Genomic DNA, 111,017 nt, shown 5'->3' on the forward strand with positions numbered 1-111,017 from the left:
CCGACATCGCGCCGAACCATTCGCTGTTGAAGCGCACTTCGGTGCGTGCGCGATCGAGCACCTTGAAGACCTGCTCGGCATAGGTCTTGGCATTCGCCTCGACGTCCTCGCGGGTGAGCGGCTTGCGGGTGACGTTCTTGCCGGTCGGGTCGCCGATCATCCCGGTGAAGTCGCCGATCAGGAAGATCACCTGATGGCCGAGATCCTGGAACTGCCGCATCTTGTTGAGCAGCACGGTGTGGCCGAGGTGCAGGTCCGGCGCGGTCGGGTCGAAGCCGGCCTTGATGCGGAGCGGGCGGCCTTCTTCCAGCCGCTTGGCCAGCTCTTCCGGCTTGAGGATCTCTTCCGCGCCGCGGGCGATGAGGTCGAGGGCGTCCTGAATCGACATGGATCGGTCTCACGCAAGATCGCGATTTGCGACCCCGGTCCAGTGAAGGACCGGTGAAAAGTTAAGTGGATGTAAAACGAGCGTTGACGAAAAAAACCATTTACTTCAATGGTTTGACGCACCGATCTCGCGTGTCTATTTTACGGTCGTGATGGGGCCTACACGGCCTCCGGGGAACACGCAGCATGACAGACACCGCCTCGGCGCGCCGCGCGCGCCTGGATGCCCTTCGTGAGGAAACGCTGCACCGTCCGGTGACGGCGCACGAAGGCCACGGCTTCAACGGGCGCTGGTCGCGCCGCCAGTGGGCGCACGCCAGCCTGTTCGCGACCGCCGCGATGCTTGCGGCCGCGATCGTTCCTGGCTTCGACCGTCCGGTCGTCACGCGCGGTCACGCGTCCGCGCCGCGTCATTCGATGGCGCTCGCGCTGCCGCCGCTGCGCCTCGCGCAGGCGCAGGGCGACAGCTGGCAGATGGTGCAGGTCAAGCGCGGCCAGACGCTCGCGTCAATCATGAAGGACCTCGGCATTCCGCAGGCCACGCAGCAACAGCTGCTGGCGCAGTCGGCGGTCAAGAACCAGCTCCTGCGTTCGATGAAGCCGGGCACACAGCTCGCGTTCGACCTGCCCGTCGGCGGCGAACTTCGCGCGTTCCGGTTCGACCAGGACGACGCGCATCGCGTCGAGCTGACCTTCGCCAACGGCGAGGTGAAGCAGAACCTCCTCGTCAGCCCGGCCGAGACGCGCACCGTGGTGCTGTCCGGCAAGGTCGGCAAGTCGCTCTATGCGTCCGCGCGCAAGCTCGGCCTGACCAGCGCGCACGTCAACACGCTGACCGACGACATGTTCAAGTACGACATCGACTTCAATGACGATGTCGGCGCCGACGACCGTTTCAGCGTCGTCGTCGAGCAGACCTGGCGCGACGGCGAGCTCGTTTCGACCGGCCCGGTGTTGGCGGCGACGTTCACCACCGGCGCGACGCTGCATTCGGCGTTCCGCTTCGATCGCAACGGCAAGCCGGAGTACTTCACCGCCGACGGCCGTTCGCTCAAGCGCAGCTTCATCCGCATGCCGATTCCGTATGCGCGCCTGACGTCGGGCTTCGGCAACCGCTTCCACCCGGTGCTGGGCCGCATGCGCATGCACAAGGGCGTCGACTACGCCGCGGGCACCGGCACGCCGATCATGGCGGCGGGCGATGCACGCGTTGCATTCGTGGGCTGGAAGGGCGGCTACGGCCGCGTCGTCGAACTCGACCATGGGCGCGGCTATTCGACGCTGTACGGCCACATGTCGGCGTTCGGCAAGGAACGCGTCGGCCAGCGCATTTCGCAGGGTACGGTGATCGGCTACGTCGGCGCGTCGGGCCTCGCCACCGGGCCGCACCTGCATTACGAATTCAAGGTCAATGGCGCGCAGCGCAATCCGCTGTCGATCACGATGCCGCCGCCGGAACCGCTGAGCGGAGCGACGTTCGTCGCGTTCCGCGCGCAGACCCGCACGGCGCTCGCGCGCATCCGCGAAGTCGAGAACATCATCTACGCGGGCGACGACGAACCGCGGGTCGCAAAAGCGACCACGAAGACGGACGCGAAGACGCGCCGCCGTTCGTGACATGACGACATCGATGCCGGCCGACGGGCTTTACGTCGGCCTCATCTCAGGTACGAGCGCCGACGGCATTGACGCGGCGCTCGTTCGTTTTGGGCCGGACGTTTCCGACACGGGCTGCCGGCTCGAGCACGGCGTCGTGGTGCCGTGGGATGACGCGCTGCGCACGCGACTGGTCGCACTTGGCCAAGGCGGCGATGCGCGTGGGCTGGACGAGATCGGCACGCTCGACGTGCAGGTCGGCGAGGCGTTCGCGCGTGCAGTGCATGAACTGCTGACCGTTGCAGGCGTCGACACGCGCGAGGTCATCGCGATCGGCTCGCACGGGCAGACGATCCGGCACCGCCCCGCGGGCGCGGCCTACGACGGCGTGCATCCGTTTACATGGCAGATCGGCGACGGCAACGTCATTGCGGAACGTTGCGGCATTGCGACCGTCGCGGACTTCCGTCGTCGCGACGTCGCCGCCGGGGGCCAGGGCGCACCGCTGGTGCCGGCGTTCCACGCCGCCATGCTGCATTCGGACGCGGAAGATCGCGCCGTACTGAATCTCGGCGGCATCGCCAACTTCACGTTGTTGCCGCGCGTTGGCGACGTGCGCGGCTTCGACACCGGGCCGGCGAACGCGCTGCTCGATGCGTGGTGCCTGCGCCATCGCGGCGAGGCGTTCGATCGCGACGGCGTGTTCGCGGCGAGCGGGCGTGTCGACGATGCGCTACTCGCGCGGCTGCTCGACGAGCCCTGGTTCACGCTGCCGCCGCCGAAGAGCAGCGGCCGCGAGCAATTCCATCTCGACTGGGTCGATGCGCGCGTGAGCGGAAGTGAGTCCGCCGCGGATGTGCAGGCGACGCTGCTCGAGCTCAGCGCCGCGACGGTTGCGAATGCCTTGCTCGCGCATCAGCCGGACACGCGCCGCGTGCTCGTCTGCGGCGGCGGCGTTCGCAACCCGGCGTTGATCGCACGCATCGCAGCACGCCTTCCGAACTGCACCGTCGAGGCGACGGATGTGCATGGCCTCGATGCGGACTTCGTCGAGGCGATGGCGTTCGCGTGGCTGGCCCGACAGACGCTTTCGCATCTGCCGGGCAACGTGCCCGCGGTCACCGGCGCGCGCGGGTCGCGGGTGCTGGGAACGGTCTATCCGGCCTGAGTGACGGCGGCCTGTGCCTCACGCGCCCGGAACTTCGGCGTCAGCACCGCATACAGCAGCATCGCCGGTGCCAGCGCGAGCACGGTGATGATGAAATACATGCCGTAGCCCGTCGCTTCGGCGATGCCGCCGGCGAAGAAGCCGAGGATCTTGCCCGGCAGGTTCACCAGCGAGCTCAGCAGCGCGTACTGCGTGGCGGTGTGTTCGCGATTCACGAGCGACGACAGGAAAGCGACGGTCGGCGGGCCGAGCATGCCGAGCGTGAGGTTCTCGAACGAGATCACGAACGTCAGCATGCCGAGGTCACCCTTGTGCCCCGGCAGCAGCAGGTACAGCAGGTTGCACATGCCGCAGACGAGCACCATCACACCCAGCGACTTCCACGCGCCGAGCCGCGCCACCATCGCGCCGCCGAGGAACACGCCGACGATGCCGATCCAGATGCCGTAGAGCTTGGTGATCGAGCCGATCTCGGTCTTGGAGAAGCCCATGTCGCGATAGAACGGGCTCATGATGCCGCCGATCGTCGCCTGCTCCGGCACCTTGAACAGCAGGATGAAGGCCAGGATCGTCAGTGCGAGCCCGACGCCGTAGCGACGGAAGAAGTCCACGAAGGGTTCGACGACGGCGACTTCCATCGCGTGCGACCAGCCGTGCGTCTTGACCAACGTGACTTCCGGCTCGCGCGACATGAGGTTCGCAACGATCGGGATCAGCATCGCGGCGGCCATCACGACATAGACGATCGTCCACGCGATGTGGTCGGACATGATCGCGGCGAGCGCCCCGGCGACGACGAGGCCGATGCGGTAGCCCAGCGAGTACGTGGCCACGAGCGCGCCCTGCGCTTCGACCGGGGCGATCTCGATGCGGTAGGCGTCGACCGCGATGTCCTGCGTTGCGCCGAAGAACGCCACGAGCACCGTCGCGAAGATGAAGGCCTGCAGGCGATCGGGCGTGAGCACCGCCATCGCAAGCAGCGCCGCAGTGACGCCGAGCTGGGCGAACAGCAGCCAGCCGCGGCGCCGACCCAGGCGGGCGAAACCAGGCAGTTTCCAGTGATCGAGCAGCGGCGCCCACACGAACTTGAACGTGTAGAGCAGGCCGGCGCTGGCGATCATCGTGATCTCCTTGAGCTCGATGCCCTTGTCCTTGAGCCAGAACGCGAGCGTGCCGGCGACGAGGAGGAAGGGCAGGCCCGAGGAGAAGCCGAAGAAGAACATCGTCCATGCGGCGGGATGCGCGAACGCGCTCCAGACCGAAACCTTCGTCTTCGCAGGCGTGCTCAAGCGGCGTACTCCGGGTAGTCGTAGTCGACGATGTAGGGCGCGTGGTCGGAGAACCGGGGTTCGCGATGCGTTTCGCAGTGGCGGATCGCGTCGCGCAGGTTCGGCGTGACCAGCTGGTAATCGATGCGCCAGCCTACGTTGTTGGCGCGGGCCTGTCCGCGGTTGCTCCACCACGTGTATTCGCCGGATTCATCCGGTTTGACGACGCGGAAGCTGTCGACCCAGCCGCCGTCGTCGGCGCAGGGCGAGCCGTCGCCGTGTTGATCGGCGATGAGCGAATTCAACCAAGCGCGCTCGTGCGGGAGGCAGCCGGTGTTCTTCTGGTTACCGGTCCAGTTGGTGATGTCGCGACGGCTGCGCACGATGTTCCAGTCGCCGCAGACGATGTACTTGCGACCGCTCGCGGCCCATTCGCGCAGGATCGGCGCGAACCAGTCCATGACGTCGATCTTGAAGCCCTGGCGCTCGTCGCCACTGGTGCCGGACGGCACGTAGACGGAGACGACGGAGAGATCGCCGAAGCGCGCTTCGATGTAGCGGCCTTCCTCGTCGAAGTCGACGCGGCCCAGGCCCGTGCGGATCTCGTCGGGTTCGCGCTTGGAATAGATCGCGACGCCGCTGTAGCCCTTCTTCGTCGTCGCATCGCGGAAGTTCGCGTGGTAACCCGGCGGGATCAGCTCGGGCAGGCGCAGCTGGTGCTCCTGCGCCTTGGTCTCCTGCACGCAGAGGATGTCGGCGTCCTTCTCGCGCAGCCAGTCGATGAAGCCCTTCTTGGCGGCGGAACGCCAGCCGTTGGCGTTGAAGCTGATGACGCGCATGCATGACTCGGACTCGGGACCGGCCCCAAGCGTAGCCGCTCGCTGCTTTACGATGCGGGCCTCCGTCGCACGCCGTCACCGTCATGTCCGACCATCGCACCCGCTTCCTCGAACTCGCCCTGCGCGTCGACGCCCTGCGCTTCGGCGAATTCACCCTGAAGTCGGGCCGCGTCAGCCCGTATTTCTTCAACGCGGGCCGCTTCGATTCGGGCGCGGCGCTGGCCGAACTGGCGCGCTGCTATGCGGACGCGGTGGACGCGGCGGGCGTCGACTTCGAACTGCTGTTCGGGCCGGCCTACAAGGGCATTCCGCTAGCGACGGCGCTGGCCTGCGAATTCGCACGCCGCGGCCGCGACCTGCCGGTCGCGTTCAATCGCAAGGAAGCGAAGGATCACGGCGAGGGCGGCCTGCTGATCGGTGCGCCGCTGGACGGCCGGCGCGTGCTGATCGTCGACGACGTGATCACCGCCGGCACTGCGATCCGCGAAGCGCTGGCGCAGATCCGCGCCGCGGGCGGCGTGCCGGCCGGCATCGTGATCGCCCTCGATCGCCAGGAGGCCGTCGACCCGACGCGGTCCCGACGCTCCGCGGCACAAACCGTCGCGGACGAGCAGGGCCTGCCCGTGATTGCCGTGGCGCGCCTGGCCGATCTGCTCGACTTCACCGCCGGCGACGCCGACGCCAGCCGTCGCGAGCGGCTGTTGGCGTATCGCGCAGCCTACGGTTGCGAGTGATCGCTGCTGGCGCGAAAGTTGCATCGAATCCGGTCACCACGACCGACCGACGGCCCTCCATGACCCGTTCCCCGCTGCTCGCTCTCGTCTTCCTCGGCCTGGCTTCGGCCGCGCACGCCCAGACGGCGCCTGCGTCCAAGAAGCTCTACTGCTGGAACGAGGGCGGCCGCAAGGTCTGCGGTGACGCGCTGCCGTCGAGCGCGGTGGACGCGGCGCGCACCGAGATCAACGCGAAAAGCGGCATGGCGACCTCGCAGGTCGGCCGCGCGCTGACGCCCGAAGAGCGTGCGGCCGCCGCCGCGCAGGCCAAGGCCGACGCGGACAACGCCGCAGCGGAAGAGGCCGAGCATCGCCGGCTGATGGCGATGATCGAAACCTTCGCGACCGAAGCGGACCTGCGCAAGGCGTTCGGCGAGCGCGTGTCGCTCAATGCCGACGCGATGAAGACCGCGCGCATGGGCATCGACGGCCTGCGCCAAAGCCTGGTTGCGCTGCTGCAGCGCGCGGGCGAGATGGAGCTCAACAAGAAGCCCGTACCCAAGAAGCTGGCCGGCGACATCCGCGCCCAGCACGATCAGCTGCTGGTGCAGCAGGCCGCGCTGGTCACGTTGCAGTCGCAGGCGGCGACGTTGCAGTCGCAGCTCGAGGACGCGGTTGCGCGCTATCGCGAACTGAAGCCGCAGGCCGCGGTCGCGGCAACGCCGGCCGGGTGATCCCCGCGCGTCGCGTCGCGAAGCGGAACGGATCGGACGACGCCGGGAAGCGCCGAGCGACGGAACGCATCACGCTCGCTTGCGCTGCGAACGACGACCGACGAAACGATCGACCGGGCTTCGGCCGTCGTGCGCGATTCGCGTGAGACCCGGCGGGGCCGTCGGATCCCGCCGCAGGCGCGCATCAAGGCAGCAACTCGATTCCGAATGGCCTCACCGCCCAGGCGGTGAGCGCGAAGCAGGCGATCGTCAGCGCGGCGGACACCGCCAGCGTCGGCCAGAAGCCGAGCCGTGCGAGCAGCCACGGAAACGCGAGGAACATCGGCAGCGTCGGCAGCACGTACCAGAACGTGTAGTACGCATGGTTTGCGAGCTTGGCCTGCGGCTGGCGCTCGAGGTGCAGCCACACCAGCGCGAGCACCGTCACCATCGGCAGCGCGGCGATGAATCCGCCGAGCCGATCGCTGCGCTTCGCCGCTTCCGACACCGCGACGATGATCGCCGCGGTGACGAGGTACTTGATGACCAGCCAGCGCATCAGAACGGCAGCACGAGATCCGGCTGCAGCGCGAGCAGCTGCTCACGGAACGCGTTCTGGATGCGGGCGAGTGCGTCCGCACTGTCCGCATCGAAGCGCATGACGAGAATGGGCGTGGTGTTCGAGGCGCGCACCAGGCCCCAGCCGTCGGCGTAGTCGACGCGCAGGCCATCGATGGTCGACAGGCGTGCACCTTCGAACTTCGCCTCCTCCCGGAAACGGTCGACGAACGCATGCGGATTGCCGTTCGGTGCGTCGACCTTGATCTCCGGCGTCGACACGCCGTTCGGGAGCGCGTTGAGCGTCTCGGTCGGCGTGCGCGACTGCGCGGCGAGGATTTCGAGCAGGCGGGCGGCGGAATAGATGCCGTCGTCGAAGCCGTACCAGCGTTCCTTGAAGAAGAAGTGGCCGCTCATCTCGCCCGCCAGTTCCGCATCGGTTTCGCGCATCTTCGCCTTGATCAGCGAGTGGCCCGTCTTCCACATCAGCGGCGAACCGCCGTGACGCAGGATGTGGCCCGGCAGGCGGCCGGTGCACTTCACGTCGAACAGGATCACCGCGCCCGGATTACGCTCGAGCACGTCGGCCGCGAACATCATCAGCAGACGATCCGGGAAGATGTTCTGGCCGTCGCGCGTGATCACGCCGAGGCGGTCGCCGTCACCGTCGAAGGCGATGCCGAGGTCGGCATCGAGGCGCTCGACCATCTGGATCAGGTCGACGAGGTTGTGCGGCTCGCTCGGATCCGGGTGATGGTTCGGGAACGTGCCGTCGATCTCGCAGTGCAGCGGGATGACTTCCGCGCCGATCGCCTCGAGCACGCGCGGGCCGATCTCACCGGCGGCGCCGTTGCCGGCATCGACGACGACCTTGAGCGGACGGTCGATCTGGATATCGGCGGCGATGCGCTGGACGTAGTCCTCGCCGATGTCCTGCGCTTCGAGGTTGCCCGGCGTCGGCGCGGTGTGCAGGCGGTCATCGGCGATGCGCGCGTACAGGTCCATGATCGCGTCGCCCGACAGCGTCTCGCCGCCGACCACGATCTTGAAGCCGTTGTAGTCCGGCGGATTGTGCGAGCCGGTGATCGACACGCAGGAACCCGCACGCAGGTGGTACGCGCCGAAGTAGGTGACCGGCGTCGGCACCACGCCGATGTCCAGCACGTTGCGTCCGGCGCGGCGCAGGCCGGTGATCAGGCCTTCGGCCATCGCCGGGCCGGACAGGCGACCATCGCGGCCGACGACGATGTCGCGCAGGCCCTGCTCCTGCATCACGGTGCCGATCGCCTGGCCGATCAGCTCGGCGATGCCGGCATCGAGGCTCTGGCCCACCACGCCGCGAATGTCGTAGGCGCGGAAGATGCCGCGATCGAGCGCGAGCGACTGCTTCACCGCTTCGGGCTTCTCGGCGGAGACCGGCAGCGGTTCGGTGGGGCGCGTGACGTCGGCGAGCGTCGGCGATTCGTCGTGCTCGACGACGGCTCCGGTCGCGCGCCGCGCAAGCAGCTTGGGCAGCATCACGACGAAGACGGCGAGCAACACGAACACAAGCGCGACGATCGCGCAGCCGATCGAGCCGAGGCCGAGCGGGCCGCCGGCGACGTCCGGCACCGCGGCGGCGACGCGCAGATCGCTGCCGGAAATCTTTTCCGCCATCGCTTCGGCGCTACCGGACAGGTTGCCGTCGCCCTTCTCGGCGAGGTTGGCGCTGCCCTGACGCAGCGCCAGGTAGCTGTCTTCACCGATATCGGCATTGCTCACCGCCTCGGCAAGCGCGCTCATGGGCAGACGCACCAGCGCGACCGCGGGCACCTTGCCGGCGTCGACCGGCGCGGCCAGCGCGATGAACGCGTTGGCGCCGTCGCGCATCGCCCACGCGATCGGCTTGCCGGCGGTGACCGCGGCTTCGAGCGCGGCGACATGACCGTAGCCCGGCCCCTTGTTGCCGGGCGTGCCCAGCGTGTCGTACAGGCCGTCGAGCGTGGCCGGCCGGACCTCACCGCCGCTCGCGCCCTTCCAGCCCGCGGTGAGCTGTTCGGCGGCGCGGTCGAACTGGCCGTTCTTGAGCGCGTCCTGCACGCCGGGGCTCGCGAGCTGGCTGGCGAAGCGCTTCTGCGCGCCGTCGAGCATGGACTGCGCCGCCTGCACGACGGTGTCGCGCGCGGCCTGCACGTCGGAATGGCGGGCCTCGTCGCGCCATTGCGCCCAGGCGTTGAAGCCGAACCAGCCCGCCAGCAACAACGCGAACCCCGCGAGCAGCGGAATCAACGTCTTGAGGCGGTCGACCTGGGCATTGGACATCGCGATTACTCCCCTGCTCGTCGCAGTCTGTTGTTCAGCGCACGCCGGTGTGGCCGAAGCCACCGGCACCGCGTGCACTCGTTTCGAATTCTTCGACCACCTGGAACGTCGCACGCACGATCGGCAGCACGACGAGCTGGGCGATGCGGTCACCGGCCTCGATCGTAAAAGCCGCATCGCCGCGGTTCCAGACGCTCACCATCAGCGGACCCTGGTAGTCCGCGTCGATCAGGCCCGTGCCGTTGCCGAGCACGATGCCGTGTTTATGCCCGAGCCCCGAGCGCGGCAGGATCACGGCGCACAGCGCCGGATCGGCGATGTGGATCGACAGGCCCGTCGGCACGAGGTGCGTTTCGCGCGGCGCGATCGTCAGCGGCGTTTCCAGCGCGGCACGCAGGTCGACGCCGGCGCTGGCGGTGGTGGCGTATTCGGGGAGCGGCCACGTGCCGCCGTAGCGCGCGTCGAGCAGGCGGACTTCGATGGTGCGTTCGGTCATGCGAGGCGGGCCTCGATCAGGTCGAGTAGGCCGTTCGCGATGTCGGACTTCGCGCCGGGGCCGAGCGTGGTCGCCGCGTCCGCGTCGTACACGACCAACGTGTTCTCGTCGCTTTCGAAACCGCTGCCTTCCACGCCGACGCGGTTCGCGGCGATCAGGTCGAGCTTCTTCGCGACGAGCTTGCCGCGCGCATAGGTTTCGACATCGTGCGTCTCCGCGGCGAAACCGACGACCAGGTGCGGGCGCTTCGGATGCGACGCGACCTCCGCGAGGATGTCGCGCGTGCGCACCAGCTGCAGCGTGAGCGTGTCCTGCCCGGGCTGCTTCTTGAGCTTGTTCGGCGAGATCGAGACCGGCGTGTAATCCGCGACGGCCGCTGCGCCGATGTAGACGTCGCACGGCAGCGCGGCGGTGACTGCGGCATGCATCTGCGCGGCGCTGCGCACGTCGATGCGGGTGACGTTCGGCGGCGTCGCAAGATGCACGGGGCCGGCGATCAGCACGACGTCGGCGCCGCGCGCGGCCGCAGCGGTCGCCACGGCGAAGCCCATCTTTCCGCTGCTGCGGTTGCCGAGGAAACGCACCGGATCGAGGTCCTCGAACGTCGGCCCGGCGCTGACCACGACGCGGCGCCCCGCGAGCGCGCTCATGCGGCCTCGCCCGACAAGGCGCGCACGATCGCCATCGGCTCGACCATGCGGCCTTCGCCGATCTCGCCGCAGGCTTGGTCGCCGGCGTCGGGGCCGATGACCAGCACGCCGCGGTCGCGCAGCGTCGCGACGTTCGCCTGCGTGGCGGCGTTCGCCCACATCACGCGGTTCATCGCGGGGGCGACGGCGATCGGTGCTTCGGTCGCGAGGCACAGGGTCGTGACCAGATCGTCCGCGAAACCGTGCGCGAGCTTGGCCATCGTGTTCGCGGTGGCCGGCGCGACGACGACGACGCTCGCCCAGCGCGCAAGTTCGATGTGGCCCATCGCGGCTTCGGCCTGTTCGTCCCACAGTGACGTGCGCACCGGCTGGCCGGACAGCGCCTGGAAGGTGGTCGCGCCGACGAAACGCTGCGCGTTCTCGGTCATCGCCACGCGCACCTCGGCACCGGCGTCGCGCAGGCGACGCACCAGCTCGGCGGCCTTGTAGGCGGCGATGCCGCCGGTCACGCAGAGCAGGATGCGGTGGCCGGAAAGCGCGGTCACGGGGCGGAAAATTCCGACGGAGAAGGCGGTCGACAGCTTACCCGAACGGCCGCAATCGCCCGATCCGCCGCGTGCCGGGTGTCACGGTGCAATGACCGTCCCATCGACGTCCACGGAGGGACGCATGCACATCCGCGACTGGCCGGCCGCCGAGCGACCGCGCGAAAAGCTGCTCGCGCGCGGCGCGGGTGCGCTGTCGGACGCCGAACTCCTCGCACTGTTCCTCGGCTCCGGACTGCGCGGGCAGGACGCGGTGGCGACGGCGCGCGGGCTGCTGTCGGAGCACGGCCCGCTGCGGAAACTGCTGGAGCGGTCGCCCAACGAGCTCGCGGAGCTGCGCGGCGTCGGCCCGGCCCGCGCGTGCACACTGGCTGCTGCTCTGGAGATCGGCCAGCGCGTGCTTGCCGCCGACCTCGAACGCGGCGACGCCCTGAAGGATCCGCCCACCGCCGGACGCCTGTTCGCCCAGCGCCTGCGCCCGTTTGACCACGAAGTGTTCGCGGTGATGTTCCTCGACGTCCGCCATCGCATGCTGGCGTTCGAGGAGATGTTCCACGGCACGCTGGACGGCGCGGACGTGCATACCCGCGACGTCGCCCGCCGCGCGCTCGCCCACAACGCCGCGGCGGTGATCGTCGGCCACAACCATCCGAGCGGGAATCCGGAGCCCAGCGCCGCCGATCGCGTGGTCACCGCGCGCCTCAAGCAGGCGCTGGCGCTGGTCGATGTCCGGCTGCTCGACCATTTCGTCGTCGGCGATGGGCCGGCGGTGTCGATGGCGGCTCGGGGGTGGGTGTAGCGGTGCGGCCATGGTCGGCTGCGGCACCGGTGGAACGGCATTGGCGTCTGTCCGCCGTCGCCATGCGGTGCCGAGGCGCCCCCGTTGCCCCGGGCGTGACCGGCGACGGACCCGGCCGCTCGGCGCGACCGTACAATGCCGCCCCCGTCCCGCAGTCCCGGACCGACCGTGAAATCCACGCTCCGCGCCCTCGTCGAGCAGGCCATCGACGCCCTGCGCGCCGCCGGCACGCTCCCTGCCGATGCACCTTCGCCCGACTTCGTCATCGAGCGGCCGAAGAACCGTGCGCAGGGCGACTTCTCGACCAACGCGGCGATGCTGCTGGCCAAGCCGGCCAAGTCGAACCCGCGCGCAATCGCGCAGGCGCTGGTCGACGCACTGCCGACGAACGATGCGATCGCGTCGGTCGAAATTGCCGGTCCCGGTTTCATCAACTTCCGCGTCGCCGAAGGCGCGTGGCGCTCGACGCTGCGCGACGTCGCCACGCAGGGCACGCAATTCGGTCGCAACAACAGCGGCAACGGCCGCCGCGCGGGCGTCGAATACGTGTCGGCGAACCCGACCGGCCCGCTGCACGTCGGCCATGGCCGCGCCGCGGTCATCGGCGACTGCATCGCGCGCGTGCTCGACGCCAACGGCTGGAACGTGGCGCGCGAGTTCTACTACAACGACGCCGGCGTGCAGATCCAGAATCTCGCGATCTCGACGCAGGCACGCGCGAAGGGTCGCGGCCCGGACGACGCCGGCTGGCCGGAAGACGGCTACCGCGGCGACTACATCAAGGACGTCGCCGCCGCGTATCTGCGCGGCGATGCGGTCGAGGTCGAAGGCCACACCGTCGTCGGCGCGAAGGATCCCGACGATCTCGACGCGATCCGCGCGTTCGCCGTGGCCTACCTGCGCCGCGAGCAGAACCTCGACCTCGAAGCCTATGGCGTCACCTTCGACGTCTACTTCCTCGAGAGCTCGCTCTATACCGACGGCAAGGTCGAGGAGACCGTGCGCGAACTGATCGCACACGGCCACACGTACGAGGAAGGCGGCGCGCTGTGGCTGCGCAGCACCGACTTCGGCGACGACAAGGACCGCGTGATGCGCAAGTCCGACGGCACGTACACCTACTTCGTGCCGGACGTCGCGTACCACCTGTCGAAGTGGCAGCGCGGCTACCTGCGCGCGATCACCGAACTCGGTGCCGACCACCACGGCTCGCTCGCGCGCGTGAAGGCCGGCCTGCAGGCGCTCGACGCCGGCATTCCGCAGAACTGGCCGGAATACGTGCTGCACCAGATGGTCACCGTGTTGCGCGGCGGCGAGGAAGTGAAGCTCTCCAAGCGCGCCGGCAGCTACCTCACCCTGCGCGACCTGATCGACGAGGTCGGCGCGGACGCCGTGCGCTGGTTCCTGATCGCACGCAAGCCCGATTCGCAGCTCACGTTCGACATCGACCTCGCGCGCAGCCAGTCGATGGACAATCCGGTCTACTACGTGCAGGTCTCGCATGCGCGCATGTGCGGGCTGATGCGTCAGCTCAAGGAGCGTGGACTCGCGTTCGATCTGCAGAACGGCCTCGCGCAACCGCTGGATCTGGACGACGCGACCACGCACGCGCTGGTCGCCGACCTGTCGCGCTACGCCGAAGTCGTCGAAACGGCGGGACGCGATCTCGAACCGCACCAGATCGCGGCCTACCTGCTCGAACTCGCGCAGGCCTTCCAGTCGTATTACAACGAGCACCAGTTCCTGGTCGACGACGCGAACGTGCGCGATGCGCGCCTCGCGCTGGCTTCAGCCACGCGTCAGGTGATTTCGAATGGACTGGCGCTTTTGGGCGTCTCCGCCCCCGAGGTGATGTGATGGCGCAGAAGCGCGGCAAGACCCAGGCGCGCCGTTCCGGCGGCGGTGGTGGTGGCGGTTCGATGCCCGGCTGGGCGTGGCTGGTGATCGGCGTGGCGATCACGCTGCTGGTCGTGCTCGCGGCGCCGCGCCTCATGCATCGCGACAAGGACGGCTTCTTCCGTCCGACGCCGAATCCCGATGCGCTGCCCAAGCCCGCCGATGGTGACGACGCGGTGGTCGACGATGAAGCCGTCGACGACAAGAACGCGACGCCGAAGGCCGCCACCGCACCGGCCGACGATGCCAAGAAGAAGCAGGACTTCGACTTCTACACGCTGCTGCCGGGCAAGGAAGTGCCGATGACCGACGCCGAGCTCGCCGCGAGCGAGCAGGCGGAGAAGGCGCAAAAGCCCGCGCCGACGGATCCGACACCCGCACCGTCGACGCCCGCTGCAACCGCGACCGCCACGAGCGACACGAAGCCGCTGCCGCCACCGATCGACGAAAGCGCGCCGAAGCCGGCATCGACCGACAGCCATGCAGCGACGGCCCCGAGCGCCGCGACGACGGCTGCGGCACCGGCGGACACGCACTACATCCTGCAGGCCGGCGCGTTCCAGGCCTCCGGCCAGGCGGAAGAACTGAAGGCGAAGATCGCGCTTCTCGGCCTGGGCGCGCGCGTCGAATCCGCGCAGATCAGCGGCAAGACGGTCTATCGCGTGCGCATGGGCCCGTACGGCAGCGCCAGCGAACTCGCCGAAGCCAAGCGCAAACTTGCGAGTGGCGGCCTGTCGGCGATGGCGGTGAAGACGAACTGACGCTCGGCGCCACGGTCGGCGCCCTCAGCCGCACCACGACGCCGCGCCAATGCGCGGCGTCGTGCTTTTCGGCGTGCGTCGCTTCGAGTACTCACCCGTGGGTGGACCGCGGCATCCGCCGGTGGAAATCGCGGTGCATCACGACGCGCGGAGCGATCGAACGCCCCGGAGACGCAGGATGCGCATTGCACTTCCGGCGATCCGACATTGCGGGTCATGCACCTGCCTTGCCAGCACGCGCAATGCGTCGAACATGCAAGGATTGACGACCACACGCGCATCTCAAACCGGTGCGCCGATGTCGCGGTCCCGGTGTCACGCAGCGGCGTCACGATGGCGCTCCAGACCCGCAGCCATACCGAACGCCACGTCTACGTCCGAGGCGATCCCGCCGAATCACGCGCCGTGACGCGCCCCAGCACAACGCGGAACGCCTAGACTCGAACGGCCCTTCCCTGGATGCGCCCAATGCGTTCGATTCCGCCGCCCCGCCGACTCATCGCCTGCGCCGTCGCCCTCGTCGTGCTGGTGGCGCTGACCGGCGCGCTGTTCCTGCTGCATCGCTCGAACGGCGGCTGGTCCACGCCGCTCGGTTCGGTCGAGATCCTGGATCTGCTCGCCGTTGCGATCGCGATGGGCGTCGGCGGCGTGATCGCACGCCAGGGCTTCGGCATCGCCGCGGTCGGGCTGGTGCTCCTGATCGGCATCACCAGTTCGATGGCGGCCTACGGCGGGGCGCCTGCCGTGCACGGCGGCGCGGTGCACTGGCTGCTGCGCAACACCGCACTGCAGCTGGTGTTGTCGGCGATCGTCGCGTGGGGCGCGGCGGTCGCGGGCGAACGCATCGCCGCGCGCCGCCGTACCGGCTCAGCGTGAACGCTTGAGCGCGATCAGCGCGGAGGTGTCGGCGTCGCCGAGGCCGCGCTCGGTGACGAGCTCCGCGTAGTCGGCCAGCGCCTGGTCGATGACCGTGGTGCGGATACCCGTCTGCTGCGCCATACCCTGCACGATGCGCAGGTCCTTGAGCATGTGCGCGTTCTTGAAGCCGGGCGTGAACTCGTCGCGCAGCATGGTCGCGCCGCGCTTGTCGAGGAACCAGTTCGATGCCGCACCGGCCATCAGCGTCGGAATGAGGCGTTCCGGCTCGAGACCCAGCTTCTCCGCGAGCGCGAGACCCTCGCAGACGGCTTCGTTGATGCCCGCGACCAGCACCTGGTTGATCGCTTTGGTCGCCTGGCCCGCGCCCGTGCCGCCCATGTGCGAGATGCGCGCGGCGTAGCTTTCGAGCACCGGACGCGCCTTTTCCAGCACGTCGGCGTCGCCGCCGGCCATCACCGACAGCTTGCCGTTGCGCGCGCCTTCGACGCCGCCCGAAACCGGCGCGTCGATGAAGCCGATGCCGTGCTCCGCGCACATGGCGGCCGCACGGCGTGCGGTGTCGATCGACACCGTCGAATGGTCGATGACGACCGTGCCCGGACGCAGCACGTCCGCCAGACCCGCGACGTTCTCGAGCACGTCCGCGTCCAGCGGCACGCACAGCGCGACGACGTCGCAGTCGGCGAAGTTCGCGGCGTTGCGCGCGGCGCGCACGCCGAGCTCCGCGGCGAGCGCGTCGGCCTTGTCCTGCGTGCGCGTGCCGACGGCCGTGAGCAGGCCGCGCGAATGCACGTGACGCGCCATCGGCGCGCCCATCGCGCCGAGACCGATGAAACCGGTTTTCATTGTTCGTTCCCTGCGCGCCGTCAGTCGAACGGCGCGTCGTCCAGATAGGTGTAGCCGGTGAGGCCCGCTTCGAGTGCCTCGTTGAGCCGCAGTGTTTCGTCGGCGGCGAGCCCGGCGGCCGCGACCTTGTCGCGGTAGGCCTGCCTGAGCTGGGCGATATCGTACCCGACGTAGTCCAGCATCACGTCGATCGTGTCGCCGCGGCGCTGCTGGATGAACTGGAAACCGTCCGCGTCGACATTGACCGCCACGGCATCGGTATCGCCGAACAGGTTGTGGATGTCGCCGAGGATTTCCTGGTACGCGCCGACCAGGAAGAAGCCGAGGCGGTAAACCTCGCCCGGATTCGGCGCGTGCACCGGCATCGACGTGGACAGCGACTCGTTCTCGACGTAGGTGTCGATGCGACCGTCGGAATCGCAGGTGAGGTCGGCAATGACGCCGCGACGCGTCGGCGCCTCGTTCAGGCGCTCGATCGGCGTGATCGGGAACACCTGCTGGATCGCCCACACGTCGGGCATCGACTCGAACACGCTGAAGTTGACGAAGTACTTGTCGACGAGGCGCTCATCGAGTTCGTCGAGCACTTCGCGTTGCGTCTTCTCCATCGGCGACAGGCGTGCGCGCACGCCGTTGAGGATGGCGTAGTAGAGATCGTCGATGCGCGCGCGATGCGTGAGGTCGATCTGGCCGGTCGTGTACGCGTCGAGACCCTCGGCGTGGTAGTGCGTCGCCTCGTGGAACAGCTCGACGGCCGGGCGCGTCTGCAGCTCGGCATGCACGCTGCGCAGGTGTCGGATCACCAGCGGTTCGTCGTCGTGCGCATCCGGCACGCGGCCTTCGGGCGCACGCTCGACTTCCGACACGTTGGTGACGAGCACCGCGTGGTGCGCCGTCATCGCGCGGCCGCATTCGGTGACGATGCGCGGCGGCGTCAGGCCGTGTTCCTCGCACGCATCGGCGAGCGGCTGCACGATGTTGAGTGCGTACTGGCGCACGCCGTAGTTGATCGAGTTGTAGCTGCGCGAGCGGGTGCCTTCGTAATCGATGCCGAGGCCGCCGCCGACGTCCATGTACTGCACCTTCGCGCCGAGGCGCGAGAGCTCGATGAAGTAACGCACCGCCTCGCGCATGCCGTTGGCGATGTCGCGCACGTTGGAGATCTGCGAGCCCATGTGGAAGTGCAGCAGGCCCAGGCAGTCGCCCATGCCGGCGTCGCGCAGGCGCTTCCAGAGATCGAGCACCTGGCGCGGCGAGAGGCCGAACTTGGCCTTGTCGCCGCCGCTGTTCTGCCACTTGCCGGCGCCGAGCGACGCCAGGCGCATGCGCACGCCGAGGCCCGGCTTCACGCCGAGCGCTTCGGCTTCCTCGATGACGAACTGCAGCTCGGACGGCTTCTCGACGACGATGTACGTCTCCAGCCCGAGCTTGCGGCCGATCAGCGCGAGGCGGATGTACTCGCGATCCTTGTAGCCGTTGCAGACGATCAGGCCGCCCGGGCGCGACAGCGCCATCACCGCCATCAGCTCGGGCTTGCTGCCGGCTTCGAGGCCGAAGCCCTCGCCGACGTTCGACGCCAGCGTGCCCGCGACCGACTGGTGCTGGTTGACCTTGATCGGATACACCGCGGTGTAGCCGCCGCCGTACTCGGTCTCGTTGATCGCCCACGCGAATGCGTCCTGCAGCTTGCGCAGGCGGTCGGAGAGGATCTGCGGGAAGCGCACGAGCAACGGCAGCTGCGCGCCGCCCTCGAGTGCGCGGTCCACGGCCTCCGCGAGCGCAATCTGGGGCCCGCCCGCACCCTGCGGGTGCACGCTGATGCGGCCGGCGCCGTCGACGTCGTAATAGCCTTCCGACCAGTACGGGATCGAATAGGTCTTGCGGGCCAGGTCGGTCGACCAGTCGGACATCGGGCGCACCCCAGCGAGGAAGGCGCGCATTCTAGGGCCAGCGGCGTGACCGGTTGCCGATGCCGGTGGGACGCCGGTCGAGCGGCCAAGCGGCCTGCTCCCGCCCTGACGGCGGCTGACGCACAATCGGCACTGGCGCACGGACGGCGCAGCCCTCCGCTACGCTCGACCCTTGCCCGTGCGCCGACCGCTCCTCCCCGCCCTGCTCGCCGCCGCGATGCTCGCCGTCGCGACGGGCGCGCATGCGGCGCCGTCGGCGCTGGAGTTCGACCGGCTGTTCCGGCAGATCGACGACGGCGAGGTGCCGGTCGACGACGACCGCCAGATCGCCCGCGCGCTCGCCGACCTGCGCGCCGCGCTGCCGCCGGGCGACGCCCACAGCGCGCTGCGCTACCGCAGCGCTGTCTGCGACCTCGCGTTCGTCAAGGACACCAAGGCGGAACTGGCCTACGCGCGGGCCGCGCGCGCCGACGCCGAGCGGGCCCATGACCTCGACGCCCGGGCGCGCTTCACCTATTGCGAAGGCTTTGCGCTCGAGACGGCCGATCCCATCGGCGCGCGCCGCGCCTACGACCGCGGCATCGCGCTGTCGACCCAGGCCGAGGACCCGCGCCTGCTCGGCGACGGCTTCACCTATCGCGGCGGCATCGCTTCGCTGCAGGGCGACCACGCCCGCGCGCTGCAGGATTTCCTCGCCGCGCAGGCCGTGTTCGACCGCGCCAAGCTGGCGCGGCGGTCGGAAACCAACCTGCTCAACATCGGCATGGTCTATCGCCGCATGGGTTTGTACCCGCAGGCGATGACCTACCTGCGCGAAACCGAGGCCTACGCGCGCCGCATCGACAGCGTGCCCGACCTCTACGCGGCGCTGATGCAGCAGGGCTACGCCTTCGACGAACAGGAGCGGGGCGCCGAGGCGCTGGCCAGGTTCCGCGAGGCGCTGGCCGTGGCGCAGCGCTCCGACGCCATCGACCGCGGCTACGCACACCTCGGCCTCGCCAACGCGTGGCTGGTCGCCGGCAATCCGACCCGCGCGCTCGGGGCGGTCGGGCTGGCGCGACGCGAGCTGGCGGTCGACGACATCGCCACACACGAGCCCATGCTCGACCAGGCCGAGGGCCGCGCGCTCGCCGCGCTCGGCCGCCACCGCGCCGCCATCGCCGCCTTCGACCATGCGGAGCCGCTGATGCGCGCGCAGGACAGCACGCGCTACCTCGCATTGCTGCACCGCGCGCGCGCGGCCAGCGAGGAAGCCGTGGGCGACCCCGTCGCCGCGTTGGCCGACCTGCGCGCACTCGACGCGCTCGACAAGCGCCTGCAGGCCGCCGCCGACGACCAGAGCGTCGAACTCGGACGTCTCCAGTTCGACGCCTACCGGCGTGCGCGCGAGCACGCCCGCCTCGACCTGGGCCGGCGCGCTCGCGAGCAGCAGATCCGCGCGCTCGAGCGCGAGCGCCCGTGGCGCTGGACGGTGCTCGGGCTCGGCCTGGCGCTGGCCGGCGCGCTGGCCGCCTTCGCCCTGCTGCAGGCGCGCGAATCCAAGCGCCTGCGCGTGCTCGCCCTCACCGATCCGCTGACCGGCATCGCCAACCGCCGCGGCCTGCGCCGCCTCGCCGAGGACGCCTTCGCCAGCGCCCAGGCGGACGGCCGCCCGATCAGCGTCGTCCTGCTCGACCTCGACCACTTCAAGCGCGTGAACGACCAGCACGGGCATGCCATCGGCGACGCCGTGCTGATCCGCGCCAGCCGCGCACTGGCCGAGGTCCTGCGGCCGCAGGACCGCCTCGGCCGCACCGGCGGCGAGGAGTTCGTCGTCATCCTGCCCGGCACCCGCCGCGACGACGCCGCGCGCATGGCCGAGCGGCTGCGCGGCGCGGTCGCCGAGCTGGACATCGACTCGGTGCCCGGGCTGATCGTCCGCACCAGCGCCGGCGTCGCCACGTCCGCGCCGACCGATGACCGCATCGACGACCTGCTCGGCCGCGCCGATGCCGCGCTCTACCGCGCCAAGACGGCCGGCCGCGACCGCGTCATCAGCGCCGACTGAGCGTCGAGGCCGCGTCCGCTACACTCGGGTGTTTGCCGGCGCACGGCCCGGCCCGAGATGCAGAGCACCATGAGCGAACCCACCTGGCAGTACGAGAATTTCGAGCACACCGGCTCGGCGATTGGTTACCGCGTCACGCGCAAGCTCGACGAGGTGCAGAGCCCGTTCCAGAAGATCGAGATCTTCGAGACGACCGACTGGGGCAACCTCATGCTCATCGACGGCGCGGTGATGCTCACCACGCGCGACAACTTCCTCTACCACGAGATGATGTCGCACCCGGCGCTGTTCACGCACCCGAATCCCAAGCGCGTCGTCATCATCGGTGGTGGCGACTGCGGCACGCTGCGCGAAGTGCTCAAGCACAAGGGCGTCGAGTCGGCCACGCAGTGCGACATCGACGAGCAGGTCACGCGCATGGCCGAGAAGTGGTTCCCGGAGCTGTGCGATTCCAACGCCGACAAGCGCGCCGAGCTGCTGTTCGACGACGGCGTCGCCTACATGAAGAACTGCGCGCCGGGCAGCGTCGACATCGTGATCGTCGACTCCACCGATCCAGTCGGCCCCGCCGAAGGCCTGTTCAACAAGGCCTTCTACGAATCCTGCTTCCGCGCGCTGAAGGACGACGGCATCCTCGTCCAGCAGTCCGAGTCGCCGCTCGCGCTGCTCGACCTGATCCGGTCGATGCGCGCGGAGATGGGCAAGGCCGGCTTCGCGTCGTTCAAGACGCTGCCGTTCCCGCAGCCCTGCTACCCCACGGGCTGGTGGAGCTGCACGCTGGCGCGCAAATTGGGCGGGTTCGACTTCCGCGAACAGGCCGCGCGTGACAGCGGTCTCAAGACCAAGTACTACAGCGCCGATATCCATCGTGGGGCATTGGCGACCCCGCCCTTCGTCGCCGAAGCTCTGGACGCCTGAGCCGCGCCGCCTCGGGCCGTCATCGACGCTCCGAGGCGCGCCCAACCCTTCCGATGCCTCGAATCCGCGCGTCGCTCCTCGCCCTGACGCTCGCCGCCCTGACGGCGACGTCGGCGTTTGCGCGGGACGATCGCGCCGCCGCGTTCGACAAGCTCTTCGAGCAGCTCGACAGCAATCGCCTCAATCCCGCCACGCCGGAAGGCATGCAGGCGGAGATCGCGCGCCTGCGCGCGCTCGTGCCGCCGGGCGACCGCCGTCGCGAACTGCTCTACGAATCCACCGCCTGCTTCCAGCCGCCGGAGGACACGCGCGCTGCGCTCGCCTACGCGCAGCGGGGTCTGGCGGCGTCGAAAGCGATGGGCGATGCCGAGCTTGAGGCGCGCTTCCAGATCTGCGAAGCCTCGGTGCAGGACATGCTCGGCGAGGTGCAGACCTCGCTGGCCCTGTACACGCGCGGCATCGAACTCGCGCGCCGCTCCGAGCATCCCGCGCTGGTCGGTGACGGCCTGGTGCTGCGCGGCAACACGTACTCCTACCTGGGCCGTCATGCCGAGTCCCTCATGGACTTCATGGCCGCGCAGCGCCTGTACGACAACTCGCACCAGGCCGAGCGGTCGGAAGGCAACCTGCAGAACATCGCGGTCGCGTACCGGCGGATGGGCGAGTCGGACAAGGCGCGCGAGTATCTCGACCGGAGCCGCGAGATCGCGCGTCGCCACGAGGACTGGTCGAGCCTCGCGGTCATCGCCGTGCAGATGGGCTTTCTCTACCAGGACACGGGCCGCGCCGACCTCGCGCTTCCGCAGTTCGAGGAAGCGGCGCGCATCGCCCGCCAGCGCCTCGACCCGGCGCTGGTGGCCAGCACGCAGCTCGCGCTGTCATCGGCGCAGCTCGAACTCGGCCGCTATGGGCAGGCGCTGTCGACGGTGCAGTCGGCGAAGGCGGGTTTCACCAGCGTCGGCGACCAGAGCAATACCGGCATGATCGCAGTGACGGAGGCGCGCGCGCGCGCCGGGCTCGGCCAGACCGCGCAGGCGCTCGCGCTGTACGCCGAGGCCGAAAAAGTCCTGCAGGCCGACCAGAACGACCGCTATCTGGAAATGATGTATCCGCATCGCGCCGCGCTGTACGAGCGCACCGGCAATGCGGCCGCGGCACTCGGCGACTACAAGCGCTACCTCGCACTGCGCGAGAAGCGCCTGGCCGCGCGCGCCGAACAGCGCACGCTGATGCTGCGCCAGCAGACCGACGCCGCGCAGCGCGACTTCGAGAACCAGCGCCTGCGCACCGAAAAGACCATGCGCGAGCAGGACGTGCAGGCGTTGCTCAAGGCGCGCCGCTGGCAGCGCATCGCGATCGCCCTCGGCGTCGCGCTGATTGCCGTGCTGGGCCTGATCGTCGGCCGCCAGATCGTGCGCACGCGTCGCCTGCGCGTGCTCGCCGCCACCGACGAACTCACCGGCGTCGCCAACCGTCGCCGCATCGAACTCATGGGGGCCGATGCCGTCGCGCAGTCACGCGCCGACGAACGCCCGCTGTGCGTGATCACCTTCGACATCGACGGCTTCAAGGCGATCAACGATGCGCACGGGCATCTGGTGGGCGACCAGGTGATCGCGCGCGTCGCAGAGACGGCACAGCACACGCTGCGGCAGTTCGACGAGATCGGCCGCATGGGCGGCGAGGAATTCGTCGTGCTGCTGCCGGACACCGCGATCGACGCCGCGCGCCAGGTCGCCGAGCGCCTGCGTGCGAATGTCGAAGCGTTGAATTTCCGCGACGTCGCGCCGGAGCTGCGGGTCACGATCAGTGTCGGCGTCACGGCACTCTCGCCGCGCGACGCCGGCCTGAGCGACCTGCTCGCGCGCGCCGACCAGGCGCTCTACCAGGCCAAGGCCGCCGGCCGGAACTGCGTACGGACGACCTGAGGTCGTCGCGTCAGAGCGCGTCGGCGTCCAGCTCGCCGGTGCGGATGCGCACCACGCGCTCGAGATCCCAGACGAAGATCTTGCCGTCACCGATCTTGCCGGTGCCCGCGGCCTTCATGATCGCTTCGACCACCGCGTCGAGCTGGTCATCCGCGACCGCGACCTCGAGCTTGATCTTGGGCAGGAAGTCGACCACGTATTCGGCGCCGCGGTAGAGCTCCGTATGGCCCTTCTGGCGGCCGAAGCCCTTCACCTCGGTGGCGGTGATGCCGGCTACACCGACTTCGGCCAGCGCCTCGCGCACGTCGTCGAGCTTGAACGGCTTGACCACCGCCATGACCATCTTCATCGGCATCCTCCTGTCGCCGCGCAGCATAGCGGGAAGCCGCCGACGCCGCGTTCGCGCGCTTCGCGGCAGGCTGGACCACCCGACCGGAGACCGCACGTGATCCGCAAGCTCAAGTCCGGCGAGTACCGGCTGTACTCGCGCAAGGTCGATCCGAAGACGCACAAGCGCCGCAACCTCGGCACCTTCAGCAGTCGCGCCGCCGCGGAGAAGCACGAGCGCGAGGTGCAGTACTTCAAGCGCCACTGACGAGGCCCACGGCGGGCGGTAAAATGGCGATGTCGGATTTCCCCGACACGCCGCAGCAAGCCGCTCCGACGGCGCCGACCGGCCGCGATCGGCACAGTGCGTGCAACGCCGGAGACCCGACCATGATCGACCTCGATTCGCTCGACGACCTCGCCCGCCGCCTCAGTGCGCTCGTGCCGCCCGGACTCCGCGGCGATTCTGCGAGCGAGCTCCGCACGGAGCTTCAGCAGAACTTCCGCGCGGTGCTGCAGGCGGGCCTGAACCGCCTCGACCTCGTCACCCGCGAGGAATTCGAGGTGCAGCGCGCCGTACTGCTGCGCACCCGCGAAAAGCTCGAGCAACTCGAGCGCACCGTGACCGGCATCGAAACGCAGTCCGGCGCGACCGCCGCACCGCGCCACTGAGTCGCCTGCCATGAATCTTGCGATCGTGCACAGCCGTGCGCGAACGGGCATCCGTGCGCCAGAAGTGCGCGTCGAAGTGCATCTGGGCGGCGGCCTGCCGGCGATGAACATCGTTGGTCTGCCCGAGGCTGCGGTGCGCGAAGCGAAGGACCGCGTGCGCGCGGCGATCGCTTGCGCGCAGTTCGAATTTCCACAGCGGCGCATCACGGTGAACCTCGCGCCTGCGGACCTGCCGAAGGATGGTGGGCGCTTCGACCTGCCAATCGCGCTCGGTATCCTCGCCGCGAGCGGACAGATTCCGCTCGATGCGTTGCGCGACGTCGAATTCCTCGGCGAGCTTGCGCTGACCGGCGAACTGCGCGCCATCGACGGCGTGCTGCCCGCCGCGCTCGCGGCCGGCGATGCGGGACATCGTCTCGTGGTCCCCGGGGCGAACGGCGCCGAAGCCGCACTTGCCTCGCGCGTGGAAGTGCGCACCGCGCGCACGCTGCTGCAGGTGTGCGCGATGCTCGCCGGTCGCGACGCGTTGCCGACCGCGGTCGCGACACCGGTCGAACGCGTGCGCGGGCCGGATCTCACCGATGTGCGCGGGCAGGCGCAGGCGCGACGCGCACTGGAGATCGCCGCCGCGGGCGGGCATCACCTGCTGCTGATCGGCCCGCCGGGATGCGGCAAGACGCTGCTGGCGTCGCGGCTGCCCGGGCTGTTACCGGAAGCCAGCGAAGCCGAAGCACTGGAATCCGCGGCGATCGCGTCGATCAGTGGACGCGGCCTCGATCCGTCGCGCTGGCTCGAGCGTCCGTTCCGAGCGCCGCACCACACCGCGAGCGCGGTCGCACTCATCGGCGGCGGGGCGCAACCACGGCCGGGCGAAGTCTCGCTCGCCCACAACGGCGTGCTGTTTCTCGACGAATTTCCGGAATGGGAGCGCCGCGCACTGGAAGTGCTGCGCGAACCGCTGGAGTCCGGCGTCGTCACCGTATCGCGCGCCGCGCGCAGCTCCGAATTTCCGGCGCGCTTCCAGCTGGTCGCGGCCATGAATCCCTGCCCCTGCGGTTGGGCCGGCGATCCGTCGGGACGCTGTCGCTGCAGTGGCGATGCGGTGCAGCGCTATCGCGCGAAGGTCTCCGGCCCCTTGCTCGATCGCATCGACCTGCACGTCGGCCTGACGCGTCTGCCCGCCAGCGAATTGAGTGCGGCCGCGCCAAGCGGTGAATCGAGCGCCGAGGTGCGCGCCCGCGTCGAATGCGCGCGTGCGGTGCAGCTCGCGCGCTGCGGCCAGCCCAACGCGCGCATGACACCCGGCGAGACGCTCAACCTCTGCCGACTGGAATCACGCGATCAGGCCTTGCTCGAGCGCGCCGTCGAACGCCTGCAGCTGTCCGCGCGCTCCATGGTGCGCATCCTGCGTGTGGCGCGCACGATCGCCGACCTCGCCGGCGAGGCCGACATCGGTACGTCGCATCTCGCCGAGGCGATCGGCTATCGAACGCTCGACCGCCAGCGCGACAGTGCCGCGCTGGCCGGTGCTGCCTGATCAGCCGCCGCCGCAGGACGCGCAGATGCGCGTCTTCTCGAGATAGCTGCGTGCACCTTCGCGCGCGTGGTCGCGGTCATCCTGCGTGCCGCAAACCAGCTGCTTTTCCTTGGAGCCGGTGACCCGCTGGTAGCGGCAGACGTCCTGCTTCTCCGACGCCACGCGCGTACCCTGCACGGCGGTGTTGATGCGTTCGAGCGCGTTGTCGAGCGTCACGCGTTCCTGGATGTTCATCCCATCCAGCGTCGGGTTCTGCTTGATCAGGTCGAAGACGATGTCCTGGTCCTTGCGCACCTGTTGCGCGGCGCGCGGTGTCAGGGTGACCTTGCCGGCGTCGAGGTCGGCGCGCAGTTGGGTCTGCTGGGCGAGGATCTGATCCAGTTTCGGGTTGTCCTGCGCGGCCGCGGACAGCGCCGCGAACATCAGGACGGTGAGGGCGAGCAGCTTGTGCATGGCGACCTCCTGCAGTGTGCGGCTCGATGCTCGACCCGGCGGACGGACAGCGTCAAGCGCCGTCCGTCCGCACTGTCGGACCCATGGGCACGAGCCACGGTTCAGGCCGCTTTTTCGAACTGCTCTTCCTCGGTCGAGCCCTTGAGTGCGACGGTGGACGACTGCCCGCCCTGGATCGTCTGCGTCACGGCATCGAAGTAACCCGTGCCCACTTCGCGCTGGTGCTTCGCCGCGGTGAAGCCCCGGTCGGCAGCGGCGAACTCGCGCTCCTGCAGTTCGACGAATGCGCTCATCTGGCGACGGGCATAGCCGTGGGCGAGGTCGAACATGCCGTAGTTCAAGGCGTGGAAACCGGCCAGCGTGATGAACTGGAATTTGTAACCGTAGGTCGCGAGCTCCTTCTGGAATTTCGCGATGGTTGCGTCGTCGAGGTTCTTCTTCCAGTTGAAGCTCGGCGAGCAGTTGTAGGCGAGCAGCTTGCCCGGGTACTTCGCATGGATCGCCTCGGCGAACTTGCGTGCGAACTCGAGATCCGGCTTGCCGGTTTCGCACCAGACGAGGTCGGCGTACGGCGCATACGCGAGGCCGCGACTGATCGCCTGGTCCAAGCCCTTGTTCGTCTTGTAAAAGCCTTCGACGGTGCGCTCGCCGGTGCAGAACGGCTTGTCGTTGTCGTCGACATCGCTGGTGATGAGGTCGGCGGCTTCGGCATCGGTGCGCGCGACGATCAGCGTCGGCACGCCCATGACATCGGCGGCGAGACGCGCGGCGACGAGCTTCTCGACCGCTTCGCGCGTGGGCACCAGCACCTTCCCACCCATGTGGCCGCACTTCTTGACGCTCGCGAGCTGATCCTCGAAGTGCACGCCCGACGCACCAGCCTCGATCATCGCCTTCATCAGTTCGAACGCGTTGAGCACGCCGCCGAAACCGGCTTCGGCATCGGCCACGATCGGCTGCAGGAAATCGATGTCACCCTGACCTTCCGCGCACTGGATCTGGTCGGCGCGCAGGAGGGTGTTGTTGATGCGCTTGACGACCTGTGGCACCGAGTTCGCGGGATATAGCGACTGGTCCGGATACATCTCGCCCGCGATGTTCGCGTCGGCCGCGACCTGCCAACCCGACAGGTAGATCGCCTTCAGACCCGCCTTGACCTGCTGCATCGCCTGGTTGCCCGTCATCGCACCGAGCGCGTTGACGAATTCTTCCGTGTGCAGCGAGTTCCACAGCTTGTCAGCGCCGAGCTTCGCGATGGAATGCTCGACCGGAATGCGACCGCGTAGGCGCACGATGTCCTCAGCGGAATACGGACGGGTGACGCCGGCCCAGCGCGGATCGGTGGCCCAGTGCTGGCGAAGCTGGTCGGCGGTCGGAAGCGTCGTGGTCATGGCGGATCTCCTGTCTTTTCGTGGTCGTCGGGCAAAGCAGGGCCGTTCCGGTCGCTTCGCGAACGGGCGGGGTCAACGCGGGTTGTGCGGGAAACTCAGTCGAGGCGCTTGTACGCGGGCAGCGTCAGGAAGTCCTCGAGCTCATCGCTGTGGGTCAGGCGATCGAGCATGCCGATCGCTTCGTTGATGCGGCTGGCGCCAGGAATGTCGGTGACGGCGAGGCGCGGCAGCTTCATCAGCGCGCGCTCGAACAGCGTCTCGTCGACCGGCGTGCCGTCGTCCAGATGCAGATCGCCGGCGTGCAGCCACTGCCAGAGCTGCGCGCGCGCGATCTCGGCGGTGGCGGCGTCTTCCATCAGCCAGTGGATCGGCACGCAGCCGTTACCGTCGAGCCACGCGGCGAGATAACGCACGCAGACTTCGACATTGCTCTCGAAGCCGGCGCGCGTGATCGATCCGCGCGGCGGCGTGATCAGATCCTCGCGCGTGACCAGCACGTCCTCGCGCAGTACGTGCTTCTGATGCGCGCCGGGCATGCGTTCGTCGAACACGGCTTCGGCGATCGGAATCAGTGCGGGATGCGCGACCCAGGTGCCGTCGTGGCCGGCGGTGACTTCGCGCAGCTTGTCGGCACGCACTTTCGCGAGTGCGACGTCATTCGCGTCGCTGTCGTTCGAGATCGGAATCTGCGCCGCCATGCCGCCCATCGCATGCGCACCGCGGCGATGGCAGGTCTGGATCAACAGTTCGGAGTAGGCGCGCAGGAACGGCTGCGTCATCGTCACTTGGCTGCGCTCGGGCAGCACCTTGTCGCGATGGCGGCGGAACGTCTTGATGTAGGAGAAGACGTAGTCCCAGCGTCCGCAGTTGAGGCCGGCGATGCGGTCGCGCAGGGCGTAGAGGATCTCGTCCATCTCGAATGCGGCCGGCAGCGTCTCGATCAGCACGGTGACGCGGATCTGGCCGCGCGGCAGGTCGAGCGCGCGTTCGACGTGGTCGAACACGTCGGCCCAGAGCTGCGCCTCTTCCATGCATTCGAGCTTGGGCAGGTAGAAGAAGGGGCCGCGGTCCTTCGCAGCCAAAGCGTGCGCGTTGTGAAAGGCGAACAGAGCGGCGTCGAACAGCGCACCCGACAGCGGTGCGCCGTCGACGCGTACGTGCTTCTCGTCGAGATGCCAGCCGCGCGGACGGACCATCAGCACCGCCTGCTCGGCGAACGGCTTGAGCGCGTAGTGCTTGCCGTTCGCTGCGGTGAAGTCGAGCGTGCCGGCGACCGCGGCCCGCAGCGCCTGCTGGCCCTGGATCAGGTTGGCCCAGGTCGGCGACGTCGAGTCCTCGAAGTCGGCCATGTACACGCGGGCGCCGGAGTTGAGGGCGTTGATGACCATCTTCGGGTCGACCGGGCCGGTGATCTCGACGCGGCGGTCCTGCAGCGCGGCCGGCAGCGGGGCCACGCGCCAGTCGCTGGCACGGATCGCCGCGGTGTCGGCACGAAAGTCGGGCGGGGCGCCGGCGTCGAAGGCGGCCTGGCGCTGGCGGCGCGCGGCGAGGCGCGCTTGGCGGCTGGGCTCGAAGCGGCCATGCAGCTCGGCGAGGAAGGCCAGCGCGGCCGGCGTCAGCAGGGCGTCCTGACCCTCGACCCGGCGCAGCAGCTCGATGCCACCGCCCCTGCCCTCACCCGTCTCCATCAGCACTGCCGACATCGCCTACCTCGTCGCCCTACCGTGTGGGGCACGACCATGCGCCGCCGTACTTGTATTTGACAAACAAGTTTTGGCAATGCGATGTATTTGGAAATCGAATACACGAGGTCGTCATGGCCAAACCCACCCCGGCGCGCTTCGCCTACAAGGCCGACCGGCTCAAGCCCCTGCGCGCGTTCTGCCAGACCGCCCGCCTCGGGTCGGTATCGCGCGCGGCCGAGGCCATGTTCCTCAGCCAGCCCGCGGTGACCCTGCAGCTGCAGGCGCTGGAGCGCGACCTCGGCGTTGCCCTGCTCGAGCGCAACGGGCGCCGGCTGGCGCTCACCCGCGAGGGCGAGGCGCTGTACGAACTCGCGCGTCCTCTGGTCGAAGGCCTCGACGGCCTCGACGCCGCCTTTCGCGACCGCATCCGCGGCCTCGACGCCGGCGAGCTGCACGTCGCCGCGGGCAGCTCGACCATCGTCTACCTGCTGCCGCGCATCGTCGAAGCCTTCCGCGCGCAGCACCCGGACATCCGCCTGATCCTGCACAACGTGACCGGCCCGCGCGGGCTGAACCTGCTGCGCGACGACGGCGCGGACCTGGCGGTCGGCTCGATGCTGGACGTCCCGGGCGACCTCGCCTGGCAACCCGTCGTCTCCTACGACCCGATGCTGATCACGCCGCGCGACCATGCGTTGGCCGCGAAACCTGAGATCACGCTGGCCGACCTCTCGCCCTACGGCCTGATCCTGCCGCCGCAGCGCCACACCACCTACCGCATGGTCGACATGGTCTTCCAGCGCGCGCATGTGCCGTACACGGTGGCGCTGGAGGTCGGCGGCTGGGAGGTGATCAAGCAGTACGTCGCGATGGGACTCGGCATCTCCATCGTCACCGCGATCTGCCTGACTGACGCCGATTCAACGCGGCTCGCATCGCGCTCGCTGTCGGCCTTCTTCCCCTCACGCAGCTACGGCGTGGTGACGCGTCGCGGCCGCGCGCTCAGTCCGCAGGCACGGGCCTTTATCGACCTCGTTCATGCGCATGGCGACGACCGGCAAACGCAAGGCCTGACGGGCGCGTAACCCGCGCAGTCGCGCTAGCCGGCGGTGAAGAACGTCCACCCCACCACCGCAGCGAAGACCAGCAGCAGCGGCCACAGCGCGCCCGCGACCGTCGCGACCAGGATCGACGGCAGCCAACCGAGCCCGACCCCCAGCGACACCCCGTAGTTCTGGATGCAGTAGACCCAACAGCCGAAGAACGTGACCAGCCAGACCAGGATGGCACCGTTCTGGTAGATCGCCGATACCGTCGATTCCCGCCGGACCAGCACACGAATGGGCTCTTGCACGTCGGTCGCCTCGCCTGCTGTAGACGGTGGTCGGTCGCTCAGACCGTGGACGCGTCAGGAAGTGCCGCGGTTCTTGCCCTTCCAGGGCGCGTACCAGGCATGGATGCGCTTCATGTCGGTCGCGAAGTCATCGCCCGGGGTCCACAGCGGACCGATGCCGATGACCTTGTCGGGATAGTGGAAATACACCGGCAGCACCGGCACGTCGGCAGCCTTCGCGATCTTCCAGAAGCCGCTCTTCCAACGCTCGACGCGCTTGCGCGTGCCTTCGGGCGCAAGCCCGTACCAGAGCTTGTCGGCGCCGCGAATCATCGCCGCGGCCTGTTCGACGACGCCGTGCGCGGCGCTGCGGTCGACGGGGATGACGCCGAGGCGGCGCAGCAGGAACCCCATGCCGGGAATCTTGAACAACGCGTCCTTGCCGAGCACGCGCAGTTCCAGGCCCAGCGCGGTTTTCGCCGCCATGCCCCATATGCCGTCCCAGTTGGACGAATGCGGCGCGCCGATCAGCACCAGCTTGCGCACATCGGGAAACTCGCCGACCACGCGCCAACCGCCGAGTCGCAACACCGTGCGCCCGAACCAGCGCGTGAACGCGTTCGGCTTCACCCGCGGCGCGTTCGGCGGCAGCACCGGGACGCGACCGGGGGCACCGACGTGGGCGGGATAGTCGTCGGCCATGTCAGTCCCAGTCCCGCGCGGTGCGGCCCTTCTTGATCGTACTGCGCCCGCGCTTGGCGTCGAGCCGGCGCTCCTTCGACGCCCGCGTGGGCTTGGTCGCGACGCGTTTCTTCGGCACGTGCAGCCCCGCGTCGACGAAAGCCTGCAGGCGTTCGCGCGCGTCCTCGCGATTGCGGTCCTGAGTGCGGAAGCGTTGCGCGCTGATCACCAGCACGCCTTCGGAGGTGACGCGTCGATCGCGCTTCGCGAGCAGGCGCGCGCGCACCTCGTCGCTGAGCGTGGGCGAGTTCGCGATGTCGAAGCGCAGCTCCACCGCGGTCGCCACCTTGTTGACGTTCTGACCGCCCGGCCCGCTCGAACGCACGAAGCGCTCGACGAGTTCGTCGTCGGGAATGTCGATGGAAGCGGGCGTCGTCATCGCGCCTATCGTAACGGCCGCTGGCGTGCCGCTCTTGAAGACGCGGTCACACGTCGAACAGCGCCAGCGCCTTGGCGAATTCGCCGTCGACCGGCGCCCCGACGCGCATCGTCTCGCCGGTCGCGGGATGCGGGAACGTCAGCGCACGCGCGTGCAGCAGCATGCGGTGGATGCCCATCATCCGGAACGCGCGGTTGTGGCGGCCGTCGCCGTGGCTGGTGTCGCCGATGAGGTGATGCGACATGTGCTTGAGATGGCGACGGATCTGGCGGAAGCGTCCGGTGCGCGGCTGCGCTTCGAGCCAGGCGTAACGCGAGGTCGGAAAGCCCGACGACGGGATCTCCAGCTCCGCCGTCGCCAGCGTGCGGAACGCGGTGACCGCCGGCTTCTTCTGCGGCTTGCCCGGGCCACCGTCGAGCGGATGGTCGACCACGAACGCGGCATCCGGCCAGCCGCGGCACACCGCCCAATAGGTCTTCTCGAATTCCTGCGACATCAGCGTCTTGCCGAGCGCGCTCGCGGTGTCGCGGTCGAATGCGAGCAGCAGGCAGCCCGACGTGGCGCGGTCGAGGCGATGCACGAGGAACACCGGGCGCCCGAACTGTTCGCGCAGGCGGTCGGCGGCGAAGTCGGTCTCGCCGCGGGCGAGTGCGCTGTCGTGGACCATCAGGCCCGCGGGCTTGTCGACGACGGCCAGCGCGTCGTCGCGATACAGCACGGGCAGGGCGAGATCGGTCATGGCGGTTCCGCGGCGGGTGCGCATTGTCGCAGGGCGTCGCACGCTCGGTTGGCGTGAGCGACGGTTTTCGTCGCGGATCCGGCACGGTCAGCACCGTGCGATCGCTAGAATTCCGCAATGACTTCGCCCCCGCCCCCGATCGACGTCGTCCGCGACCATCTCCTGAACCTGCAGGACCGTATCTGTGCGGCGATCGAGCAGGCGGACGGCACGGCCCGCTTCTTCGAGGATCCGTGGACGAAGGATCCCGGCACCTCGCCGATCCGGGGCGGCGGGCGCACCCGCATCCTGCGCGACGGTGCAGTGTTCGAGCAGGCGGGCATCGGCTTTTCCGATGTGTCGGGCACGAAGCTGCCGCCGTCGGCGACCGCGAGCCGCCCGGAATTGATCGGCGCATCGTGGGAAGCCGTCGGCGTCTCGCTCGTCTTCCATCCGCGCAATCCGCACATTCCGACCACGCACGCGAACGTCCGCCACTTCCGCGCCGAGCGCGACGGCGAAACGGTGGCGTGGTGGTTCGGCGGCGGCTTTGATCTCACGCCGTTCTATCCGGTCGACGACGACGTGCTGCACTGGCATCGCGTGGCGCGCGATGTCTGCGAACCCTTCGGCGGGCAGGAGCGCTACGACGCGCACAAGCGCTGGTGCGACGAGTACTTCTTCCTCAAGCATCGCGACGAAACGCGCGGCATCGGCGGCCTGTTCTTCGACGACCTGCACGGCGATTTCGACGCCGACTTCGGTTACATGCAGGCGGTCGGCGATGGGTTCCTCGACGCTTATCTGCCGATCGTCGAGCGTCGGCGCGATGTGCCGTACAGCGAACGCGAACGCCAGTTCCAGCTGTATCGCCGCGGCCGCTACGTCGAGTTCAACCTCGTGTTCGACCGCGGCACGCTGTTCGGCCTGCAGTCGGGCGGCCGCACCGAATCGATCCTGATGAGCATGCCGCCACTGGTGCGCTGGGAGTACGGCTACGTGCCGGAACCCGGCTCGCCGGAAGCACGTCTTGCCGACTACTTGCGTCCGCGCGACTGGCTGACCGAACTCGCCTGAGGTCCGCGCGTCGGCACCGCCAACACGATGCACAACGCCGCGAGCGCGGCGACGATGTGTTTGAGTGCGTGTCCGCTGACCATCACCGGCGCGGCGTAGATCGCTGCATCGAAGTGCTCGAGCGCCTTCGCCAGCGCATAACCGACCAACGCGGCGACCAGCCAACGCGCGTCGAGCCACCGCGCAGGCAGGAGGGCGAGCACGAGCGGCACCAGCAGCATCGGCAGGAACTGCACGAGCACATACGGACGAAGGTCACCGACGCCGAACCGCTCGGTGATGTTCCAGTACGCCACGGACGCGACGCCGAGCACGAGCAATGCCGCCAGAAGTCGATGGCGTCGATCGTCGATCACACGCTCGTCGAGCAGCAACGCGAAGAACGCCATGAACGCGACGGTCATCGGCAGGCGATCGCCGACCAGCGTCGCGTTCGACGGCGCCCAGTGGTATGCACCCGAGCCGAAGGCGACACAGGCGATGCCGATGCACAGTGCGACGTAGCCGGCGCGCGTGCGCTCGACGGACAGGCGCGGAAGCCGCATCAGGCCGTGCAGCCCGACGACGAGGAACGGCAGGTTCGACAGCACGTTCCACGCGTTGGGAACGCCGAAGAGCGTGCGGGCATCCGCGAAGCGGTGGTAGCTGGGGTCCTGCGGAATCGGGCCGTGCAGCGCGAGCGCGACGATGGCCACGGCAGTGCACAGCAGCAGGAGGACGCGGGTCAGGGCGAGTCGGGACATGCGGCCGGAGCGACGGGCGGTCCGGCATCCTAGCGGCCGTGGCGAGCGCGCAAATAAAAAGCCCCGCAGGCAGGGGGGGCCGGCGGGGCTGGGGAACGGGGTCTGGGGAGGGACCTTACGTTCCGAGATCGCTCCAGGGGAGGGGAGGATCAGCGTCGGACGTTGCATCCGGCGCAGGTGCATGAAAACACTCGGAACATGCACGGAAAGTGAAGACATCCGTTAGCGGTCCGTAAAAGTTCAGGACCGATTCATTGCTTCAACTCCGCTCGTCGGCAAAACGTGACAACGCGCGAAGAACGCACGCGATCGCGTCCGCAGACGACCGCTCCAACGCCGCTTTCACGTTGGCGCGAATGCGCCAGCGTGGTGCATCGAGCCGCCCGCTTGGCGCGTCAGTGGGCCTCGTCCCAGTTGCGGCCGATGCCGGCGTCGACGTCCAGCGGCACCTTGAGCTCGGCGGCGCCCGACATCCGCCGCTTCACCTCGTCGACCAGCGTGGGCACGAAGCCTTCGTCGACCTCGAAGACCAGTTCGTCGTGCACCTGAAGCACCATCAGCGCCTGCTCGGCATGCCCGGCCAACCAGCCGTGGATGTCGATCATGGCCCGCTTGATGATGTCCGCCGCGGTGCCCTGCATCGGCGCGTTGATCGCCGCGCGCTCGGCGCCGGAACGCAGGCCCTGGTTCCGCGCGTGGATGTTCTCGAGGTACAGCCTGCGACCGAACACGGTCTCGACGTAGCCCTGCTCGCGCGCCTGCTGGCGCGTGCGGTCCATGTACTCGCGAACGCCGGGATAGCGCGCGAAGTAGAGCGCGATGTAGTCCTGCGCTTCGCCGCGCGAGATGCCCAGGCGCGTCGCGAGACCGAACGCGCTCATGCCGTACATCAGACCGAAATTGATCGCCTTCGCCGCGCGACGCTCGTTCGCTTCGACCGTGTCGACCGTCTTGCCGAACACTTCCGCCGCGGTCGCGGTATGCACGTCGACGCCCGACGTGAACGCGCGCAGCAGCGCCGGATCTTCCGACAGGTGCGCCATGATCCGCAGCTCGATCTGCGAATAGTCACAGGCGACGATGCGGCGGCCTTCCGGCGCGATGAACGCGGTGCGGATGCGACGCCCGTCCTCGGTGCGGATCGGAATGTTCTGCAGGTTGGGATCGCTCGACGCGAGGCGACCCGTCGCCGCACCGGCCTGGTGATAACTGGTGTGCAGGCGATGCGTGCGCGGGTTGAGCATCTCCGGCAACTTGTCGGTGTACGTGCCGCGCAGTTTTGCGAGACCGCGGTAGTCGAGGATCAGGCGCGGCAGCTCGTGCTGGTCGGCGATCGCTTCCAACGCTTCCTCGTTCACCGAAGGCGCACCGGTGGGCGTCTTCACCGTCGCCGGCAGGCCGAGCTCGTCGAACAGCAGCGCGCCGATCTGCTTGGGCGAGTCCATGTTGAACGTGCGACCGGCGACCTCCGTCGCGCGCTGCTGCAACTCCAGCATGCGGCGGCCCATGTCCGCCGACTGCCGGCGCAGTTCGTCCGGATCGATCATCACGCCGTTGGCTTCGATGCGTTCGAGCACCGGAATCAGCGGAATCTCGATGTCGCGATAGACCGATTCCAGCGCCGGGATCTCGCGCAGCTTCGGTGACAGCACGCGATGCAGGCGCAGCGTGACGTCGGCATCCTCCGCGGCGTAGCGCGTGGCGTCGTCGAGCGCGACCTGCGAGAAGGGAATCTGTTTCGCGCCCTTGCCGGCGACGTCGGCATATTTGATCGTGTCGTAGCCGAGGTACTTCTTGGCCAGCGAATCCATGTCGTGGCGCGTCGCGGTCGCATTGAGCACGAAGCTCTCCAGCATCGTGTCGTCCGCATAGCCCTGCACGTTGACGCCATGGCAGCGCAGCACATGGATGTCGTACTTGCCGTGCTGGCCGAGCTTGCGCTTGTTCGCGTCCTCGAGGATCGGCGCGAGCGCATTGAGCACCACTGCCTTGTCGAGCTGTACCGGGGCACCCGGATAGTCGTGGCCGACCGGGATGTAGCCGGCGTGGCCGGGCTCGACCGAGAAACTCAGGCCGACGATGTTCGCGCACAGCGCATCCAGCGAATCGGTTTCCGTGTCGAACGCGAATTCGTCGGCGGCCTGCAGCTTCGCGACCCAGGCGTCGAGCTGTTCCTGCGTGAGCACCGCCTCGTATTCGCCCTTCGCGGCGAGTGCAGGATCGAGCGATTCCACCGACACCACCTGCGCGGCGACACCGCGGCTGCCCGATGCTGCCGGCGCAGTCGCCGCACCACCTTCGAGTTCGCGCAGCGCTTGGCGCATCCCGTAGCGCTCGAACAGTTCGCGCAACTTCTCGTGGTCGCGTTCGCGCAGTGCGAGCTCCTGCGGACCGAGCGGCACCTCGCAGTCGATCTTGATCGTCGTCAGCGTGCGATTGAGCGGCAGGCGATCGAGCACGCGCGCGAGGTTCTCGCCGATCTTGCCCTTGATCGACGCCGCGTTCGCGATCACGCCATCGAGCGTGCCGTATTCGGCCAGCCACTTGGCGGCGGTCTTCGGCCCGCATTTCTCGACGCCCGGAATGTTGTCGACGCTGTCGCCCATCAGCGCGAGGTAGTCGATGATCTGATCCGGCCGCACGCCGAATTTCTCGATCACGCGCTGCGTCGAATCGAGGCGACTGCCGCTCATGGTATTGACCAGCGCGACGCCGCGGCCGTCGACCGGATCGCGCACCAGCTGCGCGAAATCCTTGTCGGAGGTCGACACGGTGACGTCCAAACCTTCCTCGAAACCGCGCAGCGCGAGCGTGCCGATCACGTCGTCCGCTTCGACACCCTCCTCCCGGATGATCGTGATGCCGAGCGCGGTGACGATGTCGCACAGCGGCTGCACCTGCGCGCGCAGGTCGTCCGGCATCGGCGGGCGATGCGCCTTGTACTGCGGGTCCAGCGCCTCACGGAAGGTGGGCCCGGATGCGTCGACCACGTAGGCGATGTAGTCCGGCTTTTCGGCGAGCACCGCCTTCAGCATGTTGACCACGCCGAACAGCGCGCCGGTGGGCTCGCCGTGCTCGTTGGTGAGCGGCGGCAGCGCGTGAAACGCGCGATACAGGTAGCTGGAACCGTCGATCAGGACGAGCTTTTTCATCCGCCGATTGTAGGGCGCGCCCGTCGTGCACCCTGCGCCGGGCGTTCACGCGCGGGCGGCCGTATGCTTGGGGCCCGCCCGGAGATCCGCCATGCGCCGCACCGCTCCCCTGCTTCTCGCTCTTTCGCTGCTCGCGGGTTGTGCGTCGATGTCGATGCCGGCCGACGACCCGACCCTTGCGCTGAACAACGCCGACGTCACCACCCGAACGATGGACAACGGCGACGTGGTGTCGGAATACCGGGTCGCCGGGCTGCTGCGCGTGGTCAAGATCGTGCCCAAGGGCGGCGTCACCTATTACCTGACCGACGACGACAACGACGGTCGCCTGGATCACCGTCGTGGCGACGGCCCGGTCAACCCCGTGCAGTACAAGATCTTCAGCTGGTAACCACGCGCACCCGCAACGAACAGGACAAGGACACTCCGATGAATGCTGTCGCCGCCACCCCGAAGCCGTGGACGCCGATCGCCTGGGCGCTGCTCGTGCTCGGCTGGATCGCCCTGTTCGTGCCGGTGCCGAATCTCGCGCTGCGCGCGGGCGTGCCGCTGATCGCGGTGTCGATCCTGTTCGCGATCGTCGCGATGAAGCATCGTGGCACGCGCGCCGGCGTCGTGCCGCTGCTGGCGGCGCTGGTGCTGTCGCCCGCCCTGTACGTGGCGGGCGGCGCGACGCGCGGCAATGCCACCAAGGCGCCGCCGGGCAGCGTGCCGTTCGTGCGCACCGCCGCGGCGTTCCGCCCCACGTTCACGGCGGTCGAGCTGGCCGGCGAATACGTGGGCGATCACGCCAAGGCCGATGCGCTGTTCGCTCAGCCACTGCTCGCGACCGGGGTGATCGCCGACGTGCGCGTCGACGGACCCGATGCACCGGTCGCGCATTTCGCCGCCGGCAATTTCGCGCCGGTCGAACTGCGCGGCCTGACGCCTGAATTCGCGAAGACGCTGGCGCCGGGCCGGCAGGTCATCCTCGCCTGCGATCGTGCGCACATCGACGGCGAGATCGTCGCCGCCGAAAACTGCGCGAAGGCACCGGAGTAACGCGTCAGATCTTCTGCAGGTTCGCGAACGCCGCGACCAGCCACTTGCTGCCGACGTCGTCGAAGTTCACCTGCACGCGCGCGTGCGCGCCGCTGCCTTCGACGTCGGTGACGGTGCCGGTGCCAAAGGTGGGATGACGCACCGACGCGCCCAGCGGAATCGCGGGCGTTTCGGCCAGGCTGGTGTCGGTGCGACGACTGCCGGCGCCGTACACCGGCCGCGACACCTGCACCTTCGGCCGCACCTCGTGCACGAGTGACGACGGTATCTCGCGCAGGAAGCGCGACGGCATGCCGTACATGTCCATGCCGTGGATGCGGCGCGCTTCGGCGTAGCTCAGCACGAGCTTCTCGCGGGCGCGGGTGATGCCCACATAGGCGAGGCGACGCTCCTCCTCCATGCGACCCGCTTCTTCGGCGGAGCGGTTGTTCGGGAACAGCCCTTCCTCGAGGCCGACCAGGAACACCAGCGGAAACTCCAGGCCCTTCGCGCTGTGCAGCGTCATCAGCTGCACGCCGTCCTGGTCCGCGCGTGCCTGGCCCTCACCGGCTTCGAGCGCGGCATAGGACAGGAACGCCACAAGCTCGGGCAGTTCGACCTCGTCCTCGTCGTCTTCGCGCCAGTTGAAGCGCGACGCCACCGACACGAGTTCGTCGAGGTTGTCGACGCGCGAATCGAGCTGGCCCTTCTGCTCGCGCGCGTAGAACTCGCGAAGACCCGAACGCAGCAGTACGTGGTCGATCTTTTCCGGCAGCGTGCGGTCGACGCACTCGGCCTGCAGGTCGTCGATCAGCTTGAGGAAGGTCGCAAGCGCATTGCGCGCACGCGCGGCGAGCGCGGTGCCTGAAGCCAGTTTCACCGCCGCGGCGGCCAGCGGGAAGCCTTCCGCCCGCGCGAGCCGGCGCACTTCGTCCAGCGTGCGTTCGCCGATGCCACGTGTGGGCGTGTTGACCGCGCGTTCGAACGCGGCGTCATCCGCACGATTGGTGATCAGGCGCAGGTAAGCGAGCGCGTCCTTGATTTCCGCTCGCTCGAAGAAGCGCAGGCCGCCGTAGACGCGATACGGAACCTGCTCGCCGATCAGCACTTCTTCGAAGGCGCGCGACTGCGCGTTCGAGCGGTACAGCACGGCGACATCGCGATAGCTGCCGCCCGCCTGCACCCACTGTTTGGCGCGTTCGACGACGAAACGCGCCTCGTCGATCTCGTTGTAGGCGGCGTACAGATCGATGGGATCGCCACCGGCGACGTCGGTCCACAGCTTCTTGCCGAGGCGCCCGGGGTTATGCGCGATCACCGCGTTCGCGGCGTCGAGGATGGTCGATGTGGAGCGGTAGTTCTGCTCGAGGCGGATCGTCTTGGCGCTGTCGAAGTCGCGCAGGAATTTCTGCACGTTCTCGACTTTGGCGCCACGCCAGCCGTAGATCGCCTGGTCGTCGTCGCCGACCACGAACACCTGCCCCGTATCGCCCGCGAGCACGCGGATGAAGGCGTACTGGATGTCGTTGGTGTCCTGGAACTCATCGACCAGGATCTGCTTGAAACGGTTGCGGTAGTGCGACAGCAGTTGCGGCGAGTCGCGCAGCAACTCATGGGCGCGCAGCAGCAGCTCGGCGAAGTCGACGAGTCCGGCGCGATCGCAACGCTCCTGGTACGCCGCGTAGATGCGACGCATGGTGTCGGTCCACTCGTCCTCGCCGCCTTGGATGTTCTGCGCACGGCGCCCTTCATCCTTGCGCGCGTTGATCCACCACGCGGCCTGGCGCGGCGGATAGCGCGTTTCGTCGAGTTCGAGGCCCTGCATGACGCGCTTCACGAGGCGCAGCTGGTCGTCCGAATCCAGCACCTGGAAACCTTCGGGCAGGTTGGCCTGCTGGAAGTGCAGGCGCAGCAGCCGGTGCGCGAGGCCGTGGAACGTGCCCAGCCACATGCCGCGCACGCCGCCCGAGAGCTGCATGTCGACGCGGTGGCGCATCTCCGCGGCGGCCTTGTTGGTGAACGTGACGGCGAGGATGCCGTGCACCGGCACGCGCTCGACCTCGTTGAGCCAGGCGATGCGGTGGGTGAGCACGCGCGTCTTGCCGGAGCCGGCGCCGGCGAGGACGAGGTAGTGGCCGAGCGGTGCGCAGACGGCCTCGCGCTGCGCGGGATTCAGCGCGTCGAGAAGGTGGGAGACATCCATGCCCACAGTTTACGGGCCCGCTGTCGCAGGCCCGTCTCAGTCCGCAGGACTATGCGACGTCCGTGAGCGGCGCGACTTCGGCGAGTCGCTGCAGTTCGTCCTCGAGTGCGGAGATGCGCGCGTCGAGGCGGGCACTCACGTCGGGAGCGAGATGGCTCAGGCCTTCCAGCATCTGCGCGAGCTGGTCGAGACGCTGGCGGCGCTCATCCATCGCGGCCTGCCGCCGCTGCTGGTCCAGCGCGGGCACGTCGACGCGGGTCTGGATGCGGCGACGCTGCTCGGTCAGTACCTGGTGCAGGCGCGCCGCGCCGCGGCGGTCGGCGTCGCTCCACGGCGCGCTCCGACCGCGCACGCTTTCGCGCCACACCGCGAACGAACGGCGCGGCGCGATGCGCAGGCCGTCGTCGGTGGGGACGAGGGCCTTCGCCGGCTCGCCCGCCCAGTTGACGGTCTGCACCTGTTCGTCGCGGAACAGCAGCAGCCAGTCGTCGGCCCCGAGTCGCAAGGCCAGCACGCCGGCGGTGGCATCACCGTCCATGGGCGCGGCCCAGTCGGCGGCGGTGTCGGTGACGGCGACGCTCACCGCGCCCTGCTGCTGCAGCCAGTCGACCAGCGACGCCACGCGTCGCGGATCCGGCGTCTGCCCGCTGGCATGCCAGCGCGACTGCGACCACAGGGCGGCGCCGTCGGCGCCGAGCGCGGTGCGCAGCAACGGCAGCTCGTCCATGAGCGCGCGATCGAAGTCGCGCGCCTGGGCCAGCCGCAGGACCAGCGCGTCGCGGACCTGCTGCGCATGTTCGAAGTGCGCGAGCGTCCTCTGCTGTTCGGCGGAAGCGACGCGCATCGACACGAACAGGCCGAACAGGTCGGCGGCGGCACGGACCGCCGGCGGCACGAGCCGCGGCACGCGGTGATGACAGGCGATCAGGCCCCACAGGCGGCCGCCGGCGATGATCGAGATCGACATCGACGCCCCCACACCCATGTTGCGCAGGTATTCGAGATGCACCGGCGACACACTGCGCAGCGCGTGCTGCGAAAGATCGAGCGGGCGACCATCGTCGACGGTGCCGGGCACGATCGGCACGGGCTCGTAATCGACATCGGGAATCACGCGCACGCGGTTGCGCAGATACAGCGCTCGCGCCTGCGGTGGAATGTCGGACGCGGGAAAGCGCAGGCCAAGGTAGGGCTCCATGTCGTCCGCCCGCGCTTCCGCGATGACGTCGCCGGTGCCGTCGGGCAGGAAGCGGTAGACCATGACGCGGTCGTAGCCCGTCAACCCGCGCACCTGCGCAGCGACGAATTCGTGGAAATTCTCCGGCGGCTCGTGCGCGACCGCGCCGATCATCGACTGTGCGAGCACCGTCGGCTGCGGCGACAGGCCGCGCTCGTAACGCGGCTCGATCTCGATGTGCACGAGGTCGTCGGCCACGTGCACGACGAGGTCGCACGCGGTGCCGAGCGGGCCGAGGTTGGCCTGCCCCGCACGCTGCGCCGTCGTATTGCCGGGCGTCACCATCGACAGCGTGTCGAGGATCGCCTGCAGCACTTCCTCACTCGCGTAGTCGCGCAGCGAGCGTCCCAGCAGTTCGTCGACGCTGGCCCCGAGCAGGTCTTCGACGTTCGCCGAGGCGTGGCGCACCGTCCAGTCCGGCATCGCGCAGCTGACCAGGTAGCCATGGGCCTGGATGGCGCCGGACAGGTGGATCGGTTCCTTCGCGCAGCCCTCGGCGTCGATGGTGTTCAAACGGGTCATGCAGCCGCTCCGTAACGTGCATCGTCGAGGCAACGCTCGACACAGGCGAAGGCTTCGTTCGCGCCGGCACAGGCGGCGCGCTCTTCATCGGGGCTCAGACGCAGGGCGTCGAGCGTGGACAGCAATGTGCGCCAGGCATCGCCCTGCGCGTGCAGCGTGAGATACCGCGCGCCCTGCGTGGCATCGAAGCCGAGCGCTTCGACGCGTCGCAGCAACACGCGCGCGCCCAGCGACGAACCGGCGATCACGTAACGCCAGCCGAGGCGCGCATCGTCACGCGTGGCAGCGGGCGTCTCCAGATCGATGATGGGCGCGCCGCCGACGACGCCCAGGTCCGCGAGCAACGCGGCTTCACACGCCACCAGCTCCTCCGCATCGCCGAGCACGTGGCGCGCATTGGCGACAAAGCGGTGCATGGCACGCAGGAAGATCGCGTAGCCGGCGACGTCGTCGAAGGCGTCCCCCACCCGCGCATCGACGCGGGCATGGGCATCGGCGGTCGCGTCACGGAGACGCCACCGCAGGGAGTTGGAGGGGGACATGCAGTCACCCTAGCAGCCGTGGCTGAACCGTTCGGTGTGTATGCGCACACTCGGCGACGCTTACACTCGCTTGACTTCCGCGACCGCCTATCCAGATGAACCGCCTCCGGCTTCGTGCTGCCCTCCCCGCCGTCCTGCTGACTGCCGCTTTGAGCCTGCCCATCGCTTCCGCCGAAACGCCCGTCCCTCCGTCCAAGCTCACGCTCGAAGCGCTCGCGGGCGATGCGCCGCTGTCGGGACCCAGCCTGGTCAAGCCGAAGGTGTCGCCGGATGGAACGCGCGTCACGTTCCTGCGCGGCAAGGATCGCGACCGCAATCGCCTCGATCTCTGGGCCTACGACATCGCGAGCGGTACGACCCGACTGCTCGTCGACTCCGACGACGTGCTGCCCGGCACGGAAGTGCTGAGCGACGAGGAGAAGGCGCGCCGTGAACGCCAGCGTATCGCCGCGCTGTCCGGCATCGTCGACTACCAGTTCTCCCCCGACGGCAAGACGCTGCTGTTCCCGCTCGGCGGCGATCTGTATCTCTACGACCTCGCAAAGTCCGGCAAGGACGCGGTGCGCAAGCTCACGAACAAGGAAGGGTTCGCGACCGACCCGAAAATCTCGCCGGCCGGGAAGTACGTGAGCTTCGTGCGCGGCCGCAACCTGTGGGTGATCGATCTCGCCAACGGCACGCAGCGCCAGCTCACCTTCGACGGCGGCGAGACGATCGGCAACGGTCAGGCCGAGTTCGTCGCCGACGAGGAAATGGACCGCCACACCGGTTACTGGTGGGCGCCGGACGACTCGGGCATCGCCTTCGCGCGCATCGATGAATCGAAGGTGCCGGTGCAGAAGCGCTACGAGGTGTATCCCGATCGCACCGAAGTCGTCGAGCAGCGCTATCCCGCCGCGGGCGACACCAACGTCGCGATCAAGCTCGGCGTGGTCGACCCGTCCGGCGCGTCGAAGGATGCGCGCTGGATCGACCTCGGCAAGAACCCCGACATCTACCTGGCCCGCGTCGCCTGGCGCGATCCGCAGCACCTCACCTTCCAGCGCCAGTCGCGCGACCAGAAGACGCTCGAGCTGATCGAGACCGATCTGGCGTCGAACAAGCAGCGCACGCTCGTCACCGAACATTCGAAGACCTGGGTGCCGCTGCACGATGCGCTGCGCTTCCTCAAGGACGGTGCGTTCCTGTGGAGCAGCGAGCGCACGGGCTTCGAGCACCTGTATGTCATCGACGCCGCCGGCAAGGCGCGCGCGCTGACGTCGGGCGAGTGGCCGGTCGACGACGTGCTCGGTGTCGACCAGAACGTCGGCTGGGTCTACTTCAGCGCCGGGCGCGAATCGCCCACGCAGCTGCAGGTCTATCGCGTGCCGCTCAAGGGCGGCGCGATCGAGAAGCTGTCGAAGGAGGCCGGCTGGCACAGCGCCAACTTCGCCGCGAACAGCAGCGTCTACGTCGACAGCTGGTCGAACGCGTCCACGCCGCCGCAGCTGGTGTTGCACCGCGCCGACGGCAGCGCGATCGCGACGCTGGTGAAGAACGACCTCGCCGACGCCAAGCATCCGTACGCGCCGTACCGCGCCGCGCATCGTCCGATGGAGTTCGGCACGCTCAAGGCCGCGGACGGCACGACGTCGCTGCACTACTACGTCATCAAGCCGGACGGCTTCGATGCATCGAAGAAGTATCCGGTGGTGGTCAACGTGTACGGCGGGCCGGCGTCGCAGACCGTCAAGGAAACCTGGCAGCCCGACCTCAACCAGTACCTCGCGCAGCACGGCTACGTGGTGTTCTCGGTCGACAACCGCGGCACCCCGCGTCGCGGCGCGGCCTTCGGCGGCGCGCTGTACGGCAAGCAGGGCACGGTGGAAGTCGACGACCAGCGCAAGGCGCTGCACTGGCTGACGTCGCAGCCGTGGGTCGATGCCAAGCGCGTCGGCGTCTACGGCTGGAGCAACGGCGGCTACATGACGCTGATGCTGCTCGCCAACGGCCAGGGTGACTACACCTGCGGCGTCGCCGGCGCGCCGGTCACCGACTGGGGCCTGTACGACACGCACTACACCGAGCGCTACATGGACCTGCCCAAGAGCAATCCGTCGGGCTACAAGAACGCCCGCGTGCTCGAACATATCGACGGCCTGGTCGGCCCGAACGCGCCGAAGCTGCTGCTGATCCACGGCATGGCCGACGACAACGTGCTGTTCACCAACTCGACGGCGCTGATGAGCGCGTTGCAGCAGCGCGGCCAGCCGTTCGAGCTGATGACGTACCCGGGCGCGAAGCACGGACTCAAGGGCAAGGACCTGCTGCATCGCCTGAAGATCACGGACGAATTCCTCGGGCGCTGCCTGAAGCCCTGATCGCACCGCGCGCCGGCCTGTGGTCGGCGCGCGTCTTCGCTGTCGTTCTCTCGTGACCTTCGGCGCATGGCCAGCCCGGCACTGCACGCCATCCTCGACGCTTCCTCGGAGCCCTGACCATGCACAAGCCCCTCGTCCTCGCCCTTTCGCTCGCGCTGCTCGCGCTTGGCGTCGCGCTGGCCGCGCCCGCCGCGCCGGCGGCCGCCAGCAAGACCGTCAAGAAGCCGGTGCCCGCCTGGGTCGCGCGCAGCAACGAGTTCGCGCAGATCCTGCAGAAGTCGCAGGGCCCCTTCCAGCCGGAGCAGCTCTCGTTCTTCGGCGTGCCGGGCTTCGACGACAAGGTCTTCGACTTCGGCCCGAACTATCCGGCGCGCTACCGCGAGGCCACCGCCAAGGCGCGCGACGAACTCAAGGCCAAGCTCGCGGTCGAGAAGGATCCGAACGTCCGCCAGGACCTCGAGATCCTGGTCCAGGCCGCGGACGACGCGATCGAAGCCAGCGCGGTCAACGAGAAGATGACGCGTCCGTGGCTCGACGTCGGCCAGACCGTGTTCGGCGGCCTGCAGGGCCTGCTCTCCGACCAGACGCCGGCCGATCGCCGCGCGATGGCGGTCAAGCGTCTCCAGGCCTATGCGGGCATGGCGCCCGGCAGCACGCCACTGACCACGCTCGCGCGCCAGCGCTATGAAGAACGCGATCAGGCCGGCCTGCTGATGCCGACGCAGGTCGAAGTGCAGCAGTCGCTCGACAACCTCGAGACCTACCGCACCGGCATCAAGCAGCTCTTCGACAAGTACAAGCTCGACGCCGGCCCCGCGCTGGCCGAGTTCGACAAGCAGCTCACCGACTACGCGGCGTGGACGAAGTCGACCGTGCTGCCGAAGGCGCGCACGACCTACGCGCTGCCGCCGGAACTCTATGCGCTCGCACTCAAGAACGTCGGCATCGACATCGATCCCCGCACGCTGATCGAACGCGCGCAGATGGAGTTCGCGGAGACGCGCAACGCGATGCAGCAGATCGCGCCACTGATCGCCAAGGAACACGGCTGGAAGGACACCGACTACGTGGCCGTGATCCGCCAGCTCAAGAAGACGCCGATCGCCGACGACAAGATCGAATCGCATTACCGCACGGTGGTGATGCCGGAACTCGATCGCCTGATCGCGGCGAACCGCGTCGTCACGCTGCCCGATCGTCCGATGCAGATGCGCGTGGGCACGCCGGCTGAAAATGCCTCGCAGCCCGCGCCGCACTTCCTGCCGGCGCCGCTGGTGGGCAACACCGGCCAGCAGGGCGTGTTCGTGTTGCCGCTGTCGAATCCGAATGCCGGCGCCGACGGCCCGTACGACGACTTCAACTACCCGGCCGGCGCGTGGACGCTGTCCGCGCACGAAGGCCGCCCGGGCCACGAGCTGCAGTTCACCGCGATGGTCGAGCGCGGCATCTCGCTGGCGCGCACGCTGTACGCGTTCAACTCGGTCAACGTCGAAGGCTGGGCGCTGTATGCCGAAGCCGAGATGGTGCCGTACGAGCCGCTCGACGGTCAGCTCATCGCGCAACAGCTGCGCCTGCTGCGCGCCAGCCGCGCCATGCTCGATCCGATGATCAACCTCGGCCTCACCGACCGCGACACCGCGTTCGACTGGCTGGTGAACAAGGTCGGCCTGTCGAAGGCGATGGCGCGCCAGGAGATCGATCGCTACTCGGTCAACTCGCCGGGCCAAGCGGGCAGCTACTTCTACGGCTACTCGCAGCTGATGCAGCTGCGCACGGAAACCGAGATCGCGCTGGGCGACAAGTTCGATCGCAAGGCCTTCAACGATTTCCTGCTCGACCAGGGCCTGCTGCCGCCGAAGCTGCTGGCCAAGGCGGTGCGCGAGCAGTTCGTGCCGCAGCAGAAGGCGAAGAAGGGCTGATCGCTCGGTCTCTCGCAATGCAAAACGCCCGCAGCGATGCGGGCGTTTTCTTTTGCAGCGTCGGCCGGGTAACTCAGGTCACGCGCGCCAGCATGCGCTCGCTGCGCACGAAGCGCGCCCAGCGGGTGCCGATGTCGGCCCAGCAGATGTACGCGGCTTCCCCGGCAAGGCGCAGCAGCATGCGCGGAGTGAGACGCAGCCGCGGCTCCGCGGCGCAGAGTTCGACATCGAAGCCGAGCTGGCGCGCGAACAGCGCGCAGCGCGCGAGGTGGTAGCGGTTGGACAGCAGCGTCACGCGTTCGACGACGGCATCGCCGAGCATCTGCCGTGCATTGCGCAGGTTCTGCAGGGTGTCGCGCGAACCGGATTCGAGCTGCAGCGGTGTGTCCGGCGCGAGGCCGCGCGCGAACAGTTCGCGACGCGCGATCTCCGCTTCGCTCAGCTCGCCCTGCGCGCCACCGCCGAGCAGCACCAGGTGCTGCGACGGACGCTCGCGCCACAACTGCGCGGCGCGATCCAGGCGCGCGGCGAAGTCGGTGTCGATGCGGCCACGCGGTGCGTGCTTGCCGAACAGCAGCAGGTGCGCGCCCTGCTCCGGCGCGCACGGCGCGCGCAGCGCAGTGCGAACCACGTGCACGAGATAGGCGAGATAGACGAGTCCGGCCGAGAGCACGCACGCGGCCAAGGTGACGATGCCGGTGAGCAGCACGTCGCGGTCGCGGAAGAGCGTGAACTGGTGATGGGCGCGGGACGACATCGAAGCGGCCGTTCAGCCACACAGGGCCGACGTCGCGCGAGGATACGCCATGAGGGCGGCGTGAAGGATGACCGCTGGCATACTTCACCGCCCTGCCGATGGGAGCCGCCGTGCCGCCGTCCGACCTCAGCCCGATACCGCCGCTCGCGATCCGTGCGTTCACCGCCACGAGCGCGCTCGGGCGTGGGCTGGACGCGCATCGACGCGCCCTGCGTGAAGGCCGCAGCGGCCTGCGTCGCAACGACTTCGGCGCGCAGCCGCTCGACTGCTGGATCGGTCGCGTCGACGGCGTCGAGGACGAAGCGCTGCCCGCCGAGTGGTCGCAATGGGAATGCCGCAACAACCGGCTCGCGTGGATCGCGCTGCAGCAGGACGGCGTGCTAGATGCCGTGCGCAACGCGATCGCGCAGTACGGCGCCGAGCGCGTCGCCGTGGTGATCGGCACCTCGACCTCGAGCATCGGCGCGACCGAGGAGGCGTACACGCGCCTGATCACCGACGCCGACGGCACCCCCAATTTCCCCGCCGACCTGCAGCGCCCGATCATCCACACCGTGCACTCGCCCGGCGACTTCGTGCAGCACGCTACGGGCGCACGCGGCCCCGCGGTGACCGTCGCGACGGCCTGCTCGTCGAGCGCGAAGGTGTTCGCGCAGGCCGCGCGCCTGATCGAAGCGGGCCTCGCCGACGCGGCGATCGTCGGTGGCGTCGACACGCTGTGCGGCAGCGTGATCTACGGCTTCAACTCGCTGCAGCTGGTGTCGAAGAACCCCTGCAAGCCGTTCGACGCGACGCGCGACGGCCTGTCGCTCGGCGAGGCCGGCGGGTTCGCGGTCGTCGAACGCGCTCAGGACGGCGACGTCGGCCTGCAGCTGCGCGGCTATGGCGAGTCCTCCGACGCGCACCACATGTCGGCCCCGCATCCGGAAGGCCTGGGCGCGCAGTTCGCGATGCGCGATGCACTCGCACGCGGCGGCGTCGACGCCAGCGACGTCGGCTATCTCAACCTGCACGGCACCGCGACGCCGGCGAACGATCGCGCCGAATCGCTGGCGGTGAAGGCGATGTTCCCCGACACGCTGCACGCGAGTTCGACCAAGGCTTACACGGGTCACACGCTCGGCGCGGCCGGCATCGTCGAGTCGGTGATTGCATTGCTCGCGCTGGAGTCGGGTGAATTGCCGGGGACGCTCGGCGCCTCGACGCCGGACGCGATCTGCGGCCCGCAGATCCGCTTCGCATCGACCGCGCAGGCCATCCGCTACGCCATGAACAACTCCTTCGGGTTCGGCGGCAACAACTGCTCGCTGCTGTTCGGGCGGTCCGCATGACGTTGACCGCAACGATCGAAGGCATCGGCTTCTGGGCCCCGGGCGTTCCCAGCTGGGAGGCCGCGCTCGCGCTCGTGCGCGACGGAACGCGGGTCGACAACGCGCCGTCGCGCCCCTCGCCGCAACTGCTCCCACCCAACGAACGCCGCCGCGCGCCCGACAGTGTGGCGGTCGCCCTCGACGTCGCGCTCGCCGCGTCCACCGCTGCGGCGCGGGATCCCAAGACGCTTCCTTCGGTGTTCGCCTCGATGCACGGCGACCTCGCGATCACCGATTACATGTGCGCGACGCTCGCCTCGCAGCCGGATGCGGTGTCCCCGATCAAGTTCCACAACTCTGTGCACAACGCCGCCGCGGGCTACTGGACGATCGGCGCGGGCGCGATGGTGCCGGCGACCTCGCTCAGTGCCTACGACGCGACGTTCGCGCAGGCCCTGATCGAAGCCTGCGTGCAGCTCGCGACCGGCGCGGAAGCGGTGCTGCTGGTCGCATTCGACGCGGCCTCGACCGGTCCGCTGGCCAAGGTCCAGCCCAGCGCCGGCCTGCTCGGCGGAGCGCTGGTGCTCTCACGCGGCGACCGCGGCCCGCGGCTTAGCCTGTCGCTTGGTGACGGCACGGTCGGCGAGCCCGCCGGTGCGCTCGCGTCATGCGCGCCGCACAATGCGATGCGACCGATGCTGCCGTTGTTCGACGCCCTCGCGGCTGGAAAGCCGCACTGCACGCTCCGGGCCGGTCCGGGCCGTGTCCTCGACGTGGAGATCCTGCATGGCTGAGCCGATCAGCGCCCGTGACGTCGCGATCGTCATTCCCGCGCTCAATGAAGAGCTGCGGATCCGCGACGTCGTGGAAGGCGCGCTCGCGCACTGCCCCAACGTCATCCTCATCGACGACGGGTCGGACGACGCGACGGTCGAGCGCGTGTCGGACCTGCCGATCACCGTGATCCGCCACGCGACGCGCATGGGCAAGGGCGCGGGCCTGCGTGACGGTTTCGCCGAAGCGATGCGTCGTGGCTTCCGCGGGGTGATCAGCATGGACGGCGACGGCCAGCATGCGGCGGAGGACATCCCGCGCCTGCTCGACGCGGCCAACGTCTATCCCGATCACATCGTCATCGGCGCGCGCCTGCGCAAACGCGCGCGCCAGCCCACGTATCGGCGCATCGCCAATGAATTCGGCGACTGGGGCATCGCCTGGGGCTGCGGCTTCCGCCTTGCCGACTCGCAGAGCGGCCAGCGCTTCTATCCGGCCTCGGTCTGCGCGCTCGGCGTCGGCGACATTCCGGGCGAGGACTTCGTCTACGAGGCGCAGATGCTGATCTCGGCTTCGCGCAAGCTCGGCGTACGCTGCGTGTCTGTGCCGATCGAATCGCGCTACCAGGCCGACACCGGCCCGGTGAAGTTCCGCAAGAGTCACTTCCGCCCGCTGCGCGATCTATGGCGCATCACCTCGCACGTGGTCGTGCAGGTGTTCGCTTACGGCAATGTGATGGCCGAATACCGTCGCACGCGCAGCAACCCGGTGATCATCCACGACCCCAGCGGCGAGTTCGCCCCGAACGCGGTCGCCGCACCGGCACACAGCGGCTGATCATGGATACCACTATCGACTCGGATGTCGTCATTCTGGGCGGCGGCCTCGCCGGCCTGACGCTCGCGCTGCAGCTCAAGCGTCGCGACGACTCGCTGCGCATCACCGTGCTCGAACGCCATCGCCACCCCGTGCGCGAGGGCGCGTTCAAGGTCGGCGAATCCACCGTCGAGATCGGCGGCCACTATTTCGCCCACGTGCTCGGCCTGCGCGAGCACCTCGACAGCGCGCAGATCCGCAAGTTCGGCTTCCGCTTCTTTTTCAGCGACGGCGAGTTCGAACTCGACCGCTGCACGGAGCTCGGCGTCAGCCGCCTGCTGCCGACCATCTCGTGGCAGATCGACCGCGGGCGCTTCGAGAATTTCCTGACCGATCACGTGCGCGCGCAGGGCATCGACGTGCGCGACGGCGCGATCGTGCGCAACTTCGACCTCGCCACCGACGGCGCGCCGCACAGCGTGCGCTACGAATGCGACGGCGCGACGCATGAACTCACCGCGCGCTGGGTCGTCGATGCCTCCGGTCGCGCGGGGCTGATCAAGCGCAAGCTCGATCTCGCCGAGACCAATGCGCACAACGCGAACTCGGCCTGGTGGCGCGTCTCGGGCCTGCTCGATCCGCGCGACTGGTCGATCGATCCGGACTGGCTCGGCCGCTGCACGCCGCCCGATCGCTGGCGCTCGACCAACCACATGTGCGGCGAGGGCTACTGGTTCTGGCTGATCCCGCTGTCGTCGAACCAGCATTCGGTCGGCATCGTCTGCGACGGCGACCTGCATCCGCTGGAGACGATGAATACGCACGCCAAGGCGATGGACTGGCTGCATCGTCATCAGCCGCGCGTCGCCGCGATGCTGGAATCGGGTACGCACGAGCTGCAGGACTTCATGTTCATGCGCCACTTCTCGCATGGCGCGAAGCAGGTGTTCTCGGGCGATCGCTGGGCGCTCACCGGCGAGGCCGGTGTCTTCCTCGACCCGTTCTATTCGCCGGGCAGCGATTTCATCGCGATCTCCAACACCTACATCACCGAGATGATCCTGGCCGATCGCGCGCGCAAGCCGATCACCGCGATGGCCTCGCTGTACCAGCAGCTCTACTTCTCGTTCTACGAGAACACGATGACGCTGTACCAGGATCAGTACCGCCTGTTCGGCGATGCGCAGGTCATGCCGCTGAAGGTGATCTGGGACTACACCTATTACTGGTCGCTGCTGGGGCCGCTGTTCTTCTCCGGCTACCTGACCTCGCCGCAGGTACTGGGTCAGTTGCGCGCGCTGTTCGGCGAAGCGCGCACGCTCAATCTCGGCATGCAGGCCCTGCTGCGCAGATGGGGCGAACTCAATGCCGCGCGCGGCGACACCGCGCCGCTCGACGGCCGCCTGCTCGACCAGTACAAGATCCCGTGGTTCTACGAACTCAATCGCCAGCTCGGCGACCCGCTCGAGCCCGACGCGTTCGTCGCGCGCATGCGCAGTGACATCGCGCGCATGCACGACCTCGCGGCGGAGATGCTGCTGCACGGGCGACGCGAACACCCGACGCTGGGCGATGCGGGCCTCGAACTCGTGCTCGGCGGCCACCCGGCACCGGCCGAGCCGTTGCTGTCGCCGGTCTGGTACGCGGAAGCCGCGACCGCCGATGCAGCCGCGTAGCGCGGGTCAGCCGCCGGACGCCTGCTCCGGCACGTAGATCGCGATCGCGTGCGCGAGCTCCTTGGGCGGGTTGATGCCGAAGCTGACGCCACCGCTCGAGAAGCCGCCACCGCCGTGGTAGTTGCCGCCGCCCACGCCCACGCCGACACCGCTTCCCGAAGACACCTGCGCGCGGTCCTGCAGCAGCACACCGTTCGCGCCGAGCTTGGCGGCCTCGGTGCGCAGCTTGAGCATCAGGCTGTCGGTGCGGTTCTGCGCGCCATAGGTGAAGTCGCCGCTGCTCGCGTCGAGGATGGCGATCTCGACATAACGCGTCTGCGGCGCGGAGAGATACAGGCGCACCTGCTCGACCGGGATCGGCGGACGCGGATCGGAAATCATCACGTGCGAGGCACTGGCACACGCGGTGAGTGCGAGGGCAAGCAGCGCGGGAATGAGCGGGCGCAGGGTCATGGCAGCGGCCTCCGTCGGTTCATCCCATCTTGCCCCGTGCCGATGAACCGTGCGTGCACCGTCCGTCCCACCCGTCAGTCCATTGGCGGGGCGGCCGCCGCGACGGCGCTGCCGACCGGGGCATCGAAATTGGTCTTCAGATAGGACGCGACCATGTCCGCCAGCCGCGCGAGCATGAGCTTGTCGGCCGCGCCCAGGCTGTAGCCGGCGGCGATGGAGTTGGCGTGCTGCAGGAACTGCGGTTCGGCGACGACTTCGCCGGTCGCCTTGTCGACCAGGCGCAGTTTCACCAGCGCCCACGAGCTGCCGGCGAAGCCGCCGAACAGCACGCGCTTGCCGCCCGTGATGAAGCGGATGTCGGCGACTTCGGGCTGGATCAGCAGCGTGCGCGGCTCGCCCTGTACCGGCGTCGCATTACGCGGCTCGATCAGGCGCGGCACGCGTTCGCCGACGTCGACATCGAGGTACTGGCGCGCGACGACGTTGCCCTTGTGCGTCTCGAGCCCCGGTGCGAGCGTCACCGGCTGCAGCTCGAAGCGGTCGAAGTGCGACAGCGCGATCGTCGGCGGCGGATTGCGCGCGGCGGGATCGATCGCGGGCGGCGAGGCGATCACCGGACCGGCAAGGAGAAGGGCGAGCAGGACGACGGAGGCGCGGCGACGGAACATCGGAAGGCTCCGGCCGACACGGCGCGGCCTGGGCGATCGATGTAACAGCCGCCGCTTCACGACGGCGTCGACGAATGCGCGGGCGTGCGATGAAGGCTCAGCTTCGTCGCTGCGGCGTGAGGCGTTACGCCATGCCGCCGTTGATGCCGATCACCTGCCCGGTGACGTAGCCCGCGTCGTCGCCGCAGAGAAAGCCCACCAACGCGGCGACTTCCTCGGGGCGACCCGCACGCGCGGCCGGCACGATCTGCTTGATCGTCTCGATCGGGAACGCGTCGTTCGCCATCGTGCCTTCGATCACGCCCGGCGCCACCACGTTCACCGTGATGCCGCGGCTCGCCATCTCGCGCGCCAACGACTTCGACGCGCCGTGCAGCGCCGCCTTCGCCGCCGCGTAGTTGGCCTGCCCACGGTTGCCCGTGACCGCCGCCACCGACGAGATGCTGACGATGCGGCCCCAGCGCCCGCGCGCCATCGGCAACAGCAAGGGCTGCGTCACGTTGTAGAAGCCATGCAGCGACACATCGATCACCCGCGTCCATTGCTCGCGCGACATGCCCGCCAGCGGCGCGTCGTCGTGGATGCCGGCGTTGTTGACGACGATCTGCACCGCGCCGGCGTCGAGCAGGCGCGCGATCGCCTCGCCACTGGCGTCGGCATCGGCGACGTCGAACGCCACTGCCTCGGCCGAGCCGCCGTCCGCGCGAATCGCGTCGACCACCGCCTGCGCCCGCTCCAGTCGCCCATTCGCATGAACGATCACGTGCGCGCCCTGCGCGGCGAGGCGTCGCGCGATCGCGCCACCAAGGTCGCCGCTGCCGCCGGTCACGAGTGCGCGTCGAAGGGTCATGTGCGAAATCCGTGTGAATCCCGCGTCATTGTCGCGTAGTCCGTGGCGGGCGTCGCAAGTCGCGGGCGCCTAGGTGTTTCTGCTTATTGCGCCTGAACACGGCGCCCGGAAAATGAATGCGACGCCCGGGAGACCGCCGCCTATGTCCGAACGCCAGCGCCAGCGCGACCTCGATACCTACCGCATCGTCGACTCGCTGCCGGAAACCGCCTACGACGACGTCGTGCGAATCGCCGCACGCATCTGCGACGCCCCTGTCGCGACCATGTCGCTGATCGATCGCGACCGCCAGTGGTTCAAGTCGCGCGTCGGCATCGAATCGACGGAAACCTCGCGCGAGGTGGCGTTCTGCGACCACGCCGTGCGCGAACCGCAGCTGCTGATGGAAGTGCCCGACGCCATGCATGACCCGCGCTTCCGGGACAACCCGGAAGTGACCGGCGGCATCGGCATCCGCTTCTACGCCGGCATGCCGCTGGTCACGCCGAACGGCACCGCGGTAGGCACGGTCTGTGTGATCGACCGCCGCCCGCGCGAACTCGACGAAGGCCAGCGCGACGCACTGGCGGCGCTCGCACGCATCACCATGAACCTGCTGGAGTCGCGCCGGCAGCTGCTCGAAGCCGAGATCACCGCCGCGCTGCAGCCGCCCGCACCGGTCGATGGCGCGCACCACGGCGCGTCGCACTACTCGGTGGTGATCGTCGAGCTGCAGGGCTATTCGCGCGTGGTGTCGCAGCGCGGGCATCGCATCGTCGAGCAGACGCTGCAGCAGTGCAGCCAGGCGCTCGAACGCCTGCTGAAACCCGGCGAAGCGCTGAATCGCGTGAGTGGCGCGCCGGAATTCGTGCTCACGCTCAATGGCGACGTCGACGCCGAACGCCTGCAGGCGATCGAACGCGTCGCCAATGCATCGGCGACCATGCTCGGCACCGATGCGGTCGCCGCCGCGGCGTCCAGCATGTCGCCGAAGGAAAGTCCGCTCACCGTGTTCGGCCGCGCGGACGAGGAGCTGACGCGTCGCAAGACCGAGCGTATCGATGTGGCCGCTGCGAGCGTCGAACCGGCATTGATGCGCCACTGACATCACTCAGCCGCAGCGGAATCCGCCTTACGGATGGATCACCGCGGCGCGGCCTTCGGCGATGACGTCGCCGGCGTGGCGGATCACGAACGCGTACTGCGCGCCGGTGTCGCTGTCGACCAGCAGCTCGGCTTCGCCGTCGAGCGGGCCGTCCAGATCATCGATGCGATCGCGATGCAGAGTGACGCCGCGGAGCGCGACCAGCAGCCCGGGCCGCGGCGCGAGCCCCGCGGCCTGACCGAGCAGTCCGCCGTGCACCGCCATCGCCTGCGCGCCGTACTCGGCGAGGTGCACCGCATGCAGGCGATCGCGATGGCGCAGCGGATGCGCGGCATCGACGTGGTCGAACGCCTGCAGTGCGATCCGGCGTTCGTCCGCCTCGACCACACGCTGCCACAGGCACATGCGTCCCTGGTGCGGGATCAGCAGCGTGATCGCCTCGCGCGACTGCGGCAGCGTGGTCACGCCGTGCGCTCCACGCTGTCGTGGCGGACGATCAGCAACGCGAGCACGAAGTTCGATCCCACGCCGATCGCGACCGGCAGACCGATCGCACGCAGTACTGGGATCGTCGACAGGCCGAGCAGCAGGAACACCAGCAGCGTGGTCAGCGAGCAGACGATGATCGCGTGCAGGGCGCGCACCTGCTCGTCGGGATCGTCGCCCGCGTGGTCGAAGAACAGCGCGTAGTCGAGGCCCAGCCCCGCGGCGAGAATCAGCGCGACCAAGTGGAACAGGTTGAGCTCGACGCCGAACACGCGCAGCACCGCGAGGATCAACAGCGTGGTCAGCGCCATCGGCGCGAGCACGCGCAGCACGTGACGCGGCGTGCGCAGCGCGACGAACACCGTCGCGATCAGCAGCACCGCGGCCAGCGCAAGCGCCCACAGCACGCGGCCGCGATACGCGGCGACCAGCGATTCCGAGGCGTCCTTGAGGTCCATCAGCTGCGCGCCGGTGCCCTGCAACTCGCGTGAGACCACCATCGGATCGTTGAGCCCGGTCAGCGTGACCAGCGCCGTCGTGCCGCCGGGGCGCTGCAGCATCAGGCCTTCGACGGCGCTTGCGAGCGGCGTGCCGTCGAGATCGGCCGGCGTGAGCGGCTTCGCGCTGCGCGCGGTGGCGACGTCCTCGACGAAGCCTTCGAACGCGTCGGCCACGAACGGACTCGACGCGAGCGCGGTGCCAAGGTCGTGGCGCAGCGTGGCGTCATCGGGAAGTCGCGCCTGGCGCGCGCGCTGCGTCGCGGCGCTCGGCACGTAACGCGCGGCGAGGTCGTAGCCGGCGATCGCATGTTTCGCACGCAACGCGTCCAGCGTCGGGATCAGGCGTTCGCTGGCCTGCAGCACGGACTCGACGTCGCGACCCTCGATCGTGACGAGATAGCGTACGTCCGGCGCGCCGAGTTCGTTGCGCAGCTGCGCATCCTGCTGCAACGCCGCGGCCGGCACCGGCGTGAGCTTGGACAGGTCGTTTTCCCAGAACGCGCCGGGTGCGAACCTCAGCGCGGCGAGCAAGACTGCCGCCAGCACGAGACCGGAAACGACGCCGAGCCGCGGCCAGCGCGCGATCCGCGCCCACAGCGCACGCAGACGCCGCGAATCCGCGACATCGCGCGGCGCGGGATCGATCAGGCCCGGCAGCAGGAAGCGTGCGGCGATCGCCGCGCTGCCCAGACCCACGATGGTGAACACCGCGAGCTGGCGCAGGCCGTCGACGCCCGATACCAGGAACGTCATGTAGGCGATGCAGGTCGACGCGACGCCCGTGCCGAGCGTCGGCCACAGCGCCTTCGCGCTCGTCCACGGCGAGAGACCGGGACGCTGGTGGCTGAAGAGATGGATCGGATAGTCCTGCGCGACGCCGATCAGGGTGAACCCGAACGCGACGGTGATGCCGTGCACGCCGTCGAACGCGAATGCGACCGCGGCGAGACCGGTAAGACCAGCAGTCGCGAGGGGCAGGCCGCCGAGCAGCGGCGCCTTCCACGAGCGGTACGCGACCCACAGCAGCAGGAAGAAGCAGATGGAGTCGACCGTGCCGATCAACCCGGCCTCATGCTGCGTGCGTCCGGCCACTTCCACCGCGAACGCGCCGGGGCCGGTCATGACGAGATGCGTCGGCGTCTTGCCGCGCACCGCATCGAACGCGGCATGGATCGCGCCGACCGCGGCTTCCTGGCCCTTGGGATCGAAGCCCGCGGCCGTCGTCTGCACGGCGAGCAGCGCGCGGGACGCATCGCGGCTGACCCACACGCCATCGGCCTTCTGCGGTGACGCGGCGGGCTCCCACTGCGAGGCGAGTTTGAGGATCTCCAGCGTGGGATCGCGTTCGATCACCGGCTCGATCATCGACGCCATCGGCGAGCCGAGGTCGGCGACGCGCTGCTGCAGTTCGTCGCCCAGCGTGGCCGCGCCGAGGCCGCCGGTGGAGGGCGCATCGGAAAGCAGATAGCGATATGGCCGGAGGCGTTCGGGAATCGCGGACAGGTCCGCATCCCCGTTCGCGACGAGCGCGATGCCCTTCGTCGTGCGCAGCTTCGCGGCGAGTGCGTGCGACTGCGCGGTGCGCTGGTCGGCGGTGCCCCCATCGATCGCGAGCAACAGCAGGCGCGAACCCGGGCCTTCACCGAGCTCGTCGATCAGGAAGTGCTGCGCCGGCGTCTGCGGCGCCGGCATGAACTTGCGCAGGTCGCCACCGAGATCGAGCGTGCGACTCGCGGCCCAGCCCAGCAGCGCGAGCAGCGCCAGCCAGACGAAAGCGAGAAGAAGGCGAAGCCGCGGTGTGAGACTGCGCCCGTCGCTCATCGCGTCGCTGCGCCGTGGCACAGCGTGGTGAGCGATGCGGCGTCCGCGACGCCACTCGCCGACTGCGCGGCGCCGGCGAGCAGCGTGCGCTGCAGGTCGCCCTTGGCGGGTGTCGTCTCGATGCAGCGCAGTTCCGCGCCGCGGCCGTACAAGGCGATCGTGCGCACATAGGTCGCCGTGCGCTTGTCCTTCGGCGTCAGCTGCAGTGTCCACTGCTCGCGCGAGCCGCTGCTGTCGATGCGGAACGCGCGTTCGAGCTGCGTGCGATCACCGCTCAGCAAAGCGCCGAAGCTCGATTGCAGGCCCGCCAGCTGCGGCGCGCGATCCAGGGAATACGTATGCGACGACGTGCCGCGCTTGATGGTCACGCTGCCGGCGCGAATGGTCGAGGTCTCCGCGTACGGCAGGCGCACCTCGCGCACCAGTGTGTCGTCGTTCGGTCGGGCGTATTCGCCTTCGATGCGCAGCGGCGCCTTGAGCAGGCGCGAGCCGTGGAGCTCGACGAACTGCGTGCGCATCGGCGCGGGGCGCGCCAGCTTGGACAGGATCCAGCCGGTCTCGATCTCAGGCGATGCGGCGTGGACCGACGGCATCGCCAGCGTCAGCAGCAGGAGCGGAAGCAGGGAGCGTCGCGGCATGGTCGGTCTCGCGCCAGAAGTCGAAGAAGTTGAACCAGTTGTACGGGGACTGTCGTGCGGTCGCTTCGAGGATGCCGGCATAGCGCCGCACGCAGTCGGCGATCACCGCGGCGCGGTTATGCCGGTCGGCGACCAAGCGGTCGCTGAACATGGTGAAGTCCAGGTCGTAGCGGTTGCCGCCGCGGTACAGGCCGAACGCGGTGCAGACCGGCAGTTTCAGCATGGCGGCGATCATCCACGGTCCGGTCGGGAACGACGCCGTGCCGCCCATGAATGGCACGTCCAGCGTCGGTGCACCCGGTTGCGCGCGGTCGACCAGCAGCGCCACGAGCGCGCCTTCGTCGGTCGCTTCCTTGATCGCGAGCAGCACCGACGGGCCATCCATGCCGCCGTCGATGATGTTGGCGGCCAGTTCCGGATTCAGCGCGTCCAGCAGCGTCTGCATCGCCACGTTGTGCTTCTTGTCGAGGACCACGCGGATCTTGGTCTGCGGGCGGCGCGTGCCGAGCACGCGCATCGCGTCGAAGCTGCCGAGATGCGAGCCGACCAGCAGCACGCCCTGCCCGCGATCGAGCGGTTCGTGCAGTTCGTCCAGACCCGTCGTGCGGATGTCGAAGCGATCGAGTTCGCCGCTGAGCAGGAAGACACGATCGAGGATGGTCGAGGCGAACGTGTGAATGTGCTTCGCGATGTCGCGCGTCGTCGCCGGGCGACCGAGTGCGCGGGTGAGGAAGCGTCGCGACGCTTCGCGCTCGAACGGACGACGCAGCAGGAAGTACAGCGTGATCGGATGCAGCAGCGCACGTGCGACGCTGCGGCCGCCGTAGCGCCCGATGCTGCGGATCAGCCAGATCGCGAACCAGCCGCCGCCTTCGGGGCGTTCCTTCCAGTTCGTGTTCACGGCGCGCCACCGGCGACAACGTCGCCACTGGCGAGCAGCACGTCGTCGCGCATCACCCTGAAACGCCAGCGCGGCGCGGCGCCGTCGAGTTCGATGCGCGCGACTTCACCCGGATGCAGCGGTTGCAGGAACTTCACCTGCGGCAGACGCACGCCGTGCAGCGGACCGGCGTCGGCCTCGATCGCTTCGACCACGCGATCGAGCAGCACCACCCCCGGCACGATCGGATGGCCCGGGAAATGGCCGGGCAGGCACGGGTGCGCGGGGTCGATCACGAACTGCATCGTTCAATCCTGCGCCATCAGCGCCATGACGGCGTCGCGGGCGCGGGTGGCGAGCTGTTCGCGCGCTTCGCCGCCGGTGCCTTCGGCATGGATCGGCGTGCCGATGCGCAGGCGGATCGTGCCCGGGCGCACGCGGAAGCTGTACGGCGGCAACACCGCGCCCGCTCCCGTCATCGCCACCGGAATCACCGGCACGCCGGTCGACAACGCGACCTGGAACGCGCCCGCCTTGAATTCGCCGACGCGACCGCCGGTGTTGCGCGTGCCTTCCGGGAAGATGCACAGCACGTGGCCGGCTTTCACGATCTCCGCCGCCGCACGCAGGCTCTTCACCATCGACGCCCGGCTGCCGTCGCGTTCGATGAAGCACATGCCCATCGCCTTGGCGTACCAGCCCACGAACGGCACGCGCGTCATTTCCTGCTTGAGCATGAAGCGCAGCGGCACCGGCACCGCGCGGAACAGCGCACAGATGTCGATGATCGACTCGTGCGTCGCCACCAGCACGCAGGGCTTGGACCAGTCGACGTTCTCGACGCCGCGCACGTCGACGCGCGCACCGGCGCCGCCGAGCAGGCCGGGTGCCCATAGCCACGACGCCATGCGCAGCGGCACACGCGCACTGCGGGTGATCGCACGCACGAGCAACGCGAGCGAGATGCAGCCTGCCGTCCACAGCAGCGTGAACGTGAGTTGCACCGCGTTGGCAACGAGCCACGCCGCGCGCAGCGGCCAGGGTTCGACGAGGGTCAGGGATTCGGTGGATGCGGACATGGGTCGCTCAGCGGATGACATCACGCCAGAACGCGGGGCCAAGCGCGGTCAGGCGACGGATGAATTCGGACAGTGTCTTGTAGGGTCGGTCCGGAAAAAGGCGGATGCGCACGATGTACTCGACGACCATCAGCAGGCCGGCAACGCCGTAGTCGAGCAGGTTCGCGAACCATGACCACACGATCTGCGGCACGGTCACGATGGGCGCGTAGCCGAGGCGCACCAGCAACCCGTCCGGCACCGCGATCACGCCGAGCACGCAGTTGGCGAGGCCGATGCCGGTGAGCACCACGGCCCACAGGCGCGTGAGGTTACGCGTATACGTCTTGAGCGGCGGCGCGAGATCGGCGGGTTTGCAATCCTCGAGGCCCGCGACGATCCGGCTGATCAGCGGCACGCGCCCCTCGCGCAGCGTCCGCGCGAAGAACCACGCGACCAGCCACGGGAACAGCACGGGCGGCAGCAACAGCGCGACCGGCAACGGCACCGTCTTCTGCGCGAACCACAGCACGAGCGCCGATACCGCGACGGTCAGCCACGCCCACGCGCGACGCTGGCCGAGCGGCACGACCAGCAGGATCAGCACGATGTCGAGGAGCGCGAGGGCGGCGAGCCGCGGATCGTGCGCCGCGCTCGCGGCATGCGCGAGCAGCGGGTACGCCGCGCTGAGCAGCAGGCGCGCGAGCGCCATGTTCATGTCAGGCCGCGCGGTTGGCCTGGACGTGCTCGCTGAGCGCGCGCAGCGAACCGAAGATGCGACGGTTCTCGTCGCTGTCCGAACGCAGCTGGAAGCCGTAGCGCTTGCTGATCGCGAGCGCGAGTTCGAGCGCGTCGATCGAATCGAGGCCCAGGCCGTCGCCGAACAGCGGCGCGGTCGGTTCGATGTCGGCGGCGTTGACGCCTTCGAGGTTGAGGCTCTGGACGAGCAGTTCGGCGAGTTCGGTTTCGGCGGCAGTCTGGTTCGACATCGGGTCTTCCGTTGTTTCAGGGCTGGCACCATCCGACCGCCGCGGCGCGACCGCAAGCCGTGAACGGTTCAGTTCCGTCGCGACGCGGCGCGCCCGGTATCATCCGGGGCATGAGTGAGGTGCGAAATTGTGCCATCGATGCCCCCGAGGCATGTGATGTGCTGGTGGTCGGCGGCGGACCGGCGGGCAGTACGGTCGCGACATTGCTGGCGCGGGCTGGATGGTCCGTGACCATGCTGGAGAAGGCGGCGCATCCGCGCTTCCACATCGGCGAATCGTTGCTGCCGATGAACATGCCGATCCTGGAACGCCTGGGCGTACTCGAAAAAGTGCGCGAAATCGGCGTGCTCAAGCGCGGCGCGGACTTCCCCGTCGAAGGCGGCCGCTACAACGTCTTCCATTTCGACCATGCCCTGCGCGGCAGCAGCGACTTCGCGTTCCAGGTGAAGCGCGAGGAGTTCGACCAGATCCTGTTCGAACACGCGCGCGAGGCCGGCGTCGATGCGCGTGAGAACACCAAGGTCGGCAAAGTCGAGTTCGGCGATGACGGGCGTCCGGTACGCGTGCATGCGACGGGCCCGGACGGCGCGTACTCGCTGCGCCCGAAGCTGCTGGTCGACGCCACCGGTCGCGACACGCTGCTCGGCGGCGCGCTGAAGTTGAAGAAGCGCAACGATCGGCACCAGTCGGCCGCCGTGTTCAGCCACTACCGCGGCGTCTCGCGTCGCGAAGGCCCGGACGCCGGCAACATCACCGTGTATCGCCACGCGCACGGCTGGATGTGGTTCATCCCGCTGCGCGAGGACGTGATGAGCATCGGTGCGGTGTGTTCACCCGAATACCTCAAGGAACGTGGCGGCGACAGCGAAGCCTTCCTGATGCGCACGATCCTGTCCGTGCCGGAAGCCGCCGAGCGTATGGCCGGCGCCGAACGCGTCGCGCCCGTGCACGCCACCGGCAACTACGCCTACGAATGCACGCGCATGCACGGGCCGGGTTGGCTGATGGTCGGCGACGCCTACGCGTTCGTCGACCCGATGTTCTCGTCGGGTGTGTTCCTGGCCATGCACAGCGCCGAACAGGGCGCCAAGGCGGTCGACGCGGCGCTGCGCGAGCCCGCGCGCGAAGCGTCGATCTTCAAGGCCCTGCAGAAGGAATTCGACACCGGCATCGACGAGTTCAAGTGGTTCATCTACCGCTTTACCTCGCCAACGATGAAGCACCTGTTCGCGAATCCGCGCGACGTCATCGGCGTCGAGCGTGCGGTGGTGTCGATGCTCGCTGGCGACGTGTTCGACGCGCGCCCGGTGGTGTGGCGCCTGCGCATCTTCCGCCTGATCTATTCGCTGACCGCGCTGTCGATGGTCCGCACGGCGGTGCGCAACTGGTTCGCGCGTCGTCGCCAGGCCCGCATGGGCTTCGAAGGCGACACGCTGCAGGGCGCGCCATGACGCTGCCGCTGTCCGTGGGCGCGCCGGCGCTGTCGATGTCCTATTCGCACGAGTCGCTGGACGTGTTGCTCGCGTCGCGCGACGTGCTCGCCGTCGTCGCCTTCGGTGCGAACGCACCCATGTCGGACGATCCGCGCCTGATCCGCGTGGCACTGGAACCGCTGGGCGACGCACCGCTCGAGGTCTGGCGCACGTCGGGCCACGTCGCCGCCGGTCGCATCGACGACCTCGCCTACGCGCACGACGGCACGCTGCTCGTCGCCGCGATGGACGTACCGGAAGTCGATGGCGACATCCGCGCCGCCGCCGAGCACGCCTATGCCGCGCTGCGCAGGCGCACCGCCGACCTCGGCTATCCGCACCTGCTGCGCATCTGGAACTACCTCGACGACATCACCGTCGGCGAGGGCGACGAAGAGCGCTACAAGCATTTCTGCGTCGGTCGCGCCGACGGACTCGGCGAAGCGTTGTCGACGGCAACGTTGCCGGCGGCGACCGCGATCGGCCGCGTGCGTTGCACCGGGCGCCTGCAGGTGTACTGGCTCGCGTCGCGCACCGCCGGCACGCCGCTGGAAAATCCTCGCCAGGTCAGCGCCTACCGCTACCCGCGCCAGTACGGCCCGCAGCCGCCGAGTTTCGCGCGCGCCATGCTGCCGCCGGCACCGATGCCGCTGCTTCTCTCGGGAACCGCGGCGATCCGCGGCCATGAATCGCTGCACGCCGACTGCCCGGACGCGCAGCTCGACGAAACGCTCGAGAACATCCGGTCGCTCGTCGGCGTCGCACGCACGCGTCGACCCGACCTCGCACCCCAACTCGGCGCGGAAACACTGCTCAAGGCCTACGTGCGCGAGGCGGACGAGATCGCGCAGGTCGATGCCGGCCTCGCCGCGCGTGCGCCGGACGCACCGCGCGTGGTGCTGCATGCACGCGTGTGCCGGCGCGAACTGCGCCTCGAAATCGACGGTTGCCACGGGTGAGATGACGCGATGGGATTGATCAGCCTGTTGTGGGGCATCGGCATGCTGCTGTGGATGCTGCTGGCGCTGATTCCGCTACTGGGCGCGATGAACTGGCTGGTGATTCCGTTCGCCGCGTTCGGCGCGATCCTCGGTGCGATCGGGTTCGCGCTGACGCGTCGCGAGAACCGTGGCCGCGCGAAGGCCGGACTCGTGATCAACCTCGTGGTGATCGTGGTCGCGGTGATCCGCCTCCACCTCGGCGGCGGGCTGTTCTGAGCTAGCGCGCGGTCGCAGGCCGCGCGCCGAGCAGCGCCTGCGTGTGGGGATGCGTCGGCGCGGCCAGCACGTCGCGCGTCGATCCGGTCTCGACGATGCGACCCTGCTCCATGACGGCGATGCGCTCGGCGAGCTGCGTCGCGCTGGCGAGGTCGTGGGTGATGAACAACAGCGAGAGCCGACGCTCGCGCTTGAGGCGATCGAGCAGCTTGAGGATCGACAGCCGATGATGCGCGTCGAGCGCGGACACCGCCTCGTCGCAGAGCAGCAGCGCGGGATCGTTGGCGAGCGCACGCGCGATCGCGATGCGCTGGCGCTGCCCGCCGGAGAACTGATGCGGGTGGCGATCGAGCATCGAGGCGTCGAGGCCGACGTCGTGCAGCAGCGCGGCCGCATGCTCGCGCATCCCGTTCGCGTCGCCCACGCCATGCAGCCGCAGCGGTTCGGTGACGAGATCGAGCACGCGCATGCGCGGATCGAGCGATGCGTAGGGATCCTGGAACACGACGCCGATCGCGCGACGCACCTCGCGCAGCGCGCGCGGCGTGAGGTTCAGCAGGTCGACGACGCGGCCGTCGTGATGCAGGCACACCTCGCCTTGCGCACCCCGCGTGAGACGCAATAGCGCGCGGCCGAGCGAGCTCTTGCCGCTGCCACTCTCGCCGACCAGCGCCAGCGCCTCGCCGCGATGCAGGACGAGATCGACGCCGTCGAGTGCATCGCGCGTGGCGCCGGGATACCGAAGGCGAAGGCCGCGGGCTTCGAGCACGACGTCCGAAGGCGCGTCATCGTGTCGTTCTTCGGTGTGGTCGGCACCCAGCGATTCGCTGGCCACGAGGTCGCGTGTGTAGGGGTGTTGCGGCTGCGTCAGGACGTCGCGCGCGTCGCCCTGCTCCACCACGTCGCCACGTCGCAACACCAGTACCTGCTGCGCGTGCGCGGCGACCAGCGGCAGGTCGTGACTGACGAGCAACACGGCGAGGTCGTCGTCGCGTCGCAGCGTGTCGAGCAGCTGCAGGATGTCGCGGGCGATGCGCGCATCGAGTGCGGAGGTCGGCTCGTCGGCGACCAGCACGCGGGGGCGCGTGGCGAGCGCGAGGGCGATCGCGATGCGCTGGCGCTGCCCGCCGGAGAACTCGTGCGGATAGCGGCGCAGTGCGGAGGTCGCATCGGGCACCTGCACGCGATCGAGCAACGTACGCGCCTCGACACTTGCTTCCGCTTTCGACATGCCGCGCACGACGCGCAGCGTTTCGACAAGTTGCGCGCCGACGCGCTTCAGTGGATGCAGCGCCGCCAGCGGATCCTGTGGCACCCATGCGATGCCGCGCCCGGCGAGGGCCTGGTGCGCGGGGGAACGGAACGGGATGTCGCGACCTTCGTAGCTCAGCCACGCCGCCGAATGAAGCCCGTGCGGAAGCTGGCCGAGCAGCGACTGCACGGTCAGGCTCTTGCCGCTTCCGCTCTCGCCGACCAGGGCGGTGCATTGGCCGGCATGCAGTTCGAGCGAAAGCAGTGCAAGCAGGCGGCGATGGGCGTTGTCCACGCGGAGCCGGGATAAATGCAGCAGCGGCGCCGTCATGCGGCGGCCTGCGGACGCGTGCGCACGTCGAGCCAGTCGCGCAGGCCGTCACCGAGCATCTGGAACGCGGCGAGCGTGGTCACGAGGAAGGCGGCGGGAAACAGCAGCGTCCACGGTGCGCTGTCGAGTTCCTGCACGCCGTCGCTCAATAGCGAACCCCAGCTCGCACCGGGTTCGTCGATCGACAGACCGAGGAAGCCGAGGAAGCTTTCGACCAGGATCGCCTGCGGCAGGATCAAGCCGAGGTACACCATCGCCAGCGGCAACAGGTTCGGCACCACGTGCAGGCGCAGGCGCTGCGCGAAGGTCGCGCCCATCGCCTCGGAGGCGAGCACGAACGGTTCATTGCGCAGGCGCGCGGCTTCCGCTCGCATCACGCGCGCGAAGTCGATCCAGACGTAGCCGCCGATCGCCGCGAGCAGCAGCGTCAGCGAGCGGTCGAACAGTGTGAGCAGCAGGATGACGACGAGCAGGAACGGGATCGCGCTGACGACGTCGAGCCCGCGCACCATCAGGCGTTCGACGCGCCCTCCGGCAAGGCCCGCCACGGCGCCATAGGTCAGCCCGATCAGCAGCGCAAGCACGCTCGACAGCACGCCGATGCCGAGCGACAGCCGGCCGCCCGCGAGCGTGCGCGCGAGGACGTCGCGACCGATCGCATCGGTGCCGAAGCCGTGGCGCGCGACACCCGGCGCCACCGACAACGCGTCCCAATCGGGCGTCTGCGCATCGAACGGCAGTAGCCACGGCCCGACCGTGCACACGAGCGCCTGCACGCCGAGGACGGCGAGACTGACGCGGACCAGCGGCGGAAACGGGGAACGCACGGCGCCATCGTAACGGCCCGGTCAAGGCGTCATGCCGGCCGGGCATGAGGTGATGCTGCGCCGCCCTTTCCGCCCGCGGGCGCGCCTCGGCAGATTTCCCACATGGTGACTGGGAAATGCTGACGATGAAGGCCAAGTACGCGATGCGCGCCCTGAGCGCGCTCGCGCAGGCGGACGGCGCGCGGCTTCAGGCGCGGGCGCTCGCCGAGCGCAGCGGCACGCCCGAGAAATTCCTCGAGGCGATCCTGGTCGAGCTGCGTGACGCCGGGCTGGTCGAGAGTCGTCGCGGTCCAGCCGGCGGGCATGCGCTGGCGCGCCCGGCGACGCAGATCATGCTCGGCGACGTGATCCGCGTGATCGACGGCCCGCTTGCTCCGGTGCGTTGCGCCAGCGTCACCGCCTACCGCGCCTGCCCCGAATGCCCCGAGCCTGAGGCCTGCGCGTTGCGCGCCGTGATGCGCGACGCCCGCGACGCGCTGTCGAACGTGCTCGACGCGGTGAGCGTCGGCAGCCTTGCGGCGAACGACGCCCGCACGCTGGAGATCCCCGCATGAGCACCACGCCCTTCCCGCAGGCGACGCCACGGCGCGATCCGCCGCGCCTCGCCATTCCCGTCACCGAAGCCGAGGAAGCCGTGCTCGCCGCCCTGCGCGAACTGCATTTCGGCTCGGTGGAAGTCGTCGTGCATTCCGATCGCATCGTCCAGATCACGCGCAGCCAGAAGCTGCGGGTGGACGGACGCTGACCCCATACGCGCCGACCGGACCACCGGACGCGCGACCAAGAACGTTCGATGCGCACCGCGCGCGAAACCACCTCAACGGAACGCCTCATGACCGCACGTCCCACTCTTCTCGCCGTCGCGTTGCTCGCCGCCACCGGCGTCGCGCATGCGCAGCAACCGCCCCCCACCGTCGACCAGCTGGCCGAGCGCCTGCGCGTGCTCGAGCAGAAGCTCGGCGTGCCAGCTGATGCCACGTCGTCTGACGCCTCCGGCGAATCGCTCGCCGATCTCGACCAGCGCCTGAAAGTCATCGAACGCCAGCTCGAACTGCAGGCCGAGGACGCCGCCAACAAGGCCGCGAGCGCGTCGACGCTCACCGTCAGCGCGGCCAAGGGCGTCTCGTTCAAGTCGCCAGCGGCCGACGGCGTCGAAGTGAAGCTGCGCGGGCTCGTGCAGGGCGATGCGCGCGCGTGGATCGACGACAAGGCGCTGCCGCAGAACGACGGCTTCCTGCTGCGCCGCGTGCAGCCCATCCTCGAAGGCCAGTTCGGCAAGCTCGTCGGCTTCCGCGTCATGCCGGAATTCGCCGGCGACAGCGCGACGATCGCCGACGCCTACATCGACCTGAAGTTCGACCCGCGCGCCACCGTGCGCGCCGGCAAGTTCAAGGCGCCGATCGGGCTGGAGCGCCTGCAGTCGTCGGGTGCGACGACCTTCATGGAACTCGGCTATCCGTCCGAGCTCGCCCCCAACCGCGACTTCGGCGCGCAGCTGCAGGGCGAGTTCACCAACGGCCTGACGTACGCCGTCGGCGCGTTCAACGGCGCGCCGGACGGCCGCGACGCGCCAACGTCGAGCAATCCCGACTCCAAGATCGAGTACGCCGGCCGCGTGTTCTGGGAACCGTTCCGCGAGGACGCGAGCGCACTGTCCGGCCTCGGCTTCGGCATTTCCGCGAGCACGGGCGACGCCGTCGGCACCGGCTCCAACGTGCTGCCGCGCTACCGCACGCCGGGCCAGGTGCAGTTCTTCGGCTACCGCGCCGCGGTGCTCGCGAACGGCGAACGCCGGCGCTGGTCGCCGCAGGCGTACTACTACAACGGCCCGTTCGGGCTGCTCGGCGAATACATCGAGTCGAAGCAGGACCTGCGCGTCGGCACGACGTCGGCCACGCTCGACAACCGCGCCTGGCAGCTCGCCGCGAGCTGGGTGCTCACGGGCGAGGACGCGTCGTATCGCGGCGTAACGCGGCCTAGCCATCCTTTTAACGTCGACGGCGCAGGCTTCGGTGCAGTGGAACTCGCGGCGCGCATCGGCGCCCTGGAGATCGACGACGACGCCTTCCCGCTGTTCGCCGACCCGAATGCGGCCGCACGCCGCAGCCGTGCGTGGACGCTGGGCGTCAACTGGTACCTGACCCAGAACCTCAAGCTCGTCGCCAACTACTCGGAAGCGGACTTCGACGGCGGTGCCGCCGCCGGCGCCGATCGCGAAACCGAGAAGACCTTCTTCACCCGCGCCCAAGTCTCCTTCTGACCGCCGAGGCCTCCCCCATGAAGACCTTGCTCCGCACCGCCGTGCTCGCCGCGACGCTGATCGCCGGCGCCGCGCACGCCAAAGACCTGCAACTGCTCAACGTCTCCTACGACCCGACACGCGAGTTCTACGCGGACGTCAACACGCGCTTCGCCGCCGAGTGGAAGCAGAAGACCGGCGAAACGCTCGACATCCGCGCCTCGCACGGCGGCTCGGGCAAGCAGGCGCGTTCGGTCATCGACGGCCTCGAAGCCGACGTGGTGACGCTCGCGCTTGCCGGCGACATCGACCAGATCGCCGCGAACGCCAAGCTGCTGCCGGCGAACTGGCAGACGCGCCTGCCGCACAACAGCGCGCCGTACACGTCGACGATCGTCCTGCTCGTGCGCAAGGGCAATCCGAAGGGCATCAAGGACTGGGGCGACCTGGTGAAGCCCGGCGTGTCGGTGATCACGCCGAACCCGAAGACCTCGGGCGGCGCGCGCTGGAACTACCTCGCCGCGTGGACGTACGCCTCGCAGCAGTTGCGCGATGGCGACAAGGTCGTCGACTGGATGTCGAAGCTGTTCAAGAACGTGCCGGTGCTCGACAGCGGCGCGCGCGGCGCAACGACGACGTTCGTCGAGCGCGGCATCGGCGACGTGCTGATCGCGTGGGAGAACGAGGCGCTGCTGACGCTTTCGCAGCCGGGCAATGCGGGCAAGTACGAGATCGTCGTGCCGTCGGTGTCGATCCTCGCCGAGCCACCGGTGGCGTGGGTCGACAAGAACGTCGCCAAGCACGGCACGCGTAAGCAGGCCGAGGCCTACCTGCGCTTCCTGTATTCGCCCACCGGCCAGCAACTCGCGGCCAAGCACTTCTTCCGTCCGATCGACACCACCGGCGTGGCCGCCGCGGATCTCGCGCGCTTCCCGAAGGTCAAGCTCGTGACCATCGACGGCGCGTTCGGCGGCTGGAAGAAGGCGCAGGCGCAGCACTTCGCCGACGGCGGCTTCTTCGACCGCATCTATCGCCCGTGACGCTCGCGGCCGCCGCGATCGAAGGCCCGACGCCGCGCACGTCCCGACGTGCGCGGCGCTCGCCGTTGCCGGGCTTCGGGCTGAGTCTTGGGCTCGGCATGGCGTGGCTGGGCGCGGTCGTACTGCTGCCGTTGCTCGCGCTCGCGGTGCGCGCGGCAGGCCTGGGACACGACGGTTGGCTGCGCGCGATCCACGACGAACGCGTGCAGCAGGCGCTGAAGCTGAGCTTCGGCGCATCGTTCGCGGCGGCGGTGGTCGCCTCGCTGGCCGGCGTGTTGATCGCGTGGGTGCTGGTGCGTTATCGCTTTCCCGCGCGGCGCCTGCTCGACGCGCTCGTCGACCTGCCGTTCGCGTTGCCGACCGCGGTCGCCGGCATCGCGCTCACCGCGATCTATTCGCCGAAGGGCTGGGTCGGCCAGTACGCGGAGACGCTCGGCTGGAAGATCGCGTACACGCCGATCGGCATCGTGATCGCGCTGGTGTTCATCGGCCTGCCGTTCGCGGTGCGCACGGTGCAACCGGTGCTGGAAACACTGGGCCGTGAGCAGGAAGAAGCCGCGGCGTCGCTGGGTGCGTCGCGTTTCACGACGTGGCGTCGCGTCGTGCTGCCGGAAGTGCTGCCCGCCGCGCTCACCGGCTTCTCGCTCGCGTTCGCGCGCGCGCTCGGCGAATACGGCTCGGTGATCTTCATCGCCGGCAACCTGCCGTACAAGACGGAGATCGCGCCGCTGCTCATTACGATTCGCCTCGAGGAATACGACTACAACGGCGCGATCGCGATCGCCGCGCTGCTGCTCGTCGCCTCGTTCGTCTGCCTGCTCGCGATCAACGCGATTCCGTCGCTGTTCGCGCATTCGAAGGGAGGCCGCCGTGTCTGAGCGTCATCCCCTCGATGCACCGGCATGGATGCGCTGGCCGCTGATCCTGCTCGCGTTCGTGCTGATGGCCGCGCTGGTCGTGCTGCCGTTGCTGATGGTGCTGAGCGCGGCGTTCGGCGACGGCTTCCGCGCGTGGTGGTCGGCGCTGACCACCGACGACGCGATCGCCGCGCTGAAGCTCACGCTGTTCACCGCCGGCATCGCGGTGCCGCTCAATGCCGTGTTCGGCGTATTGCTCGCCTGGGCGGTGACGCGCTTCGACTTCCGCGGCAAGCGCGTGCTGCTCGCGCTGATCGACCTGCCGTTCGCGGTGTCGCCGGTCGTCGCCGGTCTGTGCCTCGTGCTGCTGTTCGGTTCGCATGGCTGGTTCGCGTCGTTCCTCGAGCAACACGACCTCAAGATCCTGTTCGCGCGTCCCAGCATCGTGCTGGCCACGTTGTTCATCACGTTCCCGTTCGTCGCGCGCGAGCTGATCCCACTGATGCAACAGCAGGGCGCGGACGAGGAACTCGCCGCGCGCTCGCTCGGCGCGGGCGCATGGACGATGTTCCGTCGCGTCACGCTGCCCAACATCAAGTGGGGCCTGCTCTACGGCGTGCTGCTGTGCGCGGCGCGCGCGATGGGCGAGTTCGGCGCGGTGTCGGTGGTGTCGGGCCACATCCGCGGGCTGACCAACACGCTGCCGCTGCACATCGAGATCCTCTACAACGAGTTCGACAGCACCGCAGCGTTCGCCGCCGCGTCGCTGCTGGCCGGCCTCGCCCTCGTCACGCTCATCCTGAAATTCTGGCTGGAGTCCCGCCATGGCGACGCCCTCGCTCGCCCTACCGTTCGCCACTGACCTCGCGCCCGCCGCCGTGAAAACCGCCCGCGCCACCGGCACGCGCCTCACCGTGCGCGGCCTGTCCAAGCATTACGAAGGACTGGCCGCCCTCGACGCCGTCGACCTCGACGTCGGCGCGGGCGAGCTCGTCGCGCTGCTCGGGCCCTCGGGTTCCGGCAAGACCACGCTGCTGCGCGTGATCGCCGGCCTGCTGCAGCCGGACGCCGGCGGGGTGCATTTCGACGACACCGACGCGACGCGGCTCTCATTGCGCGAACGCGGCGTCGGCTTCGTGTTCCAGCACTACGCGCTGTTCCGGCACATGACCGTCGCCGAGAACATCGCGTTCGGCCTGCGCAGCCGGCCGCGGTCGCGTCGCCCGTCCAAGGGGGACATCGCGCGGCGCGTGCAGGAGCTGCTCGCGCTGGTGCAGTTGCCCGAGCACGGCGGTCGCTATCCGGAACAGCTGTCCGGTGGACAGAAGCAGCGCATCGCCCTTGCGCGCGCGCTTGCGATCGAGCCGCGTGTGCTGCTGCTCGACGAGCCGTTCGGCGCGCTCGATGCCAAGGTGCGCGTCGAACTGCGGCGCTGGTTGCGCCGTTTGCATGAGCAGACGGGGCAGACCACGCTGTTCGTTACGCATGATCAGGAAGAGGCATTGGAACTTGCCGATCGCGTGGTTCTGCTGCGCGACGGGCGCATCGAGCAGGTGGGCACGCCGGCGGAGATCTACGACACGCCCGCGTCCGCATTCGCATTCGATTTCATCGGGCGTGCGTCGACGATCGACGGCGAGGTGCGCGACGGCCGCTTCGGCGACGGGCACGCGATCGCCGCGTTGCCGACGGACAGCGCCCCCGGTCGCGCGCGCCTGTACTTCCGGCCGCACGATGCGGCTTTAGCCGATGCGGGCTTCGCCGGGCGCGTCACCGACATCCGCCGTCTGGCGGGCGTCACCACGCTGGAGGTCGCGCTGGCGCGCGGCGGGACGGTGGAGGTGGACGTCGCCAACGATGTCGCGGTGCCGGAGCGCGGCGCGGCGGTGCATGTGAAGCCGCGGCGGTACGGGGTGTTTCCGTACTGACGGGTCGCGGGCGCGTCGCGGTGGCGATGCGCGGGCGCGGTGACCTCGTTCGCTCCTGCCGCGTGGGATCGAGGTCTTCGCCGGGTCGCGCAGATGGGGGCGCAGCCCCTGGAGAGGCGACGCGGCCCGACGGCAGGACGCAAGCGGGTCGCATCCCGCGCGCCGGGGCATTCAGCGTCTCGCATGCCGGTGCCTCCGCGGCGGAGCGTAAACTGCGCGCCATGAGCTACCCCTACGTGCGACCGCGGCGGATGCGCCGCGACGAGTTCTCGCGCCGCCTGATGCGCGAGACGGTTCTCACCGCCGGCGACCTGATCTACCCGGTGTTCGTCCACGAACTGTCCGGCCGCGCGCCGATCGCATCGATGCCCGGCGTCGAGCGGCTGTCGGTCGACGAACTGCTGCGCGTCGCCGAGCAGGCCGTCGAGCTGCGCATTCCCGCGCTCGCGCTGTTTCCGGTCACCGCGCCGGAGGCGAAGTCGCTCGACGCCGCCGCCGCGTGGGACGACGAAGGCCTCGTGCAGCGCGCGGTGTTCGCGCTGAAGTCGCGCTTCCCCGAACTCGGCGTGATCACCGACGTCGCGCTCGACCCGTACACCTCGCACGGTCAGGACGGCCTGATCGACGAGAACGGCTACGTGCTCAACGACGAAACCGTCGATGCGCTGGTGAAGCAGGCGCTGAGCCACGCACGCGCCGGCGCCGACATCGTCGCGCCCAGCGACATGATGGACGGCCGCATCGGCGAGATCCGCGCCGCGCTGGAGATGGACGACCACATCCACACGCGCATCCTCGCCTACAGCGCGAAGTACGCGAGCGCGTTCTACGGCCCGTTCCGCGACGCCGTCGGCAGCGCGACGGCACTCGGCAAGGCCGACAAGAAGACCTACCAGATGGACCCCGCGAACAGCGACGAAGCGCTGCGCGAAGTCTCGCTGGATCTCGCCGAAGGCGCCGACATGATCATGATCAAGCCGGGCCTGCCCTACCTCGACATCGTGCGTCGCGTGAAGGATGAATTCGGCGCGCCCACGTTCGTGTATCAGGTGAGCGGCGAGTACGCGATGCTAAAGGCGGCATCGATGAACGGCTGGCTCGACGAGAAGAAGGTCGCGCTCGAGGCCCTGACGTCGATCAAACGCGCAGGTGCGGACGGCGTGCTGACGTATTACGCGCTGGATGCGGCGCGGTGGATGCGCGAGGGCGCGTAAGCCACTCCTCCTGCACGTGAGGCCGCCTTCGGGCGGCCTCGCTGTTTGTGGCATCGCGCTTCGTTCGGCGCTGCAGAGCGATGACATGATGCGGAACGTAAAAGATGTCGCGCGCGTCAATTTGGACTGCACGCCTTGCGCAACGAGTCAGCGCTACTACGAGCGTTGTACGTGCGACATCGACAACCGACTCAAATCGTAAAGACCCCAAAGGGGCGGCCGACACGATGTCGGCCGTCGCCACCCGAGCCATGGATGGCGAGTGTGGCGATCGCGAGGAGTCATCCGTCGCGAGCTGTAGATTCGTCGAGAAAGGTGCTTTCTTTGGTTATCTTTCTTTGCACCAGCAAAGAAAGTAACTCGGCCGCGTCAGCGGACGAAACGCCCTTGCAGTTTCCAGTCGATAGACGAAATTGCCTTGCACGCGGACGGCGTCATGTCGCACGCAGCTACGCATGTCGCCAAAACATCACCCACAACTCCCATCCCCCCTCACCACCGGCGTAAGCACCCGATAGATGTCGAGCTTCCCCGCCTTCGGTGACGGCGCCGCACCGCTGATCAACATCTCCACCGGACGATTCCAATCGATCGCCGGCGCGAGCGTCCACGCATCCGCGGTATTGAACGCCACCGCCATCGGCACGGCGTCGCCATACGCCTTCGCGCGACACGTCGCGACATAGAGGCGGATCGGCTTCGACTCGACATCTGCGGATCGCGCGAACACCAGCCCGTCGCCATCCCCGATCCACGTGCCATCGAATTCATCGGCGTCCGTCGCGATCCCCGGAACGGTCTTCGCATCGACGAACGCCTTGCCGTTCCACGTCGCCACGAACAGGTCGTGACGACGCGCGCCGGGTTGTCCGTCGCTCGCGAACAACAGGCGGCGACCGTCGCGACTCGGCGTCGGCGCCCATTCGTCGCCGCGCGTGTTGACGCCCGGGCCGAGGTTTTCGGCAGCGCCGATCGCCCCATCCGCCGCGACCGGCGCGCGATAGAGATCGTCGCCGCCTTGCCCGCCGACGCGATCGGAGAAGAAGTAGAGCCAGCGCCCGTCCGCGCTGAACATCGGATCGAATTCCTTGGCGGGCGTGTCGAGTTCGAGCGGCTGCGGGTTCTGCCAGCGGCCGTCGATGCGACGCGCGCGCCAGAGGTCCCAGCCGCCCGGTCCGCCCGCGCGATCGGGGCTGCCCCAGACGATCATCGAGCCATCAGGGCTGACCGTCGCGCGGATCTCGGTGTCGCGCGTGGACACCACGCCCACGCCTTCCATGCCCCACGGCGCGAACGCCGTGCAGGGCATGGCGATGAACAGTGTGGCGAGGACCACGGCGACGCCGCGGGATCGGTGGTGTACGGTGCGCACGCGTGGAATCCGGCAGCCGAGGACCGATGCACCGTAACCGATTCGCCGTGTTCGGCCACCCCGTCGCGCATTCGCGGTCGCCGTTCATCCATGCGGCGTTCGCGGCGCAGTGTGGCATCGACCTCGAGTACACCCGCGTCGATGCGACGCCCGACGACTTCGTGCAGGCGCTCGCAGATTTCGCGCAGGACGGTGGCCGCGGCGCGAACGTCACCCTGCCGCACAAGAATGCGGCCGCGATGCTGTGCGCGACGCGCAGCGAACGCGCCGAGCGCGCGGGTGCGGTGAACACGCTGGTGCGTCTCGACGATGTCGATGGCGCAGCGAGGTGGCATGGCGACAACACCGACGGCGTCGGCTTGGTGCGCGACCTGCGCGATCGCCACGGCGTCGCGCTCGAGGGCGCGTGTCTTCTGCTGATCGGTGCGGGCGGTGCGGCTGCGGGCGTGGCACCGGCCTTGCTCGATGCGGGCGTCGCGACGCTGGCGATCACCAATCGTTCGACGGATCGACTGTCGGCGCTCGCCGAGCGTCTTGCGGATCACCGCGTCGTCGCCTCGCCTTGGTCAATGCACGCGTCACTCGACACCGATGCGACGCCCGATACGCGACCCATCGACATCGTCATCAACACCACGTCCGCCGCGCGCAGCGATGCGGACGTGACGTGGCCGTTTCCCGCCGCATTGTCGAACGGCTGGACCGCCGTCGACCTCGGTTACGGCGACACGGCGCGCGCGTTCCTCGACGCCGCCACGCAAGCTGGCGCCGCCACATGCATCGACGGCCTCGGCATGCTGGTCGAGCAGGCTGCAGAAAGCTTCCGCCTGTGGCACGGCGTCATGCCCGACACCGCGCCGGTCTACGCCGCGTTGCGCCACGATCGCGATCGCACGTGACCGCGTTCGCGTGTCGCGCCGGCTGCGCGGCCTGCTGCATCGCGCCGTCGATCAGCTCGCCGATCCCGGGCATGCCGCAGGGCAAGCCTGCGGGCGTGCCCTGCGTGCAGCTCGATGCGCATCTGCGTTGCCGCCTGTTCGGCGACCCGCGACGGCCGGCGGTGTGCGCGTCGCTGCAACCGTCCGCGTCGATGTGCGGCCTCGATCGCGACGACGCACTGCGCAGGCTCGCGCGCCTCGAAACGGACACCGCGCCTTACTGATAGGTGCGGCCGCGCCAGCGCAGCCAGCCGTCCCGATGACTGCCGTGCGGATCGCGGTGGGTCCAGTGCAGCGCACCGCCTTTCGGATTCCAGACGTAGTCGCCGCGGAAGTCGACGCGGTCACCGACGGCGAGCCCGTCCAGTCGCGGCGCCAGCGCGATGTTGTGCGCGACCAGCACGGTGGTGCCGTCGTCGAGGCGCAGCAGGAAACGCTGGTGCGGGTTGCCTTCGCGGTCGTCGGCGAGCATACGCACGACCTCGCCATGACCGTCGACCGGCGCGTCCTGCGCATGCGCACGGACGGCGGCGAGCACCGAATCGCCGGTCGACGATGCGTCCCGCCCGCGTGGACGTGGCGCGCGTTCGGCGTCCGCCGCGTCCGCATGACCGGGCACGGCCGCTGGCGACGACGGCGCGCGCGAAAGCGGTCCACGCGCGGCGACCCAGGCGGCGCCGGCGGCAAGCAACAGCGTGACGAGGGTCGCAGGTCGACGCACCGTAATCTTCCGAGTCGCACCATCGGGCCGCAGCGGAGCCCGTTCTGCGATGCATCGTGCCATCGTCGGACGCGTCGCGTTAACAACGTAAGCGGCACAATGCGCCCCCGCCCGACGAAGGCGGCGCTTTACACAGGGGACCAGGCCGACCGGCCCTCACCGCGTTGCCCCCCGAGGAACCCGATGCACGAGCACCCCCGCAACCTCCGCGCCGTCGACCCCTTGGATCGCGTGATCGAGATCGATCCGAGCTGGCTCGATTTCGGCCCCGATGATCCGTTGGACGCCGCACGTTGGATCAATCCGTGCGCCGCCTGCGGCGAAGAGGCATCGCTGGAGTTCAACGGCGAGCGCTGGCAGGTGACGTGCACTTGCGGCCAGTGCGGCGGCCCCGGCCAGCTGGCGGCGATCGCCGCGGTGAACTGGAACAAGTCGCCGCTGTCGCGGCATCCGCATTACGAGTCGCTGCCCTTCTTCGCACTCGAGGGCCTGTCGGTGCCGCGCGCCCGCGAGAAGCTGGGCCGCATCCGCGAATACCTCGAAGAGCAGAAGCGCCGCTGCGAACGCCGCATCCGCGAGCGCGAACCGTTCGGCCACCGCTACTTCCAGCGCATCCGCGCCTACCTCGCCTGGACGATCTACGCCCAGGGCCTGCTGCGCGAGACCGAGAACGCACTGTTCGACGACGTCGCGCAGACGGCGCCGCGCGTCGCCTGAGGCGAGCGCCGACCGGGTCGCGTTGCGTCGATCCCGACGCACGAGCGTTCGTCCAGACCACGATGGCCCGCCGCGCGATCGCGGCCGATGCGCTCGCGCTACAGCAGCCCGTCGCGCTTCACCGACAGATACTTCTCGACCAACGCAGCGGGCAACTGCGCGCAGGTGACGTCGAGCACGAGCACGCCGTGGCTGCGCAGCGCGTCATGCGCTTCGGCGCGGCGCGCAAGGTATTGCGCCGTGGCGCCGGCGGTGAGTGCGCCGGGCAGGTCGCCGACGTCGGCGGCCAGCGCGGTGTCGAGCGCGGCTTCGCGCAGGCTGGCGATGCAGACGAGATGGCGACGACGCAGCAGCTGCACCGCCGCGAGCACGTCGTCCATGTCCTCGTCGCGCAGGTTGGTGACCATCATCACCAGCGACCGTCGCTGCTGACGCAGCGCGATTTCGGTTGCGGCCGCGAGGAAGTCGGTGGCGACGGGTCGCGGTTGCAGCGCATAGGTCGCGCGCATCAGGCGATCGATCGCCGCGGCGCCGCGCTGGGGCGGCACCCACGCGGCATCACCGCCGCTGGCGAGCAGACCGACGCCGTCGCCCTGCCGCAGCGCCAGCCACGCAACGACCAGCGCGGCGTCCAGCACGTGGTCGAAATGGCTCATCGCGTCATCGCGCGCGAGCAGTCGGCGACCGGTGTCGAGCATCAGCATGACCTGCTGGTTGCGCTCGTCCTGGTACTCGCGCGAGATCAGGCGACGCGTGCGTGCCGTCGCCTTCCAGTCGATCTGCCGCATCGAATCGCCGACGCGGTAGTCGCGCATCTGGTGGAAGTCGGTGCCCTCGCCGCGACGGCGCTTGATGTGCGCGCCGACCAGTCGCGATGCCTGGTCGGCACTGAACATCGCGAACTTGGCCAGCGGCGCGAAATTGGGGAACACGCGCACGTGCTGCGCGCGGCCGACGACGACATCGCGCCACAGCAGGCGCCAAGGTGACCGCACGCGCAGTTGCACGCCGTCGAAGTTGAAGTCGCCGCGTTCCTGCGGCGTCAGCCTGTAGTCGATCGAGGTCTCGACGCCGCGTCGCAACTCGATACGACGCGGCAGGTCACGCACGCGCCAACTACCCGGATGCAGGTCGAAGACGTCGGCCGTGAACCGACGCGGCACGACGTCGTCGAAATGCAGCGTGACACCGGTTTCCACGCCGACCGGCCAGGTCTCCGGCATCTCGCGCCGCACGTTCGGCGGGCGCAGCCGCAACAGGCCGAGCGCATCGACAACCGTCAGCGTTCCGAGTGCGATGCCCGCCCACACCCACGCGTCGCGATCGACATACGACAGCAGCGCCGCCGCACCGATCGCCGACCACGCGGCGAGCAGCACGAACAGCGGCGTCGCAGGACGCGGAAGCCGGGTGCGCGAAGCACTCACTGGCGCGGTGCTTCCACGCGCGCGAGCAGCGCCTTCAGCACGGTGTCGGTGGACTGGCCTTCGAGTTGCAGCTCCGGCGACAGGCCGATGCGATGGCGCAGCGCGGGCAGCGCGACTTCGCGCACGTCGTCCGGCGTCACGAAATCACGGCCGGACAGCACCGCCTGCGCCCGCGCGCAGCGCACCAGTGCGATCGAACCGCGCGGCCCGGCGCCCAGCGCGATGCCGGCCCAGTCGCGCGTGCTCGCCGCGATGCGCACGGCGTAGTCGACGATCGCGTCGTCGACGTGCAGCTGCGCGGTCGCGTTCTGCATGGCGACGATGTCGTCCGGGCCGAGCACGCGCGGCACGCTGGAGAGATCGAACGTGCTCGCCGCGCCGCGGCTGACGTCGGCCACCATGCGCACTTCGTCCGCACGCGACGGATAGCCGATCAGGACCTTGAGCAGGAAGCGGTCGAGCTGCGCTTCGGGCAGTGGATACGTGCCTTCGTGTTCGAGCGGGTTCTGCGTGGCCAGCGCCATGAACGGTGGCGGCAACTGGAAGCTCTGGCCCTCGATCGTGACCTGGCGCTCGGCCATCGCTTCGAGCAACGCGGCCTGCGTCTTCGCTGGCGCGCGGTTGATCTCGTCGGCGAGCAGCAGGTTGGTGAACACCGGGCCGCGACGGATCGAGAACGTCTCCGTCTTCGGATCCCACACCGCGTGGCCGCTGATGTCGCTGGGCATGAGGTCGGGCGTGAACTGCACGCGCGCGTGCTGGCAGTCGATGGCCTGCGCGAGCGCGCGCACCAGCAGCGTCTTGCCGAGACCGGGCACGCCTTCGATGAGCACGTGGCCGCCGGCGAGCAGCGCGACGAGGATCTGTTCGAGCACGTCGGGCTGCCCGATGAAGGCGCCGGACACCGCGTCGCGCAGGCGCGCGGCGGACTCGGCGAGCGCGTCGCCGGTGAGCGGGGTGGCAGCGGTATCGGTCATAGCCGGTTTCTCATGCGGACAAGAGTGGCGATGCGCGTGACGAGCGCTTTCGCGTCACGCGGATCGGGAGGAGTTAGGGCGTCGGTGACCTGCGCTTCCGACAGGCCGGTGCGCTCGACCAGCCGCAGCACCTGCAGGTGGCCTTCGAGCGCGGCCGCCTGCGGATCGCGGCGGCGCAGGCGCGCCTGGAACGCATCGAGCAGCGCCGCGTGCAGCACATCGGCGCTTCCGTAGCGCCACTGGTGCTGGCCGCTCGCGGCGACGTGTTCGAGCAGCGAGCGACGCTCGAGCGCCGGCGACGGAATCTGCGGACCGAAGCGGCGCATGCGCGCCCACAGCCAGCCTGCGAGCAGCAGCGTCAGCGGCAGCCACACCGGCCAGCCGCGACGCAGCATCATCAGCCACAGCGACGGCATGTCGCTGCTGTGCACCAGATGCACGACGCCGTGCACGTCGCCGCCGGAGATCAGCTGGTGGGCGAACGCCGCATTGGCGCGACGTTGCAGGTGGTCGGTGTCGAGGAATTCCAGCGAGCCGACCACGTCGATGCTGCCGTTGCCGACGCGCACGCGTGCGAGCACGTCGCCCTCGTCATCGCCCAGGTGCTGCGCGGTGCCGGCCGGCGGGTCGAAGCGTCGCGTGCTGCAGAGCTCGTAGATCGCGGTGTCGCCGTCGCCCACGCAGCCGCCGGTGCCGCGACGCACGCGCACGCCAATGTCATCGAGCAGCGGCACCGCGATGTGCTTGTCGTCGCCGCGATCTTCGGCGTGACGGACGAAGGCGCCGAACGCGGCATCAGCCGCCGGCACGGCGACGATGAGATGACCGCCGCGACGCACCCAGTCGAGCAAGGCATCGCGCGTCGGTGTCGCCAGGCTGCGCAGGTCGCCGTCGTACAGCACGGTGTCGTTCGACGCCGGGTGCATGGCGTCGAGCGATAGGCGGCGCCACGTGTGTGCGCGACGGCCGTCCTTCTCCAAGGCGACGCGCAGGCCGAACAGCGGGTTGGTCACCGCCTCGCCGGTGCGCGGCAGATCGATCCATTCCTCGCTGCGTTCGTAGGTGTGCAGCCACCACGCGACGATCGCCGCGACCAGGCCCGCACCCAGCACGATCAGCAGGAGGTGCAGCCGCTTCATGCGCGCCACCCGAACTGCAGCGCGGCATCGCCGAGCACGGTCTCGAATTCGTCATTCGACGGTAGGCGTTCGGCCCAGGCCGCGTACTGCCACAGGCGCACGACGCGCGCGAAGGCGCGGCGCGGCGAGTCGGGCAATGCCTGCGACGCGCGCAGGCATTGCGATTCGGTGGCGCCCGGCGGCAGCACGCGATCGGTCGCACCGAGCATCGCCTCGACCGCCGCGCGGTACAGCAGCGCCAGCGCATCGCGCGCCTGGCCCGCCGCCCACAGGCGTCGCACGCTGCTGACGATGTCCGGCGGCAGCGGCTCGGGCTCCGCGATCGCATGCTCGACGGCGGCCGCCGGCGCGACGCGCGGCTCGCGCACGATCTCGCGCAGCGACGGCCACCAGCGATACAGCAGCCACGCGATCAGCAGCACCAGCGCGCCGGCCAACGCCCACATCACGCCTTCACCGGCGACGCCGATCGCCTTGCCGAGGCCGACCAGCCATTCCGGCAGGCGACGCTGCCTCGGTTCATCGGGCTTCGGCGGATGCTTGGGCTTCCACGTCGACACCTTGCGCTGCGGATGCAGGCGTGGATCCTGGAAGGCACGATCGACCGCCCCTTCGAAGCGCGTCGCGTCCCGGTATTCGCTGCCGAACGCACGCTGCAGCGCGCTGGTGTCGTGCACCGGCAGCGGACACTGCGCCATGCGGCCCTCGGCGGCGGACGATGTGCGCGGTGCGAGAATCGCGCATGCCACCAGCATCAGTGCCGTGCTCGCCGCGAGCAGGCGCCCACGCAGGCGGCGGAACGCGAGTTCGATGTCCCAGCCTTCGATCTCGGTGCGACGGTTGAGGTACTGGCCGAAGCCGCTGCCGACGTAGAACGGCTCGAGCACGCACGTCGCCGTCCACACCAGCGTGTTCTCGATCAGCAGCAGCCACGCCGGCGACTCGCGCAGGTGCAGCCACAGGTTCTGGAAAGCCAGCTGCACGAATTCGTTGGGAATGAACATCAGCGCGAGCGCGGCGAAGCCGAACACCAGCGCCGCCTCGAAATTCGCGAACACCAGCAGGCACAGCGACGCCACGCCGTAGGCCGGACCGGCGAGCACGCGGCGTCGCGCGCCGGCCTGCGCGGCCGGGCCGCCTTCCAGCACGTCGACGGGCATCAGCAGCGCGCGCGCAGGACTCAGGCGGCGCCACATCAGGTAACCGAACATCGCCCGCGTGCCGCCACGAAACGCGTTGCGCAATGTCGTGCGCGTGCCCGGCACTTCGCCGAACACCGCGCGCGACAGCACGAACAGCGGCACGCGGTCGAAGAGCGGCTTCAGCCACCACATCACGAACATCGCCACCGCCGGCTTGCCCCACAGCCAGCACAGCGCATTGACCACCGCGAATGCGGGCAACGTGCACGCCAGCCACGGCCGCCAGATCGCGCGCGCATGACGACGCACGAGCGCGGTGCCGAGTTCGATCGCCTCCCACGACGAACGCGGGCGCAGCGCCACGGTGAGATCGTCGATCCTCATGCCTGCGGTCCTTCGAGCTCGCCCGGCAACAAGCCGCGACCGCCGCGCCACAGCCACAGGCCGACCAGCGACCACAGCATCGCGGCCACCGAGTACTTCACCGCCGCCGGCATCCAGCCGATCGACGACCAGAACGCTTCGAGGAAGGCGGCGATCACCAGCATCGCGAACACGCCCGCGCTGAGCAGGGCGCCACGGCGTCCGGCTTCGATCAACGCGTCGATGCGCCGCTGCTGTCCCGGCGCGAGCATGCGCAGGCCGATCTGCAGACCGGCGCCGCCGGCAATGACGATCGCGGTGAGCTCGAACGCCGAATGCCCGCAGACGAAGCGCCAGAAGGGATCACCGCGACCCACGGCCTGCAGATGACCGGCAACGCCGCCGATGATCAGGCCGTTCTGCAGCAGCACGAAGATCGAGCCGATGGCGGCGAGTGCGCCGCTCGCAAACGTTTTGAACGCGATCGAAATGTTGTTGAAGATGTAGAAACCGAACATCGCGATGTCGGTGCCGCTGTCGCGACCGAGCTTGCGCGCGGCGTCGGCCGGGTCGTACATCGATTCGAACTGCGCGAGCATTTCCGGCGGGAAGATCGCCGACGACAGATCCGGATCGATCTGGATCGCCGCGAATACGAGAATGCCCGGCACGTACAGCATGATCGCGGCAGCGAGCATGCATCGCCATTCCTCGCGAACGAGACGCGGGAAACCGCCGAGGAAGAACGCCGCCACACGACGCCACCGCGGTGCCGGTGTGCGATACAGCACCGCGTGGCCGCGCTGCATCAGCGCCTGCAGGCGCGCGGTGACCTGCGTGCTGTAGCCGCGTCGAGCCGCGAGCGCGAGCTGCTGGGTCAGGCGGCGGTAGCGTGCGGGGATTTCACTGTCGGGAATCGCGCCCGCATCGCGCGTCGTGCGGGCCCGGCGCGCACTGTCGCCGCGCGTGTCGAGCCAACGCTCGAATGCGTCCCATTCGGCGCGGTGGCGGGCGACGAAGGCGTCCTGCTTCACAGTCGACGCCCCAGCAGCCAGGCCGCGATCGCATATAGCGCTTCGGCCGCGCGCGACCCCCGCGCCTGCACCAGCGGCGCCGCGAGATCGGCGAGTTCGTCGCGACGCGCAACCGTCAGTGCCGGCGCGCGTTCGGCGAAATCGACGATCGCCGCCTGTTCCGCCGGCTGCAGCGGCACCCGCGGCGGATGCGGTACTACGACCGGGGCGGCATCGCTTGACGTTTCGGGCAGCAAATGCACGACCAGCGTGCCCGCGACCATGTCACCCAGCCGGCGCGCGGCGGGATCAGCGAGGCAGGCGACGAGGCCGAAGGCGTAGCCGAACGGCAGCATGTCGACGACGCGCAGCAGGTTGCGGGTGAACGACGCACGCCAGCCGATCGGCGCACCGTCGGCGGCGATCACGCGCAGGCCCAGCGCGCGCTTGCCGGGCGAGCGCCCGTCGAGCAGCACTTCGCAGGCGACCGGATAGAACCAGTACAGCAGGAAGGCGACCACCATCATCACGCCCGCACCCGCGCCGCCCAGCAGGCCGAGCACCATCGACAGCGCGAGCAGTACCGCAACGCGGATGGCGAAATCGATGGCCCACGCCAGTGCACGCGGCACCGGACCGGCGACCGGCAGATGCAGCGCGACGCCTTCGGGCGTCACGACGTCGTGGTGGGTGTCGAGCAGCATGCGCGGGACGCGGACGAGCGGATCAGGCGTCGATGACGATCGTGTCGGCAATCTGGTCGTGCAGGCAGCGACGGTCCTCGCGGAAGATCATCAGCACATCGCCCAGCGACACCGCCAGGCCGAGCAGCGGATGCAGCAGCGAACAGGCGCGCGAGAGCAGCGAGATCGCCATCGAGCGCATGAAGAGGATGCGCCAGAAGCTCACCGGGCTGCCGTCGCTGCGCACGATCCGGATCTTCATGACCTTCTTGCCCACGGTCTGGCCGTACCGGACTAGCAGCACGATGTTCCAGATTGCGATGCCAAGGATCATGGCGACAGCGATGAGAATGGCAGTCGCCGCGCCGGTCGACAGCCCATGCATGCCGAGCATGTTGCGCGAGAACTGGCGGTAGCCCGCGAAGACGAACAACAGCACCGGCACGATGACCATGCCGAGGTCCACTAGCTGCGCCAGCAGGCGCGACGCGCGGTCGGCCAGCACCACGTCACCGGCGTCATGCGTGCGGTCGGCGAGGGTCGCGTAGGGCGCCGCGTACGGCGAGCGCTCGATGCCCGGTGGCGCTGGCGGCGGCATCCCCGCCGCGCCATCACGCGCGATCGGCGTCGCGATCTCGTAGGGCCGCCACTCGCGGCCCGCGTCCTTGTCGTGCGTCATGCCCCCACCCCGCTTTTCCCCGGCAGCGACTTTACCGGGCGGCGTGCGCCTCAGCCAGCGCCGAGATAGCGGTCCTTGAGTCGCACGTAATGCTGCGCGGAGTAGTACAGCGCTTCGACTTCCGCATCGCTGAGCACACGCACCATTTTCGCCGGATTGCCGAGCCACAGCTCGCGCTCGCCGACCACCTTGCCCGGCGGCACCACCGCGCCTGCACCGACGAAACCATGCTTCCTGACCACCGCGCCGTCGAGCACGATCGCGCCCATGCCGATGAGCACTGCGTCCTCGATCGTGCAGGCGTGCACGATGGCCTTGTGGCCGATGGTGACGTCCGCGCCGATGCGCGTGGCGAAACCACCGAGCTTGGCGTGCGGGCCGTCGTGGCTGACGTGCACCACCGTGCCGTCTTGGATGTTGGTGCGATCGCCAATCCGGATGAAGTTGACGTCGCCGCGGATGACCGTGCCCGGCCACACGGAGACGTCGTCGCCGAGCACGACGTCACCGATGACGGTCGCCGCCTCGTCGACGTAGCAGCGCGCGCCGAGGGTCGGAAGGTGTTCGAGATAGGGTCGGATCGCCATGCGCGGATTGTAGGCTGTCGGCTCCTGCCGCCCGCCGACCCTGCATGAACGCGATGAACTCCGAGTTCGCTGCCACGCATGCCCGCCTGCTTGCGGCCTGGCGCGGGCGCAAGCCGGACCTCGCGCAGCGGCGCGCCGATCTGCAGCGGCTGCGCGAGGAATTCCGCGCGCGCCAGTCGACGATGGACGCCGCGATCCGCGCCGACTTCGGCCATCGCTCCACGCACGAGAACCTGATCGCGGAAACGCTGATCGTGCTCGCCGAGATCGACCACGCGCTCGCGCACCTGCGTCGCTGGACGCGCACGCGCAGCGCGAAGGTCGGCTGGCGGCTGTGGCCGGCGCGCGCACGGGTGCGGCCGATGCCGGTGGGTGTGGTCGGCATCATCTCGCCGTGGAATTACCCGGTGAACCTTGCGCTGGTGCCGCTGGTGAGCGCGATCGCGGCGGGGAATCACGCCTATCTCAAGCCGTCGGAGCACACGCCGCGCACGAGTGAGTGGCTGCGCGACCTCTTGGCCGCAGTGTTTCCGGACGATCGCGTGGCGCTCGCGCTCGGCGGCGCCGACATCGGCGCCGCCTTCGCATCGCTGCCGTTCGACCATCTACTGTTCACTGGCTCGACCGCGGTGGGCCGCAAGGTGATGGCCGCCGCCGCACCGAACCTCACGCCGGTCACGCTCGAGCTCGGCGGCAAGGCGCCCGCGATCGTCGCGCCGGATTTCGAGATCGACGTCGCGGCCGCGCGCATCGCCACTGGCAAGTGGTTCAACGCCGGGCAGACCTGCATCGGCGTCGACTACGCGCTCATCGACCGCGGTCGTCGCGATGCCTTCGTCGACGCACTGAAGGCGCAGCTGCACGCGCGCTATGCCGACATCGCGAGCTCGCCCGACTACACGCGCATCATCAGCGACGCGCAGTTTGCGCGTCTGCGTGCTTACGTCGACGAAGCACGTGCGGCCGGCGCGACGGTGATCGCGCCGTTCGGCGACGGCGATTCGGCGACGCGCCTGCTGCCGCCGGTGCTAATCATCGATCCGCCGCCGACGTTGCGCGTCATGCGGGACGAAATCTTCGGCCCGATCCTGCCGGTGCTCGGCTACGATACGCTGGATGACGCGATCGCGCGCGTGGCGTCGCTGGAACGTCCTCTGGCCATGTATCCCTTCAGCCATTCGCGTGCAACCATCGATCGGCTGGTCGACGGCACGCTGGCGGGTGGCGTCACCGTCAACGACACGCTGCTGCATTTCGGTGCGCAGGGCCTGCCGTTCGGCGGCATCGGCCCCAGCGGCATGGGCGCGATCCATGGCCAAGCCGGCTTCGACACCTTCAGCAAGTTGCTGCCGGTATTCCGGCAGCGTCGCTTCGCGGTCACTGATCTGCTGAAGCCGCCGTATTCGAAACTCGATCGCGTGATCCGCTGGCTCGCACGCTGAGGCTCACGCGAAGGCGCGGAACGCGTCGATCGTGCGCGCGACGCCGTCGTCGCCGACATCGAGATGCATGACCAGACGGATGGTCGGCAGGTAGCCGGTCGAGATCACGATACCGCGCTCCCCGAGATACGATTTCAAGGCGGCCTGGCGATCGACCGGGATGTCGACGAACACCATGTTGGTATGCGCATGCGCCGGCAGGCCGAGCGCGGCGAGTTCGCTTGCAAGCGTCGACGCACGACGATGATCGTCGGCGAGCCGCGCGACGTGGTGGTCGAGTGCGTACATCGCGCCGGCCGCGAGGATGCCGGCCTGCCGCATGCCACCGCCGCAGACCTTGCGCCAGCGCTTGGCACGTTCGATGAGATCGCGCGTGCCCGCGAGCACCGAGCCCACCGGCGCACCCAGGCCTTTCGACAGGCAGACCGACACGCTGTCGAAGTGCTTCGCGATCTCGCGTGCCCGCACGTTCGACGCGACCGCCGCGTTGTACAGGCGCGCGCCGTCCAGATGCAGGCCGAGGCCGCGTCGATCGCAGAGCGCGCGCGCCGCCGCGAGGTAGTCCATCGGCATCACGCGTCCGTGCCAGGTGTTTTCGAGCGCGAGGATCCTGCTGCGCGCGAAATGCGGATCGATCGGCTTGATTGCGCGTTCGACGGCGTCGAGCGGCAAGGTGCCGTCAGCGGCGTGGGGAATCGGCTGCGGCTGGATCGAGCCCAGCACCGCCGCGCCGCCGCCTTCGAACTTGTAGGTGTGCGCGTCCATGCCGACGATGTATTCGTCGCCGCGCTCGCAATGCGCCATCAGCGCGATGAGGTTGGCCTGCGTGCCGCTGGGCGTGAACAGCGCCGCCTCGAACCCGAGCTCGTCCGCGACGCGACGCTGCAGCGCGTTGACGGTGGCATCCTCGCCGTAGACGTCGTCACCCACGTCGGCGCGCAGCATGGCGTCGCGCATCGCGGGCGTGGGACGGGTGACGGTGTCGCTGCGCAGGTCGATCGGGGTCATGGCGGCGGCGTGTGGAAGTCGGACGCCGATGATGCCAGTGCGGCGCGCCCGTGCGGCTAGACTTCCGCCATGAAAATCGCCAGCTGGAACGTCAATTCGTTGAACGTGCGCCTGCCGCACCTGGAGCAATGGCTCGCCGGCGCGAGGCCCGACGTGGTCGCGCTGCAGGAAACCAAACTCGAAGACGCGCGCTTTCCGGATACGGAGATTGCGGCGATGGGCTATCGCAGCGTGTTCTCCGGGCAGAAGACCTACAACGGCGTCGCGATCCTCGCGCGCATGGCGTCGCCCGGCGGTGGCGTCATCGACGACGTGCAGATGGGCATTCCCGGTTTCGAGGACGAGCAGAAGCGCGTGCTCGCGGCGACGGTCAACGGCGTACGCATCGTCGACGTCTACGTCGTCAACGGGCAGTCAGTCGGCACCGACAAGTACGCGTACAAGCTGCGCTGGCTGGACGCGCTGCACGCGTGGGTGCAGGCCGAACTCGTGCGCTATCCGGACCTCGTGCTGCTCGGCGACTTCAACATCGCGCCCGACGAACGTGACGTGCACGACCCCGTCGTGTGGAACGAGGATCACATCCTGACCTCGCGTGCCGAGCGCGACGCGCTCGACCGCCTGCATGCGCTCGGCCTGCACGACGCATTCCGCGCGTTGAATCCGGCGTCGAGGGAATTCAGCTGGTGGGACTACCGCCAGTTCGCGTTCCGTCGCGGTCTCGGCCTGCGCATCGATCTGACGCTGGTGTCGGAAGCCCTGCGCGCGCAGTGCGTTGCCGCCGGCATCGATCGCGAACCGCGCACCTGGGAACGTCCCAGCGACCATGCGCCGGCGTGGGTGCAGCTCGCGCCACGCGCGTGACGAAGCGACGCCACGCAAAAGAAAAGGCCCGCGAATGCGGGCCTTTTTTCATTCCGACGGGTGCTGATTAACGCACGCGGCCACGACGGAACAGGTTGACGATGGCGAGCAGGACGACGGCGCCCAGCAGCGACATCAGCAGACCCGACAGCGAGAAATCGCCGTTGTTGATGCTGCCGGCGTTGCCCATGACCATGCCGCCGATCCAGCCGCCAAGGAACGCGCCGATGATGCCGACGACGATGTTGAGCAGCGCGCCCTGCTGTGCATCGGTGCGCATGATCATGCTCGCGATCCAGCCGATGATGCCGCCGACGATCAGCCAAATGATGAAGCCCATGGGTGTTCTCCTATCCAGTCAGAGGGTGAATTCGGCACCCCTCGTACAGGGGGCGAGTGAAGTCTGGAAAGGCGGCTGTGACGGCGGCGTATGAGAACAGCCGCTTTTCCGCGCGATTCGTCGCGCAGTGCGTGGGCGTCATGTGAAGCGCAATGTGCCGTTCAGCTGTGCAGCAATGCGAGCACCGTCGCGCGCGGCAACTTGCCGGTCTCGTTGCGCGGCAATGATGCGATGCAACGCAATCGGCGCGGCAGGAACACGGGATCCATCTGCTGGCGTAATGCACGCAGGATGTCGTCGGACTTCAGTGTCGGCGCGACCGCGAGTGCGGCGATGCGGCAAACGCCGTGTGCATCGGCATCGAGTTGCACGACCACGCCATCGAGCACGCCCGGCACGCTGAGCAGCTTGCGCGTCAGATCGCCGAGCGATGCGCGCTTGCCCGCGATCTCGAGCAGGTCCGCATTGCGACCGCGCAGGCGGAACCGTCCATCGGGCAACAGCTCGACCAGATCGGCGAGCGCGACCGGTGTCGCCAGGTGCGGCGCGTCGACGAGCGTGCCGTCGGGTTGTGGCGCGAGCGTGACACCCGGCAGCGTCGTCCACGCATCGTCGTGTGCGGTGCGACGGCGCGCGAGGATGCACGTTTCGGTCGAGCCGAACATCTCGCGCACTTCGCAGCCGAACGCGGCTTCGGCGGCCTGCGCGAGATCCTGCGGCAGAGGCGCGGTGGCGGAGACGATCGCGGCGATCGGCGGCATCGCGAACGACGGATCGTCCCCATGCGCCTGCACGAGTGCGCGCAGGTGCACCGGCGTGGTGACCAGCACCGGCGGGCGCGGACAGTCGGCGACCGCGCGCGCGACGTCCTGCGGAAAGAACGGGCGTCCGCCATGCACGGCGACATCGCCGAGCAGCGGCAACATCACCGAGGTCTCCATGCCGTACATGTGCTGCGGCGGCACGGTCGCGACCAGCGGCGTGACATCGTCGCGCGCGAACAAATCGTCCATCGCCGCGAGGTTCTGCATCGTGCTGGTGACGAAACTCGCGAGCGTCTTGAGATTGGGTTTGGGCTGGCCGGTGCTGCCGGACGTGAAGCCGATCAGCAGCGTCGCGTCGGCGTCGATCTCGAGCGGCGCACCGTCGAGCTCGGCGAGCTCATCCGGCAGACGCCAGAAGCCGGGCGGTGCGGGATCGAGTGGGATGTCGCCGATGCAGATGGAATCCGGGTGGTCGGCGCGCACGGTGTCGACGACGGCCGGCGCGCGCGAGGGCGGTAACAGCGTCACCTGTCCGCGCAGTGCTGCCGCGCACAGCGCGACGATGAAGCGGTAGCGGTCTTCGCAGAGATTCACCGCGTAGCCGGCGGACGGCAGCGCGGCGGCGACGGCACGCACGTGGCGTTCGAACAGTGCGCGGGTGACCGGACGGCCGGCATCGAACGCGACCACGCGCGACGGCGCGCCGGTGACCAGCGCCTGCAGGCGGCACGCCTGCTCCCGTTCCGTTCCGATGACCGCCGACATGCACCCGACCTGACGCCTTTCCCCCGCCGTACTTTACGCTGCGGGCCCTGTCCGGTCAGCCAAAAGGCCCTGCGTGTCCGCCGTCCGCTCCTTCGGCCCGGTCCGGGTCGTCGATCTCGTCCACCCCGCCGGCGTGCCGGCCGAGGTGCTGGTGCGCGACTGGCTGGCGGGCGAACTGGGGGTCGAGGCGGCGACGCTGGCGTTCGATCGCGGGCCGCACGGGCGTCCGCTGCTGCAACGGGCGGGCGTCGACTGCAATTGGAGCCACAGCGGCACGCGGCTGGCGATCGCGCTCGGCGACGGCGTGCGGGTCGGTATCGATATCGAATCGCCGAAGCCAAGACCGCGCGCGCTGGAGCTGGCCCGCCGCTACTTCCACGCCGACGAGGCCGATGCTCTGGAGCGTCTGCCGGCCGAACTGCGCGAAGCGGCCTTCCTGCGCCTGTGGTGCGCCAAGGAAGCGGTGCTCAAGGCGCAGGGCCGCGGACTGGCGTTCGGGCTCGACCGCCTGCATTTCGACCGGCTGGACGGCGTGCCGCGTCTGGTCACTACCGATGCCGAGTTGGGCGCCGTCGCGACATGGCGGGTCGAGCCCTTGGCGATCGACGGCCTGGTCGGAAGCGTCGCGTGGCGGCCGTCGACCGCCGGCGATACGACGGCCTGACGCACGCGATGGGGGACGAAAGGCGAAGAAGACTGCCCGTTGGCCGCAGATTCGTCGCTCTTGACGACCAATGCCCAATGCAGAGGGGCAACAGGCTCGGCGGAATTCGTCCGCGCGCAGAGGCGGGCTGGATCAGTCGCGCTGCGACTGGACCGCAGCGCGCCCCACCACCACCAGATGCCGCTCGGCCGCCAGCCCCGGTACCCGCAGCGGATGGCTTTCCCGCAGCACCCACCCCGCAGGCAGCTGCGCCAGCTCGTCCGCCGGGTAGACGCCCTTCATCGCCAGTAGCACGCCATCGGGCGCGAGCAGGTGGCCGCCCAGCTCGAGGATCAAAGGAATCGTCGCCAGCGCGCGGGCGGTGATCGCCGCGTAGGCGCCGGGTTCGTCGACCGCCTCGATGCGCTGGTCGACGACGCGCGCGTCGGCCAGGCCGAGGTCGCGGATCGCCTGTCGCATGAAGCGCGCTTTCTTGCCGGCGCTCTCGACCAGCGTGACCTTCAGCCCGGGCTTCACGATCGCCAGCGGGATGCCCGGCAGGCCCGCACCGGTGCCGAGGTCGGCCAGCGCTCCGCCGGAGGCGACGAGCGGATCGACGAAGGCGTGCATCGCCAGCGAGTCGAGCAGGTGCTTGACCACCATCTCGCGCGGGTCGCGGATGGCGGTGAGGTTGTAGGTCGCGTTCCACCGGACCAGCAGCGCCAGGTAGGCCAGCAGGCGGTCGGTGTGGACGGGATCGAGGCCGAGGTCGGCCAGGCCGGACGCCAGCAACGGGCGCAGGTCGGGGGGCAGGTCGGACGACATCGCGACAGTATGACCGGCGGCGCACGCGGGCGACCCCGGGCCCGTGATGATGCGTCTTCACGGGCATACTATGCGGTCCGGACCGGACGCCGACCGCCGCTGCAGCGCAGCGGTGATCCGCGACCGACTCCGCGTCATCCAAGCCCAGCAGGGGAACGAGCCGAATGGCCCGCATCATCGCGATCGCCAACCAGAAGGGCGGCGTCGGCAAGACCACGACGGCCGTCAACCTGGCCGCCGGCCTCGCCCGTGCGCCGCAGCGCGTGTTGCTGGTCGATCTCGACCCGCAGGGCAACGCGACCATGGGCTCGGGCGTCGACAAGCGCGCGATCGAAGCGTCGATCACCGAAGTGCTGCTCGGCGAAGCCACGGCTGCGAGCGCGATCGTGCGCACCGCCGAAGACTTCGACCTGCTGCCCGGCAACATCGACCTCACCGCCGCCGAGATCCAGCTGATGGATCGCAGCGAGCGCGAACAGCAGCTCAAGGCCGTGCTCGAACCGCTGCGCGCGGACTACGACTTCATTCTCGTCGACTGCCCGCCGGCGCTGTCGCTGCTCACGCTCAACGCGCTGACCGCGGCGGATTCGGTGATCGTGCCCATGCAGTGCGAGTACTACGCGCTCGAAGGTATTTCGGCGCTGGTCGAGACCATTGAAGCCATTCGCGCGCGTTTGAATCCGAAGCTCGAGATCGAAGGCGTGCTGCGCACCATGTTCGACGTGCGCAACAACCTCGCGAACGCGGTGTCGGCGGAGCTGATCAACCATTTCGGCGACAAGGTCTTCCGCACGATCGTGCCGCGCAACGTGCGCCTGGCCGAAGCGCCGAGCCACGGCCAGTCGATCGTCGGTTACGACCGCGCGAGCCGCGGCGGCGTCGCGTATCTCGGCCTTGCGGGCGAAGTCGTGCGTCGCACCAAGGAACGCGAGCTGGCCGCAAAGAAGGCGTTGAAGGAGGCCGCGGCATGAGTTCGGCGAAGAAGCGCGGCCTCGGCCGCGGGCTCGAAGCGCTGCTCGGTCCCAAGGCCGCCGCCGAGGCGCCGCAGATCGTCGAAGCGCAGCCGGGCGATACACTGCGGCAGCTGCCGGTCGACGCACTCGTTGCGGGCAAATACCAGCCGCGTCGTCATTGGGACGAAGCCAAGCTCAACGAACTCGCCGAGTCGATCCGTGCGCAGGGCGTGATCCAACCCATCGTGGTGCGCGAGATCCGCGACCACGGCGGCAAGACCTTCGAGATCATCGCCGGCGAGCGTCGCTGGCGTGCGTCAAAGATCGCGGGCCTCGCCGAGATTCCGGTGGTGGTCCGCGAAGTCGACGACCGCACCGTCGTCGCGATGGCGCTGATCGAGAACATCCAGCGCGAAGACCTCAATCCGCTCGAAGAGGCGCAGGCATTGCAGCGCCTCATCGACGAGTTCGACCTGACGCATGCGCAGGCGGCGGAAGCCGTGGGCCGCTCGCGCGCCGCGGTGTCGAACCTGCTGCGCCTGCTCGAGCTTCCGCCGGACATCCGCGTGCTGGTGGAGACGCGCGCGATCGAGATGGGCCATGCGCGTGCGCTGCTCCCGCTGGCGCCGCAGGCCGCGATCGCGCTCGCCAAGCAGGCCGCCGAGCAGGGCTGGTCGGTGCGCGAGGTCGAGCATCGTGTGCAACAGCTGATGGCGGGCCAGGTCCCGGCCGGTGCGGGCAAGCCGCGTGCGGCGGCGGCCAAGGCCAAGCCCACCGCCGACATCGTCGCGCTCGAGCGCGAACTCGCCGAGACGCTGGGCACCAAGGTGGCCGTGCTCAACGGCCGCGGCAACAAGGGTCGCCTGGTGATCCACTACAGCGACCTCGAATCGCTGGACGGCGTGCTCGAACGCCTGCGCGCGCGCCGCGAAGACTGACGCCGTGACGGCCGCGGCCGTCACGGAACTATCGGCGACAATCCCGCTCCAACCGGCGCGTCGCCTTTGCCGCATGGACGTGGCCCCGCATCCCCCGAGAGTTCCATGACCGCTTCCCTGCCGCTCTCCGTCGTCGTGCCCGTCTTCAACGAGGAAGGCAACGTCGCCTCGCTGGTGCGCGAAATTGTTGCTGCACTGCGCGGCGTCACCGACTTCGAGATCGTCTACGTCGACGACTGCTCGAAGGACGGCACCGTCGCCGCGCTGCAGGCGCTGAAGGCGGAAGCGCCGGAGCTGCGGGTGGTGCGTCATATCAAGAACAGCGGCCAGAGCACGGCGACGCGTACCGGCGTGAAAGCCGCGCGCGGCGCGTGGATCGCGACGCTCGACGGCGACGGCCAGAACGATCCGGCCGACATTCCGAAGCTGCTCGCCAAGCGCGATGCGTCCGGCCCCGAGGTGAAGCTGTTCGCGGGCTGGCGCGTCAACCGCCGGGACACGGGCAGCAAGCGTTGGGCGTCGAAGGCGGCGAACGCGATCCGCTCGCGCATGCTGCGTGATTCGACGCCGGACACGGGCTGCGGCATCAAGCTGTTCGAACGCGATGCGTTCCTCGACCTGCCCTACTTCGACCACATGCACCGCTACCTGCCCGCGCTGATGCAGCGCGCCGGCTGGCAGACGGTGAGCGTGCCGGTGAACCATCGCCACCGCGCGAGCGGCGTGTCGAAGTACAACAACCTCAATCGCGCGCTGGTCGGCGTCAGCGACCTTCGCGGCGTGTCGTGGCTGATCAAGCGCTCGCGCGTGACCCGCGTCGAGGAGGTCTGAGCATGACCGGCGACGTCATGAACAGCCCGATTCCGTGGCTGATGTGGACGGGCCTGCATGCGTCGCCGTGGAAGGTGATCGGCCTGGTCGGTGCGGCGATGTTCGGCGGTCGCTGGCTGGTGCAGTTCATTGCGAGCAAGCGCGCCGGCAAGCCGGTGATTCCGCGCCTGTTCTGGTACATGAGCGTGGTCGGCTCGCTGATGACGCTGAGCTACTTCCTGTTCTCGCAGAAGCAGGACTCGGTCGGCGTCATCCAGAACCTGTTCCCGGCATTTACCGCGGTGTACAGCCTGATGCTCGACATCCGCCATCGCGGGTGGAACCGGGATCGCGCGTCGCACTGACGCGACACGCGCAAGGGTCGGCGACTCAATCCCAACGCGTCGCGTTCTTCGGAAATCCCGGGCGCTGGACGCGCACGACGCAGAAGCGCTGACCGGTCGGCGCCTGCATCACCACCCAGCGCTCCAGTCGCGACACCACTTCGGCACCGAGCGCTTCCAGCCGCGCCACCTCCGCCGGAATGTCGTCGGTTTCGATGTCGATATGGACGCGGCTCTCGTGCTCCACGCGCTGGACCTGCACCAGCGGTTCGTCCGGCGGCGTCTCGAGCATGCGGTAGTTGCCGCGCGTGCCGGGGTGGTCCGGATCGACCGCGCGGCCGAGGGCGTGCGCCCAGAACTCGGCGGCGGCGTCGATGTCCGCGGTGCGGCAGTCGATCAGCAGTGCGCACAGGCGCGAGTGGTGCATCGATGTTCTCCAGTCGGGGATCGCGCGGTGGTCGCCGGCGGGTCTGTCGCGCGTCAGGGTGGCCGCGATGTGGTTACGGATGTGATTCGATGCCGTGCAGCGCCGGCATCTTGGTCCATGCGTGCTGGCGCTCGGTGTAGACCGCGACGGTCGGCGGCGGGATCGTCGGATCGGCGAATGCGCCGCCGGCGATGACGACGAGCCCGGGATCGCGGTCCATGGTCCACCACACCGTGCTCCCGCACCGCGGGCAGAAGCGGAAGTCGAGCGCGCGCCCGCTGTCGGCGGTCCGACGGTGGCGCGCGGCCTCACCCGTCGGCGTGACCTCCTTTTCCGGAAACCGCACCTGCCAGCCGAACGGCGCGCCGGTGCGGCGCTGGCAGGCATCGCAGTGGCAGATCGAGACGCGCACGGGCTCGCCGCGGCAGGCGATCGCGAGCTGGCCGCAAGCGCAGGCGGCATGACGGACGACGGCAGCGTCCATGGGGATCTCCTCGACAGTCAAAGGCTGAGCCTAGCCCGGTGCGGCGGAGGGTCGCTCCGACGGCCCGGAAGCGGTCTGGTGCCCACCCTTCGCCACGGGCGCCGCGAGTCCGTGCGCAGCCGCCTCAGCAGGCCGGCAATCGCCTGTTCGCCCATGGGTAGCCGGGATGCAGTCCCGGTCGCGACGAGGCTGGCGATCGCGGGACGCCCATCGCATAACGCGGGTCGCGCCCGAACGATTTGCCCGCCCGGCGCGACCGGTTCATCTGTAAGTGCTTGCCCACAAAGGCTTCGGCCGCCATAATGCGCGGCTCGCTGCGTCCGCCGGCCCTGTGCCGGGCCCGGACGTCGACCGGAAAGCGCGTTTTCCGTCGCCAGCGAATCGCCCGCCCCGCGGGTCCCGCCTGAATCGCGCGATGCGTTCCCAATGGAGCGCGTCAGGGCCGCCGCCTCCCTGGCCAAGGGAAGCACTCATACCTTTCGAGGTGCGTATGTCCAAAGTCTGCCAAGTGACCGGCAAGCGTACGGTGACCGGTAACAACGTCTCCCACGCGAACAACAAGACCCGTCGTCGTTTCCAGCCGAACCTCCACGAGCGCCGCTTCTGGGTCGCTTCGGAGAACCGCTGGGTCCGCCTGCGCGTTTCCGCCAATGCCCTGCGCACCATCGACAAGAACGGCATCGACGCCGTCCTCGCCGATCTCCGCGCACGCGGCGAAAAGATCTGAGGAGTAGACGACGATGGCTTCCAAGCGCGACAAGATTCGCCTGATTTCGTCGGCCAACACCGGCCACTTCTACACGACCGACAAGAACAAGAAGAACACTCCGGGCAAGATGGAGATCAAGAAGTTCGATCCGGTCGTGCGCAAGCACGTGATCTACAAGGAAGGCAAGATCAAGTAAGCCCTTGGCCGAACGATCGAGCTTCGCGAAAAACCCGCCGAAATGGCGGGTTTTTTGTTGACTCAGGGCGGGCGTGGTGACGCGCGGCATGGGCGAGGGTGCGTCGGGATGTCGGTCCGTTCTTCGCCGCGCCTGACTCCGTCGCCACGTGTTGCGATCGATGGCGTGCTGGCAGAGCGAATCTCGGTCTGGGTCACGGGTGCGCTGCAACGCCTAATCAACCGTCAGTGCTTGCGCGGCCCTTTCCGTCGCTCGGCGTACTCCGGCAGCACTTTCTCGGTCGGCCCGAGCGACGCGACGCTCAGGCGCAGCCCGGCCGCACCGAGCGCGCTCCTCACCTCGTGGAAGGTGGCCCATTCCGGCATGTCGCGCAGCGCACTTTCGACCAGCGTCAGGTCGCCCGTCTGCTTGCAGGTACGGAAGTACTCGGTCAGATCAGCGGTGGAACGCAGGTAATCCGCTATGCGGCGGTTCTCGTCCATGGCGGGCGGTCGCGTGTCGGCGGACATCCAACGCTACGCCCGCCATGTCGCGAGCGTGTCGACGCCGCGTGGAGGGTCGCCGGCGGACCGGCTCAGTACTGCTTGAGCATCGCCTCGGCGTTGCGGCGGTCGATGACCGTCGTGACGCCGGGCTGCGGCACGGGTGGTCGCTCGTAGAGCGTCACGCGATTGCGACCCGCGACCTTTGACCGGTACATCGCCGCATCGGCATGCGCGATAAGCGCCTCGTAGTCGTAGCCCGACGCGGCCGTCGTGACCACGCCCACGCTCGCCGCCACCGGCTGCCCGCAACCCGCCTCGCTCGCGTCGATCGCCGCGATCGCACGACGGCAGGCTTCGGCCGTGCGCATCGCCGCGTCGGCGTCGCAATCGACCAGCGTCATCGCGAACTCCTCGCCACCGATGCGCCCGAACAGATCCTGCTCGCGGCAATGCAGACGACCGACGCGCGCGACTTCACGCAACACCCAGTCGCCGGACGAGTGCCCGCACTGGTCGTTGATCTGCTTGAAGTGATCGAGGTCGAAGAGCAGCACGCACGCGGGGCGCTTGCGTTGTGCGCACAGGGCGAGTGCAGCTTCCGAACGTGCGCGGAAGTGGCGGCGGTTCGAGAGCCCCGTGAGTCCATCCGTCTCGGCAAGCGCACGCAACGACCCGTGCATGCGCCGCGCGCGCCAGCCCCAATAGCCGACAGAGGCAACCAGCACGAGGAGGAGCGCAATGGCGAGGCGGGTGTTCCAAGCCGATGCATTTGCCGCTTTCTGCTGAAGCAGAAGCAGCTGGTTCTGACTTTTCAGAAGCGCAATGGACTGGTTCTTCTGGTTGAGCTCGTACTGCGTGAGTCGAAATGCGTACTCGCGCGCCCGGACGTCATCCAAGTACGCCTTATCAGCCTCCGCATACTCGCGATACTGCCGCAGCGCCTTGTCGAGCTGACCGCGTTGCAGCGCAACTTCGTACAGGACGCGGTGCGCAGTCACACTGGCGGCAGAGGCCGCGCCCTTGTCGTCGAGCGACACGATCCGATCCGCATGCTCGACAGCCGCGGCAGCGTCGCCGCGTGCCAGCATGAGGTCGGCCAGAGTGCTCCTCACCTCAGAGATCAGCCGCTTGTATCCGGTGGACTCCACTTCCGGAAGGCTGCGCTCGAGCAACGCAACGGCATCGCTGCCGCGGCTGTTCTTCGCCCAATAGCGCGCCAAGGTATTTCGAAGCAGATTGACTGCAATGGTTTCGCGCTGCACGGAGCAGTCGCGTATAGCGTTCTGCAGGCCGCTTTCGTCGACAGTGCCGTCGATCAAATAGCGGGCCTCGTAACGGATGTGCTCAGCGATGCACCGCGTGCGCGGCGTTGTCTTTCGCGCAAGCAGCGCCTGGGCGTGCTGGAGTGCAAGCGCCGGGCGACCGAACTGGATAAACATGGTGCCGGCGACTTCATCACCGAGGTCCCGAGTCTCCGCGGAAACACGGCCAGCGAGCGCTGAGGTGCTGTCCAGATAACGCAGGCCAGTCACGAAATCACGTGTCAACGCCGCGCTGTTGGCGATCAACAGACCGGCGCGATACTTCACGTCCGGCTCTACCGCTTCATCGAACAGATGCCCCAAGTCTTCATTAGCGCTCTGATAGTCGCCGCGTATGACCCGCTGATAGTTCTCCAGCAGCCTCAGATGCTGGCGCTCTGTTGACGTTGCCTCGGAGCGTCGGGCTTCCAGCTGTGCGAGAAGCGCGCTAAACCGTTGCGGGTCGGTCGCCCGCACACCGTCAGCCTGCACTAACGCCTCGGAAAAAGGCGCTGCGCAAGCGCCAGAAGCTGACAGCAACGCTGCCAGCCCCAGTGCAATCGCGACAGACGACCCTCGCATCGACAGTCTCCACGGAGCGGCCCTGCCGTCCGTAAGGCCCCAGCATAGCGGTTCAGGCCGCGTCGGGCTCCTGCCGGTCAGGCTCCGTGGGTACCTCGTCTGGGACGTCATCGGGGAGCGGCTCGCGGTCGGGAGCACTTACATAACCGATCAAACGCGTCCTCAGGCCGCAAATCGCCGCCAAGGCGGCCTCGTCGGCGGCAAGAAGTGCCGCTTGAACGTCGACGGGCAATAAGGAGAGCTCCTTGTCCGCCTCCCCTCTTCCCACGGTTCCCCGTCCAGCACGTTCCAAGAACTCGATCACGTACGACATTGCCCCCTCCTCGACATGTCCAACCAGGCAGCGCGGAGCTCCCGGTGGCGTGACATTAACCCAGCGGTGCGACATTTGGTGGGCACGGAGCCTTCGCGCTATGCATCGCGACTGACCGGCGATCGGTCCGCTGGATCGGGTAGATCGCACCGCTCGCGCATCCAGCGGTCTCGGGTCAAGAGCCAGCGGCTATCGCCGAGTCGTTCACTGTCCTGACGCTCCAGGTTAAACGGAGCCAGCAACCTTCCGATGACGCCGGCCCGTGTCGATTGGCTGCTTGCATGCACGAGTTCGACACGCATTTCTTCAAATGCGTGGAGCAGGAGGCGACGGATCGTCGCTGTTCCGATCCCTCGTTGCCACGCGCCGGGTAGCAGCATCACGCCAAATTCCGCGGAATTCCCCTCGCGCAGCAGTGCAGCGAGTCCGACACCGTGGCCGTCGGTCAACGTCTCGATCACCCACGCGCGGTGGCCCGGCTTATTGCTACGGTTGTGGGCTACTACTCGCGACAATTGCGCGTCGATCGTTTCGCGATCGAGCGGCTCACCGATCGCACGCATAACGTCCTGTGAGGAATAAAGCGTGCGGTAGAGATCACGATCGCCCTCGTCGACAAGCCTCAGCCGGGTTGCATTCCGCATGCGCGTCATGCCCCCTAAGCGTCGTTTGGAGCGGTCTTACGACGCGCGCGGGCCCATGCTTCGCGGGTCAACCTCCAACGCGCCCGGCCGGTCGCTGCCGCGATTCGTTCGAAGGGGAAATCGCTCAGCAGGCGGCGGGAAACACGTTCGCGGATCCCGTCCTTGCTTTCGGCGACTACTTCGTCAAGTGACATCGCCCGGAAGCAATGGTTGATGACACGCCGCAAAACCGGTCTGGAATAGTTGCCGGTCCACGCCTCCGGCGTGAGGAGCAAGCCAATCTCTCCGGAAGCTTCGCTTCGGACCAAGGCAACGATCCCGACTTTTTCACCCGCCCTCTCGACGGTCCAGAATCGGTGGCCGGGCGAATCACCGGCGTTGTGCGTACAGGCACGAACGAAGGCATCGTTCGCTTCCTCGACCGTCAGAGGCGGCCCGACTGACTCCATCACCTGCGGGCATGTGTAAAGACGGCGAAACAGGTCAGCATCAATGGGGCGCAGGCGGCGCAACGAGGCTGTCCGCGATGGCGTGCAAATGGCTCCCATGGCCTATCCGGCATCAAATCAGTCGTGCGCTAGGGAACATGCCCCCAGCGCGAGCTGGAGGCATGAGTCCTTCATGCCACCAGCGCGGCCCCAGCGCAGAGGCCGCTCGAGATGTCGGGCACCATGATCATGCACGGCAGCGTTGCCGGCGCTTTCAACTCGCTGCGGGCGGCCGCAATGTCGGCGACCTCGACATCGCTGGAGCAGATCAGGCGTCGTTCGGATGAAACTGGCCCCAGGGCCAAGCCTTCCAATGCTTCGATGACAGCATTCACTGCGCTTCCTCCATGCGGGTGTCGTCTTTGACGACGACGAGGGTCGGCCGCCCACGGCGGCCGGTTCGGCTGCCGTTCTCGATAGCCTCGAGTGCGGCGAGCATCTTCTGATCGGGGGCAAGGCGACGGGCCGGTCCGATCACCAAAGTCGAATGCATGTGCAGTTCGGCGCTCGCCAAGGCATTCACCGGCATTCGATCCATGCGTGGCTGGTGGGTGGCAATCGTCGGTGCTTCGTAGACGATGACTTCGTGCTGCGCGGGATAGAACGTCGACAGCTTTTCCACGAGTAGGTTGCGATAAGCCGACGTGGTGGAGTAGCGCGTAAAGCTGCGATCCCCCGCGAGCGCGACCTGCCAGAGGACTACGTAGCCGGCGGTATCGACCGGCCGGTCGCAGCAGAGAAACTGCGTCGCCTCGAAATGCTGGCAACCGAAGCGGCCCGGATCGATGCCGAGATCCGCGTAAAGACAATCTTCCGCGGAGATACCGGGCTGCATTTCGGCATCGAACCCTTCGCTGCGGGCGACTGCAATGGCGTCGTGCGCGACCTGCGCGAACACGCCGGGATGCCCGTAGAACGCCGCGCACACGCGTCGACCGGCGCGCACTTCGGCGAGGATCGCGCCGACCATCTCTTCGTACGTCGTGCGCCGGTTCTTGCCTTCGGCGTAGTAGGGCTGAAGGCTGCGCACGTCGGGATGCATCTCCTCGACCCAGCGCTCGACGAGTCCGTCGGAGGCGAGGACAAAGACGACGTCGGCCTGTTCGATCGTGTTGCGCGAGCGCGGCGTCAGGTGGGCGCCGAGCATCATGCCGAGGCCCACGCAGGCCAGATATCCCGGACGGGACTGTTCCATCGTCACGCGTCTGCTCTCCCCTGTTGCGGGGAGGCTAGCACGCGACGATGGGGCGTCAGGCGCCGTCCACCAGCACGTCCGCGTCGCGCTTCTCCACCACCAGCACCCGTGCCTCGCCCTGCGGAATCGCGCGATGGACGACACCGTCCCGCGCCGACCAGACGTCGCCCGTGCGCAGCAGGGTGTCCTCGACCGGAGCGCGATCGTGGGCGCGCCACTGCATGAGCACTTCGCCGTCGAGGACGACGAACAGCTCGTCGCCGTCGTTGACGTGCCAGGGGTAGGCGGCATCGGTCCAGTGGATGTGGGCGGCGAGCTCGCCGAAGTCGGCGGCTGGCACGGCGCCCCAGGGGCGGGACGTCGTGACTTCGGGACCGCGCAGGACGCGCGCGGTCATGGGCAGGACGCCGGACGCAGGGCGGGCCGCGTCGCGCGACGGCGGGCGACGTCGGCCGGGTCGCGGCGACGGCGCGTCTGCACGGGCCAGCCGGCCAGCGAGACCGGCCCGGCGGTATGGGCCCCGGCGAGCAACGCGGCGAGGGTCTTGAGGAATACGGAACGGCACATGGCGGCACCTCCTCGGATGGGCGGCCAGTCTCGCGCGGGCACGATGGATTGATAATCCGCCCGATCGTGGCTTCTTTGTTTCCACCTGCACACCAATAACGCCCTGCGACTGACCGAGCGCCTCGCCGACATGGCCGTGTTCGCCGCCGTACTCGACGCCGGTGGGTTCACCGCGGCGGGCGGGCGGCTGGGCCTGACCAAGGGCGCGGTGAGCAAGGCGGTCGGCCGGCTCGAGCGCCACCTCGGCACACGCCTGCTCAACCGCACGACGCGCCGGGTCGCGGCAACCGAGGCCGGCGACGCGCTGCTCGCCTACTGCCGGACGGTGGTGCAGCAGGCCGATGCTGCCGAACAGCACCTGGGCGTGTTGCGGGACGTGCCCCGCGGCCTGCTCCGCATCACCGCCACGATCAGCTTCGGCGTCGCTCGTGTGTCGCCGCTGCTGACCGGCTTGGTTGCGCGCCATCCGGACGTGCAGGTCGCGTTGCGCCTGGACGACACCGTCGCGGACCTCGTCGGCGATCGTTTCGACCTCGCCATCCGCATCGGTCGCCTGCCCGACTCCGGGCTGGTGGCACGGCGTCTCGGCGCGATCCACGGCTCGGTGGTGGCGTCACCCGACTACCTCGCGCGTCGCGGCACGCCGCATACGCCCGCCGATCTCGTCGATCACGACTGCCTGCGCTACGACGAACACGCGCGCACCTGGTCGGTGCCGGGGCTGGAGTTGCCGATCGGACGCGGCATCGCGGTGGACAACACGCTGGGCCAGCTGCAGGTGGCGCTCGCCGGTGGCGGCCTCGCGCTGCTCGCCGACTACATCGCCGAGCCGCACGTGCAGAGCGGCGCGCTGGTGCGCGTGCTCGCCGACGACGTGCGTTCGCGCATCGATGTGCATGCACTGCATCCGTATGCACGCACGCCGCCACAGAAGGTGACTGCGGCGATCGCGTATTTCGCGGAGTGTCTGGCGACGTAGGAAATCGCCAGTTAGCCTTCAATCCGGCAAGCGGCTGACGGCACGCTCCAAGCCATCGGCGCAGACGGCGACATCAACCACAGGCGCGCAGAAGCAATCGCTCAGCGTGCCTCCGTCTTTCCGGATCAGTTGCTCGAATGCCCGGTAGTCGGCGAGGCACGCAAGTGCAGGATCGTTACCTCCGGAAGCCGTTCGTCGTATTCAGTTGATTGCGCCTGCGTCGTCAAGTACTGCGCGATAAGGGGATGGGTTTTTGAGAATGTTTGGTTCGGATCGCCATCCAGCGCGCCGCCATGGAGAAACGCAACATCACTGTTGCTGCGCTGAATCCGTACGATCTCCTTCATTTGCTCATCTTCCGACCGCGGCACCAATGCATAGATCTCCCACATTGGGGACCGTTGCCTCATCAGAGCGTACGCACCTGGCCAATACGGCACCGCCAAGAAGCTGCGTCCAGCTGGCTTGATGTCGGCGACGTGATCTCTTATCGCATCCACTTCATTCGCGCTGGCGACCTGCAATTTCAGCGTCTCGCCGACGACGTCATGGTCGGCCCAATGCCCCGTCCTTGCCTGCCAGCCGGGCCGCTCGGGAACAATCAGCAGCGCCGTGAACACCAGGATGATGAAATGAATCGCAACTCGCACGCTCCGTCGCTCGTAGGGGTAGAGCGCTACCGCGATCAGACATGGCGCAATCGATTGCGCCAGATGGCCGATATCCGCGCGGGAATAGGCGAAATGAGCGTACGGAACAGCAAGGATCGCGGCAGCCGCGGCAACCGGTGACCTCGACTGCAGCTCCCGCCGAGCCGCGAATCGAACGCCCAGCACCAGCACGGGCAAAGCCAAGAGCATCAGGAACCCGGTGCCAAGTAGGAAGCGACGAAATGAAGTCCACCCCCCAAAAGGATCGTCACTAAGCCACGGCCAAGGTACGGGAAGCGGAAGGTTCGTTGCGCCACGCTCGAACATGATGGAAATAGATCGCAGGAACGGCTCTGCCAAGCCGTGCACTCCGACCAAGGCCAACAACATGGGCAGATACCCGATCGCAACACCTGCCGCGAAGCATGTGGCGCGAGAGGCCAAGCCTGCATATCCCCCTTGATGCGCGTAGGCAAAGAGAAGAATCGATCCGATTAGCCCATAGACACCATGATTTCGGCCGACGATCGCAGCAGCACCGACCACGATACCCAGCAACACCGTAGCGACGCGCGACTGGCTGCGCAGCCATCCGGCCGCGGCCGCAATCAACATGATCGTGGTCGATGTGTCGTAGAGCTTATGCCGCGGGTACATCCACAGCACCACGATGAGCCCGGTAAGAAGAAGCGTTGACCACTCCAACAGTTTCGTTGTGCGTACCACTGTGAAGAGCAGTGCGGCGACAGCGAGAAGCTGGAAGCTATCCGAGGCCAGGCGGACGACGGTAATGCCATCGGAATGCAGGATCGAAATAAACGCCGCGGCCCAGTAATAGCGAGCTGGGTCGTAACTCTGGAAGTCGCGGATGGGGACTTCACCGAGCGCTACGCGCTGAGCGCCATACCAGAGATATCCCTCATCCCATAGGCTCAACCCTGCACTCAGCTCAAGACAGCAGATCGTTCCCACAAGAACGATTGCCACGAGGATTGCTGACTTGCCCGTGGGGAGACGCATTTTGGAAGGGCCCGAGGGAATTGCACAGGTTGGTTCCCGCGCCATCACAAAATTGCCGTCTTGTTGCACGTCGAATCCTCGATGAGTCTAGGTGTAGCGCCACAACGCGAACGCATGATCCGCGCTGAATTACGTGCCACGGGCGAAGTTCCTATACCTGCCCGTAGCCAGCGACCAGCGCATCGACGACGGACGGATCGGCGAGCGTCGACGTATCGCCGAGCTGATCGGCCGCGCCTTCCGCGATCTTGCGAAGGATGCGTCGCATGATTTTGCCCGAACGCGTTTTCGGCAGGCCCGGTGCCCACTGGATGCGGTCGGGCGTAGCGATCGGACCGATCTCGCGGCGCACGGTCTGCACCAGCGCGACACGCAATGCATCGGTCGCCTCGACACCCGCCTTCAGCGTGACGTAGGCATGGATGCCCTGGCCCTTGAGGTCGTGCGGATAGCCGACCACCGCGGCCTCGGCGACATCGTGATGCGCGACGAGCGCGCTCTCGACTTCCGCGGTGCCGATGCGATGCCCGCTGACGTTGATGACGTCGTCGACGCGACCGGTGATCCAGTAGTAGCCATCGGCATCGCGACGGCAGCCGTCGCCGGTGAAGTACATGCCGGGATAGGCCTTGAAGTAGGTCTCGATGAAGCGCGCGTGGTCGCCATACACCGTGCGCATCTGCCCGGGCCAGGAATCGAGCAGCACGAGGTTGCCTTCGGCTTCGCCCTCGAGCATCGCGCCGTTCGCATCGACGAGTGCGGGCTGGATGCCGGGCAACGGCAGCGTCGCGGAGCCGGGCTTCAATGGGGTTGCACCCGGCAGTGGCGAGATCAGGATGCCGCCGGTTTCGGTCTGCCACCACGTGTCGACGACCGGGCAACGCGCATCGCCGACGACGTCGTGATACCAGCGCCAGGCCTCCGGATTGATCGGCTCGCCCACGCTGCCGAGCACGCGCAGCGAGGCACGCGACGTGCGCTTCACCGGCGCGTCGCCGTCGCGCATCAGCGCGCGGATCGCGGTGGGCGCGGTGTAGAAGATCGTGACCTTGTGGCGGTCGATCACGTCCCAGAAGCGCGAGGTGTTCGGGAAATTCGGCACGCCTTCGAACACCACCGACGTCGCGCCGTTGGCGAGCGGGCCGTAGACCACGTAACTGTGGCCGGTGATCCAGCCGACGTCGGCGGTGCACCAGTAGACGTCGTCCTCGCGCAGGTCGAACACGGCTTCGTGCGTCCAGCTCGCCCAGGTCAGGTAGCCCGCCGTCGTGTGCAGCACGCCCTTGGGTTTGCCGGTGCTGCCCGAGGTGTAGAGGATGAATAGTGGATCCTCCGCGTTCATGGGCTCGGGTTCGCAGCTGTCGGGCTGTCCCTCGACCACCGCATGCATCCAGCGATCGCGTGGCATCTGCATGTCGATGCCGGCGCTGGTGTGGCGCACGACCAGCACCGTCTCCACCGAATTCGTGCCGGGCAGTTTCAGTGCCGCGTCGACGTTCGCCTTGAGCGAAATGCGCTTCCCACCGCGAAGACCCTCGTCGGCGGTGATGACGAGCTTGCTGCTGCAATCGGCGATGCGGTCGGCGATCGACTGCGGCGCGAAGCCGCCGAACACCACCGAATGGATCGCGCCGATGCGTGCGCAGGCCAGCATCGCCACGGCGGCGTCGACCGTCATCGGCATGTAGATCGTGACGCGATCCCCCTTGCGCACGCCGAGATTACGCAGTGCATTGCCGAGCCGGCAGACGCGCGCGTGCAGCTCGTGGTAGCTGACGCGCTGCGCGGGCTGCGACGGATCGTCGGGCTCGAAAATCAGTGCGGTACGGTCGCCCTTCGTCGCGAGGTGGCGATCGAGGCAGTTGACGCTGACGTTGAGCTCGCCGTCCGCGTACCAGCGGATGCGGAAGTCGTCGTGCGCGAAGCTGACGTCGCGGATGCGCGTGGGTGCGCGGAACCAGTCCAGACGCTGCGCCATGCGGCCCCAGTAGCTGTCGGGATCCCGACTCGCCTCGTCGCGCATCTGTTGCGCGGCGGCGGCGTCGATGCGCGCGCTGGCGGCGAGGTCGGTCGGCACGGGAATCGTCTCGGACGACATGGGCGGCTCCTCGGAAGACCTGCAGAGTGTGCCGCAGTTACAGCGCGCGCACCGCGCGCCGGGCGCGTCGCAGCTCGAGCACCGACGGCATCAGGCCGAAGATGATCGCCGTGACAACGATGGTGGCGATCACCGCCGTGGGAAACGCCGGCGCACGCATGCGCCACGACCAGTCGGCCTCGGCGCCGTCGACCAGGCCATGCAGCGCAGGTGCGTGCAGCAGCGCGAGCAGCGCGAGTGCGAGCCAGGGCACGGCGTCGAGGGCGACATGGATCTTCTGTTCCAGCGGCCCGATGTGGCGCACGCGGTCGGCGAAGCGGGCGTCGCGCCACGACGTCCAACCGTGCACGGTCACTGCGGCCGTCGCGATCAGGAACACCGGTGCGGTGACGTCGAAGAACAGCACCAGCAGCACCGGAATGCCCATCTGCACGCACATCGCCACGTGCATCCATGACTCGTGAGTGCCGGTGTGGCGTTCGATGCGGTCGCGCCAGTGCACGAGCACGTCGCCGACACCGGCCGCCAGCCACAGCGGGTAGATCACCGCGCCCAGTAGCATCCACAACCACGACGCGGGCACGAGCCCGGCGACGGTGGGGTCGCCGCTCATGCGGCCGAGTTCCGAGGCGCGTGCGTCATACGCCGAATGGGTAGGTTTCGGGGACGCCGCCTGCGTGCGGTCCCTCGAGCGCGTCGACGGCGTGCGTGGTCTCGAACCAGACGTAGGCATCGAACTGGCGCGGCAGCGAGACCTCGGCGTAGTGGCTCCAGCGCTCGGTATCGGGCCGGTAGATCACGCCGATGAAGCGTTCGAGGCGCTCCGCATCGAGCTCGCGACGCAGCGCCACATCCGCGCCGCGCAGGTGCAGCACGCCGCAGGGCTCGCCCGCATCGAAGAACTGCTGCTCGACGCTGCCCGTCATCGACGGTTTGACCTGCATGACGCGCATGGGCGAATCCCAGTCGCTCGCGGCGGCCACAGTGCCGGTATGGGTGCCGAAACCGATCAGCGCCGCGTCGTCGCCGAAATGCTCGCGGCAGAGCTGCCCGAGGTTGAACTCCCCGCGCTCGCGGCCCATTTCGGTGAAGCGCGCGTCGCCAATGTGCGAATTGTGCGCCCAGACCACCGCGCGCGAGGTCTCGCCGCGTGCGCGCAGCACCTGCAGCAGCGTTTCGGCCATGTGCGCGTCGCGTACGTTCCAGCTCTCGGCGGCGCCGCGATACATCGCACGGTAGTAGTTCTCCGCATTGGCGACGAGACGCGCGTTCTGCTCGGCCTCGAACGCGTCGGCGCCGTCGCGGCGCGCGAACTCCAGCCGCTTCTCCAGCATGTCGCGCAGCATCGCGACCACCGCCGTCTCGCAGCGCGCGTGCTCGTGCGTGAGCGCGGCGAGCCCGTAGTGCGCCGGGTCCTTCGCCCACGGCGTGAGGCAGGCGTAGCGCTCGCGCGCGAGCGCGGCGGTCGCGGGGTCGACGTCGTCCAGATAGTCGATCACCGCGCGCATCGACGTGCTCAGGCTGTACAGGTCGAGCCCGTAGACGCCCGCGCGATCACGCGCCTCGCGCGCCTCGTTGAAATGGCGCATCCAGCGAAACAGCGCCGCGACTTCCGCATTGCGCCACATCCAGGTGGGAAAACGCGCGAACGGCGGCGGGCCTTCCGCATTCGGCGCGCGGTGGCGCACGTGGCGATCGATCACCGCCGCATCCGGCCAGTCGGCCTCGACGGCGACGATCCGGAAGCCGTGGCGCTCCACCAGCCGCTTCGTGATCGCGGCCCGCGCGCGATAGAACTCCGATGTACCGTGACTTGCTTCACCCAGCAGCACGACGCGGCAGTCGGCATAGCGGTCGAAGGCTTCGGCGAACGCAGGGTCGTCGATGTCCGGCAAGGGCTCGATCGCATCGCGCAACCGCGTGGGCAGACCGGACGCGGGCGGACGTCGCTGCGACGCCGGTGCATGCGGCGTGCGTGCGGTGGAAGGCGCCTGGTCGACGTGGCGGTGCATGGCCGTCGCTCGCAAGGAGGCCTCGACGCTAGCGCGCGCGTCGTCGCGATCCGATCAATCACCACGGCCGCCGCAACGCTGCGTAGGCACCACGACGACGCCGGATGCGCGCGGCAGTCCTAGCATCCCCGCTTTCCCCCGCAAGGAGCCGGACATGATCGACCTGTACTACTGGGGCACACCCAACGGCTACAAGATCCGCCTGTTCCTCGAGGAAACCGGTCTCGCGCATCGCATCGTGCCTGTCGACATCCGCGCCGGCGAGCAGTTCACGCCCGAGTTCCTCGCGATTGCGCCGAACAACCGCATTCCCGCCATCGTCGACACCGCACCTGCGGACGGCGGCGCGCCCATCTCGCTGTTCGAGTCCGGCGCGATCCTGCTCTACCTCGCCGAAAAGACCGGCCGCTTCATTCCGCAGGACCTGCGCGGCCGCGCCGAGGTGCTGCAGTGGCTGTTCTGGCAGATGGGTGGCCTCGGACCGATGGCCGGGCAGAACGGCCACTTCAACGTCTACGCGCCCGAGAAGGTGCCGTACGCGATCGACCGCTACACCCGCGAAACCGCGCGCCTGTACGGTGTGCTCGACAAGCGCCTGGCCGATCGCGAGTTCGTGTCGGGCAACGAGTACACGATCGCCGACATGGCGATTTATCCATGGATCGTCCCGCACGAAGCGCACAAGCAGAACCTGGACGACACGCCGAACCTCAAGCGCTGGTTCAAAAAAATCGGCGCGCGCGAAGCGACCAAGCGCGTCTACGAGGATGCGCAGGCGTCCTACGCGACGCCGATGACGGACGAGGAGCGCAAGGTGCTGTTCGGGGCGCCGGCGAAGTAAAGGGGCGCCTGCCGAGCGCGATGCGTCTCCACCGACTCGCAATGAGATCGGCGGCTGTCTTCCAGGCACTGGAAGCGCGAAGGGAATCGTGAAGACCCCGAAGGGGCGGCCGACACGATGTCGGCCGTCGCCACCCGAGCCATGGATGGCGAGTGTGGCGATCGCGAGGAGATCGCACGTCGCGAGCTGTAGATCCGTCGAGAAAGG

Annotated in this window: 113 protein-coding genes and 2 pseudogenes (1 of these 115 cut by a window edge); 50 read left to right on the plus strand and 65 right to left on the minus strand. The window is 68.7% G+C overall.

Annotation, left to right across the window (positions count from 1 at the left end):
- Positions 1–388 carry the 5' end (the start) of a tyrosine--tRNA ligase gene (gene tyrS, locus DWG18_RS12475; protein ID WP_115647489.1) on the minus strand. It extends 821 nt beyond the left edge of the window, so only the first 388 of its 1,209 coding nucleotides appear in the window; the start codon lies at positions 386–388; its stop codon lies off the left edge, out of view.
- Between the two features lie 185 nt (positions 389–573).
- Here tyrS and DWG18_RS12480 point away from each other — a divergent pair, with 185 nt between their 5' ends.
- Together DWG18_RS12480 and DWG18_RS12485 are read left to right on the plus strand one after the other, a co-directional pair.
- The gene (locus DWG18_RS12480) at positions 574–2,004 is read left to right on the plus strand and encodes a M23 family metallopeptidase (protein ID WP_115647490.1); all 1,431 of its coding nucleotides are present in this window, start codon (positions 574–576) and stop codon (positions 2,002–2,004) included.
- Between the two features lies 1 nt (position 2,005).
- Complete coding sequence (locus tag DWG18_RS12485) at positions 2,006–3,151, plus strand: anhydro-N-acetylmuramic acid kinase (protein WP_115647491.1); 1,146 nt, start codon at positions 2,006–2,008, stop codon at positions 3,149–3,151.
- Here DWG18_RS12485 and DWG18_RS12490 read toward each other — a convergent pair.
- On the minus strand, positions 3,139–4,440 hold the full coding sequence (locus tag DWG18_RS12490) for an MFS transporter (RefSeq protein WP_240318526.1): 1,302 nt from the start codon (positions 4,438–4,440) through the stop codon (positions 3,139–3,141). The genes DWG18_RS12485 and DWG18_RS12490 overlap by 13 nt on opposite strands.
- Positions 4,437–5,258: an exodeoxyribonuclease III gene (locus DWG18_RS12495; RefSeq protein ID WP_115647492.1), complete on the minus strand. Its 822-nt coding sequence runs from the start codon at positions 5,256–5,258 to the stop codon at positions 4,437–4,439. The genes DWG18_RS12490 and DWG18_RS12495 overlap by 4 nt, the downstream gene beginning before the upstream one ends.
- A gap of 83 nt (positions 5,259–5,341) precedes the next feature.
- Here DWG18_RS12495 and pyrE point away from each other — a divergent pair, with 83 nt between their 5' ends.
- Together pyrE and DWG18_RS12505 are read left to right on the plus strand one after the other, a co-directional pair.
- Complete coding sequence (gene pyrE, locus DWG18_RS12500; RefSeq protein WP_115647493.1) at positions 5,342–5,992, plus strand: orotate phosphoribosyltransferase; 651 nt, start codon at positions 5,342–5,344, stop codon at positions 5,990–5,992.
- Between the two features lie 59 nt (positions 5,993–6,051).
- On the plus strand, positions 6,052–6,705 hold the full coding sequence (locus tag DWG18_RS12505; RefSeq protein ID WP_115647494.1) for a hypothetical protein: 654 nt from the start codon (positions 6,052–6,054) through the stop codon (positions 6,703–6,705).
- Positions 6,706–6,889: 184 nt separating this feature from the next.
- Here DWG18_RS12505 and DWG18_RS12510 read toward each other — a convergent pair whose 3' ends face one another.
- The 4 genes and pseudogenes from DWG18_RS12510 to coaBC all read right to left on the minus strand — a co-directional run bounded on the left by DWG18_RS12510 (position 6,890) and on the right by coaBC (position 11,246).
- Positions 6,890–7,243, minus strand: a complete 354-nt coding sequence (locus tag DWG18_RS12510; protein ID WP_115647495.1) for a DUF3147 family protein — start codon at positions 7,241–7,243, stop codon at positions 6,890–6,892.
- Positions 7,243–9,543: a phosphomannomutase/phosphoglucomutase gene (locus DWG18_RS12515; protein ID WP_115647496.1), complete on the minus strand. Its 2,301-nt coding sequence runs from the start codon at positions 9,541–9,543 to the stop codon at positions 7,243–7,245. Before DWG18_RS12515 ends, DWG18_RS12510 begins: the two co-directional genes overlap by 1 nt.
- Positions 9,544–9,577: 34 nt before the next feature.
- The gene (gene dut / locus DWG18_RS12520) at positions 9,578–10,039 is read right to left on the minus strand and encodes a dUTP diphosphatase (RefSeq protein WP_115647497.1); all 462 of its coding nucleotides are present in this window, start codon (positions 10,037–10,039) and stop codon (positions 9,578–9,580) included.
- Positions 10,036–11,246 (minus strand): annotated as a pseudogene (gene coaBC, locus DWG18_RS12525) (bifunctional phosphopantothenoylcysteine decarboxylase/phosphopantothenate--cysteine ligase CoaBC). Before coaBC ends, dut begins: the two are co-directional and overlap by 4 nt.
- Positions 11,247–11,358: 112 nt before the next feature.
- Between coaBC and radC the strand changes: the two are divergent.
- The 4 genes from radC to DWG18_RS12545 all read left to right on the plus strand — a co-directional run bounded on the left by radC (position 11,359) and on the right by DWG18_RS12545 (position 15,566).
- Positions 11,359–12,033 (plus strand): DNA repair protein RadC, encoded by a 675-nt coding sequence (radC, locus tag DWG18_RS12530; RefSeq protein ID WP_115647498.1) that lies wholly within the window; start codon positions 11,359–11,361, stop codon positions 12,031–12,033.
- A gap of 168 nt (positions 12,034–12,201) precedes the next feature.
- Positions 12,202–13,890, plus strand: a complete 1,689-nt coding sequence (gene argS, locus DWG18_RS12535) for an arginine--tRNA ligase (RefSeq protein ID WP_115647499.1) — start codon at positions 12,202–12,204, stop codon at positions 13,888–13,890.
- Positions 13,890–14,690 carry an SPOR domain-containing protein gene (locus DWG18_RS12540; protein WP_115647500.1) on the plus strand — a complete coding sequence of 267 codons (801 nt, stop codon included), beginning with the start codon at positions 13,890–13,892 and terminating at the stop codon, positions 14,688–14,690. The genes argS and DWG18_RS12540 overlap by 1 nt, the downstream gene beginning before the upstream one ends.
- A gap of 468 nt (positions 14,691–15,158) precedes the next feature.
- The gene (locus DWG18_RS12545) at positions 15,159–15,566 is read left to right on the plus strand and encodes a hypothetical protein (RefSeq protein ID WP_115647501.1); all 408 of its coding nucleotides are present in this window, start codon (positions 15,159–15,161) and stop codon (positions 15,564–15,566) included.
- Here the strand turns inward: DWG18_RS12545 and DWG18_RS12550 are convergent.
- Positions 15,558–16,415, minus strand: coding sequence for an NAD(P)-dependent oxidoreductase (locus DWG18_RS12550; RefSeq protein ID WP_115647502.1), 858 nt, complete (start codon positions 16,413–16,415; stop codon positions 15,558–15,560). The two genes, DWG18_RS12545 and DWG18_RS12550, sit on opposite strands and share 9 nt — an antisense overlap.
- 20 nt (positions 16,416–16,435) lie before the next feature.
- A complete protein-coding gene (gene speA / locus DWG18_RS12555) occupies positions 16,436–18,325 on the minus strand; it encodes an arginine decarboxylase (protein WP_115648177.1) in 1,890 nt (629 codons plus the stop codon).
- Between the two features lie 178 nt (positions 18,326–18,503).
- Here speA and DWG18_RS12560 point away from each other — a divergent pair, with 178 nt between their 5' ends.
- The 3 genes from DWG18_RS12560 to DWG18_RS12570 all read left to right on the plus strand — a co-directional run bounded on the left by DWG18_RS12560 (position 18,504) and on the right by DWG18_RS12570 (position 23,218).
- A complete protein-coding gene (locus DWG18_RS12560) occupies positions 18,504–20,372 on the plus strand; it encodes a GGDEF domain-containing protein (protein ID WP_115647503.1) in 1,869 nt (622 codons plus the stop codon).
- 69 nt (positions 20,373–20,441) lie between these two features.
- A complete protein-coding gene (gene speE, locus DWG18_RS12565; RefSeq protein WP_115648178.1) occupies positions 20,442–21,290 on the plus strand; it encodes a polyamine aminopropyltransferase in 849 nt (282 codons plus the stop codon).
- A 53-nt stretch (positions 21,291–21,343) separates the two neighbouring features.
- Complete coding sequence (locus DWG18_RS12570) at positions 21,344–23,218, plus strand: tetratricopeptide repeat-containing diguanylate cyclase (RefSeq protein ID WP_115647504.1); 1,875 nt, start codon at positions 21,344–21,346, stop codon at positions 23,216–23,218.
- A 10-nt stretch (positions 23,219–23,228) separates the two neighbouring features.
- Here the strand turns inward: DWG18_RS12570 and DWG18_RS12575 are convergent, their stop codons facing one another.
- Positions 23,229–23,567, minus strand: a complete 339-nt coding sequence (locus tag DWG18_RS12575; protein ID WP_036141567.1) for a P-II family nitrogen regulator — start codon at positions 23,565–23,567, stop codon at positions 23,229–23,231.
- Between the two features lie 96 nt (positions 23,568–23,663).
- Here DWG18_RS12575 and DWG18_RS15435 point away from each other — a divergent pair, with 96 nt between their 5' ends.
- The 3 genes from DWG18_RS15435 to DWG18_RS12590 all read left to right on the plus strand — a co-directional run bounded on the left by DWG18_RS15435 (position 23,664) and on the right by DWG18_RS12590 (position 25,754).
- Positions 23,664–23,813 carry a hypothetical protein gene (locus DWG18_RS15435; protein ID WP_115647505.1) on the plus strand — a complete coding sequence of 50 codons (150 nt, stop codon included), beginning with the start codon at positions 23,664–23,666 and terminating at the stop codon, positions 23,811–23,813.
- Between the two features lie 122 nt (positions 23,814–23,935).
- On the plus strand, positions 23,936–24,217 hold the full coding sequence (locus tag DWG18_RS12585; protein WP_115648179.1) for an accessory factor UbiK family protein: 282 nt from the start codon (positions 23,936–23,938) through the stop codon (positions 24,215–24,217).
- Positions 24,218–24,227: 10 nt separating this feature from the next.
- Positions 24,228–25,754 carry a YifB family Mg chelatase-like AAA ATPase gene (locus DWG18_RS12590; RefSeq protein WP_115647506.1) on the plus strand — a complete coding sequence of 509 codons (1,527 nt, stop codon included), beginning with the start codon at positions 24,228–24,230 and terminating at the stop codon, positions 25,752–25,754.
- Here DWG18_RS12590 and DWG18_RS12595 read toward each other — a convergent pair whose 3' ends face one another.
- From DWG18_RS12595 to aceB, 3 genes are all read right to left on the minus strand, one after another.
- Positions 25,755–26,207, minus strand: coding sequence for a hypothetical protein (locus DWG18_RS12595; protein ID WP_115647507.1), 453 nt, complete (start codon positions 26,205–26,207; stop codon positions 25,755–25,757). It abuts the gene before it with no gap.
- A gap of 101 nt (positions 26,208–26,308) precedes the next feature.
- Entirely contained in the window at positions 26,309–27,598 is a 1,290-nt protein-coding gene (aceA, locus tag DWG18_RS12600; protein ID WP_115647508.1) for an isocitrate lyase, read from the minus strand.
- Between the two features lie 95 nt (positions 27,599–27,693).
- The gene (gene aceB / locus DWG18_RS12605) at positions 27,694–29,301 is read right to left on the minus strand and encodes a malate synthase A (protein ID WP_115647509.1); all 1,608 of its coding nucleotides are present in this window, start codon (positions 29,299–29,301) and stop codon (positions 27,694–27,696) included.
- Between the two features lie 113 nt (positions 29,302–29,414).
- Between aceB and DWG18_RS12610 the strand changes: the two genes are divergently transcribed.
- Complete coding sequence (locus DWG18_RS12610) at positions 29,415–30,368, plus strand: LysR family transcriptional regulator (RefSeq protein WP_115647510.1); 954 nt, start codon at positions 29,415–29,417, stop codon at positions 30,366–30,368.
- 14 nt (positions 30,369–30,382) lie between these two features.
- On the opposite strand, the gene DWG18_RS12615 is transcribed toward DWG18_RS12610, so the two are convergent.
- The 4 genes from DWG18_RS12615 to DWG18_RS12630 are packed head-to-tail and all read right to left on the minus strand — an operon-like array spanning position 30,383 to position 32,475.
- Positions 30,383–30,637, minus strand: coding sequence for a hypothetical protein (locus DWG18_RS12615; RefSeq protein WP_162823836.1), 255 nt, complete (start codon positions 30,635–30,637; stop codon positions 30,383–30,385).
- A gap of 54 nt (positions 30,638–30,691) precedes the next feature.
- A complete protein-coding gene (locus DWG18_RS12620) occupies positions 30,692–31,318 on the minus strand; it encodes a lysophospholipid acyltransferase family protein (protein ID WP_115647512.1) in 627 nt (208 codons plus the stop codon).
- Between the two features lies 1 nt (position 31,319).
- Positions 31,320–31,736, minus strand: a complete 417-nt coding sequence (arfB, locus tag DWG18_RS12625; protein ID WP_115647513.1) for an alternative ribosome rescue aminoacyl-tRNA hydrolase ArfB — start codon at positions 31,734–31,736, stop codon at positions 31,320–31,322.
- Between the two features lie 46 nt (positions 31,737–31,782).
- Positions 31,783–32,475 carry a pseudouridine synthase gene (locus tag DWG18_RS12630; RefSeq protein ID WP_240318527.1) on the minus strand — a complete coding sequence of 231 codons (693 nt, stop codon included), beginning with the start codon at positions 32,473–32,475 and terminating at the stop codon, positions 31,783–31,785.
- Positions 32,476–32,592: 117 nt separating this feature from the next.
- Here DWG18_RS12630 and hemF point away from each other — a divergent pair, with 117 nt between their 5' ends.
- Positions 32,593–33,531 carry an oxygen-dependent coproporphyrinogen oxidase gene (gene hemF, locus DWG18_RS12635; protein WP_115647515.1) on the plus strand — a complete coding sequence of 313 codons (939 nt, stop codon included), beginning with the start codon at positions 32,593–32,595 and terminating at the stop codon, positions 33,529–33,531.
- Here hemF and DWG18_RS12640 read toward each other — a convergent pair.
- The gene (locus DWG18_RS12640) at positions 33,492–34,274 is read right to left on the minus strand and encodes a ceramidase domain-containing protein (RefSeq protein WP_115647516.1); all 783 of its coding nucleotides are present in this window, start codon (positions 34,272–34,274) and stop codon (positions 33,492–33,494) included. The two genes, hemF and DWG18_RS12640, sit on opposite strands and share 40 nt — an antisense overlap.
- A gap of 395 nt (positions 34,275–34,669) precedes the next feature.
- Complete coding sequence (gene polA / locus DWG18_RS12645) at positions 34,670–37,426, minus strand: DNA polymerase I (protein WP_115647517.1); 2,757 nt, start codon at positions 37,424–37,426, stop codon at positions 34,670–34,672.
- 91 nt (positions 37,427–37,517) lie between these two features.
- Between polA and DWG18_RS12650 the strand changes: the two genes are divergently transcribed.
- The gene (locus DWG18_RS12650) at positions 37,518–37,817 is read left to right on the plus strand and encodes a DUF2782 domain-containing protein (protein ID WP_115647518.1); all 300 of its coding nucleotides are present in this window, start codon (positions 37,518–37,520) and stop codon (positions 37,815–37,817) included.
- Between the two features lie 38 nt (positions 37,818–37,855).
- Positions 37,856–38,467: a hypothetical protein gene (locus tag DWG18_RS12655; protein ID WP_115647519.1), complete on the plus strand. Its 612-nt coding sequence runs from the start codon at positions 37,856–37,858 to the stop codon at positions 38,465–38,467.
- A gap of 4 nt (positions 38,468–38,471) precedes the next feature.
- Here DWG18_RS12655 and uvrD read toward each other — a convergent pair whose 3' ends face one another.
- The 3 genes from uvrD to DWG18_RS12670 are packed head-to-tail and all read right to left on the minus strand — an operon-like array spanning position 38,472 to position 42,950.
- Complete coding sequence (gene uvrD, locus DWG18_RS12660; RefSeq protein ID WP_115647520.1) at positions 38,472–40,649, minus strand: DNA helicase II; 2,178 nt, start codon at positions 40,647–40,649, stop codon at positions 38,472–38,474.
- 49 nt (positions 40,650–40,698) lie between these two features.
- Positions 40,699–42,408: a GAF domain-containing protein gene (locus DWG18_RS12665; RefSeq protein ID WP_115647521.1), complete on the minus strand. Its 1,710-nt coding sequence runs from the start codon at positions 42,406–42,408 to the stop codon at positions 40,699–40,701.
- Positions 42,405–42,950, minus strand: a complete 546-nt coding sequence (locus DWG18_RS12670) for a biliverdin-producing heme oxygenase (protein ID WP_115647522.1) — start codon at positions 42,948–42,950, stop codon at positions 42,405–42,407. Before DWG18_RS12670 ends, DWG18_RS12665 begins: the two co-directional genes overlap by 4 nt.
- 95 nt (positions 42,951–43,045) lie before the next feature.
- Here DWG18_RS12670 and DWG18_RS12675 point away from each other — a divergent pair, with 95 nt between their 5' ends.
- Positions 43,046–45,310: a S9 family peptidase gene (locus DWG18_RS12675; protein WP_115647523.1), complete on the plus strand. Its 2,265-nt coding sequence runs from the start codon at positions 43,046–43,048 to the stop codon at positions 45,308–45,310.
- 119 nt (positions 45,311–45,429) lie between these two features.
- Complete coding sequence (locus DWG18_RS12680) at positions 45,430–47,229, plus strand: DUF885 domain-containing protein (protein ID WP_115647524.1); 1,800 nt, start codon at positions 45,430–45,432, stop codon at positions 47,227–47,229.
- Positions 47,230–47,302: 73 nt separating this feature from the next.
- Here the strand turns inward: DWG18_RS12680 and DWG18_RS12685 are convergent, their stop codons facing one another.
- Entirely contained in the window at positions 47,303–47,986 is a 684-nt protein-coding gene (locus DWG18_RS12685; protein ID WP_115647525.1) for a YdcF family protein, read from the minus strand.
- 134 nt (positions 47,987–48,120) lie between these two features.
- On the opposite strand from DWG18_RS12685, the gene DWG18_RS12690 reads away from it, so the two are divergent.
- The 4 genes from DWG18_RS12690 to DWG18_RS12705 are packed head-to-tail and all read left to right on the plus strand — an operon-like array spanning position 48,121 to position 52,562.
- Positions 48,121–49,317, plus strand: coding sequence for a beta-ketoacyl-[acyl-carrier-protein] synthase family protein (locus tag DWG18_RS12690; protein WP_115648180.1), 1,197 nt, complete (start codon positions 48,121–48,123; stop codon positions 49,315–49,317).
- The gene (locus tag DWG18_RS12695; RefSeq protein WP_115647526.1) at positions 49,314–50,090 is read left to right on the plus strand and encodes a beta-ketoacyl synthase chain length factor; all 777 of its coding nucleotides are present in this window, start codon (positions 49,314–49,316) and stop codon (positions 50,088–50,090) included. The genes DWG18_RS12690 and DWG18_RS12695 overlap by 4 nt, the downstream gene beginning before the upstream one ends.
- Positions 50,083–50,907, plus strand: a complete 825-nt coding sequence (locus tag DWG18_RS12700; protein ID WP_115647527.1) for a glycosyltransferase family 2 protein — start codon at positions 50,083–50,085, stop codon at positions 50,905–50,907. The genes DWG18_RS12695 and DWG18_RS12700 overlap by 8 nt, the downstream gene beginning before the upstream one ends.
- A 2-nt stretch (positions 50,908–50,909) precedes the next feature.
- Complete coding sequence (locus tag DWG18_RS12705) at positions 50,910–52,562, plus strand: tryptophan 7-halogenase (RefSeq protein ID WP_115647528.1); 1,653 nt, start codon at positions 50,910–50,912, stop codon at positions 52,560–52,562.
- A gap of 6 nt (positions 52,563–52,568) precedes the next feature.
- Here the strand turns inward: DWG18_RS12705 and DWG18_RS12710 are convergent, their stop codons facing one another.
- From DWG18_RS12710 to fabG, 3 genes are all read right to left on the minus strand, one after another.
- Entirely contained in the window at positions 52,569–53,015 is a 447-nt protein-coding gene (locus DWG18_RS12710) for a hypothetical protein (RefSeq protein ID WP_115647529.1), read from the minus strand.
- A gap of 74 nt (positions 53,016–53,089) precedes the next feature.
- A complete protein-coding gene (locus DWG18_RS12715; protein ID WP_115647530.1) occupies positions 53,090–53,683 on the minus strand; it encodes a hypothetical protein in 594 nt (197 codons plus the stop codon).
- Positions 53,684–53,807: 124 nt separating this feature from the next.
- A complete protein-coding gene (fabG, locus tag DWG18_RS12720; protein WP_115647531.1) occupies positions 53,808–54,533 on the minus strand; it encodes a 3-oxoacyl-ACP reductase FabG in 726 nt (241 codons plus the stop codon).
- Positions 54,534–54,675: 142 nt separating this feature from the next.
- Here fabG and DWG18_RS12725 point away from each other — a divergent pair, with 142 nt between their 5' ends.
- Complete coding sequence (locus DWG18_RS12725; RefSeq protein WP_162823837.1) at positions 54,676–55,617, plus strand: GAF domain-containing protein; 942 nt, start codon at positions 54,676–54,678, stop codon at positions 55,615–55,617.
- 27 nt (positions 55,618–55,644) lie between these two features.
- Here DWG18_RS12725 and DWG18_RS12730 read toward each other — a convergent pair whose 3' ends face one another.
- Genes DWG18_RS12730 through DWG18_RS12765 form a run of 8 tightly spaced genes read right to left on the minus strand, consistent with a single transcriptional unit; the run spans position 55,645 to position 61,989 of the window.
- The gene (locus tag DWG18_RS12730) at positions 55,645–56,022 is read right to left on the minus strand and encodes a phosphotransferase (RefSeq protein WP_115648181.1); all 378 of its coding nucleotides are present in this window, start codon (positions 56,020–56,022) and stop codon (positions 55,645–55,647) included.
- Positions 56,023–56,078: 56 nt separating this feature from the next.
- Positions 56,079–58,424, minus strand: a complete 2,346-nt coding sequence (locus DWG18_RS12735) for an MMPL family transporter (protein WP_115647533.1) — start codon at positions 58,422–58,424, stop codon at positions 56,079–56,081.
- The gene (locus tag DWG18_RS12740) at positions 58,421–59,062 is read right to left on the minus strand and encodes a LolA-related protein (RefSeq protein WP_115647534.1); all 642 of its coding nucleotides are present in this window, start codon (positions 59,060–59,062) and stop codon (positions 58,421–58,423) included. Before DWG18_RS12740 ends, DWG18_RS12735 begins: the two co-directional genes overlap by 4 nt.
- Positions 58,989–59,963, minus strand: a complete 975-nt coding sequence (locus DWG18_RS12745; protein ID WP_115647535.1) for an acyltransferase — start codon at positions 59,961–59,963, stop codon at positions 58,989–58,991. Before DWG18_RS12745 ends, DWG18_RS12740 begins: the two co-directional genes overlap by 74 nt.
- On the minus strand, positions 59,960–60,247 hold the full coding sequence (locus DWG18_RS12750; RefSeq protein WP_115647536.1) for a hypothetical protein: 288 nt from the start codon (positions 60,245–60,247) through the stop codon (positions 59,960–59,962). The genes DWG18_RS12745 and DWG18_RS12750 overlap by 4 nt, the downstream gene beginning before the upstream one ends.
- Positions 60,248–60,250: 3 nt before the next feature.
- Complete coding sequence (locus DWG18_RS12755; RefSeq protein ID WP_115647537.1) at positions 60,251–61,021, minus strand: lysophospholipid acyltransferase family protein; 771 nt, start codon at positions 61,019–61,021, stop codon at positions 60,251–60,253.
- Between the two features lie 7 nt (positions 61,022–61,028).
- Positions 61,029–61,718 carry a ketosynthase gene (locus DWG18_RS12760; protein WP_240318528.1) on the minus strand — a complete coding sequence of 230 codons (690 nt, stop codon included), beginning with the start codon at positions 61,716–61,718 and terminating at the stop codon, positions 61,029–61,031.
- 1 nt (position 61,719) lies between these two features.
- Positions 61,720–61,989 (minus strand): phosphopantetheine-binding protein, encoded by a 270-nt coding sequence (locus DWG18_RS12765; protein ID WP_115647538.1) that lies wholly within the window; start codon positions 61,987–61,989, stop codon positions 61,720–61,722.
- Positions 61,990–62,099: 110 nt separating this feature from the next.
- Between DWG18_RS12765 and DWG18_RS12770 the strand changes: the two genes are divergently transcribed.
- The 3 genes from DWG18_RS12770 to DWG18_RS12780 are packed head-to-tail and all read left to right on the plus strand — an operon-like array spanning position 62,100 to position 64,678.
- Positions 62,100–63,440 carry an NAD(P)/FAD-dependent oxidoreductase gene (locus DWG18_RS12770; RefSeq protein WP_115647539.1) on the plus strand — a complete coding sequence of 447 codons (1,341 nt, stop codon included), beginning with the start codon at positions 62,100–62,102 and terminating at the stop codon, positions 63,438–63,440.
- The gene (locus tag DWG18_RS12775) at positions 63,437–64,420 is read left to right on the plus strand and encodes a pteridine-dependent deoxygenase (protein ID WP_240318529.1); all 984 of its coding nucleotides are present in this window, start codon (positions 63,437–63,439) and stop codon (positions 64,418–64,420) included. The genes DWG18_RS12770 and DWG18_RS12775 overlap by 4 nt, the downstream gene beginning before the upstream one ends.
- Before the next feature lie 9 nt (positions 64,421–64,429).
- On the plus strand, positions 64,430–64,678 hold the full coding sequence (locus tag DWG18_RS12780; RefSeq protein WP_115647540.1) for a hypothetical protein: 249 nt from the start codon (positions 64,430–64,432) through the stop codon (positions 64,676–64,678).
- Position 64,679: 1 nt separating this feature from the next.
- On the opposite strand, the gene DWG18_RS12785 is transcribed toward DWG18_RS12780, so the two are convergent.
- On the minus strand, positions 64,680–66,224 hold the full coding sequence (locus tag DWG18_RS12785; RefSeq protein WP_205289354.1) for an ABC transporter ATP-binding protein: 1,545 nt from the start codon (positions 66,222–66,224) through the stop codon (positions 64,680–64,682).
- 32 nt (positions 66,225–66,256) lie between these two features.
- Positions 66,257–67,087, minus strand: a complete 831-nt coding sequence (locus DWG18_RS12790) for an ABC transporter permease (RefSeq protein WP_115647542.1) — start codon at positions 67,085–67,087, stop codon at positions 66,257–66,259.
- 125 nt (positions 67,088–67,212) lie between these two features.
- Here DWG18_RS12790 and DWG18_RS12795 point away from each other — a divergent pair, with 125 nt between their 5' ends.
- The 8 genes from DWG18_RS12795 to hemB all read left to right on the plus strand — a co-directional run bounded on the left by DWG18_RS12795 (position 67,213) and on the right by hemB (position 74,365).
- A complete protein-coding gene (locus DWG18_RS12795; RefSeq protein WP_205289355.1) occupies positions 67,213–67,641 on the plus strand; it encodes an Rrf2 family transcriptional regulator in 429 nt (142 codons plus the stop codon).
- On the plus strand, positions 67,638–67,832 hold the full coding sequence (locus tag DWG18_RS12800; protein WP_115647544.1) for a YezD family protein: 195 nt from the start codon (positions 67,638–67,640) through the stop codon (positions 67,830–67,832). Before DWG18_RS12795 ends, DWG18_RS12800 begins: the two co-directional genes overlap by 4 nt.
- A gap of 87 nt (positions 67,833–67,919) precedes the next feature.
- Positions 67,920–69,347, plus strand: a complete 1,428-nt coding sequence (locus DWG18_RS12805; RefSeq protein WP_162823838.1) for a porin — start codon at positions 67,920–67,922, stop codon at positions 69,345–69,347.
- Positions 69,348–69,364: 17 nt separating this feature from the next.
- A complete protein-coding gene (locus tag DWG18_RS12810; protein ID WP_115647546.1) occupies positions 69,365–70,366 on the plus strand; it encodes a sulfate ABC transporter substrate-binding protein in 1,002 nt (333 codons plus the stop codon).
- Positions 70,367–70,383: 17 nt separating this feature from the next.
- Entirely contained in the window at positions 70,384–71,244 is an 861-nt protein-coding gene (gene cysT, locus DWG18_RS12815; RefSeq protein WP_255417423.1) for a sulfate ABC transporter permease subunit CysT, read from the plus strand.
- A 28-nt stretch (positions 71,245–71,272) separates the two neighbouring features.
- A complete protein-coding gene (gene cysW, locus DWG18_RS12820) occupies positions 71,273–72,085 on the plus strand; it encodes a sulfate ABC transporter permease subunit CysW (protein WP_115647547.1) in 813 nt (270 codons plus the stop codon).
- Positions 72,048–73,151 carry a sulfate/molybdate ABC transporter ATP-binding protein gene (locus DWG18_RS15600; protein WP_115647548.1) on the plus strand — a complete coding sequence of 368 codons (1,104 nt, stop codon included), beginning with the start codon at positions 72,048–72,050 and terminating at the stop codon, positions 73,149–73,151. The genes cysW and DWG18_RS15600 overlap by 38 nt, the downstream gene beginning before the upstream one ends.
- A 221-nt stretch (positions 73,152–73,372) precedes the next feature.
- Complete coding sequence (gene hemB, locus DWG18_RS12830) at positions 73,373–74,365, plus strand: porphobilinogen synthase (RefSeq protein ID WP_115647549.1); 993 nt, start codon at positions 73,373–73,375, stop codon at positions 74,363–74,365.
- Between the two features lie 469 nt (positions 74,366–74,834).
- Here hemB and DWG18_RS12835 read toward each other — a convergent pair whose 3' ends face one another.
- Positions 74,835–75,737, minus strand: coding sequence for a TolB-like protein (locus DWG18_RS12835; protein ID WP_240318530.1), 903 nt, complete (start codon positions 75,735–75,737; stop codon positions 74,835–74,837).
- A 26-nt stretch (positions 75,738–75,763) separates the two neighbouring features.
- Between DWG18_RS12835 and aroE the strand changes: the two genes are divergently transcribed.
- Together aroE and DWG18_RS12845 are read left to right on the plus strand one after the other, a co-directional pair.
- Positions 75,764–76,636, plus strand: coding sequence for a shikimate dehydrogenase (gene aroE / locus DWG18_RS12840; RefSeq protein ID WP_115647550.1), 873 nt, complete (start codon positions 75,764–75,766; stop codon positions 76,634–76,636).
- Positions 76,633–76,899 carry a YkgJ family cysteine cluster protein gene (locus DWG18_RS12845; protein WP_162823839.1) on the plus strand — a complete coding sequence of 89 codons (267 nt, stop codon included), beginning with the start codon at positions 76,633–76,635 and terminating at the stop codon, positions 76,897–76,899. The genes aroE and DWG18_RS12845 overlap by 4 nt, the downstream gene beginning before the upstream one ends.
- Here DWG18_RS12845 and DWG18_RS12850 read toward each other — a convergent pair.
- Positions 76,893–77,396: a DUF3465 domain-containing protein gene (locus DWG18_RS12850; RefSeq protein WP_205289356.1), complete on the minus strand. Its 504-nt coding sequence runs from the start codon at positions 77,394–77,396 to the stop codon at positions 76,893–76,895. The two genes, DWG18_RS12845 and DWG18_RS12850, sit on opposite strands and share 7 nt — an antisense overlap.
- A gap of 183 nt (positions 77,397–77,579) precedes the next feature.
- On the opposite strand from DWG18_RS12850, the gene DWG18_RS12855 reads away from it, so the two are divergent.
- Positions 77,580–78,113: a hypothetical protein gene (locus DWG18_RS12855; RefSeq protein ID WP_115647553.1), complete on the plus strand. Its 534-nt coding sequence runs from the start codon at positions 77,580–77,582 to the stop codon at positions 78,111–78,113.
- A 98-nt stretch (positions 78,114–78,211) separates the two neighbouring features.
- Here DWG18_RS12855 and DWG18_RS12860 read toward each other — a convergent pair whose 3' ends face one another.
- From DWG18_RS12860 to DWG18_RS12895, 8 genes are read right to left on the minus strand one after another with little or no spacing between them, the layout of a single operon-like run.
- Entirely contained in the window at positions 78,212–79,540 is a 1,329-nt protein-coding gene (locus DWG18_RS12860; RefSeq protein ID WP_240318531.1) for a DUF58 domain-containing protein, read from the minus strand.
- Entirely contained in the window at positions 79,537–80,517 is a 981-nt protein-coding gene (locus DWG18_RS12865) for a MoxR family ATPase (RefSeq protein ID WP_115647554.1), read from the minus strand. The genes DWG18_RS12860 and DWG18_RS12865 overlap by 4 nt, the downstream gene beginning before the upstream one ends.
- Positions 80,514–81,656 (minus strand): DUF4350 domain-containing protein, encoded by a 1,143-nt coding sequence (locus DWG18_RS12870; RefSeq protein WP_162823840.1) that lies wholly within the window; start codon positions 81,654–81,656, stop codon positions 80,514–80,516. Before DWG18_RS12870 ends, DWG18_RS12865 begins: the two co-directional genes overlap by 4 nt.
- Entirely contained in the window at positions 81,653–83,182 is a 1,530-nt protein-coding gene (locus DWG18_RS12875; RefSeq protein ID WP_115647556.1) for a DUF4129 domain-containing protein, read from the minus strand. The genes DWG18_RS12870 and DWG18_RS12875 overlap by 4 nt, the downstream gene beginning before the upstream one ends.
- Positions 83,179–84,195: a stage II sporulation protein M gene (locus DWG18_RS12880; RefSeq protein WP_115647557.1), complete on the minus strand. Its 1,017-nt coding sequence runs from the start codon at positions 84,193–84,195 to the stop codon at positions 83,179–83,181. The genes DWG18_RS12875 and DWG18_RS12880 overlap by 4 nt, the downstream gene beginning before the upstream one ends.
- Positions 84,192–84,878, minus strand: a complete 687-nt coding sequence (locus DWG18_RS12885) for an RDD family protein (protein ID WP_115647558.1) — start codon at positions 84,876–84,878, stop codon at positions 84,192–84,194. Before DWG18_RS12885 ends, DWG18_RS12880 begins: the two co-directional genes overlap by 4 nt.
- Before the next feature lie 22 nt (positions 84,879–84,900).
- On the minus strand, positions 84,901–85,536 hold the full coding sequence (locus tag DWG18_RS12890) for an RDD family protein (protein ID WP_115647559.1): 636 nt from the start codon (positions 85,534–85,536) through the stop codon (positions 84,901–84,903).
- Positions 85,537–85,586: 50 nt separating this feature from the next.
- Positions 85,587–86,123, minus strand: a complete 537-nt coding sequence (locus tag DWG18_RS12895; protein WP_115647560.1) for a gamma carbonic anhydrase family protein — start codon at positions 86,121–86,123, stop codon at positions 85,587–85,589.
- A gap of 44 nt (positions 86,124–86,167) precedes the next feature.
- Between DWG18_RS12895 and DWG18_RS12900 the strand changes: the two genes are divergently transcribed.
- Complete coding sequence (locus DWG18_RS12900) at positions 86,168–87,565, plus strand: coniferyl aldehyde dehydrogenase (RefSeq protein ID WP_115647561.1); 1,398 nt, start codon at positions 86,168–86,170, stop codon at positions 87,563–87,565.
- A gap of 3 nt (positions 87,566–87,568) precedes the next feature.
- Here the strand turns inward: DWG18_RS12900 and ltaE are convergent, their stop codons facing one another.
- Positions 87,569–88,573 (minus strand): low-specificity L-threonine aldolase, encoded by a 1,005-nt coding sequence (gene ltaE, locus DWG18_RS12905; RefSeq protein WP_115647562.1) that lies wholly within the window; start codon positions 88,571–88,573, stop codon positions 87,569–87,571.
- Positions 88,574–88,642: 69 nt separating this feature from the next.
- On the opposite strand from ltaE, the gene xth reads away from it, so the two are divergent.
- Positions 88,643–89,437, plus strand: a complete 795-nt coding sequence (gene xth / locus DWG18_RS12910; protein ID WP_115647563.1) for an exodeoxyribonuclease III — start codon at positions 88,643–88,645, stop codon at positions 89,435–89,437.
- Between the two features lie 67 nt (positions 89,438–89,504).
- Here xth and DWG18_RS12915 read toward each other — a convergent pair whose 3' ends face one another.
- Both DWG18_RS12915 and DWG18_RS12920 read right to left on the minus strand, forming a co-directional pair.
- Positions 89,505–89,777, minus strand: coding sequence for a GlsB/YeaQ/YmgE family stress response membrane protein (locus tag DWG18_RS12915; protein ID WP_115647564.1), 273 nt, complete (start codon positions 89,775–89,777; stop codon positions 89,505–89,507).
- 161 nt (positions 89,778–89,938) lie between these two features.
- Positions 89,939–91,306 (minus strand): AMP-binding protein, encoded by a 1,368-nt coding sequence (locus DWG18_RS12920; RefSeq protein WP_115647565.1) that lies wholly within the window; start codon positions 91,304–91,306, stop codon positions 89,939–89,941.
- Between the two features lie 73 nt (positions 91,307–91,379).
- Between DWG18_RS12920 and DWG18_RS12925 the strand changes: the two genes are divergently transcribed.
- A complete protein-coding gene (locus DWG18_RS12925; RefSeq protein ID WP_115647566.1) occupies positions 91,380–91,970 on the plus strand; it encodes a 4'-phosphopantetheinyl transferase superfamily protein in 591 nt (196 codons plus the stop codon).
- 132 nt (positions 91,971–92,102) lie between these two features.
- On the opposite strand, the gene rsmG is transcribed toward DWG18_RS12925, so the two are convergent.
- Positions 92,103–92,774, minus strand: a complete 672-nt coding sequence (rsmG, locus tag DWG18_RS12930; protein WP_115647567.1) for a 16S rRNA (guanine(527)-N(7))-methyltransferase RsmG — start codon at positions 92,772–92,774, stop codon at positions 92,103–92,105.
- A 164-nt stretch (positions 92,775–92,938) separates the two neighbouring features.
- Here rsmG and DWG18_RS12935 point away from each other — a divergent pair, with 164 nt between their 5' ends.
- From DWG18_RS12935 to DWG18_RS12950, 4 genes are all read left to right on the plus strand, one after another.
- Positions 92,939–93,745, plus strand: coding sequence for an AAA family ATPase (locus tag DWG18_RS12935; protein ID WP_115647568.1), 807 nt, complete (start codon positions 92,939–92,941; stop codon positions 93,743–93,745).
- Positions 93,742–94,665 carry a ParB/RepB/Spo0J family partition protein gene (locus DWG18_RS12940; RefSeq protein ID WP_115647569.1) on the plus strand — a complete coding sequence of 308 codons (924 nt, stop codon included), beginning with the start codon at positions 93,742–93,744 and terminating at the stop codon, positions 94,663–94,665. Before DWG18_RS12935 ends, DWG18_RS12940 begins: the two co-directional genes overlap by 4 nt.
- Before the next feature lie 105 nt (positions 94,666–94,770).
- On the plus strand, positions 94,771–95,496 hold the full coding sequence (locus DWG18_RS12945) for a glycosyltransferase family 2 protein (RefSeq protein WP_115647570.1): 726 nt from the start codon (positions 94,771–94,773) through the stop codon (positions 95,494–95,496).
- 2 nt (positions 95,497–95,498) lie between these two features.
- Entirely contained in the window at positions 95,499–95,840 is a 342-nt protein-coding gene (locus DWG18_RS12950) for a lipid-A-disaccharide synthase N-terminal domain-containing protein (RefSeq protein ID WP_115647571.1), read from the plus strand.
- Positions 95,841–95,865: 25 nt separating this feature from the next.
- On the opposite strand, the gene DWG18_RS12955 is transcribed toward DWG18_RS12950, so the two are convergent.
- Positions 95,866–96,246, minus strand: coding sequence for a VOC family protein (locus tag DWG18_RS12955; protein ID WP_115647572.1), 381 nt, complete (start codon positions 96,244–96,246; stop codon positions 95,866–95,868).
- A 73-nt stretch (positions 96,247–96,319) separates the two neighbouring features.
- Positions 96,320–96,730, minus strand: a complete 411-nt coding sequence (locus tag DWG18_RS12960) for a GFA family protein (protein WP_115647573.1) — start codon at positions 96,728–96,730, stop codon at positions 96,320–96,322.
- A 490-nt stretch (positions 96,731–97,220) separates the two neighbouring features.
- On the opposite strand from DWG18_RS12960, the gene rpmB reads away from it, so the two are divergent.
- Positions 97,221–97,457 carry a 50S ribosomal protein L28 gene (gene rpmB / locus DWG18_RS12965; RefSeq protein WP_115647574.1) on the plus strand — a complete coding sequence of 79 codons (237 nt, stop codon included), beginning with the start codon at positions 97,221–97,223 and terminating at the stop codon, positions 97,455–97,457.
- A gap of 13 nt (positions 97,458–97,470) precedes the next feature.
- On the plus strand, positions 97,471–97,635 hold the full coding sequence (gene rpmG, locus DWG18_RS12970) for a 50S ribosomal protein L33 (protein ID WP_115647575.1): 165 nt from the start codon (positions 97,471–97,473) through the stop codon (positions 97,633–97,635).
- Positions 97,636–97,859: 224 nt separating this feature from the next.
- Here rpmG and DWG18_RS12975 read toward each other — a convergent pair whose 3' ends face one another.
- From DWG18_RS12975 to DWG18_RS15335, 9 genes are all read right to left on the minus strand, one after another.
- Positions 97,860–98,117, minus strand: a complete 258-nt coding sequence (locus DWG18_RS12975) for a hypothetical protein (RefSeq protein WP_162823841.1) — start codon at positions 98,115–98,117, stop codon at positions 97,860–97,862.
- 92 nt (positions 98,118–98,209) lie between these two features.
- The gene (locus DWG18_RS12980) at positions 98,210–100,003 is read right to left on the minus strand and encodes a GGDEF domain-containing protein (protein WP_162823842.1); all 1,794 of its coding nucleotides are present in this window, start codon (positions 100,001–100,003) and stop codon (positions 98,210–98,212) included.
- Positions 100,004–100,055: 52 nt separating this feature from the next.
- Entirely contained in the window at positions 100,056–100,316 is a 261-nt protein-coding gene (locus DWG18_RS12985; RefSeq protein WP_115647578.1) for a hypothetical protein, read from the minus strand.
- 98 nt (positions 100,317–100,414) lie between these two features.
- Positions 100,415–100,969, minus strand: coding sequence for a GNAT family N-acetyltransferase (locus DWG18_RS12990; protein ID WP_115647579.1), 555 nt, complete (start codon positions 100,967–100,969; stop codon positions 100,415–100,417).
- Between the two features lie 5 nt (positions 100,970–100,974).
- Positions 100,975–101,472, minus strand: a complete 498-nt coding sequence (locus DWG18_RS12995) for a GNAT family N-acetyltransferase (protein WP_162823843.1) — start codon at positions 101,470–101,472, stop codon at positions 100,975–100,977.
- 107 nt (positions 101,473–101,579) lie between these two features.
- Entirely contained in the window at positions 101,580–101,783 is a 204-nt protein-coding gene (locus tag DWG18_RS13000) for a hypothetical protein (protein WP_115647581.1), read from the minus strand.
- Positions 101,780–102,643 carry an SAM-dependent methyltransferase gene (locus DWG18_RS13005; protein WP_205289357.1) on the minus strand — a complete coding sequence of 288 codons (864 nt, stop codon included), beginning with the start codon at positions 102,641–102,643 and terminating at the stop codon, positions 101,780–101,782. The genes DWG18_RS13000 and DWG18_RS13005 overlap by 4 nt, the downstream gene beginning before the upstream one ends.
- Before the next feature lie 55 nt (positions 102,644–102,698).
- The gene (locus DWG18_RS13010) at positions 102,699–103,040 is read right to left on the minus strand and encodes a cupin (RefSeq protein WP_115647583.1); all 342 of its coding nucleotides are present in this window, start codon (positions 103,038–103,040) and stop codon (positions 102,699–102,701) included.
- Complete coding sequence (locus DWG18_RS15335; protein WP_162823844.1) at positions 103,037–103,210, minus strand: hypothetical protein; 174 nt, start codon at positions 103,208–103,210, stop codon at positions 103,037–103,039. The genes DWG18_RS13010 and DWG18_RS15335 overlap by 4 nt, the downstream gene beginning before the upstream one ends.
- Before the next feature lie 130 nt (positions 103,211–103,340).
- Here DWG18_RS15335 and DWG18_RS13015 point away from each other — a divergent pair, with 130 nt between their 5' ends.
- Positions 103,341–104,189 carry a LysR family transcriptional regulator gene (locus tag DWG18_RS13015; protein WP_115647584.1) on the plus strand — a complete coding sequence of 283 codons (849 nt, stop codon included), beginning with the start codon at positions 103,341–103,343 and terminating at the stop codon, positions 104,187–104,189.
- A 125-nt stretch (positions 104,190–104,314) separates the two neighbouring features.
- On the opposite strand, the gene DWG18_RS13020 is transcribed toward DWG18_RS13015, so the two are convergent.
- From DWG18_RS13020 to DWG18_RS13035, 4 genes and pseudogenes are all read right to left on the minus strand, one after another.
- Positions 104,315–105,928 (minus strand): hypothetical protein, encoded by a 1,614-nt coding sequence (locus DWG18_RS13020; RefSeq protein WP_162823845.1) that lies wholly within the window; start codon positions 105,926–105,928, stop codon positions 104,315–104,317.
- Positions 105,929–106,040: 112 nt separating this feature from the next.
- Positions 106,041–107,957: pseudogene (acs, locus tag DWG18_RS13025) on the minus strand (acetate--CoA ligase); the annotation flags it as partial.
- Between the two features lie 37 nt (positions 107,958–107,994).
- Positions 107,995–108,570 (minus strand): diguanylate cyclase, encoded by a 576-nt coding sequence (locus DWG18_RS13030; RefSeq protein ID WP_115647587.1) that lies wholly within the window; start codon positions 108,568–108,570, stop codon positions 107,995–107,997.
- A gap of 25 nt (positions 108,571–108,595) precedes the next feature.
- Positions 108,596–109,969: an erythromycin esterase family protein gene (locus tag DWG18_RS13035; protein WP_115647588.1), complete on the minus strand. Its 1,374-nt coding sequence runs from the start codon at positions 109,967–109,969 to the stop codon at positions 108,596–108,598.
- A 154-nt stretch (positions 109,970–110,123) separates the two neighbouring features.
- On the opposite strand from DWG18_RS13035, the gene DWG18_RS13040 reads away from it, so the two are divergent.
- Positions 110,124–110,810, plus strand: coding sequence for a glutathione binding-like protein (locus DWG18_RS13040; protein ID WP_115647589.1), 687 nt, complete (start codon positions 110,124–110,126; stop codon positions 110,808–110,810).
- The last annotated feature ends 207 nt before the right edge of the window (positions 110,811–111,017 follow it).

Source organism: Lysobacter sp. TY2-98 (assembly GCF_003367355.1).
Taxonomy (GTDB): domain Bacteria; phylum Pseudomonadota; class Gammaproteobacteria; order Xanthomonadales; family Xanthomonadaceae; genus Cognatilysobacter.

Bases quoted from the DNA above. Each gene is read 5' to 3' on its own strand.
- DWG18_RS12480 (WP_115647490.1), top strand. From the start codon at position 574: ATGACAGACACCGCCTCGGCGCGCCGCGCGCGCCTGGATGCCCTTCGT.
- DWG18_RS12485 (WP_115647491.1), top strand. From the start codon at position 2,006: ATGACGACATCGATGCCGGCCGACGGGCTTTACGTCGGCCTCATCTCA.
- DWG18_RS12495 (WP_115647492.1), bottom strand. From the start codon at position 5,258: ATGCGCGTCATCAGCTTCAACGCCAACGGCTGGCGTTCCGCCGCCAAG.
- pyrE (WP_115647493.1), top strand. From the start codon at position 5,342: ATGTCCGACCATCGCACCCGCTTCCTCGAACTCGCCCTGCGCGTCGAC.
- DWG18_RS12505 (WP_115647494.1), top strand. From the start codon at position 6,052: ATGACCCGTTCCCCGCTGCTCGCTCTCGTCTTCCTCGGCCTGGCTTCG.
- DWG18_RS12510 (WP_115647495.1), bottom strand. From the start codon at position 7,243: ATGCGCTGGCTGGTCATCAAGTACCTCGTCACCGCGGCGATCATCGTC.
- DWG18_RS12515 (WP_115647496.1), bottom strand. From the start codon at position 9,543: ATGTCCAATGCCCAGGTCGACCGCCTCAAGACGTTGATTCCGCTGCTC.
- dut (WP_115647497.1), bottom strand. From the start codon at position 10,039: ATGACCGAACGCACCATCGAAGTCCGCCTGCTCGACGCGCGCTACGGC.
- radC (WP_115647498.1), top strand. From the start codon at position 11,359: ATGCACATCCGCGACTGGCCGGCCGCCGAGCGACCGCGCGAAAAGCTG.
- DWG18_RS12540 (WP_115647500.1), top strand. From the start codon at position 13,890: ATGGCGCAGAAGCGCGGCAAGACCCAGGCGCGCCGTTCCGGCGGCGGT.
- DWG18_RS12545 (WP_115647501.1), top strand. From the start codon at position 15,159: ATGCGTTCGATTCCGCCGCCCCGCCGACTCATCGCCTGCGCCGTCGCC.
- DWG18_RS12550 (WP_115647502.1), bottom strand. From the start codon at position 16,415: ATGAAAACCGGTTTCATCGGTCTCGGCGCGATGGGCGCGCCGATGGCG.
- speA (WP_115648177.1), bottom strand. From the start codon at position 18,325: ATGTCCGACTGGTCGACCGACCTGGCCCGCAAGACCTATTCGATCCCG.
- speE (WP_115648178.1), top strand. From the start codon at position 20,442: ATGAGCGAACCCACCTGGCAGTACGAGAATTTCGAGCACACCGGCTCG.
- DWG18_RS12570 (WP_115647504.1), top strand. From the start codon at position 21,344: ATGCCTCGAATCCGCGCGTCGCTCCTCGCCCTGACGCTCGCCGCCCTG.
- DWG18_RS12575 (WP_036141567.1), bottom strand. From the start codon at position 23,567: ATGAAGATGGTCATGGCGGTGGTCAAGCCGTTCAAGCTCGACGACGTG.
- DWG18_RS12585 (WP_115648179.1), top strand. From the start codon at position 23,936: ATGATCGACCTCGATTCGCTCGACGACCTCGCCCGCCGCCTCAGTGCG.
- DWG18_RS12590 (WP_115647506.1), top strand. From the start codon at position 24,228: ATGAATCTTGCGATCGTGCACAGCCGTGCGCGAACGGGCATCCGTGCG.
- DWG18_RS12595 (WP_115647507.1), bottom strand. From the start codon at position 26,207: ATGCACAAGCTGCTCGCCCTCACCGTCCTGATGTTCGCGGCGCTGTCC.
- aceA (WP_115647508.1), bottom strand. From the start codon at position 27,598: ATGACCACGACGCTTCCGACCGCCGACCAGCTTCGCCAGCACTGGGCC.
- aceB (WP_115647509.1), bottom strand. From the start codon at position 29,301: ATGTCGGCAGTGCTGATGGAGACGGGTGAGGGCAGGGGCGGTGGCATC.
- DWG18_RS12610 (WP_115647510.1), top strand. From the start codon at position 29,415: ATGGCCAAACCCACCCCGGCGCGCTTCGCCTACAAGGCCGACCGGCTC.
- DWG18_RS12620 (WP_115647512.1), bottom strand. From the start codon at position 31,318: ATGGCCGACGACTATCCCGCCCACGTCGGTGCCCCCGGTCGCGTCCCG.
- arfB (WP_115647513.1), bottom strand. From the start codon at position 31,736: ATGACGACGCCCGCTTCCATCGACATTCCCGACGACGAACTCGTCGAG.
- DWG18_RS12630 (WP_240318527.1), bottom strand. From the start codon at position 32,475: ATGACCGATCTCGCCCTGCCCGTGCTGTATCGCGACGACGCGCTGGCC.
- hemF (WP_115647515.1), top strand. From the start codon at position 32,593: ATGACTTCGCCCCCGCCCCCGATCGACGTCGTCCGCGACCATCTCCTG.
- DWG18_RS12640 (WP_115647516.1), bottom strand. From the start codon at position 34,274: ATGTCCCGACTCGCCCTGACCCGCGTCCTCCTGCTGCTGTGCACTGCC.
- polA (WP_115647517.1), bottom strand. From the start codon at position 37,426: ATGAAAAAGCTCGTCCTGATCGACGGTTCCAGCTACCTGTATCGCGCG.
- DWG18_RS12650 (WP_115647518.1), top strand. From the start codon at position 37,518: ATGCGCCGCACCGCTCCCCTGCTTCTCGCTCTTTCGCTGCTCGCGGGT.
- DWG18_RS12655 (WP_115647519.1), top strand. From the start codon at position 37,856: ATGAATGCTGTCGCCGCCACCCCGAAGCCGTGGACGCCGATCGCCTGG.
- uvrD (WP_115647520.1), bottom strand. From the start codon at position 40,649: ATGGATGTCTCCCACCTTCTCGACGCGCTGAATCCCGCGCAGCGCGAG.
- DWG18_RS12665 (WP_115647521.1), bottom strand. From the start codon at position 42,408: ATGACCCGTTTGAACACCATCGACGCCGAGGGCTGCGCGAAGGAACCG.
- DWG18_RS12670 (WP_115647522.1), bottom strand. From the start codon at position 42,950: ATGTCCCCCTCCAACTCCCTGCGGTGGCGTCTCCGTGACGCGACCGCC.
- DWG18_RS12675 (WP_115647523.1), top strand. From the start codon at position 43,046: ATGAACCGCCTCCGGCTTCGTGCTGCCCTCCCCGCCGTCCTGCTGACT.
- DWG18_RS12680 (WP_115647524.1), top strand. From the start codon at position 45,430: ATGCACAAGCCCCTCGTCCTCGCCCTTTCGCTCGCGCTGCTCGCGCTT.
- DWG18_RS12685 (WP_115647525.1), bottom strand. From the start codon at position 47,986: ATGTCGTCCCGCGCCCATCACCAGTTCACGCTCTTCCGCGACCGCGAC.
- DWG18_RS12695 (WP_115647526.1), top strand. From the start codon at position 49,314: ATGACGTTGACCGCAACGATCGAAGGCATCGGCTTCTGGGCCCCGGGC.
- DWG18_RS12700 (WP_115647527.1), top strand. From the start codon at position 50,083: ATGGCTGAGCCGATCAGCGCCCGTGACGTCGCGATCGTCATTCCCGCG.
- DWG18_RS12705 (WP_115647528.1), top strand. From the start codon at position 50,910: ATGGATACCACTATCGACTCGGATGTCGTCATTCTGGGCGGCGGCCTC.
- DWG18_RS12710 (WP_115647529.1), bottom strand. From the start codon at position 53,015: ATGACCCTGCGCCCGCTCATTCCCGCGCTGCTTGCCCTCGCACTCACC.
- DWG18_RS12715 (WP_115647530.1), bottom strand. From the start codon at position 53,683: ATGTTCCGTCGCCGCGCCTCCGTCGTCCTGCTCGCCCTTCTCCTTGCC.
- fabG (WP_115647531.1), bottom strand. From the start codon at position 54,533: ATGACCCTTCGACGCGCACTCGTGACCGGCGGCAGCGGCGACCTTGGT.
- DWG18_RS12725 (WP_162823837.1), top strand. From the start codon at position 54,676: ATGTCCGAACGCCAGCGCCAGCGCGACCTCGATACCTACCGCATCGTC.
- DWG18_RS12730 (WP_115648181.1), bottom strand. From the start codon at position 56,022: ATGTGCCTGTGGCAGCGTGTGGTCGAGGCGGACGAACGCCGGATCGCA.
- DWG18_RS12735 (WP_115647533.1), bottom strand. From the start codon at position 58,424: ATGAGCGACGGGCGCAGTCTCACACCGCGGCTTCGCCTTCTTCTCGCT.
- DWG18_RS12740 (WP_115647534.1), bottom strand. From the start codon at position 59,062: ATGCCGCGACGCTCCCTGCTTCCGCTCCTGCTGCTGACGCTGGCGATG.
- DWG18_RS12750 (WP_115647536.1), bottom strand. From the start codon at position 60,247: ATGCAGTTCGTGATCGACCCCGCGCACCCGTGCCTGCCCGGCCATTTC.
- DWG18_RS12755 (WP_115647537.1), bottom strand. From the start codon at position 61,021: ATGTCCGCATCCACCGAATCCCTGACCCTCGTCGAACCCTGGCCGCTG.
- DWG18_RS12760 (WP_240318528.1), bottom strand. From the start codon at position 61,718: ATGAACATGGCGCTCGCGCGCCTGCTGCTCAGCGCGGCGTACCCGCTG.
- DWG18_RS12765 (WP_115647538.1), bottom strand. From the start codon at position 61,989: ATGTCGAACCAGACTGCCGCCGAAACCGAACTCGCCGAACTGCTCGTC.
- DWG18_RS12770 (WP_115647539.1), top strand. From the start codon at position 62,100: ATGAGTGAGGTGCGAAATTGTGCCATCGATGCCCCCGAGGCATGTGAT.
- DWG18_RS12775 (WP_240318529.1), top strand. From the start codon at position 63,437: ATGACGCTGCCGCTGTCCGTGGGCGCGCCGGCGCTGTCGATGTCCTAT.
- DWG18_RS12780 (WP_115647540.1), top strand. From the start codon at position 64,430: ATGGGATTGATCAGCCTGTTGTGGGGCATCGGCATGCTGCTGTGGATG.
- DWG18_RS12795 (WP_205289355.1), top strand. From the start codon at position 67,213: ATGAAGGCCAAGTACGCGATGCGCGCCCTGAGCGCGCTCGCGCAGGCG.
- DWG18_RS12800 (WP_115647544.1), top strand. From the start codon at position 67,638: ATGAGCACCACGCCCTTCCCGCAGGCGACGCCACGGCGCGATCCGCCG.
- DWG18_RS12805 (WP_162823838.1), top strand. From the start codon at position 67,920: ATGACCGCACGTCCCACTCTTCTCGCCGTCGCGTTGCTCGCCGCCACC.
- DWG18_RS12810 (WP_115647546.1), top strand. From the start codon at position 69,365: ATGAAGACCTTGCTCCGCACCGCCGTGCTCGCCGCGACGCTGATCGCC.
- cysW (WP_115647547.1), top strand. From the start codon at position 71,273: ATGCGCTGGCCGCTGATCCTGCTCGCGTTCGTGCTGATGGCCGCGCTG.
- DWG18_RS15600 (WP_115647548.1), top strand. From the start codon at position 72,048: ATGGCGACGCCCTCGCTCGCCCTACCGTTCGCCACTGACCTCGCGCCC.
- hemB (WP_115647549.1), top strand. From the start codon at position 73,373: ATGAGCTACCCCTACGTGCGACCGCGGCGGATGCGCCGCGACGAGTTC.
- aroE (WP_115647550.1), top strand. From the start codon at position 75,764: ATGCACCGTAACCGATTCGCCGTGTTCGGCCACCCCGTCGCGCATTCG.
- DWG18_RS12855 (WP_115647553.1), top strand. From the start codon at position 77,580: ATGCACGAGCACCCCCGCAACCTCCGCGCCGTCGACCCCTTGGATCGC.
- DWG18_RS12865 (WP_115647554.1), bottom strand. From the start codon at position 80,517: ATGACCGATACCGCTGCCACCCCGCTCACCGGCGACGCGCTCGCCGAG.
- DWG18_RS12870 (WP_162823840.1), bottom strand. From the start codon at position 81,656: ATGAAGCGGCTGCACCTCCTGCTGATCGTGCTGGGTGCGGGCCTGGTC.
- DWG18_RS12875 (WP_115647556.1), bottom strand. From the start codon at position 83,182: ATGAGGATCGACGATCTCACCGTGGCGCTGCGCCCGCGTTCGTCGTGG.
- DWG18_RS12885 (WP_115647558.1), bottom strand. From the start codon at position 84,878: ATGCTGCTCGACACCCACCACGACGTCGTGACGCCCGAAGGCGTCGCG.
- DWG18_RS12890 (WP_115647559.1), bottom strand. From the start codon at position 85,536: ATGACGCACGACAAGGACGCGGGCCGCGAGTGGCGGCCCTACGAGATC.
- DWG18_RS12895 (WP_115647560.1), bottom strand. From the start codon at position 86,123: ATGGCGATCCGACCCTATCTCGAACACCTTCCGACCCTCGGCGCGCGC.
- DWG18_RS12900 (WP_115647561.1), top strand. From the start codon at position 86,168: ATGAACGCGATGAACTCCGAGTTCGCTGCCACGCATGCCCGCCTGCTT.
- ltaE (WP_115647562.1), bottom strand. From the start codon at position 88,573: ATGACCCCGATCGACCTGCGCAGCGACACCGTCACCCGTCCCACGCCC.
- xth (WP_115647563.1), top strand. From the start codon at position 88,643: ATGAAAATCGCCAGCTGGAACGTCAATTCGTTGAACGTGCGCCTGCCG.
- DWG18_RS12915 (WP_115647564.1), bottom strand. From the start codon at position 89,777: ATGGGCTTCATCATTTGGCTGATCGTCGGCGGCATCATCGGCTGGATC.
- DWG18_RS12920 (WP_115647565.1), bottom strand. From the start codon at position 91,306: ATGTCGGCGGTCATCGGAACGGAACGGGAGCAGGCGTGCCGCCTGCAG.
- rsmG (WP_115647567.1), bottom strand. From the start codon at position 92,774: ATGTCGTCCGACCTGCCCCCCGACCTGCGCCCGTTGCTGGCGTCCGGC.
- DWG18_RS12935 (WP_115647568.1), top strand. From the start codon at position 92,939: ATGGCCCGCATCATCGCGATCGCCAACCAGAAGGGCGGCGTCGGCAAG.
- DWG18_RS12940 (WP_115647569.1), top strand. From the start codon at position 93,742: ATGAGTTCGGCGAAGAAGCGCGGCCTCGGCCGCGGGCTCGAAGCGCTG.
- DWG18_RS12945 (WP_115647570.1), top strand. From the start codon at position 94,771: ATGACCGCTTCCCTGCCGCTCTCCGTCGTCGTGCCCGTCTTCAACGAG.
- DWG18_RS12950 (WP_115647571.1), top strand. From the start codon at position 95,499: ATGACCGGCGACGTCATGAACAGCCCGATTCCGTGGCTGATGTGGACG.
- DWG18_RS12955 (WP_115647572.1), bottom strand. From the start codon at position 96,246: ATGCACCACTCGCGCCTGTGCGCACTGCTGATCGACTGCCGCACCGCG.
- DWG18_RS12960 (WP_115647573.1), bottom strand. From the start codon at position 96,730: ATGGACGCTGCCGTCGTCCGTCATGCCGCCTGCGCTTGCGGCCAGCTC.
- rpmB (WP_115647574.1), top strand. From the start codon at position 97,221: ATGTCCAAAGTCTGCCAAGTGACCGGCAAGCGTACGGTGACCGGTAAC.
- rpmG (WP_115647575.1), top strand. From the start codon at position 97,471: ATGGCTTCCAAGCGCGACAAGATTCGCCTGATTTCGTCGGCCAACACC.
- DWG18_RS12975 (WP_162823841.1), bottom strand. From the start codon at position 98,117: ATGGACGAGAACCGCCGCATAGCGGATTACCTGCGTTCCACCGCTGAT.
- DWG18_RS12980 (WP_162823842.1), bottom strand. From the start codon at position 100,003: ATGCGAGGGTCGTCTGTCGCGATTGCACTGGGGCTGGCAGCGTTGCTG.
- DWG18_RS12985 (WP_115647578.1), bottom strand. From the start codon at position 100,316: ATGTCGTACGTGATCGAGTTCTTGGAACGTGCTGGACGGGGAACCGTG.
- DWG18_RS12990 (WP_115647579.1), bottom strand. From the start codon at position 100,969: ATGACGCGCATGCGGAATGCAACCCGGCTGAGGCTTGTCGACGAGGGC.
- DWG18_RS13005 (WP_205289357.1), bottom strand. From the start codon at position 102,643: ATGGAACAGTCCCGTCCGGGATATCTGGCCTGCGTGGGCCTCGGCATG.
- DWG18_RS13010 (WP_115647583.1), bottom strand. From the start codon at position 103,040: ATGACCGCGCGCGTCCTGCGCGGTCCCGAAGTCACGACGTCCCGCCCC.
- DWG18_RS15335 (WP_162823844.1), bottom strand. From the start codon at position 103,210: ATGTGCCGTTCCGTATTCCTCAAGACCCTCGCCGCGTTGCTCGCCGGG.
- DWG18_RS13015 (WP_115647584.1), top strand. From the start codon at position 103,341: ATGGCCGTGTTCGCCGCCGTACTCGACGCCGGTGGGTTCACCGCGGCG.
- DWG18_RS13030 (WP_115647587.1), bottom strand. From the start codon at position 108,570: ATGAGCGGCGACCCCACCGTCGCCGGGCTCGTGCCCGCGTCGTGGTTG.
- DWG18_RS13035 (WP_115647588.1), bottom strand. From the start codon at position 109,969: ATGCACCGCCACGTCGACCAGGCGCCTTCCACCGCACGCACGCCGCAT.
- DWG18_RS13040 (WP_115647589.1), top strand. From the start codon at position 110,124: ATGATCGACCTGTACTACTGGGGCACACCCAACGGCTACAAGATCCGC.